Origin of the sequence: Corynebacterium riegelii (genome assembly GCF_016728505.1) — a bacterium.
Lineage (GTDB): Bacteria > Actinomycetota > Actinomycetes > Mycobacteriales > Mycobacteriaceae > Corynebacterium > Corynebacterium riegelii.
In genome coordinates, this window is record NZ_CP068159.1 from 1,088,917 (window position 1) to 1,204,259 (window position 115,343).

Below are 115,343 nucleotides of genomic sequence, written 5' to 3' on the forward strand. Positions count from 1 at the left end.
GCTGGCATGCCGTTCTTCTACTCGGATGGCCAGTGGCAGCTGGGTATTGCGCAGTAATGCCTGATCCCAAGTTTGTTCTGACTATTGACACCGCGACGGCTGAGCTGGTCGTTGGTGTTGCAAAGCGTGGCAAAGATGGGGCGCTAACCGTTCTGGCGGAGTCCGCTCAGGCCACTCGTGCCCACAACGAGCTGCTGGTTCCTACCGTCGAGGCCATGCTGCAGGAAGCAGGCGTTACCTACGCGGACCTTGAAGCTGTGGTGGTTGGTTGCGGGCCTGGCCCGTTTACCGGCCTGAGGGTGGGCATGGCTTCAGCCTCCGCATTTGCGCAGGCGTTGAAGATTCCCGTCTACGGTGTGGTCACACACGATGCGACAGGGCTGACGGTTGATGCCCCCTCGTGTCTGGTGGTGACGGATGCGCGCCGTCGCGAGGTGTACTGGGCACACTATGAGCGCGGCACGCGCGTGGCGGGCCCTGACGTGTGCGCGCCTTCTGCTGTTGCTGTGGAGTCGGTCGACGTGCTCAGCTGCCCGGAGCATCTCCGTGATCAGCTGCAGGTCACAGCCGGCGAGGTCACCTACCTCGGCCCGCGCACAGCTGGCTTGGTTGCGGCCGCGGACTTCACTGCACCGCCGGCTCCGCTGGTGCCACTGTATCTGCGCAGGCCCGATGCGGTGCCACCCAAATGATCTTCAGGGAGCTTGTGCTTGACGACGCAACGCGGGTCGCCCACATCGAAGCCGACCTCTTTGCTAACGACAACCCATGGTCACGCGAGGCCTTTGTCGCCGAGTTTGCCGCCCCCCATACGTTTTATGTTGGGGCGTTTCTGCCCGGGAAAGAAGCCGGGGAGGAGCTTTTGGTCGGCTACGCGGGCCTAGCCATGCTGGGGCCTCGCAATGACCCAGAGTTTGAAGTACACACCATCGGTGTGGATCGCGCGCACCAAGGCAAAGGCATTGGGCGGGCGTTGATGGACCAGCTTGTGCACACTGCGGACCTTCTGGGTGGACCGATCTTTTTGGAGGTCCGCACCGACAACGCGCCCGCGATCGCACTGTATGAAAGCTACGGTTTTTACACCCTTGCCACCCGCAAGGCCTACTATCAGCCCTCTGGGGCGGATGCGTTTACCATGACCCGGCCTGCCACCACCCAGCCCGCTGCCACGAAAGGTGATTCCCAATGATTGTGCTTGGTATTGAGTCCTCGTGTGATGAGACGGGTGTGGGCATTGTGCGTCTGGAAGCAGACGGCACGATGACCATCCTTGCGGATAAGGTTGCGTCTTCTATGGAGGAGCACGCCGTTTTCGGTGGGGTGGTACCCGAGATCGCCTCGCGCGCCCACTTGGAGGCGATGCCGCAGGTGATGGAGGCCGCACTTGCAGAAGCAGGCATTGAAAAACCTGATGCGGTGGCGGCGACGGTGGGCCCGGGTCTTGCCGGGGCACTGTTGGTGGGTGCGTCCGCTGCGAAGGCGTACGCCGCCGCTTGGGGCGTGCCGTTTTACGGCGTCAACCACCTAGGCGGGCACGTTGCGGTGGCCAACCTGGACGGGGAAGGGGAGCTGCCGCACTCCATTGCGCTTTTGGTGTCCGGAGGTCATACGCAGCTGCTTGAGGTGGATGCCGTTGGCAAGCCCATGCGCGAGCTCGGTTCCACGCTTGATGACGCAGCTGGGGAAGCGTACGACAAGGTCGCGCGTCTTTTGGGGTTGGGGTATCCGGGAGGGCCGGTCGTGGATAAGCAAAGTGCCCTTGGAACGCCGAACATTGCCCTGCCGCGAGCATTGACCAAGGCTGAGGACATGCGCGGGGAGCACCGCTACAACTTTTCATTCTCTGGGCTCAAGACGGCGGTGGCGCGCTACGTGGAATCTGCCGAGGAGTATTCCGTGCCGGACGTGTGCGCATCCTTCCAAGAGGCGGTGTGTGACGTGCTGACCAAGAAAGCCGTGCTGGCCTGCGAGGACACTGGTGCGCGCACGCTGCTGTTGGGTGGCGGAGTTGCGGCGAACTCGCGACTGCGCGAGCTGGCAGAACAACGGTGCGCCGAGCGCGGGATTGAACTTCGCGTGCCACGGTTTCGCCTGTGCACGGATAACGGTGTGATGATCGCGGCGCTTGCCGCCCAGCTGATTCATGAGGGCGCGCAGCCCTCCGGGTTGGATGCGGCGACCGACACTTCGCTTGAGGTTGAGGTGCCGCTGGTCTAGCGCCAGATCTAGCGCCAGATGGCTGCCTGGAAAAGTTAGCGAGCGGGATTGCCTTTGTGCAGTTAGCCTGTTGTGGATTCATGCTTTGCCTGACTGCGAAAGGACCCCGCCATGCATGGAGACGACCAGCGTTTTGGCCTGCTTGTTAACCCGGATCTGACGTATCGACGCATTGTGTTCGACCTCGCAGACGCCAACCATTTCCTTGGCCCTGTGGTGCTTGACACGGTGCGTGTGGCGTTTATGGAGCAGGAAGAGGAGTTTGAGGCGATCTACTCGCCGTCCGCACGCGAGGACCGCGCGAAGCCGAACCCGGTTGCCTCCCTGGCGAAGAACCATGCAGCCACCGGCAACCCCAGCTTCTTGCAGGACCCGATGACCGCGATTTCCGGCCCGGTGATCTTCACCGGCCGCAAGGGCACCAGCATTAACGACGACATCGTGGAGGAGATCAAACAGACCATCCGCGCCGCACGCCACTACCGGGACGACAACCCGGAGGAGTTTCAGCTGTGGGAAAACGCGGTGCTCAACATGGGTGCACCGCAGGATTAGGGCTTGTTTGGGCGGCGTTGTTGTCACTTAGCACTCGCGACGGTAGAGTGCTAAACGGGTTGTCTCGAGCACAGTTGTTCACCCGCGACGACGGCTGCGCGACATGGGAATAACCGCAACATTTTCCAAACGCTTTAGAGACGAAAGGTCAAGTACCTATCATGGCAAACGTCAACATCCGCCCTCTCGACGACAAGGTTCTGGTGCAGATCGCCGAGGCTGAGACCACCACCGCATCCGGCCTGGTTATCCCGGACTCCGCTGCTGAGAAGCCGCAGGAGGCTGTCGTGGTTGCAGTCGGCCCGGGCCGTCTGGACGATAACGGCAACCGTGTGGCTCTGGATGTCAAGGAAGGCGACACCGTCGTGTTTGCCAAGTACGGCGGCACCGAGCTGAAGTACGGCGGTGAGGAGTACTTGCTCCTTTCCGCACGTGACCTGCTCGCTGTTATTGAGAAGTAAGGGGCTGCGCCCGATATGGCAAAACTGATCGCATTTGACCAGGAGGCCCGCGAGGGCATCCAGCGCGGCGTGGACACGCTCGCAGACGCGGTCAAGGTCACCCTCGGCCCCCGCGGCCGCAACGTGGTGCTGTCCAAGAGCTGGGGCGGCCCGACCGTGACCAATGACGGCGTGACCATCGCGCGCGACATTGATCTTGAGGATCCGTTTGAGAACCTCGGCGCCCAGCTGGTGAAGTCCGTTGCTGTGAAGACCAACGACATTGCTGGTGACGGCACCACCACCGCAACCCTGCTCGCGCAGGCGCTGGTGGCAGAAGGCCTGCGCAACGTGGCAGCTGGCGCGAACCCGATCGAGCTGAACAAGGGCATCCGTGCCGCAGCCGAGAAGGTTGTCCAGGAGCTGGTAAACCGCGCAACCGACGTGTCCTCCACCACGGAGATCGCGAACGTGGCCACCGTGTCCTCCCGCGACCCGGAGGTCGGCGAGATGGTCTCTGGCGCCATGGACAAGGTGGGCAAGGACGGTGTGGTTACCGTCGAGGAGTCCACCTCCATCGATTCCTACGTGGACCTGACCGAGGGCATCTCCTTTGACAAGGGCTTTTTGTCCCCGTACTTCATGACTGATCCGGACGCTGGCCAGGCCGTGCTTGAAGACGCACGTGTGCTGCTCGTCCGCAACAAGATCTCCTCCCTGCCGGACTTCCTGCCGGTGCTGGAGCAGGTGGCGGAGGCTAACGTTCCGCTGTTGATCATCGCTGAAGACATTGAGGGCGAGCCGCTGCAGACCCTGGTGGTTAACACCCTGCGCAAGACGCTGAAGGTTGTTGCAGTGAAGTCGCCGTACTTCGGTGAGCGCCGCAAGGCGTTCATGGATGACCTGGCAGTGGTCACCGCCGCCACGGTTATTGATCCGGAGGTTGGCGTGAACCTGAAGGACGCCACCGTGGAGCACATGGGCTCTGCCCGCCGCGTGACCGTGAACAAGGATGAGACCATCATTGTTGACGGTGCGGGTACCGCAGAGGCTGTGGAGGAGCGTCGTAACCAGCTGCGTCGTGACGTGGAAACCACCGACTCTTCCTGGGACAAGGAAAAGATCGAGGAGCGCCTTGCCAAGCTTTCCGGCGGCGTTGCCGTGATCCGCGTCGGTGCAGCCACCGAGACGGAGATGAACGAGCGCAAGCTGCGTGTCGAGGATGCCATCAACGCCGCGCGCGCCGCGGTCCAGGAGGGCATCATCGCCGGCGGTGGTTCCGCTTTGGTCCAGATTTCGAAGGAACTCGAGCAGTTCGCTGAGGAATTTGAGGGCGAGCAGAAGACCGGCGTCCTGGCCGTGTCTCGTGCCCTGACCAAGCCGGCATTCTGGATTGCTGAGAACGCTGGCCTTGATGGTGCCGTTGTCGTGTCCAAGACCGCAGAGATGCCGAACGGCTCCGGCTTCAATGCCGCAACCTTGGAGTACGGCGACCTGATTGAGCAGGGCATCATCGACCCGGTGAAGGTCACCCACTCCGCAGTGGTCAACGCTGCTTCCGTGGCTCGTATGATCCTGACCACCGAGGCTTCCGTTGTGACCAAGCCTGAAGAAGAGACTGCACCAGCTGCTGCTGGCGGCCACCACGGCCACATGCACTAGTTTCTACGGCTAAACGCCCAAGCTAAACGCTTAAGCCCCGCTCTTACTTCGGTATGAGCGGGGCTTTCGCCTTTCCCGGGGTGCTGGCGCCTTATCCGATGTTTGGGGCTACTTCGCGGATGCAGCCGCAGCAGGAACACGGGCGCCGCCGCGAGACTTGCGCAGAATTGCCTGGCGCTCCGACTCGCTCATGCCGCCCCAGATGCCGTAAGGCTCTGCCACGCGCAGTGCGTGCTCGCGGCACTGCGAGAGCACCGGGCACTGGAAGCAGATGGCCTTGGCGCGGTTTTCACGCTGTGCGCGGGCGCGGCCACGCTCCCCGTCGGGGTGGTAGAAGATCTCAGATGCTTCGCCTCGGCAGGCGCTGCGTAGCTGCCAATCCCAGAAGTCTGCGTTTGGTCCGGGCAGTGCGCTTGGCAGGGACATAGTCTTAGAGCTCCTTCAATCTGCTTTCGTACAGCCGATGTAGCAGTGTGGTCTGCTTTGGTAAACGGTTGGTGAAGCCGCGGTAACGGGCATCTTGCGCCATCGGTGTGCCCCCGTAAAAAATGCTTATGAGCAGTGGTTTTGTTAAAGGTTAAGGGTGGGTGAATTCGGGGAGAATTCTTATTTCCCAGGCGTTTTAGGCTCTTATGGGGCTACTGGGCTGGCCAGTTTTTCCTCGGCGCGGTTGCTGGTGTGAAAATAGAGACATCGGTACTGTGGCCGAAGATGTATTGCCCGGGACCACGGGTGAGCGAGGAAGAAAGGAGCGCTGTGTCCCAGCCTGATGCAGAGGATGAACTCACGCGCCTTGTTCCGCTTGCCGCCGCTGGGAACAAACGGGCACTGCAAAACGTCATCCGAATCGTTCACCCCCAGGTGCTGCGGTATGCCCGCGCACGCATCAGTGGTGGCCGGATGCCAACGGCTGAGGATGTGGCGCAGGAAATCTGCTTGGCCGTGGCAACGTCCATAGACAAGTACCAAGACATGGGCAAGCCGTTCATGGCATTCGTGTACGGCATTGCGTTTAACAAGGTTGCGGACGCACACCGCAGCCTTTTTAGAGACAAACTCACACCCACGGAAGAGGTGCCGGATGCTGTTGATACCGGCGCTACCCCCGAAATGTTTGCGCTGGAAGCAGACGGTAGTAACCAAATTAGGGTTTTGCTCGATGAACTAGGTGACAAGGCTCGAGACATCATTATCTTGCGGGTGTTCGTGGGCCTGTCCGCAGAAGAGACAGCTGAGGCCGTGGGGTCTACCCCCGGGGCCGTGCGAGTTGCCCAACACCGGGCACTGGCAAAGCTGCGCGAGGCTTTGGAAGAACAGGACCGGGATCAATGACAGGCCGCGATAAGGGTCAGTTTGATAATGATGCGACGCAGGTTGAACACGTCAATGACACTGACGCGTTCCTCGACGCGCTTGGCCGCGGCGTTGACCCCTCCGATGGGGAAGACCCGCTTGCTGGGTTGTTTTTGGAACTGCGGGCGGAGGTTGAACAGTCGATGCCGGACGCGCCCAGCGTTGAGCACGTGTCCGCGCCGAAGCTCACGGCGATCAACGGGGGCCGCACCGAGGCCACCACTAAGAGGCGTACCTCCGGCGGGAGCGCTCCTCGCAAGCAGATGAACCCGTGGGCCGCTGGCCTCATTGGCGCTGCCGCAGCGTCGGCGATGGTCGTCGGTGGAGGTGTGGCGTTTTTGGATCTGGAGCAGGACTCGGCGTTGCGGGAGACGTCGACAAGCATGAGCCCCAACAACACCGCAGCCATCGAGCTTGCCTCCACCCTGGAGGAAATCCAGGTGGCTAGCCAGGGCGGTGATGCGGACTACCTTGAGCAGCTGCTGATCCAGGCGCGGGAACTGGCAGAGGCGATGGCGGCGGACGGCGCGAACACGCAGCCTGCGGAGGAGCACGTGAAGCGGGAGGAGAAGCCGGCGGAGCCTCCGCACACCGTCACTGAAACTGTGACCGTGGCTGTGACCGTGACGCAGACAGAGACGGTGAAGCAGCCTGTGTCTTCCTCGCACACGGTTAGCCCAAGCCCGTCGACGCCGACGTCGACCCAGCCTGGCCAGTCGGGCCAGCCGGGTGAGCCTGGTCAGTCGCAAGATCAGCAAAGCCCACAGCCCGAAGGCCAGCCGGGCCAGCCTGGCCAGCAGCAGCCGGGGCAGGGCGCGGCGCAGAACCCGCAGCCGGAGGGGCAACCTGGCCACCCAGGAAGCGTGACGGTGCCGCCAGTGGTGCCGGCAACCCCGGGGCAGTAGCCCGAATAAGCCCGGGCTCAAAAACCCAGGCTGAAGAGCCCCAGCTAGCGCCCGCGGGCGTCAAGCCCGTCGAGGAAGCCCATGGCGTAATCCCAAGGCACGTACGCCTCAACGTTGGGGCGCGCGCTGGGTTCATGCACCGGGGGTAGCTCACCACGCAGCGTTGAGAGCATGTTCTGCTCCATGATTTCCCAGTCGTAGTAGTGCATCTGCTCGCAGTCTTCGCACTGGAAGAAGATTCCCTGGATGCCGCGTGGGCGCAGGCGGAGTTTACATTCGCGCACGTGTCCTAGGTCTTGGAGGACTTCGGCGCGTTCTTGGTCACTAAGTGGCTCGAACGGCTCGTCATCTTCGATGAACGATGCCGGGTCGTTCGGGTCATCCGCGAACGGGTCGAGTGGCATCATGTCGTCGTAGTTCACGAAGACCAGACTAGCCGCTAAAGAAAAGAAGCCGACTATGCCCCTGACCCTTACTTCTAATATCATGGCGACATGGCAAATGAGCGTGTACTAACTGGTGGCGATGATCCGGAAAAAGTCCTCCTTCGAGGCTTGACGTTTGATGATGTGCTGCTGCTCCCCGCGGAGTCGCACATCGTCCCTTCTGAGGTGTCTACCTCGACGCAACTCACCCGCAACATTTCGTTGCGTATTCCGATTGCGTCGGCGGCGATGGACACGGTGACTGAGTCGCGAATGGCGATCGCCATGGCGCGCCAGGGTGGTATTGGTGTGCTGCACCGCAACTTGAGCGCGCAGGAGCAGGCGGAGCAGGTTGACATTGTGAAGCGCTCCGAGTCTGGCATGGTCACCAACCCGGTGACGGCCACCCCGGAGATGACGCTGGCTGATGTGGACGCGCTGTGTGCACGTTTCCGTATCTCTGGTCTGCCGGTGGTGGATGATGCGGGCAAGCTGGCTGGCATCATCACGAACCGTGACATGCGTTTTGAGCGGGACTTTAGCCGCAAGGTCGCTGAGGTAATGACCCCGATGCCGCTGGTGGTTGCACGCGAGGGCGTGAGCAAGGAAGAGGCGCTGAACCTGCTGTCCGCCAACAAGGTGGAGAAGCTGCCGATCGTGGCTGCAGATGGCACGCTTGCTGGCCTGATCACCGTGAAGGATTTTGTGAAGAGTGAGCAGTACCCGTTGGCGTCGAAGGACGCTGAGGGTCGCTTGCTGGTCGCCGCCGGTGTGGGCACCGGTGAGGATTCCTACGATCGCGCGGGCCTGTTGGTTGAGGCCGGCGTGAACGCGCTTGTGGTGGATTCCGCGCACGCACACAACAACCGCGTGCTGGAGATGGTCTCCCGCGTGAAGAAGGACTTCGGCGACCGTGTTGATGTGATTGGCGGCAACCTGGCTACCCGTTCTGCGGCGCAGGCGATGGTTGATGCTGGCGCGGACGCGATCAAGGTTGGCATCGGCCCAGGCTCCATCTGCACCACGCGCGTGGTTGCTGGTGTTGGCGCGCCGCAGATCACGGCGATTCTGGAGGCGTCGGTGCCGGCAAAGAAGGCGGGTGTGCCGATTATTGCTGATGGTGGCATGCAGCACTCTGGTGATGTGGCGAAGGCGCTGGCGGCGGGTGCGTCGTCAGTCATGCTGGGCTCCATGCTTGCTGGTACCGCGGAGGCTCCGGGCGAGATCGTTGTGGTTGGTGGCAAGCAGTACAAGCGCTACCGCGGCATGGGCTCCATGGGCGCGATGCAGGGCCGTGGCCTGACGGGTGAGAAGCGTTCCTTCTCCAAGGACCGCTACTTCCAGGCTGACGTTGCTAGCGAGGACAAGCTGGTGCCGGAGGGTATCGAGGGCCGCGTGCCGTACCGCGGCGAGCTGGATGCCATCACACACCAGATCGTTGGCGGCCTGCGCGCGGCGATGGGCTACACCGGTGCCGCAACGATTGAAGAGCTGCAGACGAAGCAGTTTGTACAGATCACTACGGCTGGCTTGCGTGAGTCGCACCCGCACGACATCACGCAGACCGTCGAGGCCCCGAACTACCGCGGCTAGGAGCATCATGCGCGAGATTGTAGAAATTGGTATTGGCCGGGACGCTCGTAGGGCTTTTTCGCTTGACGACGTCACGTTGGTCCCCACCCGCCGCACCCGCTCGTCCAAGGACGTTGACACCACGTGGCATGTGGATGCGTACACCTTTGACGCCCCGATCATTTCGTACCCGACGGATGCGTTGGCAAGCCCGGAGTTTGTCATTGAGATGGGCAAGCAGGGCGGCCTGGGTGTGATTGACGCTGAGGGTCTGTGGGGGCGCAGCGCCTCCATCCCAGACGCGATTGCGGAGGTCACCGGTAAGACGCAGTACCCGGAGACGATGAACTCCCGGAAGGACTACCTGGAGTACGAGGCGTCGAAGACGCAGGCTGTGGAGACGTTGCAGCGTCTGCACGCGCAGGCGTTGGATACTGATCTGCTGACGGAGCGTATCCGCCAGGTGCGTGACTCTGGGGTGACCGTTGCGGTGCGTGTGAGCCCGCAGAACGCCCGTGAGCTGGCGCCTGTGGTGATTGCGGCAGGCGCAGAGCTCCTGTTCATCCAGGGTTCGCTGGTGTCCGCGGAGCACGTGCAGCAGGGCGGGGAGCCGCTGAACTTGAAGGAGTTCGTCGGCTCGCTTGAGGTGCCGGTGATCGCAGGCGGCGTTTATGACTACTCCACGGCGATGCACCTGATGCGCGCTGGCGTGGCCGGTGTGATTGTGGGCAGCGGTAGCGCTGGCCTGGAGGGCATCGGCGTTCCGTTGGCCACCGCGATTGCAGATGTCGCGGCGGCACGGCGCGACTACCTGGATGAGACCGAGGGTCGTTACGTACACATCGTGGCTAACGGCGATGTAAACACGGCGGGCCAGATTGCTGTGGCGCTGGCGTGTGGCGCTGACGCCATGATGGTTGGCCGCCCGCTGGCGTGCGCCGAGGAGGCCGCAGCCCAAGGCTCTTATTGGGAGCCACAGGCAGCGCACCCGCGCAACCCGCGCGGTGGCATTCAGGTGGATTTTTCAGAAAATCACTACCCGCTTGAGGTGGTCCTGCATGGTCCTTCCAATGACGCCTGGGGCACCTTGAACCTCATTGGTGGCCTGCGCCGAATCATGGCCAAGTGTGGCTTTACCACGGTCAAGGCCTTCCAGAAGGCGCAGCTGGCGGTTCGGCCGACCATTTAGTGGCCAGGTAGTGGCCCTGTGCGGGGCCGCTACCTGCGGCGCCGGGTGCGCCGCCCACCCAAGGTCTGGTTGACAGACGCCAAGATCACCAGCACGATTGCGGCGACCTTGAGCAGGCTTGGGCTTTGCGCAAGCACAAGCCAGCCGATGACGGCAGCAAACGCTGGCTCCAGGGCGATGAAAATGGCGAACACGTTCGGCTGGAGCTGGCGCATGGCGATCAGCTCCAGCGAATAGGGGATCAAAGACGCCAAGATCGCCGTACCGATGGCTAACCAGAGCAGCGAAAAGTCCGTGAGAATGACAACGGAGCCGCGCCAACCCAACGGCATCAGGATTAACCCGCCCACGGCAAGCGACACCGCAAGGCCACCCTGGCCGGGCACCAACGCACCGGCGTGCTTGTTCGCCATGATGTAGCCCGCCCAAAACACGCCGGCGATGAGGATGTAGACAACGCCTTGGGGATCCAGCGGGTCGCCCGTCAAAGAGTCCACGGCCAGAAGGGCCATGCCGATCATGGCGAGGGCGACGGAGGTGGCGTCGCGAAGCGAGCGCGAAAGCACCGCCGCAAGCAGCAAGGGGCCCAAAAACTCGATGGTCACCGCGGTGCCTAGGGGGATGGTGGAAATGCCGGCGTAGAACGAGCCGTTCATCCCACCCATGGTTAGCCCCAGCAGGCACACGCCGCGCCACTGGGCGGCGCTCCACTCCCAGAAACGCGGACGCGAGAGAGCGAAGAGGATAACCGCGGCGATCAGCAGGCGCAGCGATGCCGTGGCCCACGTACCAGCCGCCGGAAACAGTTGCGTAGCAAGAGCTGCTCCGAACTGCAACGACAAGCATGAACCAAGAATGCAAGCAATGGCCATACCCTGCGGCGGGGTAGAAGGGCGGACAGTTTTCATGCATGGATTATGCATGGCCAGTACACGTCTGGGGGATCAGGGGTGGCATCAGTTAGTATTTGAAACCGTGAGACCTGTACTTGTAGTGGACTTTGGCGCGCAATACGCGCAGCTCATCGCGCGGCGCGTGCGTGAGGCGAACGTGTACTCGGAGGTGGTTCCCTCCACCATCACGGCAGAAGAGCTTAAAGCGAAGGATCCGGTGGCACTCGTGCTCTCCGGCGGCCCGTCTTCGGTGTACGCCGAGGGCGCCCCGCAGCTGGATCCGGAGATCTTTGAGCTGGGTCTGCCTATCTTTGGTATTTGCTACGGCTTCCAGGTGATGACGCAGGCGCTGGGTGGCGAGGTTGCCAAGACCGGCTCCCGCGAATACGGCCGCACGGCGATGGCTGTCAAGGGCGGCGTGCTGCACGCTGGTCTGGATGAGCACCCAGTGTGGATGTCGCACGGCGATTCCGTGACGCGCGCACCGGAAGGCTTCGAGGTCACCGCGTCTACCCCGGGCGCGCCGGTTGCTGCGTTTGAGAACGTAGAGCGCAAGTTCGCCGGCGTGCAGTACCACCCGGAAGTCATGCACTCCCCGCACGGCCAGGAGGTGCTGACCCGCTTCCTCACCGAGATCGCTGGCCTGGAGCAGAACTGGACGGCGTCCAACATTGCGGAGCAGCTCATTGAGCAGGTTCGCACCCAGGTTGGGGACGGCTACGCGATCTGTGGCCTTTCCGGTGGTGTGGATTCCGCAGTTGCTGCCGCGCTGGTGCAGCGCGCGATCGGTGACCGTTTGACCTGTGTGTTCGTGGACCATGGCTTGCTGCGCCAGGGCGAGCGCGAGCAGGTGGAGACCGACTTTGTTGCCGCAACCGGCGCGAAGCTGGTGACGGTGGATGAGCGCAAGGCATTCCTGGACAAGCTGGCCGGTGTGACCGAGCCGGAAGCGAAGCGCAAGGCGATCGGTGCGGAGTTCATCCGCTCCTTCGAGCGCGCTGTTTCCGGGATTCTTGCAGAATCCGGAAACGAGAAAAACGTGGACTACCTGGTGCAGGGCACCCTGTACCCGGACGTTGTGGAGTCCGGCGGCGGCACCGGTACCGCCAACATTAAGAGCCACCACAACGTGGGTGGCCTGCCGGATGACGTGGAGTTCGAGCTGGTTGAGCCGCTTCGCCTGCTGTTTAAGGACGAGGTCCGCGCCGTTGGCCGCGAGCTCGGCCTGCCCGAGGTGATTGTGAACCGCCAGCCGTTCCCGGGCCCGGGCCTGGGTATCCGCATTATTGGCGAGGTCACCGAGGAACGCCTGGAAACCCTTCGCGCCGCTGATGCGATTGCTCGCGAGGAGCTGACCAAGGCTGGCCTGGATGACCAGATCTGGCAGTGCCCGGTGGTCCTGCTGGCTGATGTGCGCTCGGTGGGCGTTCAGGGCGACGGCCGCACCTACGGCCACCCGATCGTGCTGCGCCCCGTTACCTCTGAGGACGCGATGACCGCGGACTGGGTGCGCATCCCGTACGAGACGCTTGAGGTGATCTCCACCCGTATCACCAACGAGGTGGCTGATGTCAACCGCGTGGTGTTGGACGTGACGTCCAAGCCGCCGGGGACCATCGAGTGGGAGTAATTCAGTTTTCCTCGCCCGCGTTCTCGCGGGCGTAGTACGCGGACACGGATCCGACGCGCTGCGTCACGTTAATCGTGAGCAGTGCGCCGTCCTTGTCCGCGTTTTGTCGTTCTTCGGGGCATGCGGCCTCGCCGATGTTCACCTTGCAGGTGATGTCAACCGGGACGTTTTGCGGCAGGATGATGTCGGTTCTGCCGATGTTGTTCGCAATGTTGACCGTTTTCGGCTCACTCAGCGGTTCGAGATCGGTGAAGTCGATGTAGGACTCGCCGATGAAGCCGCTGGTGCCCATTTGGTCTGGTAGCTCGTCGACGTCGTACACGGTGATGTACGCGCTGCCGAAGCGGCTGTAATTGCCAAGTCGCAATTCGCTGGTGACCCCCAGCGCAAACACCGTTGCCGTTGTCAGCACCAGCGTGACGGGGACCCACAGCCAGTAGCGCTTCTTTGCTTGCGCACGCTCCGGTGCCGGCTCGACTGGGTCCGGCAGGTGCCACAGGCCCGGTGCCGCACCGAGTGGGTCCCATGCCGGTGGTTTCTGCCCGGGGTGTTCGTAGCCCTCCGGCACGGTCAGGTGGGAGGTATCCACGGCAGGGCCTTCGCTTGCCGACGCCGCCTCGCCCCCCACCACCAACAACCCCGCCGGCGCCTCCGGCTGTCGCTGGTAGGCGAGGTACCAGCCGAGCGCGAAGAGCACGAAGGTAACCAAGACTCCTCGCATGTCGCTAGCTACAGCAACGGACGGGAAGAAGATGACAAGGCCAACGAGCAGCAGCCAGCCGGTATCGCGCTCTTTCTTCTCAATCTTGGTCAGCTGATCTTTCGGAGTGGAAATCGCGTTTGCCGGTGTGCGGGTTAGCCCGAAGCGGGGCATGTTGATCCAGCACAATAGGTAGAGGAACAGACCGCCGCCGAAGGCGAAAGACAAAACGACAAACAGGACGCGGATCAGCGTTGGGTCGATTTGGAAGCGGGCACCGATGCCTTCGCAGACACCAGCGATGACGGCTTTGCCGCCTTGGTCTTGAGGGATGCGGGGTGGGCGGGTCTCCCACATGCGTTTCAGTGTGTTGGTTTCCATGGCTTCTATTGTTGTGAGCCAACGCCTGGCACGGTATCGGGTATGACCCTGATTTTTCTTTTCAGGGTTTACCCCGATGTGCTCAGGGCATTGGGCGTGCAACGATGGGGGACATGTCTGCGTTGTATCCCCGGCTCACCCGAGTGAGATCCCGTCGCGTGATCGCCGGCGTGGCCGCTGGCCTGGCCTCGCATCTCGGGGTGGAGGCGAAGTGGGTACGCCTGTTTTTTGTGGCGGCGAGTTTCGCCGGCGGCTTCGGCGCGTTGTTATACGCCGGGTTGTGGATGTTCACCCCGCTTGCCGAGAACACGGCCCCGCGGCAGCGCCCCAGCGCGCTTGATATCTTCCTGGTGCTCGCCGGGTTTGCAGGAGCGCTGACGTCGTTACAGGTCTCCTCCGGTGCTGGCGGGGCGGTGTTGTTCATCCTTGGCGTGCTCATTGTTGGTGCGGTGATCGCGCTGCAGGCGTATGACCGCGGTACGGATTCGTGGCGCAACATTGCCGCACTGACCCTGGGTGCGCTGTTGATCATGGGCGGAGTACTGGCAATTGCGCTCATAGGGGAGAGCAGTGGAGTAGCCGGTGTGGTCGTCTCTGTACTGGTCACGGTGCTGGGTGTCGGCGTTTTAGTAGTGCCGCTGATGGTCAAGCTGGCTAACTCGCTGGTTGCGGAGCGTGAAGCAAAAGCGGTGGCGAACCAGCGCGCGGAGATCGCCTCGCGCCTGCACGATTCGGTGCTGCAGACGCTTGCGCTGATTCAAAAGCAGGCCGACGATCCGGAGGAGGTTGCCCGGCTCGCGCGCGGTCAAGAGCGGGAGCTTCGCGCCTGGCTTTTCAATGACACCGTGTCCAACCACACCACCGTCTTCGCCGCACTGCAGAAGGCTGCGGGCGAGGTTGAAGACACGTACGGGGTAGTGATCAAGCCGGTCACGGTCGGCGAAGACATCCCCTTTGACCAGCGCACCGAAGCGGTCGTGCTCGCCGCGCGTGAGGCCATGGTCAACGCCGCCAAGCATTCGGGTGTGGATACTATCGACGTCTACGCCGAACACCTCGCCGGCCGACTCGAAGTGTTCGTCCGCGACCGTGGCAAAGGCTTCGACCCAGACGCCATACCGGCAGACCGGCACGGTTTACGAGACTCCATTGTGGGCCGGGTTGAGCGGGTTGGGGGAGAGGTGGGCGTGGTGGCGTCGATAAGCAATGGCTCCGAGATCGAACTAGCGTTGGACCTATGACGCGCGTGTTTTTGGTGGATGACCACTCGGTGTTTCGGGCCGGAGTGAAAGCCGAGCTGTCCGCTGCGGTGGAAATCGTCGGAGAGGCCGGCACCGTTGCGGAGGCGGTGCGCGGGATCGAGGAGACCCAGCCGGACGTGGTGCTCTTAGACGTGCACATGCCCGACGGCGGGGGCCTAGCCGTCCTCAAACGCGCGCCGGGACCTGCGTATTTGGCGCTGAGCGTCTCGGATGCAGCAGAAGACGTCATCGCCCTGATCAGGGCGGGTGCGCGCGGGTACGTGACCAAGAACATCGCGAGCGCGGAGCTTGCGGAGGCAATTGAGCGGGTGCGTGGTGGGGACGCGTACTTCTCGCCACGGCTCGCCGGGTTCGTGCTCGACGCTTTTGCCTCCGGGCCGGTGGTGGAGGAGGACGACCCGGCAGTGGACTCGCTCACCCGGCGCGAGCTGGAGGTGTTGCGCCTCCTTGCGCGCGGCTACACGTACAAGGAGATCGCCGAGCGCCTGTTCATCTCGGTGAAGACGGTGGAGACGCACGCCTCCAACATCCTGCGCAAGACGCAGACCTCGAACCGGCATCAGCTCACGCGTTGGGCGGTGGCGCGCGACCTGGGGTAGCGGCGGGCCCTGCTTGACATAACGTTTATCGTCTAGCGCTCTCGGGCCGCTGCTAGACGACATTGCAAAAAGCCCCAAATCCAACAAAATGCGACCTGCGGAAATGCGGAGGAAAAATTTTATCGTCTAGCAACATCTTGCTCACTGCTAGACGATATGGAGACACCATGTGCGACCCCAGCGCCAACCTAAGCCGCAGGCCTAGAGCACACCCGCCTGCGTCAGAAGCGACAGCGCCGTCTTGTCCGTTTCCTGCAGCATCAGCGGGTTCGTGCCCGGCATCGGCGAAATTGTCGTGTCCGCCCACTGCTTGCCGGTCGGAATGCCCACGATGTGCAGGCGCGGATCGAGCGTGCCGTCGGGGTGGACGGTGCGTCGAGTATCGGCGTCGGTCTCCGGCGCGGCCGTTTCCACCCCGCCGGGTGCAAACGGGCGCACGCGGGAGCTGTTTCTTAACGACGCCACCAACGCGTCCCCCGACGTACGCACATCCGGGCCCGGCAAAAATGCGTCTGCCAGCGCCGTTGCGGTGACGGTGCGCGAGTGGCTCCTGGCGGTGTAGGTGCCCTCGGCGCCTGTAGCATCAGAATTGCCAGTGGAGACCTCGGTGGTGGGGTTGGGGCCGAGGAAGGTGGCCAGGGAGGCGTCGGCAAGCGCGAGAAGCTCGCGGGTGCGGAATAGTGGTGGGCCGGAGCCGACCATTTGGCCGAACGCCATGTACTGCGACAGGGCTGCTTCGCGGGGGCCGCGGCCGTTTTCGGTGGCGATAGCGCTGGGTTTGCGGCCTGCGGAGATCACCCACAGGCCAGCCTTGATGGGGGAGTCGGCGGCGGCGACGGCCTCGCGGATGTCATCTGCCATGCGTTTGCCGATGCAGTGGTTGAGCTCTTCCAGCGACAGCGTCTCGGTGCCGGCGAGCGGGTCGGCCCAGTGGGCAAGGTGGAAAGGTTCGGTGCTGAAGTCCGCGCAAGTCTCGCTCAGCGCTTCGGCGACGGGGAAGATGCTGGCAGCGCTTGCGTGTGCGTCCAGGTCAACGGCATCGATGGCGGCCAAAACCTCGTCAAGCGGGAGCTTCATTGCTTGTGGACGCACCCTTGCAAGCGTGGTGTAATACGCCGCGTAGGCGTCACGGGCCAGTGCCGGCCAGAGGTCGCGGCCGAAGGAAACCGGCGCCTCGCTGGCCGTGGCAGCATCGATGGCGGCGCGCAGGCGAGTCAGATCGGCCTTCGGCGGCAGCGAGTGGTACTCGGATTTCGGCAGGTAGGGGTAGCCGCGCCCGGAGGTCACGACAAGGTGTGGTTCGCGCCCGCTGGGCTCGTAGCGCAGGCCGGAGCGTGTCGACGCATCCTCTACAAAACGCCCACCGCGGCCAATGGTGACAAGTGCCATGAGGTCGAAAAAGCCCATGCCCATGCCGCGCACCAGCACCTGCTCGCCGGGGGCGAGGCGATCCACGTCCTGCTCAACCGGGTTGTTCGCGCCGATGTAGGTCACGCCGGAATCCGCAAACGCCCGCTGTCCAGGCGACATGCCCGGCAGCACCCAGCCGGTGGCAAGCACGGTGGCGTCGGCGTGGATCACGGTGCCATCCGCAAGCTGGATCGCGTCAGTAACGCCGTCTTCGTGGATGCTCACCGCGCGGGTGTTGTGTTCAACCACGGTCACGTTCTCCGGCAGCTGGGCCAACGCAACTTGCCATACCCAGCGCAGGTACTCGCCGTAGAGTGCGCGCGAAGGGTTGGACTCTGGTCGGGTTGCGCGGATCTCTTCGGTGAAGGAGGTGGGGAGGGGGTGCGGGTGGGCGCGCATAAGCGGATGCGAATGCTCGCCCCGAAGGGCCTGGATCCACTCGTACATGGTGGGGCCTTCGAGGATGGGGGCGCCGACGGTTGCGCCGGGTTCGGTGAAGAGTGTGACGGCGCCGGCGAGTGTGTTCATGCACAGCGTGTGGGTTTGGGTGGTGTCCCAGACGCGGCCGGCGCCAATTTGAGAGTCATCAATGACGTGGAGGGTGAGCGGGGTCTGGCTCGGGCGCTCGCGCAGGTATGCGGCGAGGCGTTCAGTGATGGAGATCCCGCGGGGGCCCGCTCCGATGATTGCGATGGATGCTGCCACGAATCTAAATCCTCCGGATAGTTGAGTTGGCATCTTCTAGACTGAATAGTCTATTGTTGCGAAACAAACTTGTCTAATAATGAACGGCATGAAGAAAGGCACCATGAACGTCTTGAGAGGGAAGGTGACACCTTCAATAGCAATTACAGTGGTAGCGGCACTGCTTGCGGGGTGTGCGCCACCGACGAGCGGGAAGTCAGACAACGTGCTGACCTACTTAGAATCCGCCTGGTTTAACAACCTGTACCCGCCGGCGGCCGGCTTTTACCCCAACGGCGGCGTGGTTAACCAGATAACAGACCGATTGCTCTACCAGGATCCCGAGACGCTTGAGCTGCACCCGTGGATTGCCACAGACCTGCCGGAGATCAATGAGGACGCAACCGTGTTCACCTTTGATATCCGCACGGACGTGACGTATTCCGACGGCACCCCCATGACGGCACAGAACATCGTGGACAACTTTGACCTCTACGGCCTAGGTGACAAGGAGCGGCTGTTCAACGTCTCGGAGCAGATCTCCAATTACGAGCGTGGCGAGGTTGTGGATGAGGACACGGTGCGCTTTTACTTCAGCAAACCTTCCCCGGGCTTTGCGCAGGCAGCCTCCTCCTACAATGCCGGCTTGCTTGCTAACGCCTCGCTGAAGCTCCGCAGCGAAGACTTCGGCCCGGGCAACGCCGTCAATGTGATCGGGTCTGGTCCGTTCGTGGTGGAGTCTGAAACGCTGGGGACCGACCTGGTGCTGCGCGCCCGCGAGGATTACGACTGGGCACCACCAGTGCTTGAGCAGCAGGGGCGTGCGCGTTTAGATGGCATCCACTACACCTTTGCCGCTGAGGAAGCAGTGCGCTCCGGCGCGCTGATCTCTGGCCAGGCCGACATGGTGCGTGAGATCTCCGCTCCGGTGGAGCCGCACCTGAAAAACCACGGCATCCAGGTGGTCTCTGCAAGCACCAACGGGATGAGCAACCAGCTGGCGTTTCGTTTTAACCACCCGTTGCTGCAGGACATCCGCGTGCGCAAGGCACTGATCCACGGCATTAACCGCGAGGAAATCCTGCGCGTGCTCTACAGCGATTCTTACCCGCTGGCCACCGGGCCGATGGCGTCCACCGCACTCGGCTACACCGAAAAAGCCGGTGAGTACACCTTCGACCCGGAGCTTTCGCGCGAGTTGTTGGATAGCGCCGGGTGGCTCCCGGGGCCGGACGGTATCCGCGTGAAGGACGGGCAGCGCTTGAGCCTGTGGATTAACTACGCGCAACCGCAGCCGCGTTCCAAGGAACTAGTGACCATGGCGCAGTCTGACCTGCGTGAGCTTGGCATTGAGCTGAACATGGTGGCGGGAGACCGCGCAACGCAAAACGCAGCGGTGAAAGACATTGATCGGGTGCAGATCATGCACACAGTGGTGGGGCGTGCGGATTATGACGTGATTGTGTCCCACCTGTCGCTCAAGCGCCGTGACGCACTGCTGAACAACGCCGGCGACGATACACCTGTGGACCCCACGTTGGAGGAGCTGCTGTCCACGATTTCCTCCACGGCGGATGCCCAGGGGCGTGAGGCGGCATCGCATGCGGTGCAGGACTACCTCACCGAGCAGGCCTACGTGCTGCCGCTGTTTGAAGAGCCGCAGGTCTACGCACTGGCACCGCATGTGAAGGGCTTTGACACCGAAGCGGTGGCACGCCCGAGTTTCTACAGCGTCTACTTCGAAAACGGCGAGGACGAAGAAGTCACCGCAAAGGAGGCCAAGAGCTAATGGGCCGCTACATTGCTAAGCGCTTAGGCCAGGCGCTGATTGTGTTGCTGTTGGCGTACACGCTGGCGTTTTTCCTGCTGTCGGCGTTGCCGTCGGATGGTGTGGCGGCACGCTACGCGGATCCGGCGCTGGGGTTGTCCAACACGGAGATCGCGCAGATTCGTGAGCAGATGGGTGTGGATAAGCCGCTGATTGAGCAGTACTTTGCCACGCTTGGCGGGTTGTTTACAGGCAACCTGGGTTACTCGGTGGCAACCGGCACCTCAGTGTCCAGCTTGATTGCGACAGCCACGCCGCACACGTTTGTGTTGGCGGTGTCCTCGGTTGGTTTGGCTATTGTGGTTGCGCTTGCTGTGGCGTGGGTGGCAACCCTGCCTGGTGGCGGGTTTATTCGCCGGGGTTTCCGCGCGTTGCCGTCGTTTATGGTTTCGCTTCCGGGCTTTTTCATTGCGATTGTGCTGCTGCAGGTGTTTTCTTTCCAGCTTGGCTGGGTCAACGTGGTTAATCCGACCGCGTTCGAGGGCTTGATTCTGCCCACCTTGACGTTGGTTGTGCCCATGGCGGCACCATTGATTCAGGTGCTGATCCGCTCGATTGATGAGGTCCAGGCGAAGCCTTTTGTACAGGTGCTGCGCGCGCGTGGTGCCAGTGAGTCACGGATTTTCTGGCGCGACGTGCTGCGCAACGCCTTGCTGCCGGCGATCACTATGGCTGGCCTGTTGTTCGGCGAGCTTGTCGGCGGCGCCGTGGTCACGGAGACGGTGTTTGGCCGCGCGGGCCTTGGCCAGCTCACGGTCAACGCTGTGTCCTCCCGTGACATGCCGGTGCTGCTTGGCGTGGTGCTGATTGCTGCCGCCGCCTACGTGATTATCAATTTGGTTGTTGATCTGCTGTACCCGGTTTTGGACGTCCGGCTGCGCGACACCACTTCGAAAGCTCCCACTAAGGAGGGTGCGAAATGAGCATTTCGCTTATCGACGCCCACGTAAACCCCAACAAACGCCCCAAGCGAGACCCTAGGCGTGGTCTCAAGCGCAGCACTCCCAAGCGCTGGAGCGCTCCGGGCACCATCATCGCGATTGTGGTGCTGGCCGTCGCGTTGTTGTGGGCCCTGGTCCCCGGTGTGTTTGCCACGCATGATCCGTACAAAGGCACGGATGTAGCGCTGCTTGCGCCGAGTTCGCAGCACTTCTTTGGCACTGACGCGGTGGGGCGCGACCTGTTCTCCCGCGTGGTGTTTGGTGCGCGCCAGTCGCTGCTCGGCGCCCTGATTGCCGTGGCTGTTGGTCTGGTGTTGGGTACCCTGATCGGCCTGATCGCCGGCACGCAGCGCGGCTGGGTGGAAACTGCGCTGATGCGCTTTGTGGATGTGCTGCTGGCCATTCCTGGCATCCTGCTTTCGCTTTCCATCATCATCGTGACCGGGTTCGGTTCCCTGCAGGCGGCGTTTGCCGTGGGTATGACGTCTGTGGCTACGTTTGCGCGTTTGGCGCGCTCCCAGGTCATCCAGATTGCAAACGCCGAGTTTGTTGAAGCCGCCTACGGCTCCGGTGCAACGCAGGCCCAGGTGCTGGTGCGCCACGTCCTGCCAAACTCGCTGACCCCAGTGTTGGCGTTGGCCGCGCTGCAGTTTGGTAGCGCGATCCTGCAGCTGTCCATCCTCGGGTTCTTGGGCTACGGCGCACCGCCGCCCGTGCCGGAGTGGGGCTTGTTGATTGCAGAGGGCCGCGACTTTATGGCCACCGCCTGGTGGCTGATTCTGCTGCCTGGCCTGGCAATTGTGGCCACGGTCATGTCCGCCAACCGCCTGTCTGAGGCGATCCGATCGGAAGGGGAGAAGTAATGAGCACCCCAGAAAATAATCCACTGCTGTCCGTCGAGGACTTGACCGTGTCCTACGGCGGCAAGGATCCGGTGGTTCAAGACGTGTCCTTTGCCGTGGAGGCCGGCAAGATTACCGCGATTGTGGGTGAGTCCGGTTCCGGTAAGACGACGTCTGCCATGGCGTCGATTGGGTTGTTGGATCCCAGCGCGCACATCCACAGCGGCACAATTCGCTTTAAGGGCGAGGACATCACCGGCGCCACCAATGCGCAGTGGCGCCAGCTTCGTGGCGTCCACATTGGCCTGGTGCCGCAGGACCCGAACAATTCGCTCAACCCATTGAAAACCATTGGCGCCTCCGTCGAGGACGGCATGGCAATCCATGGGATCGGGGATGCGGCCAGCCGCAAGGAGCGCACGCTTGCCCTGCTTGAGCGCGTGGGTATTGATGACCCGGAGCGTCGCTACGCCCAGTACCCGCACGAGCTTTCTGGCGGCATGAAGCAGCGTGTGCTGATTGCTGCGGCGGTTGCGTTGGAGCCGCAGGTGATTATTGCGGACGAGCCGACGTCTGCACTCGATGTGACCGTGCAGAAAACCATCCTGGATTTGTTGGATGAGATGCGTGCGGAGCTTGGCCTGGGCATCGTTCTGATTACCCATGACCTAGCGGTTGCGGGCGATCGCGCGGATGACGTGGTGATTATGCAGCGCGGCCGCGTCGTTGAGCGTGGGCCTGCGGGCGAGGTGTTGGCGAACCCAACGCAGGAGTACTCCAGGCGGCTGTTGGATAACGCGCCGTCGCTCGCGGTGGCGGATGCCTACCATCGCCCGGCCACAAGCACCGAGACGCTTTTGAGCGTTGAGGGCCTAAGCAAGCAGTTCGGCGACTTCACCGCAATCGAGGACATTTCCTTTGAGGTCAAGCGCGGATCCACCCACGCGCTGGTTGGCGGTTCCGGTTCCGGCAAGACCACCACAGGCCGTGCAATTGCCATGTTCAACCAGCCCACGGCCGGCACCATCACCTTGGACGGCACGGACCTGACGCAGCTGACCCCGCGTGAGAAGCGCGCGATGCGTGCGCGCGTGCAGATGGTGTACCAAAACCCGTATGCGTCGCTGGATCCGAAGATGCGGATTCGTGACATTGTGGCGGAGCCCGTGCGCAACCTGCACGGGGTGAGCAAATCCAAGAGCCTGAAGCTTGCAGAGGAGTACCTGGACCGCGTCGCACTTGACCCGTCGGTGTTTGCCCAGCGTATGCCGGCGCAGCTGTCGGGTGGCCAGCGCCAGCGTGTGGCGATTGCGCGTGCGCTGATCGTGCAGCCGGAGCTTGTGGTGCTGGATGAGGCGGTGTCTGCGCTTGATGTGACGGTGCAGGCGCAGATTTTGGAGTTGTTGGAGCAGCTGCAGCGTGAGCTGGGCTTGACGTATGTGTTTATCTCGCATGACCTGGCGGTGGTGCGTCAGATTTCGGATACGGTGAGTGTGTTCCATCGCGGCCGCCAGGTGGAGACCGGCCCGACCGATACGGTGTTTACGCACCCGCGGCATGAGGTAACGCGTGAGTTGATTGACGCTATTCCGGGTAGCGTGTTCCGCGCCCGACAGTTAGGAGAGTTCGTTGTCTAACATGACCAACATTATTGATGTTCTAGCTGGGGTTACGCTGCCTGAGCGCTCGGCTCGTCCGGACGCGGTGGCGAATGCTGAGCGCAGCTTTGAGGCACTGTTTGAGAGCAGTTTGCTTATCGACGTCCCCGTTAACCACCGCTACGCCACCGCCGCCTTCATCGCCGGTATTTCTGGCGACGCCTGCGCGTTTGACTTCTACGCCGACCTTTTGAGTGATGAGGACGAGGCGTTGGTAGACGTCGTCGCCTCCGCCGTGGAGGTGGGCCGTTCCACCGGCCCGTATTCAGGTGGGGACTTCGTTCTCTTTGGTGGTGCTGAGGGTGTTGATGGGCTGGATGCAAAGCTTGCCGCCGCGTTCGACTTCGCGCACCTGTTGACCTTCCACCCGAAGGACGCCTCACCTGCCGCGATCGGTCACCTGCAGGAGGCGGGCTACACGGAAACCGGCATCGTGTCGCTGTCCCAGCTGATCTCATTTGTGGCGTTTCAGCTGCGCGTGGCGCACGGCGTGCGTGTGCTCGCTGGTGTTTCTGGTGACGCTGGTGTTTCTGGTGACGCAGGTGTTTCTGGTGCTTCGGTAGAAGCACCCGCGCGTGCTGTGGGTGTTGCGGATCCGGGCTGGGCGCCGACGTCGGCAACCCTGCAGCCCGAGGTTGTCGCACCGACAGGCTTTGTCAACCACTCGCTGGGGTGGAAGCCGTGGGTTGCACCACTGCCGAAGGAGCAGTTCACCGAGGAGCACATTGATGCGCTGATCAAGCCTGAACGTATTGATATGGAGTACTTCCGTCTCCTGGCGCGTGACCCGGCGGCGCTGAAGGCGCGCACCTTGACGGATCTGGACATTTTCTACAACACGGAAGGTGGCCTTGCGCGTGCGGAGCGTGAGCTGGCGGCCACGGTGGCGTCGCGGCTCAATGGGTGCGAGTACTGCGCTTCCGTCCACCAGGCGCGTGCCAAAGAAGAGGGCGGCGACGCCGAGATTATTGATCGCCTGCTTGCCGAAGGCGTAGAAACCGATCTTGGCTCCCCGCTGTGGAACGCGATCCGTGATGCGGCTGTGGCGCTTACCCGAACCCCCTTCGCGTTTGGCAAGGCCGAGGTTGAGGCACTGCGCGCGGCTGGTCTTGATGACGTGGCGATTATTGACGTGATCAACGCCTCCGCCTTCTTCAACTGGGCAAACCGCCTGATGCTCACCTTGGGTGCGCCGGATGTGCCGAAGCGCTTCCGCTAGGCGGTTGTGGGAGCGTGATTCTGGGTGCGTTTCGAGCTACTCGAAACGTACTCGAAACGTACTCGAAACGAATTTTCCTAGCTTGACCTGCGGATAACATCCTACTTGAAACGGTTTCGAGTAGAATGTTGAGCTGTGAGTGTGCAGCGCAACTTTTCTGAGGATCCCCGCCAGCTTCTGCAGGTCCCGGAGGATCAGTGGTTTGAGCGCAAGTCCTTCCGCATTAAGCCGAAGGATTTGGCCAAGACCATTGTGGGCATGGCCAATGCTGAAGGCGGCATTATTGCCGTTGGTATTACGGACCGTGAGTTTGATGGGCGCCCAAGCGCCACGCAGGACAATGCTCTGCGACAGACGGCGTTGGACCATACCGATCCAACAGTCCGAGTGCAGATTGAGGTTTGCGGGGCAGGGGAGGGTGCGCAGGTGTATCTCTTCCATGTGCTGCCAAGTGAGCGTGTGCATTACTTAAAATCCGGCGAGTGCTATCTGCGGGTTGGCGATGAGTCTCGTCAGCTGAAGGCGGACGATATTCTTGAGCTTCGCTACACCAAGGGTGAGCAGCAGTACGACGCGACGGTCCCGCCGAGGGTTAGCGTCAGTGACCTGGATCTGGAGCTGGTCGGGGATTATGCCGAGGCGATTGGGTCATCCTCCGCGGAAGATGCCTTGAAGGCCCGGAATCTGATTGACCGCGAAGGCAAGCCGCGTACGGCAGCCATCTTGCTGTTTGGTAAAAACCCGCAAGAGTTTTTCCCTAACGCCCATATTCGGGTGCTTCGCTTTGGTGAGGATCAGCGTTTTGATGGACCAATACCGAAACAAATCCAGGCTGCCCAAGAACTGATCGGCGGAATGCTGCCTAGCGTGCGTAGGTTGACGGGCTCGGGCCTGTTTGAGGACGAGAACCTGATTCCCCATGACGTCTGGCTTGAGGGGTTGGTCAACGCGGTGGTCCACCGCTCGTACAGCATGGCCGGGGATCATATTCGCTTTGAGATCTACCCTGGGCGTATTGAGATCTCCAGTCCTGGGCGGTTTCTTGGGTGGGTTAACCCGCGGACGCCGGAATCGTTAGCTTGCTTTGTTCGTAACCCAATGATCGCCCGTGTAGCCAGGGAACTTCGTCTCGGTCAGGGGCTGGGGGAGGGCATCCGGCGTATGTTCGCCAGCATGCGCAGGGTGGGGTTTGCGGATCCGGTTTATACGCAAACAAGTGGCAGTGTTGTGCTTACGTTGAATGCGATTCAGCGTTTGGATCCCCAGGTCTTGCAAAGTTTGCCGCGCTACGCCGAGGAAGTGCTGACGGTGCTTGAAACAAGCGGGCGGCCGATGTCTACGGGTGAAATTGCTGAAGTGTTGGAGCTTTCCGCCCCGCCCGTGCGTCGGGCACTGCAGGCAATGCGCGACGTGCGGTTGGTGCAGTGGCGCGGAAACGGACCTCGTGATCCGCGCGCTGTTTGGTACGTCGAGGGGCCATTGCGCTAGGCAGTTTCGAGTATCCGCCCCTTAGGCGTAGGCCAGTCGGCGCGACCCATCCACGTGTGGGTACAGCACCCATGCGGCGCTAAACAGCACGACAAACGCCACTGCCACGCCCCACACGGGCCACGCTGCCAGCGGTGCAAGCATGAGGAGCAGCCACCAGGCCATAAGCGGGAGCATCATGCTTATCTGTGGCCCCGTGTACACGTTTTTCTGTTCCCCGTACGCCCGCATTTGTTTGCGGTAGGGGTGTGCGAGCGTGACCGCGATTGCTGCGATGACGCATGCTAACGCGAGCATCACCTTGGTGCCAATGGCCAGCTGCGAAACAAGAACCGCCACCGATCCGGCAACTCCAAGTGAACCAATCACATGCACGATGATCGGCGTGGGGATTGGCGTTTTTCGGTTAAGGGCCTCGGCAGCGCTAATGGGAATCACGCCAGAGACGTTACCGCCTATCCGGCAGGTTTAGAACTTTCAGTTCCCTGCTCGTAGTGGCGGACCAGTTGGTCCACCACAGGGATCCGTGCATCGAGGAAGTACGAGGCGTCAAGGACGCTGATCCTGTCTTCCTGTAAAGCACGGGCCACGGTTCCAACATATGTGGGGCCTAGATCGCGGTAGCGGATTCGCCAGTGCGCGGGGCCAGAATCGCGGTTGCGGAGCTTATCGGGCTCAGTCTTCCAAGCTGCATCGCTTCTAGCCTGCTCGCTTTGAATGGCAGCTTCATCGGTGACGCCGAGGTCTTTCAATCGGATAGCTGCGGCGATACGGCTTACCTTGAATGTCGTTGCAATATGTCCAATCGCATCTTCATTAGCGGTGGAAAGTTGTGTTCTCACTGCGGCTTCGGGCATGAGGAAGTGTGCTGCGAAGGAGTTCGCCAGTGCTTCCTCATTGTTTGCTTCCTCAAGCATGCACAGCCCGCTATCCCGATTAATAAGGTGCCCGACCTCATGGAAGAGAGTGAAGCTTTTTCCAGAGGGGAAGTCGTTGCCGTTCAGCAAGATCAAGGGCAGCACGTCGTGATGTACGGAAAGGCCACGGAATACTCCACGATCAACTCCGGATGTTTGGAAAACGAGGATTCCGTGAGACTCCAGCAACTGTCGCCAGAACTTGAACCCTGCCTCCTTGCTTGGCCCTGGCGGAGTGAAGTCACTATCGATGCCGAAAATGCTACGTATTTCTTCTGCCGCTTCTTTCATCCCAGCACGCTGAAATGGCTTGATCAAAGTGGTGGGTGTAGGAGCTTCGTCCGCGTATTCCAGTATGATTTCGCGGTAGCGCTCAGCGCGTCGTAGTGCTTTCGTGGTAGAAGCGTCAAGGCCATCGAGCTCCGGAGACTGACGGAAGTCGATCGTGGATGGAATATCGGGGGAGGTCGGAGCAGGCGTGAAAAAGAACGCAGGTGTGCGGTCGAGCTTCTTTGCCATCTTGACCAGCTGCTTGAATGTTGGGGAACTACTGTTGTCTTCGAACTGCAGGATTCGTTCCGGCTTCACATTTGCTGCAGAAGCCAATTCCTCAACGCTTAGCCCGGATACCTGGCGGGCCCAAGCCAGCGTGTTTCCAATGATGGGTGCGCGCCCCATTTTCAACCTCCCTTCCGGACCAAAAGATTTCCTACTAAAGCACCTATTGGTTGTGGAGGATACTCAACGCCTTCCACTTTGGATGCAATGTTCGAACAGGGCATACCATGGCGCATTAGACTGTGCCGCCGCACTCTAGACTGTTTCGCATGGCAAGACTAGGGCTAAAGGCGATTGGAGAGCGGGTTGCTCCGCTCGCCGGAAAAGTTGAATATGACCGAGAAATCATCTTCGATCTGCTGCTCGCATATGGGCGATCAAAAGGCAATGTCACCCGTCTACGCAACGGCAGTCTCAACATCGCCGACGACCCTGCGCATGAGGTAGGCCAGAAAAACGTGGTCTACTTTCGGGAGACCACCGGGGATCTACTAGAAGAGCTAGAAACACTCCGAGTGTCACCGACCGTGGTGAAGTACAGCCCGCGTTTTGTCATTGTGACGGACTACCAGGACATGCTGGCGTTTGACACCAAAACAACGGAGAACCGTAAGTTTCCCCTTCGGGAAATCGATCAACACTTCACCTTCTTCTTGCCGTGGGCGGGGATGGAGAAGACGCAGTACACCTCGGAATCTCATGCCGACGTTAAAGCTGCGGAGCGTATGGGCAAGCTCTTTGATGAGCTCGCTGCTGCCAACCCGGACATGATGGCTGTTGATGCATCGCGACACGGTCTGAATGTCTTTTTCACCCGACTGTTGTTCTGTTTCTTTGCGGAAGACACGGGAATTTTTGGAGACAACCAATTCACTAATGCTGTTGCCTCGCAAACCTTAGGTGATGGATCAGATACAGACACGTTCCTGCGTGAGCTTTTCGCATCGTTGGATACAGTAGAACCGGCAGACAAACCTGCGTATCTTGCTGGGTTTCCGTACGTTAACGGTCGCCTTTTCCGTGAAAATGCTTTGCTCACAGTCCCGCGTTTCACCGCAAAGGCTCGTGAAACTCTCATCGACTTGGGGACGTTGAAGTGGCAGGACATTAACCCGGATATTTTCGGTTCGATGTTCCAAGCCATCGTTACCCCGGGACAACGTTCGAACCTTGGACAGCACTACACCTCAGTGCCGAACATTCTGAAGACGATTGAACCGTTGTTCTTGGATGAGCTGAAGGAAGAATTTGACGCGGCATATGACAGTCGGGTGAAACTCGACCGACTCCTTGACCGCATTGCAAACATCAAGGTTTTTGAAACTTTCATGCCACGACGGATACAAACGCGCGCGAACTACGATTTAGCCGCCTGACTAGTTCACCGACGTAACCTCGCGCTTCATTGGACGTCGAAAGTCTTCGACTGTTTTTCATTATCTTCGACCCAGTGAACGGTTAGCTTTGTGCCTGCGGTGCCCATCGAATACGAGACTGGCACTTTCCAGATGACCCCAGGTTCCAGCGTGATTGGCTGATCATCCACAAGGAGTCTCATAAGGCCCGATGCGGCTTGGCCTTCGAAGGTCACCGCTTCAGCAGCGAGATCACCAGTATTGGTAACCTCAAACCAGTGTTTCGTTTCGTATTTGATCTTGCCGCGCTTGTCAATTTCCTTTTCGTGTCGCTCGCTCTTTGACTCGACGCGGAAGCGGACGCCGAGCGGCTCATGGCGCACCCCGACCACGGAGAGATCGATTTTGACTAGGTCATGCTCGACGGCAGCCCAGACTTGGTTCTCCAGTTGGCGGATGTCATCGAATTCTCGGAGCAGTCCCCGCTCCTTGATTTCATTCTTGAAATTTCGGAGACCCTCGAGTTGCGCAGTATCGACGTCATGAGGCAGTGGGGCTCTTGAGAAAAACAGGTGTACCGGTTTCCCGCTGTTTACTGCTCGCTCAATCTCTTCAACTGTTCCCGACACTGCATCTGGTGTTGGTGAGCCGAGTCGGCTGCCGAAGAGCGCGACCACGATGTCGGCTCCGTCGACTCCCTGGGTGTTGATGATCTCCTGAGGGTGACCTCCGAGCAGCGGTACAGAATTGGTCTCCCACCGCCACGGCAGTCAGACTACATTCCGAGTCGTCGCGTGGAGTCGATTCCATGAGTGCAGAGCGCCCTCGACTGCATCTCGGGCATCGGGTACGTCGGATGGGGAGGCGACGAGAACGCGCAGAACGGTTGCCGGAAAGCTCATGACTTTATTCAACGTGTCTAACTGCCCGGGTGACGAGAGGAGAGTCCTAGGGCCACTAGGAACTGGTCGCGATTGTCTGTTCGCTGCCGTCGCGGCGCAGGCCCTGTCGCGCGCGGCCAAGGCGGGCGATACCTCTCCCGGGGCCGTGACGGCGGCGATCAAGACGACGGCCGAGTGGCTACACAATACGCCGGCGATCGCGCGCGATTCCTATATCAATCCGCGGGTGATCGAGCTGTTTGAAAAGGGCACGGTCATCTCGGGTAAGGCGACCGACGCGAAGGTGCGGGCCCTGCTGACCTAGGCTTCGTCGCTCTCCGGCCACGTGATGGGCGTGGGCGACACATCGCGGGCGGTGAAGCGCTCCGAGCCGATTCCGGCGACGACGAGCACGATGCCAAGGACCTGGATTGGCAGCGGTACTTGGGCGAGGACGATCGCGCCGATAAGCACGCTGATCGCGGGCTCCAGCACATGAGGGTGCCGAAGGCGGCCGGGGCCATGGAACGCAGCGCGACGATTTCGAAGGCGAGAGGGATGACCGGCATCAGGAGTGCGAGCCCGAGCGCCGTGGCGATGACCGGCAGGGACAGGTGCGGCAGCGCCTCGGGTAGCCCGATGGGCGCGTAGGCGATGGCGACGATCGGGATGGTGTAGGCGAGGGCGCTGATGCCGGAAAACCGATCGCCGACGCGTTGGGTTAAGACGATATACAGCGCCCACCCGAGCCCGGAGCCGAGGGCGAACAGGATGCCGACGACGTCGACGTTACCGATCCAGGGCCGGGTCAGTAAGACGACGCCGATCATGGCGAGGGCGGTGACGAGACCGGCGTCACGCCAGGTCATACCGCGCAGGCGCAGGCGCGCGATTGCCAGGATGAGGACGGCGCCGGCGGCCACGCGCAGCCAGGCAGCCCCGCGCGGCCCGACGTCGTTGATCAAGCCAACGGCGAAGGCTCCCGAGAGTTGGACCGAAAGCATGGCAAGGACGGCGAGTAGCCAGGGCGGCACCTCGGCCGCCCGGGCTTGCTGCTTGTCGCGCCATAGGCTCACCCTTCCAGGCTAAACCCTGCCTTGGCCATTGCCCACGCCTGCGGTTCAATGGGGCTATGACCCGACCCACGATCATGTTTGTGTGCGTTCACAATGCAGGCCGCTCCCAGATGGCGGCGGCTTTTGCCAAGACGCTGTCCGGCGGACGCATTGAGGTCCGCTCCGCGGGCTCCGCCCCCGCTGATTCGATCAACCCCGTGGTACGAGAGGCGATGGCGGAGGTCGGGATCGATCTGGCCGCGGCGCGCCCGAGGGTGCTGGTGGCTGAGGACGTGCAATCCTCCGACGTCGTCATCACGATGGGCTGCGGCGATGCGTGTCCGTTTTTCCCGGCACGCGCTATGAGGATTGGCAGCTGGCCGATCCGGCTGGGCAGGACCTTGCCACCGTGCGCGTGATCCGCGACGAGATTCAGGCTCGGGTGCGCGAGCTGGTGGCGAGCCTGCAGCCCTAGGCGCCGCGCCGACGCATTTGACCCCGCCCTCGACTTAGGTTAGGGTCACCTTAATTTGTGGCGCGGCGCAGGAGGGAATGCACATGGCGAAACGGGGTTTTGAGGGCGTGCTGACGCGCGGATTTGGAGCGCGCGACCACAGCGCAACAGTCACGGCCGTGACCTACCTCGCCCCGCATTTCGTGCGAATCCACCTGGTGAGTGCAAGTCTGCTTGCCGAGGTCGTTCTCGCGCCCACGGCCTGGCTGCGGTTCTGGTTCCCCGATCCGGACGGCAGCGACCAGGAACATCAGCGCGGCTACACCATCGTCGAGGCCGACCCGGATACCGGTGAGTTCGCGATCGACGTGGTGCTGCACGAACCTGCCGGGCCGGCCTCCAGCTGGGCAAGCCAGGCACAGCCGGGCGATACCATCGCGGTCACTACGCTCGGCTCGACGGGTTTCGTCCTGCCCGAGGAACTACCCGACGGATACCTCGTCATTGGTGATGCCGCGTCGCTGCCCGCCATCAATTCAATCCTCGAGGTGCTTCCATCCGAGCTGCCGGTCGAACTGTACCTGGAAGAGCACACGCTCGATGACCACATGCTGGAAATCCGCACGCATCCGCGCGCGCGAGTGCATTGGGTGCCGCGCGTCGATGAGGCGAGCCTGGCGGCGGGACTGGCTGCGCGGGACTGGTCGAACTGGAGCGCGTGGGTGGCGTGTGAGTCCGACAGCTTGAAATATGTGCGTCGCCGCCTGATGAACGATTTTGGCTTCCCGAAGTCCGAAATCCAAGCCCGCGCCTACTGGTGTTATGGGCGGGCATTCGGCAAAAAACGCCCCAAGGATCTGCCCGAGGCTGCCGCCGCGCAGGTACCTGCGGCCGACGAGGCTGCGCCTATCAGCGGGACGTGGCGGGCTGAGGCCGGTCGGCGCCTGCTCGCCCCGCTGCGCACAACCTTCATCCTGGCGGCGATCGTGCAAGCGCTGGCCACACTCGCGCAGCTGGCCCCCTACGTCCTGCTCGTCGAACTCGCCCGGCTGCTGCTCGTCGGCGCCGGCACCGACGCGCTCATCCGCCTGGGCTGGTGGGCCGGCCTGGTCCTTATCGCGGGCGCGCTACTCACGACCGGGCTGATGACCTGGCTGCACATCGTCGATGCGCGCGTCAGTCAGGACCTGCGCACCCGACTGCTGATGAAGCTCGGACGCGTGCCCCTCGGGTTTTTCGATACCCGCAGCGCGGCGCACATCAAGCAGCTGGTGCACGATGATCCGCTGGCGATGCACTACCTCATCACGCATGCGGTGCCCGATGCGGTCGGCGCCATCGTCGCGCCTGTGGCCGTCTTGGGCTACCTGTTCGTGATCGACTGGCGGGTGGCGCTCACCCTGCTGCTGCCGGTGCTCGCCTACCTGATCGGCATGTACATCATGATGACGCAGTCGGGCCCGCGCGTAGTGCAGGCGCCGCAGTGGCGCCAGCAGATGGCCAGCGCTGCTGACGCCTACCTGCAGGGGCAGGCCGTCGTGCGCGTCTTCGGGGGTGCAGCCGCCGCGCCCTTCACCCGGAGCCTGCGAGACTACCTCGATTTCCTGCGATCCTGGCAGCAGCCGCTCAACGGCCGCAAAACCTTCATCGATCTGGTCACGCGCCCCGCGACGTTCCTGTTCCTCAGCTGCGTGGTGGGCACCGCGCTCATCACCGCGGGCATGATGGATCCGATCTCGCTGCTGCCCTTCCTGTTTCTTGGCACGACGTTCGGTGCGCGGCTACTGGGCGTCGGCTACGGTCTGCAGGCGCTGCGCGACGGTATGCTCGCGGCACGCCGGATCCAGGTCATGCTCGACCAGGAGCAGCTGTCCACGCTGCCTGAGGTCGAGCACGCGGCGAGCGCGCCGAGGCCCGCTGGTCTCGTCGAGTTCGATGATGTGAGCTTTGGCTACGACGCGTCTACCCCCGTGCTGTCGGGCGTCTCGCTGCGCCTGGCGCCCGGTACCATCACTGCGCTCGTGGGCCCGTCCGGTGCGGGTAAATCCACCCTGGCGAGCCTGCTTGCCCGGTTCTACGACGTGACCGACGGCGCAATCCGCATCGGCGGCCACGATCTTCGTACGCTCGAGGCATCACAGCTGTATTCGCGGGTTGGCTTCGTCTTCCAGAATCCGCAACTGGTGCGCGCCAGCGTCCACGAGAACATCGCGCTCGCCCGCCCGGATGCCAGTCGGCACGAGGTGGAGCAGGCTGCCCGCGCCGCTCACATTCACGAGCGCATCCTCGCCCTACCGGACGGCTATGACACGATCCTGGGCGCTGACATCGCCCTATCCGGCGGTGAACGCCAGCGCATCACCATCGCCCGTGCGCTGCTGGCCGACTGCCCAATCCTCGTGCTGGACGAGGCGACGGCATTTTCCGACCCCGAATCCGAATACCTCGTCCAGCAGGCGGTCAGCCGCCTGACCGCCGGACGCACCGTGCTGCTCATCGCTCACCGCCTGCACACCATCACTGGCGTCGATACCATCGTTGTGCTCGATGGCGGCCAGATCATCGAGCAGGGTCGGCACGAGGAACTGCTCGCACGCGGCGGTCGCTACGCCGAACTCTGGGCAGCCGCCGAGACGAAGGCCACCTCATGATCCGCACGCTCATTAACCTGCTGCCACCGGCCCAGCGCCGCCATATCACCCCCTACCTGGCGCTCACGGCGCTAAGTATCGCGCTACGCGCCGCAGCGGCGCTCGCCCTCATTCCGCTCATCTCGGCCCTGTTCAGCTCGCAGCCGGGTGATGCCTGGCGCCCTCTGGCCATGATCGCGATCGCTACGGCGCTTGGCTGGGGGTGCGATAGCGCCGCGGCCCGCCACGCCTACGCTGTTGGCTTCGTGCTGCTGGATCACGCTCAGCACACCGTCGCCGAGCGCATCACCACCATCCGATTGCAGTGGCTGACCGGCGATAACCTGGCCACCACGCGTCAGGCGGTCGCTGCCACCGGTCCCGAACTCGTCGGGTTGATCGCCTACCTGGTGACGCCGCTGCTGAACGCCCTTATTCTTCCGGCCGCGATCGGCATCGGCCTGCTGTGGTTTTCTCCGACGCTCGGCGCTGCAGCGCTGGCGTTCCTGCCGCTGCTGCTTGGCGCCCTCGCCCTCTCGATGCGCCTGGCGCGCAGCGCCGACGCCGCCGCGGATCGCGCCCACGCCCAGCTGTCCGAGCGCCTCCTGGAGTTCGCCCGCACCCAGCAGGCGTTGCGCTCCGCCCGCCGCGTCGATACCGAGAGCAGCCATGTCGGCCAGGCACTTGCCGCGCGCACTCATGCGATGAGCCGACTGCTCGCCTACCGCGCGCCCGAGCAGCTGGTTTTCACTCTGCTGACCCAGCTCGCCCTCATTGCGCTCAGCGCCCTCGCGGTCAGCCGCGCCGTCACCGGCGAGGTTTCCCCCGCCGCCGCGATCGCGCTCATCGTCGTCATCGTCCGCTTCTTGGAGCCCCTGGCGCTCGTGGCCGATATCACCGCCGGCTTGCAACTGACCACGAACGCACTGCGCACCATCCACACCGTGCTTGCCGCACCGCGCGAGCACCCCGGAACCGCGACACCAACCCTCTCAACCGCTCCCCAGATCGAGGTCGCCGACGTCACCTTCGGTTATGACGCCACGCGCGAGCGCCCCGTGCTTGACGGCCTGAACCTCACCTTCCAGCCGGGCACCACAACCGCGATCGTCGGGCCTTCTGGCTCGGGCAAATCCACCCTGCTGTTCCTGCTGGCCGGGCTCCACCAGCCCACCTCCGGAAGCATCCGTATCCAGGGCACGGACCTCGCCGAGCTCACTCCCGCCGCCCGCCGCGCCCTCATCGCCGTCATCTTCCAAGACCCGTACCTGTTTGACGGCACACTGCTGGACAACATCTCCATCGGTAATCCCCACGCCACCGGCGAGCAGATCGAGCGCGCCACCGCACTCGCGCGCGTGGATGCCGTTGCCGCGCAACTCACCGACGGCATGGACACAATGGTCGGCGACGGTGGCACGCTGCTATCGGGCGGGCAGCGCCAGCGCGTCTCGATCGCCCGCGCCCTGCTCAGCTGCGCCCCCGTGCTGCTAGTCGATGAGGCCACCAGCGCGCTCGATACCGAAAACGAACGCGCCGTCGCCGCTGCCCTGAGCTCGGAGACCACGCCCCGCACCCGCATCATCGTCGCGCACCGCCTGTCCTCCATCCGCCAGGCCGACCGCGTCATCTTCTTCGATGCCGGCCGCGTCATCGAGGACGGCAGCATCGAGGACCTGCTCGCCCTTGATGGCCGCTTCGCCGCATACTGGCGCCAGCAGCAGGCCGCCAGCGCTTGGCGCGTGCGCTAGTGCTCCCGCCAAGCCCTACGGTAGATTCAACGCCATAGCCTACGTGACCCAGCTCACCGCCGGGTTGAAAGGATGGCATCAAGAAACGCTGTGCAGCAATGGCTCTGGTTTTGCAGCTACGCTCGCCGGTTGTGGCGACGAGACCGCACCTGAGAGTTAGGCCTCGCCTGCCACGAGATCACCCCCCCGACCACCTCAGCTCCTTCCATCAGCGCAAAGCTCAGCGTTGACAGCACGGATAAGCCCCTGACATCTGCCGCGTGCGCCACGATCGACGGGGAATCAACGGTGTCATTCGAAACACCGGATCAGCCGCAGTCGTTGCTCACCGTCAAGGTTGCCGATGGCGCCGTCAAGGATGTGATATGTCAAGCCGGCAACACCCTGCACTCCTGGGGAGGCGACTACTTTGGACGTGACCCGCTCGTGAGTGTTGACGCAGACCGCTGGCGGATCGAGGCCTCCGTGCGTGAAATCAGCGGCGACGGTGCGGCCGAACTCAAGGTTATGGAAATCCAAGCGGAGATCGACTGCACGTCTGACGAGAGCCATCATCGCGATGACCCGTATCAGTCGGTAGCCAACGGCCAGTACGCACCGAGCCCTGAGCGCAAAGCTCAGCTCGAGCCACTCGATGCTCTATTCGCCAAGACTCAAAGCGAGGTGATAATCGACGGGCAGGCAGCGACCGTCACGAAAACGTCATGTGACCCCAGCTTCGTCGCTGAAACCAATGTGAGGGCCGATCTTGAGATCGGCGGAGAATCAGCATCCCTATCGTGGGACTTCACCGATCTCGCCGTGCCAAAAGCCGTGGAGTTGCGTCTAACGGGCAACCAGCTTGGCTGGCAGCACGAAAAAACGTCCTACCCGCACACCGGGGTCGAGGGCAAAGCCCACGCACTGCGCGGCACGGTCTATTCCGATGACCTGTCCAAAACCAGCACCATCGAGCCCGTCATTTTCTGCGAAGCAAAAGTATGGACACATCGTCTTGGGAACCTACTGCTGCTCAATCGCCGGAAAAACTCCAGTGCTTGCAATTATGACTTCGATGTTAAGAAGGAGAAGTACTTCAAGTCCGGGAAAGGCGTGGCCGTGTTCGCACTCACCACGCAGGTACTTGGAGAGCCAGTGTGGACTCCCAGTGGTATCGAGCGACGTCAGAAAGAGCTTTTGGAGATCTTGATTAAGGAGTGGCAACTCTAATCACACCCTGGCGCCTGCCCAATGTCCGCCTTGATGGCTACTACTTGGGTGCTACCGTCGCGGAAGTGGAAAGTCACCGTACCGTCGATGTTAACGGCGCCTTTGTCGAGCAAAGCTACGCAGAGGTATGGGCTGAAGGCCAACTGTTCAAGATCAAGGTAGGCGGTCTCCTGCCTGTAGTAGTGGTAGGCGGCCAGCCGGTTGTGCTTGTTGTGGATTTCGTCAACCACGGCAGCGTGCTCAGCTAACAGCGCCTGGTGCTGTTCGTGGCTAGCGTTGAACGCCTTCTCGTAAACCTGTTGGTCTTGCGCGACGCGTGCGTTGTGGGTGATTAGTGATTCGAGCTTTTTCGCTACCTGGTCGATCTGGGCGATCAGTCCGGCTGCTTCGACTTCGAGGTCGCTGGTGTCGAGCGCGTCGAGTACGGCGTGGTTGACGGTGTCATCAGCAGGTGAGCCGAAGCGGAGGCGGATAGCCTCGAGGAACATGTACTTGAGTCGTTCATCGTTGATGTGCCCAGTAGTGCACATGGTGTCGCCTTTGTATTTGTGGCCGCAGCGCCAGATGACCTTTTCGTATTTGCTGCCTGCGTGCCAGGTTTTCGATCCGAAGAAGTGCCCGCACTGGCTGCACTCGAAGGTCGATGAGAAGGGCCGGGTGCGATGCTTAGTTCGCTGATTCCTAGCGCCTTTAGCTATCTCGGCTTGGACGAAGTCCCACACTGCGGGGCTGATGATCGCCTCATGACTGGCGGTGACGTAGTACTGGGGTACTTCGCCTTGGTTGATGACTTGACGTTTCGTCAGGTAGTCAGCGATGTACGACTTCTGCAGGAGTGCGTCGCCCTTGTATTTCTCGTTGGTGAGAATCGCTCGTATGGATTGGTAATACCAGGTCTTGTTTCCTGCGGCGGTGAAGGTCTCTGGTTCGTCGGTGAGGGTGCGGGCGATCGTGCCGATGGACATGCCGCCTAAGTACATGTTGTAGATCCGGCGCACGGTTTTGGCTTGCTCGGGGTTGATGACTAGGTTCCCGTCTTCGCCTTTGTCGTATCCGAGGAACCGAGAATATGGGACGGTGACCTTGCCGTCGGCGAAGCGTTTGCGGTGTCCCCAGGTGACGTTTTCTGAGATGGAGCGGGCTTCTTCTTGCGCCAGCGAGCTCATGATGGTGATGAGGAGCTCGCCTTTGGCGTCGAAGGTCCAGATGCCTTCTTTCTCGAAGAAGACCTCCACGCCTTTGTCTTTGAGGGCTCGAACGGTGGTGAGCGAGTCGACGGTGTTGCGGGCGAACCGGGACACGCTCTTGGTGATGATCAGGTCGATCTTGCCGTCGAGCGCGTCGGTGACCATCTGCTGGAATCCAGCGCGGTGTTTGGTTGAGGTGCCTGTGATGCCTTCATCGGTATAGACCTTCACGAACTGCCAGCCCGCGTGATCGCTAATGTAGCGGGTGTAGTAGTCGACCTGGGCTTCGTAGGACGTCACCTGATCGTCGTGGTCGGTGGACACGCGGGCATACCCGGCGACCCTGCGCAGGGTTGTCTGTCCAAGTGGAGCACCAGTGTGGAGCGCTCGGGTGGCGGGGATTGCTGTGACGGTGCGGGCCATTTAGCGTTCGCCTCGCTCGGCGCGCAGGCGCTCAGCCTCTGCCTTGGCCACGGCCCGGTACTTCGCCAATGCTTCTGGTGGTGTTGGTGCTTGTCGTGGGTTGTCCAACCCGAGCCTTTTGGCTTCGGCCCAGCGGGCACCCACGAGTTCACCCCAGGCGGCTTTTCTTGCTGGGGTCCACGAGCTCTTCTTCAGGTTTGGTCGCCACGTGTGCGAGCTGCTGGTGCCATCGGTGTACTGAAACGTGTATTGGTCTTTTCCCTGCACATCGATGTGGTCGATACGCTCGGTGAACACATCCTCGTCGAAGGCCCCGATACCCAGGACTCGGGCGATGAAGCCTTTGAGTGCCGTGTCAGAGATCTCGCAGGTGCCGCATCCGGTTTTGCGGCCTTTCTTGCGTTCGGTGCAGATCCAGTGCTCGGTGGAGATCGAGTTTTGGGTTTTCGGATTGCGTACGTTGCGCACAAACGAGCAATCGCAGGACACGCATTTGATCTTCGACGTCAACGCCACAGTTTCTATGGACCAATTCGCCCGGGCACCGAGCTCGCGACGTCGAGCGATCTCGGTTTGTACAGCGGTGAAGGTGTCGCGGTCGATGATCGCGGGGATCGCGTTTTCCACCAGGTATTGCGGCAACTGGCCGGTGTTGCGCACTGCTCGTCCAGGCCTGCCTTCCGGAGTGGACCATCGCCCTAACAGGAGGTCGCCGGTGTAGTGCGGGTTCTTCAGGATGTGACGGACCCATTCGCCGGGCAACTTGTTGTCAGCCAGGTGCGGAACCCTGCCGTCGGCGATGAGCTGTGCGGCCATCTTTTCGCACGAGGTCTTCTTCATGTACTGGGCGAAGATCCAACGCACCACGGCTGCTTCTTCTTCGATGATCTGCACGTCGGTGCCGTCAGCGGAGTCGGTGTAACCGTACAAGTGGAAGCCGTTCGCTTTGCCTTCTTCGAAGCCTTTCCAAATGCGCCACTTCACGTTTTGGCTGATTTGCTCTGATTCTGCCTGCGCGAAAGACGCCAGCAGGGTGAGCATGAGTTCTCCGTCAGCGCTGGTTGAGGAGATGTTCTCCTTTTCGAATCGCACCTCCACCCCGAGGTCTTTGAGTTCGCGAATGGTTTCGAGCAGGTCGACGGTGTTGCGAGCGAAGCGCGAGATCGACTTGGTGAGGATCAGGTCGATTGCCCCTTCCCGGGCAAGGGCCAGCATTTCTTGGAACTGGGGTCGATGTGTGGTGGTTCCAGAGATTCCAGAATCGGCGAACACTCCGGCGAACGTCCAGCCAGGAGTGTCGTGAATGAGTTGCTGGTAGTAGGAAACTTGGGTGGACAAACTCAGCGGTGTGCGTTCGGTTTCCATGCTGATGCGGGCATACGCTGCCACTTTCACAAGCGGAGAAGTGCTGATCGGTGGCGGGGTGATTTGCTCCATTCTCTTCAAGGTATTTCTCCTAGTCAGACAGGGTTTCAGGTTGTATCCATACATCACTCAAACCCTCGAGATAGTCAACGAAACTGGCTCTTTGTAGGGCGGCTAGCGGCGCATCTGGGGCGTCGAGGCGCTGGCAGACGGTGATGGCTTCGCGTGGGGTGAGGATGCCGCGTTCGAGAAGCTTCTTGACCTGCGTGAGCTGGTGATGAGCCGTCAGCTCGGCTGCCATGTTCATCGTTTACCGCCACGTGTGTTGAAACGGTGCTGGATGTAGCACGGGTGGCAGCAGTACTTGCGTTTCGCCCGGCTTGTGCGAGCAACAGTGACCTGTCGGTGGCAGTTCGCGCAGACCAGTTCTTCGGTGACCACCCTGCGATGGGCGGCCCACCAGGCTCGTCGACAGGCAGTGGAACAGAACTTCGATCCTTGCCGGAGCTCGATTGGCTTGCAGCAGTGCAAACACCACACTCCAACTGGATCCGTGACCTGCTCAACGGCAGGATCGACGGTGATGCCGTGTCGCAGACAATAGGTCTTGACACTGTTGGCGTTGAGGTCCAGGTGCGCGGCAATACGAGAGTAGGCAACCCCCGCAGCGCGCATCATCTGGATGTGATGGCGATCAGTCTGGTTCAGAGCCATGAGCAGGCCCTCCTGGCAACGAGGCGAAAGGTGGTCGCCCATACGCCGGTTGCACCAGACGAAACCGGACAACAGAAACAAAGCTCCCTGCCGCGTTCGCACCCATGTCTGGGATCTGCGCCTCTATTCAGATAAGGCAGCAATTCTTTGCTCAATTCACAATCTGGAGCCATCGACGTGTGAACCGTGACAGAGCAAGGGCGGGTGAAGATGACTGACGACGACCGTGAACTCCCGGTGTTTCTCGACGACCAGTCGTACCGAACCTGTTCAGAATGCGGCTCAGATTGTGTCCCTGACCCGTTTGCTGCAGGCGAAGGTGAAGGAATCCGTATCGCGTTCATCTGCCCGAGCTGTGGAGTGCAGTCCGTCATCGACCCGTTCGACGACCTGCGGTAAACACCAGCTCCGCAAACGCACAAAAGGCCCCGCCACCACCTCGATGAAGGTGATGACGGGGCCAGAGAGTGTTCTCGCGTGGGTTAGCCGATGCCGAGCTTCTCGTTGACGCGCTTCTGCACGGCCGCGTAGTTGGCCCCGAGGCGGCGCTTGCGTTCCCCGCCGTTGCCACAGTCCCCACGGATCACCGCATCAGCCAGTGCATCGATGTTGACGGAGGGCTTGGTGGGGTTTCCTCCGGTGAGCTTCTCGTTGACGAGCTTCTGCACGGCAGTGTAGTTGGCTCCGAGTCGGCGTTTGCGCTCGTCGCCGTTGCCGTACTCGCCTCGGATGACCGCGTCGGCGAGGGCGTCGATGTTGGCGGAGGGCTTGGGCGTGGGCGGTGTGGGCTTTGCCGGTGGTGTCGGGGCGGGCTTGGTGCCGCTCATGCGGTCGTACCAGTACTGGGCGCGTGCCATGTAGGCCGCATGCTGGGAGCCTGCCAGCGAGGCCGGGCATTCGGTGGAAGCGATACAATGAGTGGAACCATGACGACGGCGTACATTGCCCAACGGCGATTCTGGTTGAAAGGAATCGTCGCGTCGTTACGGAACACTACGGTGTAAAGTACGGTGGCCGTCGCCAACCCGAGCAGGATCCAGAAAAATGTTCCAGGAACCCAGGGTCGGAGTACCCCACGCCCTTGACGTTTTTGACGTAGGCCTTCCCTGCACCCATCACCGCGGTGTATAGCACGGCAAGCCAAATTGCCTTCTTCATTAGCTCTCCTTGAGTGGGCCAGGCCCGTTAGATTAGATGTTTCCTCGGGGCATTGGCCCCGGGATATCTGGTGGCTGAACGATAGCGGAGGATACCAGTGTGGCGTCCACCGTGGCCACGATGTGACGATGAGGGACGCCGGCTCGTGCTTCCTGTAATAGACGTGCCAAGGTTGCGATGAGCTCAACGGTTGAGGTCTGCTGCGAAGTGGTCCCGATCAAAGAGAGCGAGAGCCGCGCGAGCGACCACCTCCGGCTCCGTAATCGGGATGGCGTGACCAGAATCACGTGCCACGATGAGCTGGGAACTTGCTGTCCGAGCGGCAGATAAGTGGTGGGCCTTGCGGATTGCCGCACGCATCTTTTCGCTCTCGCCGACCATCGCTTGGGCGCCACTGATCACGGTCACGGGAGAGCCGTAGTGCTGATCGTCGGTTGCTAGCTGCGCGAGACCAGTACGCAACGATCGCAATTCGGCAGCGGCCTCACGTGCTGCTGAAACGGTCGTAGAGTCCTGAAGCACTCGTGTCATCACGTCCGGCGGCAGCCCTCGGAGAATGGGGGTGTACATCGCAGAAAGCAACCGCAGCCGAGCAAGCGACACTAGACTCAGGCGCTGCAGGGCCAAGGACAGCGGGCGGAACTTATCCAAGAGGTTTTCATCGCTTGGATCGACGAGCACAAGTCCTGCGACGCGCTCGATGCGGCCCGCCGACATGCCCTGTGCAGTACGTACGATGGGACCGCCCCAGCTATGTCCGACGAGGACGACAGACTCGTAAGATTGAGCTTTAACGACACACGCCAGGTCGTTAGCGAGTCGTTGCAGTTTCCGCGTAGCTGGATCCGGATCGCTGTCGCCGATGCCCGCCCGGTTATAGGCGACCACGCGGCAGTGGGGCGCAAGGTGGCGCATGACCGGAATCCAGTAGTGTGCGCTCATCCCCAGGCCAGCCTCACACACGACCAAACGCGGCCCCTCGCCGAGGCTGATCGATGCTAAGCGTCTACCGTCAGGAGTCACGACCACATCACGGGTGGGCATCGGCTGCATAGGCGTGCCTTTCTCGCGGTGACCGGTGTGGGCTCGAACGGCGTGATCATACCAACGCCGCTCACACAGACAAAGATAGGCTACCCTAATTCATCCTGACCGAGGAAGCTGTGAAAGCAGGATTGACCGTAGAAGGATCTGACCCCCGTGGGGTAGACACCTGATATCCAACCCTGTCGGGTTGGGAAGAAAGGTAATCTACCGCCATGCCTAGGTACTCCGAAGAGTTCAAACGTAATGCCGTGGCTCTCTACGAAGTGAAGCGTCCTGGGTTTGGTTCCGATCGTTTCTAGAGAAAGATTGGGATCATGCCAAGGAAGTACAGTGATGAGTTCAAGGCCAATGCGGTGCGTCTGGCTGAGGAATTTGTTGAGCTTGAAGGGTGCTCGAAGTGGGGTGCGGCGGTTGAGATCGGTGACAAGGTCGGTGTCTCCGCGCACACGCTTAATAATTGGTTGAAGCCTTCAGGGCCGTCACACGGCGTCGAGGGCAGCTCCGGCGAGTTAGCAGACGATGAGCTGAAGCGTCTGCGGCGAGAGAATAAAGAGCTGCGCAGGGCGAACGAGATGGCGGATTCAACCGGTCAACGCAATGGGTGCTGTGAGATGAAGCAGACGTTGATCTCAGGAGGCATCGGTTGCAGGGCAAGCATGGTCATCTCAGTCGTGAGCAGAAGCAGCTCGCGCTCCGTCTCCACTCGAAGGGATGGAGACTCATCGACATCGCTCGCGAGATCGGGTGCACGGCGCCGATGGTCGGCCGCATGGCGAGGGAAGGGCGTCACCTCGACGGGAAACCGTTCGGCTGGGAGCCGCGCGAGGGTCATCTGACGGTCTTCGACCGCGAGGAGATACTCGTGGGTCTCGCCCGCGGTGACACGCTCACTGCGATCGCGCGCAGCCTCGGGCGGGCGGTGTCGACGATCAGCCGCGAGGTCAAGCGGGGCGGCGGACGCGAGGAGTACTCGGCGTGGCGGGCGCATGAGGACGCCCGGGAGCAGGCCCGCAGGCCGAAGCCGTTCAAGCTTGACGGTGGCCGGTTGCTCGAGACCGTGACAGCGCAGTTGAAGCAGCTGTGGTCGCCGCAGGAGATCGCTGCCCGCCTACGGTTGGAGCATCCCGACGACCCGGAGATGCACGTGAGCCACGAGACGATCTATCAGTCCCTGTTCGTACAGGGACGCGGGCAACTGCGCCGAGAACTCGCCCGCTGCCTGAGATCGGGACGCACGGCCAGGAAGGCGCGAACGGCAACGGATCGGCGCGGCCGTCTGCCAGGGATGGTCATGATCAGCGAGCGCCCCGCTGAGGTCGAGGACCGTGCCGTTCCCGGGCATTGGGAAGGCGATCTCATTCTTGGTGAGAACAGCCGTAGCGCCGTCGGAACCCTCGTCGAACGCAGCACCCGCCTCACGCTCCTGCTGCATTTGCCTGATGGGAAGAGTGCAGACAAGGTGGAGGCCGCGATGCGCGAAGCGATCACCGCGCTCCCGTCGTCGCTGGCGCGGACGATCACCTGGGATTAGGGCGCGGAGATGGCCAAGCACCTCGAGTTCACAGCCACAACCGGGATCCCGATCTACTTCTGCGACCCGCACTCCCCGTGGCAGCGGGGCAGCAATGAGAACACCAACGGGTTGCTACGTCAATACCTTCCGAAGAGCACCGATCTGAGCATCGTTAGCCGCGCGGACCTGACCGCGATTCAGGACTCGCTCAACGGCCGACCGCGCAAGACGCTCGGATATCTGACACCATCGGAGAAGTTCACGGAACTCGTTGCGACCACCGGTTGAATCCGCCATCTCGTTCGCCCGCCGCAGCTCACGATTCTCCCGCCGTAGCCGTTTCAGCTCTTCGAGCTCATCTGTAGTCGCGCCCGGCTCAGTACCGGCATCACGTCGGGCCTGTTTCAGCCATCCCCGCATCGTATGCGGTGAGACTCCAAGCTTCGTACCAACCGACTGGGCAGCCGACCACTGCGAGCATTGCGTGTCCTGAAGATGATCCTCCATCAAACGCAACGCCCGCTGCTTGAACTCCTGGGTATACACAATTGGCATGATCGGGTCTGTCCGATGAACGGTGTGTGGGGTCCGGCGGTTTTCATTAGTGGGTGGTTCTCTCGAACCGTCCGGCGAAGGTGATCGCGAACGCGTTTAGTGCAGGCTTCCACCTCATCACCCAGCGTGCCCGGCGTCTGCGAAAAGGTGGTCGGCCTCGGCGATGAGCTCCAGGGCGCATTCGCTGCGGCCGCGTGCGTTCGGGCCGAAGCCATCGATCGGGGCTTCGGTGAGGCGGTAGACCTGGGCGCTGTTGCCGTAGCCGTCTTTCTTGGTCCAGGTCGCGAAGGTGGCCAGCGTGTAGTCGCCGTGTGCGAGGATCGCCCCGTAGGAGTCGACGTGCATCTGCAGGGCTTCGGTGGTGAGCTTCTCGGTGGTGTTCATGGCTGTTGTCCTTTCCTGAGGGGCTGTTCTTTTGTCATGTACATACAGCCATAGGTGCGGGCGCTTATCCAGTCGTATTTGCCCAGATCAGGCACTATTTTTTGGGATCTACAGCACTCGGAGACCGTGGAGAATCAAGGCTTGTGACGAGGGGAAACCCCGCTCGTGGCAGGGTTTCCGGGTGCCAGCAGGTCAGGCGTTGCGATTGATGCGTCAGTTCTCCTTCCTGCTTACCGGGGTGCGCCAGGCGGCGTCGCCTTCCAGGCCTGCCAGCAAGATGCGGCGTGCCTGCTTGTGTTCGGGGCCGATGAAGCCCAGGGAGAGCAGGAAGCAGCGCATCGTGTACTTGTCATTGCCCGGTGCAGGCGGCGTGGATCGGATCCGGGTTGCCTCCTGGGCGCGCTGGCAGAGCTTTGCCACAAGCGGGATCACCGCCTCGCGTGCCGTCTCCGGCGTAATCGACTCACACCACGGGAACGAGACGGTCTCGTCATCGTTGAACTGCACGGGTGTGGCCGGGATGCCCAGGGCCTTGGCGATCAGTGGCCCTTTGGCCGCTAGGAGCGCTTCGAGGTTGGCGCGAGTGCGCTCACTCCACCCGGTGGTGGGCATCGTGACCGTCAACGCCACCTCGCCCGGGTCGGCGGTTTCAAAGCCCGCCTTGTGTGCGGACTCGAGCACGGCCTGCGCCTCGATGCCATCTGGCAGGTAGAGGGTCCAGTCCCGATCCAACGTGGCGTCTGCGATCTGGTAGGCAAACGAGGGCGTGCCCAGATAGGTGACCTCGGTGCCAAGGTGATCGGCGAGAAGCTGGGCGAGCTTTTTCCTGCCCGTTTTGTGCGGGGTGAAGGCGAGGATGCTCATGCCACGACCTCCTTCTCGAACCAGGCGGCCACCATGCTGAGGAAACGCGTCGGGTCGTATTCGATCACGCGCACCACCAGCTGGTAGCCGCGAGCTCTGGCAACCCGCAGGGTTTCCTCGGGGTCGTAGACGTTGACTCCGGCTGCGATGAGCTCGCTGATTTCGATGTGTAATTCACTCATGACCAGTCCTTTTCGCTCGGTTCCCCCAGGTGTGGGGGTGCTTTTGGTCATGTACATACAGCCATACGTTTTTCCGCTTATCCAGTCGTTTTTGCCCTCATCAACGGCTCATTTTCACGCCCCTGTTTTGCCTGCATATTGCGGGGTTTTATTCGCGGTCGCGGTCGACCTGTTTGACCAGATCCAGGTACGTGTACTGGGTGTTGCCTCGCTGGCAGGTAATCCCGGCCGCATCCCCGGTCGCCTCGGCGTAGCGGCGCAGGATCACCGAGGCGTACTTCTCGTCCAACTCCATGAGGTAGGCGATGCGGTCGGTCTGCTCGGCGGCCATCAGGGTCGAACCGCTGCCAGCGAACGTGTCGAGGATGATCGCGTTGGCCTGAGTGGAGTTGCGGATCGGATAGGCCAGCAGGTCCAGCGGCTTGGAGGTCGGGTGGTCGGAGTTCTTACGCGGCTTGGCGAAGTTCCAGATCGTAGTCTGTTTCCGGTCAGCGAACCACTTGTGCTTGGCTCCCTGCTTCCACCCGTAGAGCACTGGTTCGTGCTGCCACTGGTACGGCGAGCGTCCCAGCACGAGGGAGTCTTTGACCCAGATGCAGCAGCCGGAGAGTTTGAACCCGGCGTCGATGAACGCTTTGCGGAAGTTCAGCCCTTCGGTGTCGGCGTGGAACACATACGCCGACCCGCCCTTGTCGAGAACGCCCGCCATGTTGGTAAACGCGGTGAGCAGGAACTCGTAGAAGGAGTCTGCCTTCATCGCATCATTCTTGATCGTGAGCCCGTCGGAGGACTCGAAGGCGACGTTGTAGGGCGGGTCGGTGAGCACCAGGTTCGCGCTCTTGCCATCCATGAGCACCGCGACATCGTCTGCGTTGGTGGCATCCCCGCAGACCAGCCGGTGCCTGCCGATGGTCCAGATGTCCCCGCGCCTGACGAACGATGCGGCCTCGAGAGCGGCGGTGAGATCGAAGCCGTCATCGGTGACCTCGTCATCGTCGAGGGAACCAATCATCGCCTGGATTTCGTCATCGTCGAAGCCGGTGAGCTCGGCATCAAAGTCAGCCGCGTCCAGGTCGGCGATGAGCAGGGCCAGCTTGGATTCATCCCAGTCGCCGCTGATCTTGTTCAGCGCGACGTTCAGGGCCTTTTCGCGGGTCTCGTCCAGCTCGACGACCACGCAGTCAACATCAGTGTGGCCAAGATCAGCGAGTACTTTCAGGCGCTGGTGGCCGCCGACGACGTGGCCGGTGGTGTGGTTGTAGATCACCGGCTCGACGTAACCGAACTCGGTCAGCGACCGCTTGAGTTTCTCGTAGTCCGCGTCCCCGGGCTTCAGGTCCTTACGCGGGTTGTAGTCGGCGCGCTTGAGCTCACTGATGGGTAGCTGCTTGATGAGCACGGCGGGTCACCTCCGTCTTGAGCTTGTCGGCATATGGCAGTGTCCATTCCCACTCGCTCAGGCCATGGCCCATGTGCCCGCAGGTGGCAAGCTTCGCGTAGATGGGGGCTCTAAGGCCGAGGCGTTCGATCATCGCGGCCGGTCGCAGCGGGAAGATCGCCTGGGCGGCGTCGGTGAGCAGCCAGTCCGAGTGCTGACCTGTGCCGAAGGTGTCGATGTGGAACGCGACCGGGTCGGCCTTACCGATCGCATAGGAGATAGCGACGTGGCATTCTTCGGCCAGGCGCGCATCCACCACGGTTTTCGCGATCAGGCGCGCCATGTACGCACCCGTCCGGTCGACCTTGGAGGGGTCCTTACCCGAGAACGCGCCACCGCCGTGCGGGCCGAGCCCACCGTAGGTGTCGACCATGAGCTTGCGCCCGGTCAGCCCGGTATCAGCGGTGGGGCCACCTGTGACGAACCGTCCCGACGGGTTGACCAACACGCGCTCAGCCGTGGCACCGGGCAGGTGCGCCTCGATAGCGGGAGCGACGACCAGCGTGCGCACCTCCCGTTCAAGAACACCTGTGTCTTTGTTCGCATCGTGCTGGATGGAGACGATCACGGTGTCGATGCCGACCGGGGTGCCCAGCTCGTCGTAGACCACACTGACCTGGGATTTGCCGTCGGGGCCGATCCCACGGATGGTGCCGTCGGTGCGGGCTGTATCGAGGCGGCGGCAGATCTCGTGGGCGAGTACGAGCGGCAGCGGCAGGCGCTGGGGCGTCTCGTTCGTGGCGTACCCGTAGACGGTGCCCTGATCGCCCGCCCCCAGGCTCGCATACGCCGACTCGTCACCCGCACGCGCCTCGATGGAGGTGGTGACGCCTGCGCCGATGTCGGCGGATTGTCGGCGCACCCACACGTAGATGAGGAACCGGTTCGGGTTGTACCCGGCGCGTCGCAGCGCCTCCCGCGTGCAGGCGCGCAGCTGCGGCCGGATGGTGGTGGTGATCTCGCCGGTGACGATGATGCGCCTGCCGGTTGCCATGACCTCAACGGCCACGCGTGCCGTCGGGTCGAGGGTGAGGATGTCATCGAGGATGTGGTCTGCGATCAGATCGCACAGCTTGTCGGGGTGGCCGATACACACAGATTCAGCACTTCGCACTACAGACACGCGGAGGGCTCCTTTCACAAAAGCGAACAACAACAAGAAAGCCCGCCCGGGTGCCGGGCAGGCCAGAAACGAAACAAGGGGTCGTGGGGCGTTAGGAGGAGGCTTTGAGCAGCTGCTCCATGACCTCATCGCCTGGTGTGGTGCCGGAGTAGTCGGTGGTGCAGGTGGCGCGCACGATGTCGAAGATCTCGTACCAGTACACGTTGGCCTGCTTGCCGAACGACTGCGACATGGCCACGAACGGGCTGGCGATCGCAGCTCCCGTGGTGGGGTGTTTGCCGAGTAGACCGAACTTGGAAATCGCCTGCTCACACTGGATGTAGCGGGCGAACGCCTGCGCGTACTGCTCAATGAGCCGTTTGGAGACGAACTCGGTGCAACCACGTTCATCCAGCCAGCTCCACGTCTCCCGGTAGACCAAATCCGCGCCGAGCGGTTGGCCGTCACGCTGCTCAGCCGACAGATATTCGCCGGGTTCTGGCATCGGCTCGCCTGCGAGCAGCGCACCATCGCCGATGTCGGTGCCGTCCAGGTCGAACACATCGAGCTCGGCAGGTGTCGTGAGCCGGGTGGCGGGGCGACCTGAGGCGAGCTTGTCGGAAAGCGCCTCGGGCTTCGCCCCAGCGCGCACCCTGCGTCCGCCCCTGTTGGTGCCGTCTTTGGCCATGGTCTCGCCTCCTTCCTGGGGCATCGTGCCCTGGTGTGGAGGGCGTGAAGGGGTCAATACCCCGTTTGATTCGGCGGTTTTGCGCACGGTTGGCCCCGCCCGCTGAGGAGCAGCCCAGCTGTGGAGATCCGCTCGCCCCCACCCCCTCGGCAAGCGCGCCACGTCGCCTCGTGCCGGGCCAGCGGCCTCGAAGTTGGCACAGGTGAAGGTCAGCAGGGAGGCCGCGACAGGCGGGCACACAGCGCTTTTTAGTAGCTGTAGACCCGAGGGGCTTGCCGCCACCGGTCGCCATCGAGCGCGGACTGGCGCGAGTGGCACGGCTTGCACAGACTCCGCAGGTTCGACTCGTCGTGGGTGCCGCCGTGGTCGAGCGGGATCACGTGGTGGACCTCAGCCACGGGCGTGTACCGGCCACGGGTCAGGCAGTCCTCGCACAACGGGTGGGCTTCGACGTAGGCCGCGCGGATCTTTCGCCACCGGTGGTCGTAGCGTCGGTTGATCTTCGGGTCGCGCTGGTAGGTCCGGTAGCGGGTGTCCTCGGCGCGGGCGTGCTCGGGGCAGAACCGCGTCTCGGTCAGCTCGGGGCAGCCGGGCTGGGAGCACGGGCGCTTGGGTTTGAAAGGCATCCGTCTCACCGCCCCTTGTCGTTCATGGCAACGACCCCCAGACGGACCGTGATGATTCGTCTGGGGGTCGGGACCTACTTTTCAACCACTTACAGCATGCGACAGGCACACCCTGAAAGTCATCCCCTCTTTGCGACACTCATGCGCGCCAATGCTTCAGTCTCTGCCGAACAAGAGACGCGCGAAGCGGGCAAGGGCGCGCTGCTTCTTGGCGAAGCAGGGGTCTGCTGAAGGTTCGATTGAGTCCAAGACCGCATGACTTTGGAAGGGTCGTACTGAAAGGATGGCGATCGTGCCAAGAATGTATTCGGACGAGTTCAAGCGTGACGCAGTGGCGCTGGTGAACAGCGGCTTGTCGCAGAAGCAAGTGTGTAGAGACCTTGGAGTCTCGAAGTCCGCGTTGCAGACGTGGGTCAAGGACGACCGGTTCCGGGCTCTCGGGTTCACGCCGACCACAGACGTCGAGGAACGCCGCGAGATGACGGCCGCGATGCAGCGGATCCGCGAGTTGGAGATGGAAAACGAGGTGCTGCGTCGCGCGGCGGCGTATCTCTCGCAGGCGAATCTGCGGACCCCAAAATGATGTACCCGCTCGTCCGCGAGATGGCCGCCTAGAACGCCCCGCTACGGGTGCCGGTGGCGGTGGCGTGCCGGGTACTGGGCTTCTCTGAGCAGGGGTACTACCAGTGGCGCCAACAGCCGATTTCTGCTCGCCAGCAGGAAGAGGGGCACCTCATCGAGGTGTTGCACGAACTCCACGAGGTGTTGCACGAACTCCACGAGGACGATCCCGAGGGCGGCTACCGTGTGCTGGCTGACGACCTCCACGATCTGGGCTACCAGATCTCGGAGCGGCGCGTGTGGCGGCTGTGCCACGTTGCGGGGATCTCCTCGAGGATCACCAGCCGCAAACGCAAGTACCGCAAGGCCGGCGCGCCGGTCCATGATGACCTCGTGCAGCGGTTGTTCGTCGCTGATGGCCCTGACCAGGTGTGGGTCACCGACATCACCGAACACTGGACTGACGAGGGGAAATTGTACTGCTGTGCGATCAAGGATCTGTGGCACAACAAGATCGTCGGCTACTCTATCCAGCCCAGGATGAAGGCCCGGATCGCTGTCGATGCGTTGACGATGGCCGTCTATCACCGTGGCTTCCCGAAAGGCGTGATCGTGCACTCGGATCGCGGCTCGCAATTCCGGTCGAAGAAGTACCGCAAAGCCCTCAAGAAGTTCGGGCTGCGCGGCTCCATGGGACGTGTTGGCCCGTGTGGTGACAACGCTCCTATGGAGTCATTCTTCGCGCTCCTGCAGAAGAACGTCCTCGACCGGCAACGCTGGACCACCCGCCAAGAGCTACGACTGGCGATCGTCGCATGGATCGAAGGGATCTACCACCGCAAACGACGACAACGACGCCTAGGCAAACTGACCCCCGTCGAGTACGAGGCAATCATGGCCCCCACCACTACACTGGCGGCATAAACCCTGGGCTCAACCAAACCTTCAGCAGACCCATTTAGACCCTTGTCCATTACTTAAAAACCACCTAGAGTAAGAGTGGAATCGGGAAGATTATGGGGGGTTATAATGAGAATTCGACGTCAAGCTCTACCTGTTAGTGCTCTGCTCGCTACCTTAGCATTGTTTGTAGGCTTCGTGATGCCACCTGCCCACGCATCTCCAATTGCAGATGACGACACAGGTGACCAGCCAGTATCAGCCAATGCGCCCTCTGTTGATCTGTCAAGATCATCTGCTCGGGAATTAGATCCGACAGGCTATTGGACGGAAGAAAAGATGCGATCTGCAATTCCTGCAGACAAATTAGCTCCCGAATTTATCAAACCGATACGAACCCATCCGATGAGCGATCTAAAAGGTTGAGCTTAGGAGAAGATTTGTCAGATCCTGTGTACCCCGAATTGTCGCCAGGACAACAAACTCGGAATGCCGTAGTACCTTCAACAGCTGGAAAAGTATTTTTCAGCTATAAGGGTAAAAACTATGTGTGCTCAGGTTCGGCAATTAACGGTCCGACGAAAAACGTGGTGTCTACCGCTGGCCAATGCGTACATGGGGGAAAAGGGGAAGGATGGCATTCAAACATTGCATTCGCCCCTGCCTACTACAATGGCGCGTCAGGATACGGTCTGTGGAATTGGAAGACGGCATACACGTTTACAGGATGGACTAACTCATCAGATTTTTCGCGCGACCAAGCATTCTTCACGGTGCATCCTCGAAACGGAAGGACCCTAGTGGCTACAGTTGGTGGCAATGGACTTGCTTATAACTATGGACACAATCAAACTGGAGTGAGAATATGGGGTTGGCCTGCAGAAAAACCCTACGATGGCACAACTCCTTACTACTGTGATGGGAATACCAAGAAGTGGCGTTTCTGGTCCAGCGACATGATAATGCCCTGCGACATGACCGGTGGAGCAAGTGGAGGCCCCTGGCTACGAACAAGAATCGATGCGAATCTGGGACATGTTTTCGGTGTAACATCTCGCCGTACAACTTCAGGAAGTAAGTTACTGATTTCTACACCTTTCGATGACGCGGTAAAAAATCTTTTCCAAGGTATTAAATGAGCCTGATAAAGAGGAGTTGGTTGCCTATATCGGTCGCAATATTTATTATCTGCCTTGTGATCGGGATAGTTTTTCTTGCCTTTTATTCACGGCAAGCTACTCCAGTGCAGGACTCTCCAACATCAACGCAAGCGCCTGTTGAACAGAGTGATTATTGGAATAAAGAGCGAATGGAGTCAGCTACTCCCGCTCCCATGCCATCGCCGTAAAAACAGTGATACTTTCCCAGTTCAAACTTACTCATATTATTTCTTATACACATGCCGTCGGTATCTCCACCTGTCGTTACCACGCGCAGTCTTGGACGAATGACACGGCTTACACAAGGCTTGCAGGTTCGCCTCATCATGCGTGCCACCATCTTCGAGCGGGACGATGTGGTCAACCTCTTGGGCTGGCGTCACACGCCCCTGAGTCTGGAACTGTTCGCACAACGGGTGGGCTTGGATGTAGGCGTTGCGGATTTTGCGCCGGCGGTGGTCGTAGCGCTTGTTGATCGCAGGGTCACGCTGATACGTCCGGTACCGCTCGTCTTCTGCACGAGCGTGAGCCGGGCAGAAGCGGTGGTCGGTGAGTTCTGGGCAGCCGGGTTCGGAGCAGGGGCGTTTCGGTTTCCTCGGTACCACACCCACCTCCCACGAATACGGCAAGACCCCCAGACGGGCTACCGAGCGTCTGGGGGTCTTGGCCTAGTTGTCAACCGCTTACTACGTTACGGGCTGGTTTGGGGCAAGTCATCCGCGTTTGCCGGCACCTTTTGGCGGGTGGGTTCACAGTCCACTCGGCCCATACAATGCCGTCGCCAACCGCCCCAGCGCCCGTGACTTCTTCTGGTGCGCGGTGGAGCGTTCGACGTAGAAGTGGTCGCACACCAGGTTGACGTCGTCTTCTTGTGGACCGTCGCCGAGGAAGAAAGCCTCGAGCACAAACCTGTCATCCTCCGACAGCAAACCCCAGGCGGGGAGGAACCAGTCGAGGTATTCGCGGGCTTGGCGTTGGCGTTCGGCGAGCAGGTCGATCTTGTCTAAGGTCGCAGCAATCCTGTTTTCGTTACCGTGCGGATTCACATAGCGCGGCAGGCCATCCAACCTAGGCGAGGCTGGGTGGACGAGATCCTCCCGAAGCTGATCTGCCACGTGGCTGGTGTCTCCTGCGGCGTGTTCCATGAGTGGGTAATCTTGCAGAACTTCTATGGCATCGAGATTGATGATTTTGCTGTGGAGATTGCGATCCTCTCTATGTGGATTGCAAAGCACCAAATGAACCGTGAATTTGAGCGTCAGTTCAAGGTGGCGATTCCGCTTATCCCTCTGAAAGAAACCGGCCAAGTTCATGCAGGGAATGCGACCCGCATGGACTGGAATGCGGTGTGTCCAAACGAAGGTGAGGAAGAAGTGTACCTCATTGGAAACCCGCCGTACGCTGGTTCGAAGAAACAAACCGCTGAGCAAAAAGAAGATTACAAGTTTGTTTTCGGGGATCGCCCGTTTAACAAAAATCTCGACTACATTGCTCTCTAGTTTATCAAGGGCGCTGATTACATTGCAGGGACATCGGCAGAACTCGCATTGGTGTCAACCAACTCGGTAGTTCAAGGGGAGCATGTTGGACTCTTGTTTCCAATGACCTTTGAGATGGGCGTCGAAAGCGGGTTTGCTTACACCTCATTCAAGTGGGAAAACAACGCTGCTCATAATGCGGGGGTAACCGTTGTTGTGATTGGCCTGCGATCGAACTCGAGTCAGCCGAAGTACATATTCATCGATGACTTAAAAACAGAGGCGGGCAATATCAACGGCTATTTGGCTGATGCGCGGAATATTTCGATTGCACGGCGTACTAAGCCTCTGAGTTCTATATTTCCGAAAATGACATTCGGCAACATGGCAATGGACGGTGGGAACCTCCTTCTCAACTCGGCCGAAGAGAAGTGGATTGTTGAGAATCACCCAAATGCGAGTCGATTTGTTCGACGAATTTTAGGCAGTCAAGAATTTATCAACGGCGAGGAACGGTACTGTCTCTAGATTTTGGACGAAGAGAGGAAAGATGCCTTGGACATCAACCCGATTCGTGAACGGGTTGAGAGAGTGAAAGCTAAGCGGCTTTCCAGCAGTGATGCTGGCACACGTAAAAAGGCATCCGAACCTTGGAAATTCCGTGAGCAAAAAGGCGGAAAGACAGACTCCATCATTGTGCCGAGGGTTTCTTCTGAGCGAAGAGACTATATCCCCATGGGGTATCTCGGACCGGACACCGTCATTTCGAATGCTGCGTTCGCGGTCTACGACGCTGAACCGTGGCTGTTTGTGCTGCTCACTTCAAAGATGCATATGGCTTGGGTTCGAGCCGTCGGCGGGAAGATGAAGACCGACTACCGCTATTCAAACACCATCGTCTACAACAACTTCCCGGTTCCTAAGAGAATCGAAAAGTACAAAGACCAACTCACGGAAACTGCGCTGCGGATCCTGGATGTGCGTGAGTACCACTGCGAAAAGACGCTGGCAGAGCTCTACGACCCAGAGGCGATGCCGCGGAACCTGCGCGAAGCACACGAGGCGAACGATGCTTTAGTGGATTCGCTGTATTCCAAGAAACCTTACGAGTCAGATGAGGCACGTCTTTCGGATCTCTTCGAGTTGTACGAGGAAATGATTGCAGCCGAAGAAGCTGCGAAAGCCGCAAAACGTAGCCGTAGAACGGTGAAAAAATCTGACCAGGCAGGAGCGAAATAATGGCTGCAGTAACAGGAAATCCAAACGCGCGTGAAAGCATTATTCAGGTTGAGTATGCGCAGGCAGGAACCTCGGTAAGTACTGATGAACTCGGTATGCGTGAAATGCAACGCCGCGTCTACGAACAACGTGGTGCGCAGTACCTCCTGATTAAGGCTCCTCCGGCATCGGGTAAATCACGTGCGCTGATGTTCGTCGCACTGGACAAGCTCTTCCACCAGGGCCGTAAGAAAGTCATTGTGGCAGTGCCAGAGCGCTCCATCGGTGGTTCGTTTGCACCGACTGATCTGCGCTCCCACGGGTTCTATGCAGACTGGGACATCAAACCAGAAAACAATCTCTGCACTCCGGGTAGTAGCAAGAGCAAGGTCGCAGAATTTATCCGCTTCCTGGAAGGTCCTGACGCGGTGCTCGTATGCACGCACGCCACCTTGCGCTTCGCATTTGAAAAGCTCACACCAGACGCATTCAATGGCACAGTGCTTGCAATCGATGAGTTCCACCATGTCTCAGCAGCCGACCTAGACAACAGCCGCCTCGGCTACTTGCTGCGTGAAGTGATGAACGGCTCTGATGCGCACATCGTTGCCATGACAGGTTCGTACTTCCGCGGGGATACCGTGCCGGTGCTCTTGCCGGAGGATGAAGCGAAGTTTACTTCCGTCACCTTCAACTATTACGACCAGCTCAATGGCTACCAGTACCTGAAATCATTAGGTATCGGCCACCACTTTTACCAAGGTCGCTACACCGATGCGATTGACCAAGTGCTGGATCTAGACAAGAAAACGATCCTGCACATTCCCAACGTGAACTCGGGTGAATCCACCAAGGACAAGATCGAAGAAGTCGGCCAGATCATTGACACCATCGGTGAAGTGATCGGCCAAGAGGAAGAAACCGGCATCATCCTCGTCCGCCGTCGAGACAACGGTGTGAATCGGCCTGACTTTTTGAGAGTGGCGTGTTACGCGGCGTGAAGGCCTGCGTGGTTTTCTCGTTGGTAGTTGGTGTAGTGCTCGATCGGCGGGATATGCCCGAGCGAGGAATGCAACCGCTCGTGATTATACCAGTGGACCCATCCGGCTGTGGCGCGTTCCACCTCACTCCAGTTCGTCCACGTCCCCGCTTCGAAATCAATGAGTTCAGACTTGTACAGCCCGATCGTTGACTCCATCAGACCGTTGTCGTAAGCGTCGCCGACGGTGCCGATGGACCCATCCATCTGGTGGACGGCCAGCAGCCGGCGGAGATCTGTGGAGGTGTACTGTGAGCCCGCATCCGAGTGATGGATCACCCCGGCCGAATCAAAGTACGGGTCCTGGCGCTGGCGTATCGCCAGTGCCTGTCGCAGCGCACGGATGACCAAAGATTTCGTGGCTCGGGTGTCCACGACATACGCCAGGATCTCACGGGTGAACACGTCGGTGACAAAAGCCACGTAGCTGAAACCGCAACTGGTGTGCACATACGTGAAATCCGCGACCCACCACTGATCGGGACGCTGAGCCTGCGACCAGGCCCGTTGAATACGATCCGGGAAACGCTCGGCGGAGGGATCAGCAACGGTGGTGCGTGTGGTCTTGCGTCGGAGTACACCCGCGATTCCAAGGATATTCATGAGGCGTTGCACCTGGTCACGGCCGATGTTCCAGCCTGCCCGGTGGGCGGCTTTCCATAGTTTTCGTCGCCCGTAGACCCGCCGATTGGCCCGCCACAGCTCAAAGAGCCGGTGCGCGGTGTAAGCCTCATCCAGCTCGGCAGGGGTGGGCCCGAAACCACGGGCCTGGAAGCGGTAGAACGTTGCTGGTGAAATAGCGTATTCATGCTCATTGAGCACGCGGCACATCCGCTCGATGGAATACAGGTGCCGGTGAGTGCGGAGGAAGTCCACAATCACTTTAGTTTGCGGTCGAGCTCCGCCTGGGCGAAAAAAGCTGAGGCCAGTTTCAGGATCTCGTTGGCTTCTTTGAGCCGGGCATTTTCCTTGCGCAGGGTGATAAGTTCCGCGTCTTTCTCGGCATCGGATTGCTCGACGGCGGCGTCTACCTTCTTCTCTTCTGCGCGTACCCAGTTGCGGATAGTCGATGTTTTGATGCCGATGACAGCTTCGACAGCGCGTAGTGCGGCTGCCTTGGATGAAGCGCCGTCAGCGAGCTCCTCGAAATACAGGCGCACCGCCCGCTGGCGGGTCTCCTGGTCGTAAGGGCTGATAGCCATGATGTTCCTCCTGTGTTACATCATGCCCTCTCACCAACCCAGGCCGGTTTAGTGAGACACTTCGCGTTGCGGATCTTGTAGATGACACGGACCAGAAAGCACGTGCGCATACCTTGACGTATTTGACCGACGTTGCTTCCAAGAACCGCGATGCCGTGGACATCATCATTGCCCTTGGCATGGCGAAGGAAGGCTTCGACTGGCCATTCGCAGAGCATGCGCTCACCGTTGGATATCGCTCTTCACTGACTGAAATCATCCAGATCATCGGGCGTGTGACACGTGACAGCGAAGGCAAGAGGCATGCACAATTCACCAACCTTCTGGCTGAACCCGACGCAGCACAGAGCGAAGTGACCATCTCTGTCAACAACATGCTCAAGGCAATCACTGCCTCACTGTTGATGGAACAGGTGCTAGCCCAGAACTTTGACTTCAAGCCAAAGCTCAACCCTGATGAGCGCTCTGAAGGCAACACGGTCAAGATTGAAGGGCTCAAAGAGCTCACCACGGATCGTGTGCGACAGATTGTTTCCAATGACCTCAATGATCTCAAGGCCACGATCCTCCAGGACGATACGTTTGCACGCGCAGCTGTAGGCAAACTTGATCCCCAGACCACCAACAAAGTGCTCATCCCGAAGATTATTCGTGAGCAGTACCCGGACCTCTCGGACGATGAGGTTGAGCAGGTCCGTCAGCGCGTGGTCATTGATTCGGTGATTAAGACCGGTGAGGTCAAAGAGGTTGGGGACAAGCGGTTCATCGAGATGGCGAACCAGTTTGTCAACATTGATGAGCTCAACATCAACCTGATTGACAGCATTAATCCGTTCCAGCGTGCCTTCGAAATCTTGTCGAAATCCGTCACGCCAAGCGTGCTTTCGTTGATCTCCGATGCGATTGCAACAACCCGCATTGATATGAGCCTTGAGGAAGCAATGGCGTTATACCCACAGGTTCAGGCGTGGGTGAGAGCGGAGGGGCGTCATCCCGACCGACGCTCTGATGACGCAGAGGAAAAGCAGCTAGCAGAAGCACTCTTGGTAGTGCGTAAAGCTGCAAATGAGCGCAGAAGTGAGCAGCAGGCAGAAGCCGCACAGCTTGGGGAAGGTGAGCAGTAATGACAGATGATGCAATTCTTGCGCAACTTGATGCCCTGATCGCAAGCGACGATGAAGGGCTGTTGGATACACCAGAAAAACCCTTGCCGGTAACGGAAACTGACAGGCTTCAGCGTGCGTTCCAAGAGGTTGTGGAGTTCTACGAAAAAGAAGGCCGCGAACCTGACCCGGAGACGATGAACATCTCAGAGCGCAAGCTTGGTGCGCGCCTAACCGGGATCCGGGCGAGCAACTTCAAAATTGAGGCTCTTGAAGATATGGATACCTACGGACTGCTCGCAACAGAACAAGTACCAACCTCTGTTGATGATCTGCTGAACTCGGACCCCCTTGATCTGATTGGCAACGCAGGTGGAATCTTTGACACGTCCTCACTGCCACAAAAGCGGGATACGCCGATTGAATCGGACCGCCAGCTGCGTAAGCGGTGCAAAGATTTTGAAAAGTTTGAGCCTTTGTTCAAACAGAAGCACGCAGAGCTTGAACAGGGCACCTACTCTCTGACCAAGTTTGAGGGTGCCCAGACAATCATTCCCGGTGCCTTCTTCATCCTGCGCGGTGTCATGGCCTTCATCGCGGAGGTTGGTGAATCTGAGATGAAGAGCCTGAAGCATAAAGATCAGCGCAAGGAGCGCCTCCGCGTGGTGTTTGAGAACGGCACTGAATCCGCCATGTACCGACAGTCCTTCGCGGCGCGAATGGGGGAGCAGGGCGGATTTGCTGTTACCCGTACGGGGTTTGACGTCAGTGAGATCGGTGATGCCGATGTAGAGACCGGACACATTTACGTGCTGCGTTCACTCAGTGACCACCCAGACATTCGTGGATTGAAGGATCTGTACAAGATCGGGTTCTCCACCACTCCGGTGGCTAAGCGTATCCGCGGCGCGGAAAAGAGCCCGACGTACCTCATGGCACCAGTCGAGGTAGTCGCGGATTATCGCGCTTATAACCTGCGGCCTTCAGCACTGGAGCACCTGCTTCACCGAGTGTTCGCCTCCGCACGGTTGGACGCGTCCATTGTGGATTCCGCGGGCGGCGCAGTGAGTGCGAACGAGTGGTTCTTGGTTCCCTTCCCGGTGATTGATCATGCAGTGGACCTGATTCTGTCGGGTGGCATTGTGAACTATGTTTATGATCCAGCGCAGCAGGACCTGATCGAAATAGTGTAGAAAACCTGTTCGACCTTGTCGCTTGCCTGTGTTTTGGGTGGAGTGCATACTAAACGCTGTGAGTGGAACGTCTATTCGATCGCTCGCGGCGCTCCCGGAGGAGGTCGCGGGGGCAGAACACCCAAGTCGGGCTGAACAAATCGCACAGTTGCGTGCCCAGATGGCGGCGTTGGGTGGGGAGGTGGTGCGCCCGGTCGTCGAAAAGCATGGCACCCTCACTGTCAAAGGATCATTATCCCAGGTCCTGCCTAACAACGGGTTGCCCAAGCAGGCGGTCACGCACTGTAGTGACACTCCGGCGCTGATCGTGGAGATCATCGACCAAGTTACCGCTGCTGGCGGGCACGTTGGTGTGGTTGGGTGGCCGGAGTTGTCATACGCGGCAATCCCTGCAGAAGGGTTAGAACGCATCATCGCAGTGCCGGACCCAGGGATTGAAGACATCGCCGTAGCGGGCGTACTTGCAGAAGGCCTGGACCTGGTTGTCCTGCGCACGAGAACTCAGCTCGAACTCACGCCGGTGCGTGCGCGTCCTTTGCTGGCGCGTCTGCGTAAAGGTAACGCGGCGCTGCTGACCGTCAACACCACGGTGCCCTCGCCAGCACTCACCATCACCGGCCACATCGAAGGCTTTCGCGGCATCGGCGAGGGCCTGGGCCGCATCAACGGCATTGACCTGCGCGTGCGCGCTGAGAGTAAAGGTGCTCGCCCGGCCAGCACCACGGTCACGCTCGGCCAAAAGCAACAAAAACACCCAAAGAAACAGCCAAAGAAACAACCAACCCACCTCCGGGCGGTGCCCTAAACCATGCGGGTCGCGGCACTGTGGTTTCCGGATTGGCCGGTGCAGGCGGCAAAGCTGGAACATGACGATGAGCTGGAAGAACCCATCGCGATTGCCAGCCAGCATCGGATTAAGGTGTGCTCGCAGGCGGCGCGTCGCGTAGGTATTCGCCGCGGCATGCGTGTGCGAAACGCCCAGGCGGCCGCACCGGAGCTCACGGTTATTGACGATAATCCGGACCGTGACGGCCGCATGTTCGCCTCCCTTGCCGCAAGCCTGGATGACGTCGCCGCAAGCGTAGAAGTACTGCGTCCGGGCTTGGTGGTTGTGGATCTAGAGGCCGCCGCCAAGTTTCACGGCAGTGAAGATGTGGCGCTGGAGATGCTTATAGACGCAGTGTCGAGACGCGGCATCGACACCCAAGCCGGTGCCGCCGATGAGATCGCCACCGCCATGATCGCCGCACGTACCTCCCAGATCGTGCCGCCACAAAAATCTCGTGAGTTTTTGGCCAACCATCCGATTACTACCCTGACCGCAGAGACCGCCCTTGCCGCCGACCCAGAGACTGTGCGCACGCTGGGCCAACTCGGCATTGCCACGCTCGGCCAGCTTGCTGAGATCCCACCTGCCGCAATGACCACACGCTTCGGTGCGCACGGCATGCATATTCATCGGGTGGCGGTGGCTGCGCCGGATCGTCGAGTAGCACCAGAGATACCCACAGAGGACCTCGCTGTGGCGATCATCCCTGAAGATCCCATCGAACGTGTAGACGCCGCTGCCTTCGCCGCCCGCGCGCTCGCCGCGAGTTTGCATGAGCGTCTCAAAGAAACTGGCCGCAACTGCCTGCGCCTGAAAGTTATCGCGGAACTCGCAGACGGCACCCGTGTGGAACGCATCTGGCGCACCCGCGAAGCACTCACCGAGCACGCCACGGCGGATCGCGTGCGCTGGCAGCTTGACGGCTGGCTGACCTCCGGCGGCGCTGGCGCGATCACCTCACTGATCCTGGAGCCACTCGAACTCGCCCAGCCAGACATCGCGGGCGAGCTGTGGTCCCAAGGCGCATCATCCGACGGCGCGCGCCGCGTCATTGAGCGGGTGCAGTCCCAGCTTGGTATCGACGCAGTTGTCCAACCACGCCTGGTTGGCGGCCGTGGCGTCGCCGAACGCATCCGCCTTGTCCCCTTCGGCGAAGCCCCACCCGAAACCACCGACCACACCTGGCCCGGCGCCATCCCCGCACCGCTGCCCGCGCGCCTCGGCGGCGGCATCGATCACCCCGCTTCGAGCATTCTGCTTATCGACGCCACCGCCAACCCCATCACCGTCACCGCTGAAGCCCTCCTGTCATCCAAGCCCTACGCACTCAAGTGGGGCGAGAAGAAATACCTGGTTACCGCATGGGCGGGTCCGTGGCCGGTAGATGAGGGGTGGTGGGGCCATGAGGCGCAGCACAACAAGGCGGCACGCATGCAGGTTGTCGGTCAGCTCGGCGGTGAGTCAGCAGGCGAGCGCGCCGGTGAGGTCACAGGCTGGCTGCTGGTGTGGACGCGGCGCGCCTGGCGCGTGGAAGCCGTGTACTAGCGGTGCCGCGCAGTATTAGCGCTGGATATCAATAACCAGGCGCTTCGGATTTTCCAGCATCTGTACCGAATACGGCGCCTTGTTGTGCAAACCCACCACGATCTGGCTGCGGCCTTCGGAAGTGCCGCCGTTGACTACGGCAACCACGTTTTCAGACGGGTTGGCCATCTGTACAAGCTCTGTGGTGTCCACGCCGATCTCGCCGGGGTGGATGGTGCCGTCGACGTTGATGTTGAGAAACTCCTGGCCGTCTATAGTCAGGGGCTTGCCTACGGAAACCTTCATTGGGGTTGAGGTGTAATCCACAAACCAGCCGGGCTCACCGTCGCCTTCTAGTTGCACCTCAATGCGATCAACAACACCGCTGTCACCATCGTGGGTGTCCACCCGCACTTGAGAGACCGCAAGTTGGGCAGGTTCAGATGGACGTTGGGATTCAGGGGAGAGGTTTGGGTTGTGATCTGCCTTGTTGCGGTTGATGCCCGCTAAGACGGCAGTGGGGGTTGCAGTGGGGGTTGGGGTGGCTGGAGCAGTTGTCACGCCTTGTGCCTGATGTCCATGACCGGCGACTGGAGGACCGGCGACTGGGGGAGTGTCAGTAGCGCAGGCACCCAAAAAGAGCGAGGTCCCCACTAACACCGCAATCGTACGCCCAGCAACAAACATGCTTTCACGCTATCCAACGCCGCGTACTGGGCAAAACTACAAGTATGAAAATTAGGAATGGTTATCAAAACGTTAGACAGTATGGTGTGAGGTATGACTTCCCTTACTCCGCCCTGCTCAGATGTTGCGGTTGAGGCCTTGCCCGGAACCGCGAAGCCCGGCTCGACCTACGTACTCTTCGAATGGCCGGGAGCGTGGAGCCGCGACGTTCTTGACGGCGGCACGTTCGGTGAGGAACTCACCGCCAAGCTCAAAGCGCACATGGAGCGCTACAACGCCACGCTGCTATTGATCCGCCACTCCACACGAGAAGCCCGTCAGATTACGGATCACCACGTCTACCTTGTCTTCGCCGACCAGGGTGTGACCGAGGTGTTGCACGTGGACGGTCCGGAGGACGTGCTGGGGTTGGATTTGTCGGGGGTGGGGAAAAACGGGGCGCAACTACGCCAAAAGCCCCTGCTTTTGATCTGTACACACGGCAAGCGCGACACCTGCTGTGCGGTCAAGGGCCGGCCGCTGGTCAATGAACTGCGGCGTGGTGATGAGGTGTGGGAGACTTCCCACATCAAGGGCCACAGGTTTGCCCCGACGATGATGCTGATGCCGTGGGCGTTCAGCTTCGGACATATGAGCCGTGAGGCGACCTCCGCGATGTTGGAGCACGCCGATGATGGCCTGTTCTTCGTGCCCGGCAACCGCGGCCGCGGCACGCTGACTCCGCCAGAGCAGACCGCGGAGATCGCCGTTGCGGCTGCACTGTCCCACCAGGGCATCCAGGTGGGGATTGATCAGTTACAGGTGCGTGACAACACCGTTGAGGGCGCAACCGCGACTGTGACCGTGATCGACCGAGACACTGGCCACCAGTGCGAGGTGAAACTACGCCAAAAGGACATCGAAGGCGTGGTGGATTCCTGCGGCAAGGCCCCGAAGACCGGCAAGGGCTGGGTCGTGGACACCATTACGCCAGGCCGTTGAGCACGTCGGCCACAGCCTCGATGACGTGGTCGGTGGCCTCTTTCACGTCTGCAGGAGAGTGCGTAAAGCTGAAAGACTGATCCGCAATGGCGTGCATATCAAGGTCATTCCAGGAATCCCCGAACGTGTAGATCCCCACGTCCTCGCGGTTGATGCCCAGGTGTTCAAGCAACTCAAGCACGCCTGTGCCCTTGTTGCGGCCGTTGGCCATGATGTCCACGTAATCCAGGTTCTGTGCCACGGTGACTTGGGGGAATTGTTCGGCCCAGGAGACAACGCGGCGTCTCAACGCAGGATCCGTCACACGGATCGGCACGACTGCAAACGTGTGATCCGGAATCTCTGAGAGCGTCATGTGCGCAAAGTGGTCCGTGAACAAGTCTCCAGTCTTAGTGTTGACGCTAAACGCGCCATCCACCGGACCTACTGTGGTGCCAAAAATAGCAACGCCCTCGGTGTCACCGAACTTTTCGACTGCGGCTCGCAGAATATCCGTGTCAATGGGGTAGGCGTAGATCAGATCATCGCCGTTGCCAGTGGTTGCAGACGCCCCGTTGGACAACACGCGGTAATCAAACACCAGCGCGTCTTCCGGGGGCATTGCAAACGTAAGCGCCGAGCGCGACCGGCCCGTGGCAGCTACTGCCAGGTTTCCGTTGTCGCGCCAGGCGCTGATTGCTTCTAAATCCTGTGGGTTGAAGCTGTAGGTGCCGTCTGGGCGGCGGTGGTACAAGGTGCCGTCAAAGTCGAATACCGCAATCTTCACGCACCTCATGGTAGCGGCCGGCTAAGGCCTGAAGCTAAGGCCTGAAGCTGGGTGGCTAGCGGCGCATAACCTTCTTGGACAGCCAGTTACCCACAAACTGTGCCAGCTGCACCACGGCCACGATGACAATCACCGCTGCCCAGGTTACGGCCGGCTCGAACTGGCGGTAGCCATACACAATGGCGAAGTCACCCAAGCCGCCGCCGCCGATGTAGCCCGCCATTGCGGACATGTCGATCACGGCGATGAAGATGAACGTGTAGCCCAGGATCAGCGGGCCAAGCGCCTCCGGCAGGATCACGGACTGAATGATCTTCCACGGGCCAGCGCCCATGGAGCGTGCAGCCTCGATCACACCCGGATCAATGGCCACCAAGTTCTGCTCCACGATGCGGGCCACGGTGAACGTAGCGGAGAAACACATCACGAACGTTGCGGCGGCGCGGCCGATCGTGGTGTCCACCACCGCAAGGGTGATGGGGTAGAGCATGGCGATCATGATGATGAACGGGATCGGCCTAAAGAAGTTCACGGCCACGTTGATCAGCGTGTACACCAAGCGGTTCTGCAGAATGCCGCCTGAGCGGGTGGTGTAGAGGAACACACCTAAAACCAGGCCGAAGAAGCCGCCCACAACCATGGTGATGGCAACCATCCACAGCGTGTCTCCGATCGCTTCGATGAACACCGGGCCGAGGCGTTCCCAGTTGGCTTCCGCAAGGAGGAACTCGTTCACGTTTGCGCTCATCGGGTGATCTCCTGAATATCGGTGGTGGTTTGCAGGGTGTGCAGGAACTCATTGATTGCGGCGTCATCACCGTTGAGGCGCACCGTCATCTTGCCAAAGCTGTGCTCCTGCAAGGTGGTAATACCGGCGTGGACCGGCTGCACCGATACGCCGCGTGCGCGAGCCTTCTCAGCAGCGCCGAAAAAGCCGGAGTTGTCGGTCAGGTCCACCGTGAACAGGCGTCCAGGTGCGGCGTTGAGCAGCTGCTTTTCCTCAACCTCATTTGGCGTGTTGCGCAGGCTGGTAGAGACAAAGCGCTCGGCAACACGGGTCTGCGGGTTGGAAAACACCTCATAGACGCTGCCGTACTCAACCACGCGGCCTTGTTCCATCACCGCAACCTTGTCGGCGATGGCGCGGATCACGTCCATCTCGTGGGTGATCACCACGATGGTGATGCCGAACTCCTCGTTGACGCGACGCAAAAGACCCAGCACCTCTTCGGTGGTTTCGGGGTCAAGGGCGGACGTCGCTTCGTCTGCAAGCAACAGCGATGGGTTGGTGGCCAGGGCGCGGGCAATGCCAACGCGCTGCTTCTGGCCGCCAGAGAGCTGCTCCGGATAGTTCTGGCCACGATCAGACAGGCCGACGAACTCGAGCAGCTCAGCCACACGCGCCTTGCGCGCGGCCTTGTCCATGCCCGCAAGCTGCAGCGGGTACTCCACGTTGGCCGCCGCGGTGCGGGAAGACAGCAGGTTGAACTGCTGGAAGATCATGCCAATGTTGCGGCGGATCTTGCGTAAGTCTTTTTCGGACTTGCCAACCACATCGGTGCCGTCTAAAAGCAGCTGCCCCGAAGTCGCCTGATCAAGCCCGTTAATCAAACGCACAAGCGTTGATTTACCGGCACCCGAGTAGCCAATGACGCCGAGGATTTCGCCGGGCTCAACGGTAAGGGTGACCCCATCTACCGCCCTGACCTCGCGGCCGCCCGTTTTAAATACCTTTTCTACGTCCCGGAATTCGACCCGGGTGCCGGTGTTAGCCATGGATTACAGCTCTTACTTCTCGTTTGCAACCAGACGGTCGAGGATCTCGTTGAGCTCTTCCTTCGGACGCTCAACCTCAACAGCGGTGTTGCGGGAGTCCTTCTGCACAGCCTCAGCAACAGCCGGGTCGTGCCACAGCTCAGCCAGCTTCAGGTAGGTCGGGTTGTCAATGTCTTCTGCGCGGGACGCGAAGACGTTGATGTACGGCTCGCCCTGCTCAGAAGCCGGGTCATCCTGGAAGATAGCCTCGGTCGGCTCAATGCCAGCGCGGTCCAGCCAGGAGTTGTTGATAATCGCCGGGCGGCCCTCCTTGTAGGCAGTCGGGGTCTGGGAAGCGTCAACCGGAACCACGGAAACCTTGGACGCAGCAGCGTCAATGTCAGCCGGGGTCGGAGCCAGCTCGTCTGCGCCGTCCTTCAGGGTGAGCAGGCCAGCCTGGACCAGCACGTTGATGGCGCGGCCCTGGTTGGAGTCATCGTTCGGGATGGCGATCTCGGAGCCCTCGATGCCGTCCAGGGAATCGTGGTCCTTCCAGAACAGTGCCAGCGGGTAGATCTCGGTGGAGCCGAGCACTCGCAGGTCCTTGCCGGAGGAAGCGTTGTACTTAGCCAGGTAGAGGATGTGCTGGAACTTGTTCAGGTCTAGCTCGCCCTGTGCCAAGGCCTCGTTGACCGGCGGGTAGTCAGAGAACTGCACGATGTCCAGGGTGATGCCCTCTTCGGCGGCCAGGTCAGCGAAGACAGACCAAGCCTGCTGGTCAGCGTCGGTGGTGCCAATCTTGACCACTACGTTGTCGCCGTCCTGGCTAGCTGCGTCGGTAGCGGAGTCGGACTCGTTGGAGCAAGCAACCAGGCTGGTTGCTGCGATGGTCAGTGCCGCCAGGGAGGCGGTGATACGAGATGCGCGCATGAGGGTTCTCCTTTATAGGCATCGGGAATGTACGAGGAGTGAACTTAGCACCCCATGTACCGCTTAGTCTATTTCTGGCCCGATTAAGGGGTGTAACGGTTGACCAAGCTGTCTGTAGATCAAGATTTACCGTTAGAACGTACGGGCGGATAGTGCTAGTGTTTCCCTCATGAGATTCAACGGGGGAGCGCCACTTTCCTGGTCGCGGCTGGAGCGGATCCTCTCCGGCCGGCCGGGACCTGCGCCTGTGCCGGTGGGGCACGTTGATGAGCCTGTGGGGGCAAGGGCGACTGGGCGGCCCGATCGGCCGGAAGTGCTCATGCCGTTTGCGGAGCTGCACGCCGTGAGCTCCTACAGTTTTCTCGGCGGCGCGAGCGAGCCGGAAGAGCTCGTAGCGCGTGCTGCGGAACTGGGATTGCAGGCAGTTGGCCTGCTGGATCGTGATGGGTTCTATGGTGCCGTGAAGTTTGCGGAGGCCGCCGCCGAAGCTGGCGTGGACACGGTATTTGGCGCCGAACTGACCTTGGACGTGGGCCTGGAGGAGCGGATCCTGCCCGTTATCGCCCGCGGTCCAGAGGGGTACAAGCGCCTGTCCCACCTGATGGCGGGGGCGCATATGGCAACGCGTGAAAAGGGGAAGGTGGGCTATCCGCCGCTTGAGGTGATCGGGGAGGAACTTGCGGGCACCTGTGTTGCGCTTGCAGGATGGCGCTGGGCGGATGATATCGCTCACCTGGTCGACACCTTTGGAAGTAGCAACGTGGTGTTGGAATATGAGGTCTCCATGACCCCGGAAGACGCCGATAATCACGCTTTGCTTGACGCTATAGCCGCACAAACACGGCTGCCGGCCATCATTACTGCCGCGCCTGCCGCCGCCACCCGGGACGCGGCACGCCTGGCCGCCGCCAAACGCGCACTTGCGCGCAGGCAGTCGCTCGCCCAGGCGCATGGGGACCTGCACCCGATGGGGGCGAACTGGCTGCGCAGCGCCACCCAGATCGCGCGCATGTGCCCAGGCAGTGAGGAAAAAATCGCCTACGCCGCCGAACTTGCCGCGCAGTGCGCCTTCACGCTGAACCTGGTTGCGCCGGAACTGCCCACGTTTCCCACCCCCGAGGGCCACAACGAGATGAGCTTTTTGCGCTCAATCACCCACGCGGGGGCGCAGGTGCGTTACGTGGGGAGGGATGCGGTGTGGCGTCGGCAAGCAAAAGCCCAAATTGACTATGAGCTCGGCGTAATCGAGGAGCTGAACTTCCCCGGCTACTTCCTCATCGTGCATGACCTGGTGGATTTCTGCCGGCGCGAAAACATCCTGTGCCAGGGGCGCGGCAGTGCGGCGAACTCCGCGGTCTGTTTCGCGCTTGGCATAACGAATGTGGAGCCGGTCTCAGCGGGTTTGCTGTTTGAGCGCTTCCTGTCGCCGGATCGGGACGGCCCGCCGGACATTGACATTGACATTGAATCCGGCAGGCGCGAGGAGGTCATCCAGTACGTGTACGCGCGCTACGGGCGCGAGAACGCCGCGCAGGTGGCCAATGTGATCACCTACCGCCGCAAAGGTGCCGTGCGCGATGCCGCGCGCGCTTTGGGCTACGCGCAGGGCGCGGCCGACAGCTGGTCCAAGGGGATTGAGGAGCCGCCGGTGAACGTGGTTGCCCTGGCGGACAAGTTCCGCGGCCAGCCCCGCCACCTGGGCATTCACTCCGGCGGCATGGTGATTTGTGATCGCCCGATTGCAGACGTTGTGCCGGTCGAATGGGCGCGCATGGAAGGCCGCTCGGTGGTGCAGTGGGACAAAGACGACTGCGCGTCCGCCGGCCTGGTCAAGTTCGACCTGCTCGGCCTGGGCATGCTCGAAGCGCTGCACCACATGATGGACCTGGTCCTAGACACCACCGGGCGTGAGGTTCGCTTGTGGGAGCTTCCGCTTGACGACGCCGCTGTGTACTCCATGCTCGCCCGCGCCGATTCCGTGGGCGTATTCCAGGTGGAGTCGCGCGCCCAGATGAGCACGCTGCCCAGGCTGAAGCCGCGCTGCTTCTTTGACTTGGTGGTGGAGGTCGCGCTGATTCGTCCGGGGCCGATCCAGGGCGGATCCGTACACCCGTACCTGCGGCGCCGCGACGGGCTAGAGCCTGTGGAATATGACCACCCGGTGCTGGAGAAGTCCCTGGGCAAAACGTTGGGGATTCCGCTGTTTCAGGAGCAGCTGATGCAGATCTGCGTGGACGCCGCCGGCTTTTCCGGCCGCGAAGCCGATGCGGTGCGACGCGCCATGGGCTCGAAGCGTTCCCCGGAGAAAATGGCGGCCATGCGGCAGCGTTTCTTCACCGGCTGCTGGGAGGTCAACCAGATCCCTGAGGAGGTTGCGGAACGGTTGTGGCAGAAGATCGTGGCCTTTGCCGCCTACGGGTTCCCCGAATCCCACTCCCAATCATTCGCGTCCCTGGTGTATTTCTCCGCGTGGTTCAAGCACTACTACCCGGCGCAGTTCTGCGTGGGGTTGCTTCGTGCGCAGCCGATGGGGTTTTACTCGCCGCAGTCCTTGATTCAAGACGCCCGCCGCCACGGCGTGACCGTGCTGCCGGTATGCGTGAACGCCTCCGGACGCGAGGCGTTGTGCGTGGACTCCACAACAATCCGGATGGGCCTTGGGCTGGTGCGCGGCCTCGGCGCGGATGCTGCTTCACGAGTAGAAGCCGCAGCCCCATTTGCAGACATCCCGGATTTGGCGCGCCGGGCGGGCTTAAGCGTGGAGCACGTCGAGGCGCTGGCGCGCGCAGGCGCTTTGGACTGTTTCGGCGTGACACGCAGGCAGGCGCTGTGGCAGGCAGGCGTTGCCGCCACCGAACGCGAGGGCATGCTGCCCGGCGCGAGCGCGATTTCCGCGCCTGCGCTGCCAGGCATGAACGCGTTTGAGCTCATGGCTGCCGACGTTGCCGCCACCGGTGTCACCCCTGGTCTGATGCCGGTGGAGATGCTGCGCAGCGCACTTAGTGCGGCCGGCGTTGTGCCCGCGGATCAGTTGCGCGCGGTTGAGGACGGCACCCGCGTCCGCATCGCCGGCGTAGTCACCCACCGCCAACACCCATCCACCGCCGGTGGGGTGACGTTTCTTGGCATGGAGGATGAGACCGGGCTGATGAACGTGGTCATCTCCGTCGGGTTGTGGAACCGCCAGCGTGTGGTGGCGCGCACCGCAAAGGCGCTGATCGTGCGCGGCATTGTGCAAAACGCTTCCGGGGCGGTGTCAATTGTGGCCGATCGCTTAGAGCCGCTGGAGATGGGGCAGTGGCTGACGCGCGGTTCGCGAGATTTCCGGTGATCTGAACTCGACGCTGCGGCTGGTAGCGTAATCGCCAGCGTCCATCCTTTAGCTGCGCGTTGCTAGTTGCAGGTCATATTTTGGCGTACTCAACTGACAAGGGCGGAGATGCCCTTTATTTAAAGGCTCTCCTAACGACATAGAATCAGCGTAGCCATCGATATCTGTCAGATATTTGATATAATGAGTCAATCCGCTGTCGATGGTTCGGCAGCGAAGAAGGAGACGGACCGCTAGGTTGACAGTTCCCTTTGAAGCGGGCACTTCGGTGTCCGCTTTTATTTTGATAATGTCTCTTAAGCCCATCACCCGCTCTCCGCGGCTCCTGAACTCGACGCTGCGGCTGGTAGCGTAATCGCCATGTCAGACGTGCCAACTGGGACCACAAACCCTCAACCAGCCACCGAACCCACCGAACTCACAGACCCCGCCGAACCCACGCAAAGCGCCGTGCGGACGTTGCCCACGTCCGTGGAGTCGATGAACCGGGTGTCGCCGAAGCTGGCGTGGCCGAAGATGGTGGGCAACTTCATGTCCATGGTGTTGCTGTGCGGCATTTTGTACTTGTGCTGGCTGCGTTGGGACGGCCTGGTGTTCCTCATCCCACTGTGCGTCTTTGGCGTCTTTTTCATCTGGCAGTTCTTCCTGATCCCGTTCCAGGTGCGCAACATGGGCTGGCTGGAAACGGAAGATGAGCTGATCTTGAGCACCGGTAAGTGGTTTCACACCATCACGGTGATTCCGTACGGACGTATCCAGTTTGTGGACGTGGAATCTGGCCCGGTTGGCCGCGCGCTGGGGCTGAAAGAGCTGAAGGTGCACACGGCGTCGAACTCGTCGAATTCGGAGTTGCCGGGGCTGCTCGCCGCTGACGCGGATGCGCTGCGTGACCGCCTTGCGGTGAAGGCTCGTGAACGGATGAGCGGCCTGTGAGCAGCTCCGAAGGAACCACAAAGCCCAAGAAATCCCTGGCAGCCGGTATGGAGGGCTACCGGCCGGTGCATCGTTTAACGCCGCTTCTTCGCGTATGGACGTTCGGCGTTGCCCTTGTCACCATCGCCCTGTTCAACTTCACCAAGCCGGTATTTCGCTGGTTGAAGGAAGAAAACGTTGGCGTTATCGAAGTGGCGTGGGCGCTCGGCGGGCTGGTGGCGGCCCTGCTGGTGATCTTTGGGATTTCGCAGATCTGGTGGCGTCGCAGTGGCTTCAAGCTTGATAACGAAGCGGTGGAAACCCGCCGCGGCGTGCTCACCAACGAGGTCCGCACTGTGCGATACGACCGCATGCAAGCAGTAGACGTGGTGGAGTCGTTTGCGCCGAGGTTGGCCGGGTTGGCGTCGGTACGCATCGAAGCTGCAGGTAGCGCCTCGGCTGGCTTGGACATTATGTACCTGCCGCTTGAAGAGGCCGAGGAGGTGCGCAGGGAGATCCTGCGCCACATCAGGGCGACGCAGCCGGATAGCAAGATTGGCAGAAAGGTCAGCGGGGAAGACGGGGACGATGGGGACGGCAGCCGCGAGCTGGTGCCGCCGATTCCCATCCAGCGCTCCCTGGTTGGTACGGCATTTCAGATGTCCGCACTGATCACCCTGGCGTGGGCGGTGGTGCCGATCATGACAGACCTGACCATGGCCGCAATTTTGCCTGTGGCCATTGGTTTCTTGCCGCGGATTTGGCGCACGATTGACCAGTCGTGGCGCTTTACCTCTTCCACCGACGGCAACATGTTCTACCTCACCTACGGCCTGGCCAATAGGCGAAGCCAGTCGGTGCCGCGCGACCGCGTACACGCAGTCCAGGTGCGCCAGCCCATGTTCTGGCGTCTCTTCGGCTGGTGGACGGTCTCCGTCGTGGTGGCGGGCTATGGCTCGGAGGGAAACAAATCCACTGGCACCTCGAAGCTTTTGCCGATTGGCACCTGGCAGCAGGCGCGCGATGTTGTGGACGCGTTGGGGCCTTTGACTTTCGACGAGTTGATCGACCTCAGCAACGTCGATTACCGCTCACCGCGTAACGCACGTTGGGTTTCGCCCATTGACTGGAAACGCCAAACGGTCAAGGTGCGTCCAGGTGTTGTGGCCGTGACCGCAGGCACGATCGGGCGTTGGTACCAGATGGTTGAGACCCCGCACATTCAGGAACTCAGCTTTGAACGTGGCGTGATCCAGCGCCGCCTCGGACTGGCCGGCGTGGACTTGGATCTGGTGCCGGGTGCGTTCTCCATGTCTTGCCGGGACATGCGTGTTGAAGATGCCATTGAACTGGTAAACACGCTGCGGGCACGCGAGCTGCCACCGATGCAGCCTGTAGCCTTGCCGCATGACAGTGAATTATCCGGTGAAGACCCCGGTAGAGACCCCGGCAGTGCTCTCGACGAACATAGCGAAGCCGCAACCAGACCCAGGTGGCCAGAACAGGCGCAGCGGGATTGAGAAGGTTGTCGCGGATGAAATCGTGGTGACTATCCCCGGCCCGGATTACGGTGACGGCTCCGGCGTAGTCGGCGACCATGTTGGGGACATGAAACACCACGGCGGCCAGCAAAAGGCCATCTACGCGTACTCGCGTGAATGCCTAGACAGCTGGGAGCGTGAACTCGGCCGCAGCCTGCCCAATGGCATGTTCGGCGAAAACCTCACCACCAGCGGCATCGTGTGGGCCAACGTGCTGTTGAACCAGCGTTTCCGTATCGGTGAGGTGGAGCTGGAAGTCAGCGTGCCGCGCAGCCCGTGCCGCACGTTCGCCGCATGGATGGGGGAGCCGGGCTGGGTTCGACGCTTCGCCGAATCCGGTGACTGTGGCTGCTACTTCCGCGTCAACCAAGAAGGCGTTATCCGCCCCGGCGACGCAATCGAGGCACTAGACACCCCGGAGCACGGGTTCACCATGGGCGAAGCCTTCGCGGCCTGGATGGGGGACGCAGACTTGGCTCGGCGCATGTGGGAACTGAACATCCTGCCGCCGCTGTATCAGGAGCGCTACGGCAAACGCTTTGGGTAGCGTGATGCCATGAAGGTGAGAATTGATTCCGAGGGGCGAGTACGTATTCCCAAAGCCATAAGGGAGGCTGTCGGACTCGTACCAGGTTCTACTGTCGAGATCACGGAATATGGCGGGGGCATAACCATCCTGCCAGGTGGACCGACAGCCGCAATCGAAGAAGGTCCGAATGGCTTCTCGGTAGCACGTGGTTCCACAGCCTTGACTGAGGAGGAAATCACAGTCCTTATTTGTTATGACCACGGGTTTAGTAACGCCGTGGTGAGTAACCGGTAACGCCCGGGTGAGTTTCGAGTAACACTCGGGCGTGGACCAGGGTCAGCTACTGGGTGTTGGTCTCTAGGCGCATGTTCGGTCCTTCCAACGTGATGATCTCAGCGCCAACGACAAGTCGGTTGAGGATCGACTCAGCGATGACAGCATCGGGGATGGATTTTTACCACTCATCGAGTGTGAACTGAGAAGTCACAATTGTTGATCCCCGGTGTTCGCGCTCAGCAAGAATGTTGAGCAGCTGGTGTGCTGTTGCAGCTTCGATCGGCGTTGTTGGAAAGTCATCAAGCACCAGGACGCTTCAGTACAACTTCGACGAACCTGTGGTTGGGCATCGCTGTCAATGTCACGAATTACCTGCCAAAGCGAGGCTATCCGATCATCGTTCACTGAAACAGGACTCGCTGCCTGCAATGAGGGGCGTTCGCTTGCCAAAATCCGCGACGGATTAAACAAAAGTCCCATAGCAGTAGTAATAGCAAGCAAAAACGCGACGGTTTTCTTCCTCACTGCCACAGTTTTTAGCTCTCCCTTATGGCTGCTCAATCCATCGGATGGAACTTTCCAAATTAGAAAGCACAGTGTTGTAACCTTTATCAAACCTTAGCACTGTGCTTCGTCATCATCAACAGCTCAAGTAAAAGCTAGAGATAGCACAAATCATTTGCTTAATCACTGTTTTGAATAGACCTCTTCTCATGAAGAAAAAGAAGAACAAAAAGAAGAACTGCACTAGCTATACCTAGCAACGCAGCGTAAAAGAGGTCTTCTGGACTAAAATACGCTAACCAGATTAATAGAAAAGGAACGGCAATCATGAGGATTGAAGCCCTTTCTGCCTTGGACGATGCTTTGAAAGGAATCCTGGACACGATCATAAACGAGACCAGCAGAAGAACAGGGATGAGTGCAAACCATAATTCTCCCAAAGTTACGAAGTAGAGAAATACTCCAAAAAGCAGTGAGACCGTTGCTGTTCGCCAAACTTTCATAATGGCTTCCTTACCTCTATGGCATCTGCAATGCTTAAATCACCACCAAGGACTCTTAACGCCTTGCACCCCCGCAAACCCGCTCTTTGGCACCATTACAACCAAACATAGCGATAAGCCCGAGGATACCAGCGCAAGCAAGACCTCCAATACCGGTAGTTCCTAGAAGCGCACAGGCGATCGCCCCCCGGTGCCACCACCGACAGCACACAAGGATTCGACAGAGCGAATGCAGGCATCATAAGCAGTGCCATATTGAAGACTAGGCTGCTCGTACTGGGTACGGGTAATATTTCCAGACTGATCAACTGCACCTTGAGGTTACCCTCGTTTAGTGGACACCCAACTTGTACGGATGTTGTGTCCACTTAGATCCATGCTTAAGCAGCTTACGACGGACTGATTGCCATTACTGCTGTCGAGAATGGGGGCACGTTAGCAAGCTTGGATCTGCGGGCAGTGGATACTTACTTTGGTTTGGGGCTGTGGTTGAGCTAATTCCAAGCTGACCAAATCGCTTTCTGCCTGCTTACACGCCGCCGGCGAAACCGTGCTGACGCCAGGCCTCAAACAGGGCGATGGATGCACTGTTGGTCAGGTTCATGGAGCGGCGGCTAGGTAGCATGGGGATGCGCACGCGGTCGGTGACCAGCGGATGGTGGGAGTGCTCGTAGGGCAAGCCGGTGGGTTCGGTGCCGAAGAGCAGCGCGTCGCCTTCGACGTATTCCACCTCGTGAAAGTAGCGGGTGGCTTGGGTGGTGAAGGCGTAGGTGTGGGGAGCGTTGAGCGTCGATAAGCAAGAGCCCAAATCGGGATGAATCTGCACATCCGCAAGATCATGGTAGTCCAGCCCGGCGCGCTTGAGATGCTTGTCATCAAAGTTGAAACCGAGCGGCTCCACAAGGTGCAGGGTGGCGCCCGTGTTTGCGGCCAGGCGGATCGCGTTGCCGGTGTTGCCGGGGATCACGGGGTTGTCAAAAATAATGTGAAACACCTGGCTCAGCCTAGCCACTTGCCTGCACTGGTTAGGATAGGACCGTGACTGCGATCAAACTGGACGGCAAACTCTACCGCGAGGAGATTTTCGCGGACCTGAAAACCCGCGTGGAGCGCCTGAAGAGCGACCACGGCATTACCCCGGGCTTGGCCACCGTGCTTGTGGGCGATGACCCGGCCAGCCAGAACTACGTGCGGATGAAGCACAAGGACTGCGAAGAGCTGGGCATTGCTTCCATCATGAAGGAGCTGCCGGGTGACTGCACGCAGGAAGAGCTTGAGAAGCTTATTAGCGAGCTGAATAACGACCCAGCCGTTACCGGCTACATCGTCCAGCTTCCGCTGCCGAAGCACCTGGATGAAAACCGTGTCCTGGAGCTGATCGACCCGGATAAGGACGCGGACGGCCTGCACCCGGTGAACCTGGGCAAGCTGGTGCTGGGTGAGCCAGCACCACTGCCGTGCACCCCGAACGGCACCATCAAGCTACTGGAGCGCTTCGGCGTGGACCTCAACGGCGCGATTGTGTGCGTGGTGGGCCGCGGCGTGACCGTGGGGCGCCCGATCTCGCTGATGCTGACCACCCGCGGCGTCAACGCCACCGCAGTGCTCTGCCACACCGGCACCAAGGACCTGGCTGCGGAGACGCGCCGGGCAGACGTGGTGATTGCGGCTGCCGGTAAGCCGCACATGATCACCGCGGACATGATCAAGGAAGGTGCCGCGCTTGTGGATGTCGGCGTGTCCCGCGTCGACGGCAAGACTGTTGGTGACCTGCACCCGGACGTATGGGAGAAGGCCGGTTGGGTCTCTCCGAACCCGGGTGGAGTGGGCCCGATGACGCGTACCTTCTTGGTGCGCAACATTGTGGAGCGCGCGGAGCGCCAAGCCGGGGTGTAGTGGCGTTTTGGCCAGTCAGCTGGATAACCCCCACGACATTGGTAACGCGCCGTCGGCACTCCCGCGGCGTGTGCAGTGGGCAATGACGGCGCTGTTTCTCGCAGGCTTTGTGGCCTCCGGGTTGTTCGCAGCGACCGAGCACTGGCGCCGCGCCACCTTCACGCTGGGTGCGGCAATGCTGTGGCTGACAGTGGTGCGCCTAACGTGCGATTCTCAGGTTATCGGCTTGCTGGCTGTGCGCTCCCGGCGTTTCGACGCCTTGTTTACCACCGCCCTCGGGGCCGCCATGATGTGGCTGGCGTGGTCGGTGGACGCGCTGGGGTCCTAAGCGCTCGGGCCTAGCTAGATATCGTAGGCGCCGTGGGCGACGGCCATGTCGCGTGCAGAAGGCGTTTCTTCCGTCAGCGCGATGAAGTGTCGCAGGATGCGGTCCATTTGGCGTGCTTCTACAAGGAAGGCGTCGTGGCCGACGGGGGAAGACAGCTTTGACATTGCCAGGAGGTTGCCCAGGTTGCGGGAGATGTGTTCCTGCTGGTGGTAGGGGTACAAAATGTCCGTGTCCACGCCGACGATCATGGTTGGCACCGTCGACGAGGCCAGTGCCTTGTTCAGCCCGCCTCGCCCGCGGCCGACGTCGTGGCGGTTTAAGGCTTCGGTAAGTGTGACGTAGCAGGCGGCGTCGAAACGCTGAGTGAGCTTTCTGCCTTGGTGCTCCAGGTAGGACTGGACGGCAAAGCGGTGGTCGTCGGTACGAAAAGCCCCAAGGGGGTTTTCTCCGGGCTGGGCGCTGGTACCAAAGCGTTCGTCGATCTCCATCTCGCCGCGGTAGGTCAGGTGCGCCACGCGTCGTGCGGCAGCAAGCCCCGCGTCGGGGGAGCGGCCGGTGCCGTGGTAGTTGCCGCCCTGCCAGTTAGGGTCGTGCGTAATCGAGGTGATCTGCGCAGTCTGAATGCCAATCTGCCACGCACTTGCGCGCGCGGATACCGCGAGCACCAGCGCGTAATCCACCTGCTCCGGGAACATCAGCGTCCACTCTAGGACGCGGGCGCCGCCCATGGAGCCGCCAACGATGGCGTGCACGCGGGAGATGCCAAGCGCTTCAAAAAACGCTTGCTCCGCATGCACCATGTCGCGGATAGAGATCGCCGGAAAGCGAGATCCCCACACCCCGCCGTCGGGGTGCTGGCTTGCAGGGCCGGTCGAGCCGTAGCAAGAACCCAAAGCATTCGTGCAGATCACGCACCACTTGTCTGTGTCCAGTGCCTTGCCTGGGCCGACGGCTTCGCACCACCAGTCGGTGGCATCCGAATCGCCGGTGAGAGCGTGCTCCACAACGATGATGTTGTTTTTGCCGTGAGGGTCTCCGCGGAACTCACCCCACCGCTGGTACGCAATCTGCACGTCAGCGATTGTGGCGCCGGCTTCGGTGGTGACATCTCCGATGCCGACGGTTGTAATCTCGCCTTCCGGGCCGAGCATTTAGACCGCCGCGAAGCCGCGCTCGAGGTCTGCGATGATGTCTGCAACATCCTCGATGCCCACTGACAAACGCACCGTTGCCTGCGTAATGCCAGCGCGCGCAAGGCCTGCGGCATCCGACTGGGAGTGCGTGGTGGAGGCCGGGTGGACAACTAGTGAGCGCACGTCACCAATATTGGCCACGTTGGAGTGCAGCTTCAGCGCGTCAATGAAGCGCCATGCCGCCGCGCGGTCGTCTGGGTCGCCCGCAACATCAAAACTGAGCACCGAGCCGGTGTAGGCCAGCCCCAGCTTCTCCTTCGTTGCCTTGTACGGGGAGTCATCCAGGCCGGCATAGTTGACCTTGGCTACCTTGTCATGGCCTGCGAGGAACTCTGCCACCTTCTTGGCGTTCGCATTATGCTTCTCGACGCGCAACGCCAACGTATCAATACCCTGCAGCGCAACCCACGCGTTGAATGGGGAGATCGCAGCACCCGTGTCACGCAGGATACCGGCGCGGGCGCGCAGTGCGAATGCCGGAGCGCCGAGGTCGGCGTACTTCAGGCCGTGGTACGCGGGATCCGGGGTGGTGAACAGCGGGAAGACGTCCTTGCCGTCGCGCTGGACGGTCCAGTCGAACTTGCCGCCGTCTACGATCGCGCCACCGATGGCGGCGCCGTTGCCGGTGTAGAACTTCGTGGTGGACAGCACCACAATGTCTGCTCCCAGCTCAAGCGGGCGCACGACCGCAGCGGTAGCCATGGTGTTATCCACAATTAGCGGCACCTGGTTGTTGTGCGCGACATCCGCAATAGCTGGGATGTCCAGCACGTCTGCGATCGGGTTGCCGAAGGTTTCGCCGTAAAACGCCTTCGTGTTCGGCTGCACGGCGGCCTGCCAGCTTTCCGGGTCATCCGGGTTGTCTACAAACGTGAATGCAATGCCCAGCTTCGGCAGCGTGTGCTGGAACAAGGTTTCCGTGCCGCCGTAGAGGCGCGGAGAAGTGACAATGTGGTCGCCCGCCTGGGCAAGGGTAAGAATCGCCGCGGTTTCGGCAGCCATGCCGGAGCCGAATGCGGTTGCCGCAACGCCGCCCTCAAGAGAGGCCAGGCGGTCTTCCAGCGCCTGCTGGGTCGGGTTGGTAATGCGGGTGTAGATCGGGCCCGCGTCCGAGAGGTTAAAACGGTTCTCCGCATGCTGTGCGTCGTCGAAGACATAGCTGGTGGTCATGTAAATCGGCTGGTTGCGTGCCGCGAAGTCTTGGTCCAGCTGCTGGCCGGCGTGGATGGCGCGGGTGCCAAAAGACCACTCGTTTGCGTTGGAATTGTCGTAGCTTTGCTTCGTTGTCATGCAGGACAATGTAGCCCGCTTTGTCTGGCAATGTGTACCAAGCTGTCTATCTTGCGAGTTGAGGGCGTGAATAAAAATCATGCAAATAGCCCAGCTCGCGATAGTGCACCCTCCGTTCCCGAGACAGTCGATGTGGGCTGGGATACGTTAACTAGAACGCATTGTCCGCCCGCCTTTATCGCGCCTGAGTTGAAAGAAGCCTCCGTGTCTGACCAGCCCGCCGATCATGTCCGCGAAGATATCCGACTTTTAGGCCGAGTGCTCGGCCGCGTGCTTGCTCAGCAGGAAGGCCAAGAGATCTTCGACTTGGTCGAATCCACCCGCCGTCTCGCCTTCGACATCGCCCACGGTGACGCCGCCCCGGAGGACCTGCTCGCAGTCTTTCGTGACATGGACATCACCAAGATGAACCTTGTCGCGCGCGCCTTTAGCCACTTCGCGCTGCTGACCAACCTGGTTGAGGATCTGGACGACGAGAAGGCGGCCGCACCGGTTTCGCTGCGCACCAGCTTCGCGCACCTGAAGGAAAACGGCGTGGACGCCGACAAGGTCGCCGAGCTCATCGCCGGCGCGCAAGTCTCCCCAGTGCTCACCGCACACCCAACAGAGACACGCCGTCGCACGGTCTTTGACACTCAGACCCACATCAAGCGCCTGCTGAGTGAACTCCACGCCGGTGCGGACCCAGCCGCCATCGAGCGCGAGATGGAGCTGCGCATGACCCTGATGTGGCAGACCGCGTTAATCCGCATCGCGCGCCCGCGTCTTGAGGACGAAATCGACGTGGGCCTGCGCTACTACAAACTCTCCCTGCTTGAGCAGATCCCGGCGATTAACCGCGCAATCCGCTACGAGCTTCGCGACACCTTTGACCGCGACCTTGCCCTCACCCCCGTGATGCGCCCCGGTTCCTGGATCGGCGGCGATCATGACGGCAACCCGTACGTCAACGCCGAAACGCTCACGTACGCCACCCGCCAGGCTGCCGATACTGTACTTGCCCACTACATCGATGAGCTGGGGGAGTTGGAGCGCGAGCTGTCCCTTTCAGACCGCTACTCCACCTGCTCGGAGGAGCTTTCCAAGCTTGCGGACGCCGCAAACAACACCGCCGAGTCCCGCGTCGATGAGCCCTACCGCCGCGCCATTTACGGCATCCGCCACCGCGTCGCCGCTACGCGTGATGTGCTCGCCGGCTCGGCGGGTTCGGGCTCGCCTTACGCGGATCCCGGCGAGCTGCTCGCCGACTTGGATGTGATCGACGCCTCCCTGCGCGCCCACGGCGGCGCGATTATTGCCAACGACCGGCTGAACCGCCTGCGCTCCGCCGTGACCACCTTCGGTTTCCACCTGTACACCCTTGACCTGCGCCAAAACTCCGAATCCTTCGAAAAGGTCGTGGCCGAGGTGCTTGGCGTGGCCGGCGTGTGCGAGGACTACACCGCACTTTCGGAGGATCAGCGCGTAGAGGTGCTGGTCAAGGAACTGCGCACCCCGCGCCCGCTGCTGCGTGCAGAGGCCCAGCTTAGCGACGTCACACGCAAAGAAATGGGCATCCTCACCGCCGCCGCTCGCGCCGTTCAGGACTTGGGCCAGGGTGCGATCACGCAGTGCATCATCGCCATGACCGGGACCGTCTCCGACATTTTGGAGCCGATGGTCCTGCTTAAAGAGGTCGGCCTGAGTGGCGTTAACGTCGTCCCGCTGTTTGAAACCATCGAGGACCTCGCGCACGGCGCCGACATCCTCGAAGACCTTTGGTCGCTGCCGTTCTACCGCGAACACCTTCGTGCCCGCGGCGATGTCCAGGAGGTCATGCTCGGCTACTCCGACTCCAACAAGGATGGCGGCTACCTGCAGGCGAACTGGGCTCTTTACGACGCCGAACTCGCCCTCGTCGACCTCTGCAACCGACACGGCATCCGCCTCCGGCTCGCACACGGCCGCGGCGGGGCAGTCGGCCGCGGCGGCGGGCCCACGTATGACGCCATCCTCGCTCAGCCCAAGGGTGCCGTCGCCGGCTCCATTCGAATCACCGAGCAGGGCGAGATCATCTCCGCCAAGTACGGCTCGCCAGAGACCGCGCGCCGCCACCTTGAGGCCTTCGTGGCCGGCGCCCTTGAGGCGTCCCTGTTGGATACTGAACCGATCGCGGACCCGACCCGCGCCTACGACATCATGCGTACGCTTGCCGCCTACTCCGGCGAAAAGTACAAGGAGCTGATCGGCGACCCAGGCTTTATCGACTACTTCACCCAGTCCACCCCGCTGCACGAGATCGGAGAGCTCAACCTCGGCTCCCGGCCAGCCTCTCGCAAGCAGACCACCGCGATTTCTGATCTGCGCGCCATCCCCTGGGTCCTGTCCTGGGCGCAGTCGCGTACCAACGTGCCGGGCTGGTTCGGCGTCGGCACCGCGGTCGAGCGCTGGGCAGGCGAGAGCGAAGAGCGCTGGGAGGACCTTCGCGAGCTATACCGCGACTGGCCCTTCTTCCGCTCCGTGATGTCCAACATGGCCCAGGTCATGGCCAAGGCGGAGATGTCGCTGGCCCGTCTCTATGCCGACCTGGTGGAGGACCGCGAGGTAGCCGAGCGCACCTACACGCTTATCGTCGACGAGTTCGAGCGCACCAAGCAGGTCTACTTCCGCATCACCGGCCATACGGACCTGGTTGCCGAAAACCAGCGTCAGGCCCGCTCCCTGAAGCGCCGCTACCCCTACCTGCTGCCGCTCAACGCAGTCCAGCTGGAGCTGCTGCGCCGCTACCGCGCCGGCGACGAGGCATTCCTCGTCCCGAAGACTATCCAGGTCACCATGAACGGGCTGGCCACCGCGCTGCGCAACGCGGGGTAGGTTTCTGCGGCTGGGGCGCTGGGTAGATGCCTTGCAACCCGCTTCAGAAGCAAGAAAGAGGCAAGAAAACGTTTCTCCAGGTAGGAGCGTTTTTGGGGCGGTTTTCGGGCTGTTTAGGCACCTTTTCCCGGTTACGAAGCAAGAAACCTACTCGGCCCAGAAAGGGACATAGCGGCGGTTGCGAGTTCCCGCGTTCGGGTCGTGGAGCCGGATGAGGCCTTCATCCACCGTGGCGTTAATGAGACGGGTTGCCTGGGCGGTCTGCGTATCCCTGAGACCGAAGCGACTTCGCACCGATGCATTCGTGACGGCGCGATTATCCAGAAAGCCAAGACACGCATGCTGGTAAACAGCTTCGATCTTTTCATCTGTAGTCATCAGCTTGAACGGACGGTAGGCGCTCAGCGTGACGGTGGTTGTGCCATTTGATCGAATGAGCGCCGGCGGAAAGTGCTCTGCCTCCAGCGATGCAACAATCTTGTCCCAACCGCTTCCACGTTGCTCGACGAAGTGTGCCAGGCGAAGCGCTTCGCCGAGGCATGGATTGCGAGTTGTAGAAGCTGAGTCAATAAAACGCTGGGGATCGACCAACGGGGTTCCAGGGTTGGTCACTTCGACACGATCACTGAAAACTTCAACGGTTAAGTATTGACCGCGCTGCTCCAGGTCCTGGTGCATGAGCGCATTCGCAAACACTTCGCGAAATGCCACCGTAGGTAGCAGCGGGGTTTCAACTCGGCGTCCGCTTGAATCGATGGTCTCCCCACCAGGCCTCACTGTGTTCACCAAGGTGACAATCTTGCTAAACGACGTGGCGTATCCCTCGTCAAAGTCCCACTCCCGTTGCAGCTGTTTCCTCGACGTGTCGTCGAAATGCATCACGCGTGGGGCCAAGCCGGCGAGCTGTGGGAAGTCTTTGAGGGAGCGCGCGTACATCAGTGCGGACCAAGCGGGAATGCACCAGCCCGATTCGTGGGAATATGTAATCGCTTCCGCCGCTCGCATTGTGTCGATGAGCGCACTGCCAACATTGTGTGGCAGTTCCGGCCGGTTGTTAAAGAAGGCGTCGGAAGAGAGAAGGTCGGTGATTTCTTCTGGTTCGAGGCCTTCCGCGGCATTGCTGGTTTCAAACTCGAACTGGTTGAGCTTTCTCCACAACTCGCGTTCGCGATCTGGGAAGTCCATCAGGTTCTTGGTGTAAGTGCCCTGTCGGAAGTAACGAGTTCCGTCGTAGGCGTAAGGGGCCGAGAGCGCAGCCGGAATCCGGAGGAATACCACAGTTTTGCCTTCGATTGTGACCGCCTCGAAGGAGAGTGTTGGCGTGGGGGAGACTACACGCTGCAGCCACGGGAAAAGGTCTTCGTTGCCCTTGCCTTTCGCGGTCTCCCATTGGAACGAAGTGCCCACGATTTCATGAGCGTCACTTACGCCCCAGATCAGGTAGCCTGCTGGTTCATCATGAAGGCGTGCCGAATTGCCCAGCGCACTCACGTATTTGGCGATTTCCGGGCCGGTCGTGGCGCTGTTTTCCTTAAACTCCAGCCAGGGGAGTTCCGCAGGCAAAGCGAGGAACCGTTTAATCCTGGCAATGAGTTGAGGCTCCGGCGTGGAATTAAGTGGCGACATGCCTCAAGTATCCCCCAGAAGCAAGAAAGAGGCAAGAAAACGTTTCCGCAGGCAGTGAAGGTTTTGTGGGTGTTCTGGGGTGGTTTTGGAACCATTTTCCGGTTACGAAGCAAGAAAACGGCCCCGGCCGCCGCGATCACAACCATGGGCGAGCTGCCGTCGCTACGCCGCGCCAGGAAAGCCCCAGGCTGGCCCGGCAAGGTGATGTATTATGAGGTAAATCACAAAATAGGGTTATCTGCTAGCGGTAAAGTAAATCTGACCCCGATAATTGCGATATGGCGGAAGCCCCCGCCGCTGAACATCTACTGATGGGAGGGGCCATGGAAGTCTCAGTCAGAAAGAGGCTGCGTAAGCAGGAACGTGTGGTCACGCGCCACTGCTCCGCGCAAGGGGCTGGGCAATGAGTCCTTCTACCGCCATCGCTAGAGCATGTCTCGTCTGAAATCAGGCCTATTGGCCGTGGGGATATTCGCCACGGCCATTCTGGCGACTACCGTGGCTTTCCTCGGCGCGACGCTCTACTCAACGATCGATGGTCACCTGGGTGAGTACGGGGTAGAGGTGGAATCAGATCGCACCGCTTCGGAGCGTACGAGTTTCTATTCTGAGCTGGCTGACTTTGCGCGAAGCAATGACTTCGATATCGCGATTAACTACTCGTCGCTCGCTGTCTCAGGTGGTGAGCAGCGAGTCTACTCATCTTCGCTTCCGCCTGACGGCGGTCGGGTGGAACGGCCGCGCTTTGAACGCGGGGAAGTTGACATACTTTATCCGCTGGAAGACTTTCCATACTCTGATCCGAGGCAACTTCTCCATATCAAAGGGTCTGCGACGGACGAGCAGCACTTGCTGCGGTGGTTAGATGAGCAGGGGCTTGAAGCGGTGCCTCTTACCAGGTATTTCACGGAGATCTTTGCATCTTCGACTATCCCTATTCTGCTGATCTTGTCTGTGCTCCTGTGCCTGGTTCTCAGCGCAGGCCATGTTCTTGCCCGCTCACGTGAGGTCGGTGTGCATCGACTGCTTGGACTCAGCGTCGCGGAAACGACCCGTATTGAAATTCAGCGGCAAAGATTTGCGCTTACGATCGTCTACCTCGGAGGTCCACTGCTTGTTGCTGGCCTTCTCTATGCCTACAACGGGTGGGCGGAGAGCTGGGTATTTTGGAGAATGTATTTCACGATCAGCGTGATTCTGTCTGCGTGTTTGCTCGTTGGTTACCTGGGCGGGCAGTTTCTGGTTCGCAGGACATCGATACCTCAATCCATCAAGGGCAAGATTCACGCGCGGCCAATTCTCTATTCCCTGACCGTCGTCCGCGGCGTGACCCTGGTTGCTGCGCTTAGTGTGGTTGCAACCTTGGTTGGGTTTTCTGCGGAACTCGAGGCGCGTCACCGCTTGCAGGGGGCGTGGGATGCGCACCGTGGGCCGCAAGAGTTGGCGTTGAACGTCAACACGGCCTTCGAAGACTGGTCAGATACAGAGACCGCAGCGCCATTCCGGGTTGCCGATAAAGCGGGAGACGTACTCCTCGTTGACCCTTATTGGATTACATGGCCCGTGCAATTGGAAGCACCAGTTCTATTAGTGAACCAGGAATTCGCGCGACAGGCGGGAGTGTCGATGTTGGATGGTGCTGTAGTGACGGTCTGCTCGCCGGGAGAGTTGTCTGTGCACTCGAGAAACGTGATCGAGGATTCGCTCGAGTTCGAGGCTGGCTATGCCAATGAACCAGCGCCCGACATAGAGTGGCGGGACGGTTGCAGCTTAGGCTCGGTATTCACCTATGACGTTAACTACCGTCCGCAAGTTGATAACCCGATTCTCGTCATCCTTCCGCGTGGCCTCGCCCCGTTGGGGGACCACAACTTGATGTCAAAGGTATCCCAGCAAGTCCTTCTCACTGCCTCCCCTGATGTGCCTTCGCAAATGTTGAAGGGTGCAACTGGGAATACGCTTGCTTTCTTCAGGCCGCGCGAGGACTCATGGCACGCGAGCATTCGCGCCGCCGAGCAGAATGTGGCTCTGTGGGGGCTGAATGGCCTTGCATCAGTCCTGCTTGTGACGGTCTTGGTCGGAGCCACGATCTTGACTTTTCGTGTTACTTACCGGCGCAAAATCCACGTTGCCTATGTTTGTGGGCAAAGCCCTTGGTGGGTTGCAAAAGAAGCAGTAGCTATCGAAGTTGCATTCTTCCTAGCCACGATTGGTTGGCTGCTTTATAAGGTTCGCGATCATTGGATTCAATCCGAGAGCCGCGTACCGTCAACCTGGAGTATCGGGTTTGAAAATCAATGGACACCATCCACCATTTTCGCAGTAGTAGGTTTCGGCGCAGTATGGTTCGTGGTTTCTGTGGGGTTGATGCTCAAAGCTGCGTCACAGTGGGATGCTAGAGGAGGTACGGAACCGCAATGACAATTCAGGTAAACGAAGTATCCTGCGCATTTGGCGAGCGGACGGTTTTGCAAGATTTCACAGCTACGTTTAGGGCAGGTCGAATCACGGCGCTCACAGGGCCCTCCGGCAGCGGCAAGACAACCTTGCTCAATATGTTAGGTGGGTTGACTACGCCGGATTCGGGGACGATCGATTTCGAGGGTCTCGACATCGCATCTATGAATTCGCGCGCACGTCGCAAATTTCGGCGAGCAAACGTCGGATATCTGTTTCAGGACTATGGTTTGGTCTCTGATCTTTCTGTAATCGAGAACATCAAGATCGCTGTTCCCCGCATCTCTCGCGAAACAATGGAAGCGGCCTTGAATGAAGTCGGACTTGGTGGATCCGAAAAGCGAACGGTGAGTGAGCTTTCTGGTGGTGAACAACAACGCATCGCTTTGGTAAGGCTCATTCTCGCGCAGCCGAAAATAGTGTTAGCAGATGAGCCAACCGGGGCCCTCGATAAAGCAAATGCACAACTTGTCCTTAAGCATCTACGCCATTTTGCTCAGGAAGGCGCAGTAGTCGTCGTAGCCACCCACTCTGCGTTTATCGCCAATAATTCAGATGAGGTAGTGGAGCTCTGATGTAGCGGAAAAATATAGCTGAGATCGAGCGTCACCCCTGTACTTGTCGGATGTGCAGTCGTTTGGTGTCGCGTAGGCAGCACCTAGCGACTACTGACTACGGGAGGGGTGGCGTTTGGGGAGGGAAGGCGAGACTGGGCTACGAAGTCCATATTCATAACCCCTGGACCGGGGATTACTCCTTCCACCCCGAGGTGGGATAGCTGCTCACTCAAATTACAGCGCAACAAAAACAGCCGGTGCCGCTGCTTCTCGACGCCACACCCGCCCGGCCCATTCTTCACCGAGCATGGTAACCGGAGGATGGTAACCAGCCGAGTAGGAACGAGCACCGCGGTCCAGGTGTTGCGACCGGCTATTTGGTAGCAGTGTCGTGACTATCTGGTAGCACTTCAGTGAGTATCTGGTAGCAGCTCAGGGGGCTCGGGGTGATACTTCCGGTAGCCGCACCACTCGGGTGCGGCGTGTGACTGGAAGGAGTCCGCTTATGACGGATTACCGTGCGGTGATGACGCTGCTGATTAGGAAGCGTTCTTACCGCCAGATTGAAGACCAGCTTGGGTGCTCGCACCGCGCAATTTCCCGAGCGAACCAAGCGCTGCGAAGCCTTGGCCTGACCACTGCCCAGCAGGTCGCGGCGTTGACCGATGACGAGTTGGCCGAGATATTCGTTGACAAACGCACCAGTGGGCAAGGCGAGTTCGTCCCGATTGACTTTGACGCGGTCGTCAAAGCACGCACAGGGCGTACGAAGCAAACACTGCAAGTATTGTGGGCTCGCTACACCACCACCCCAGCCCAGCCGGGTCAGCGTCACTACAGCTACGACCGGTTCCGCCAGCTAGTTGCCTCCCATGTCGATGCTGCCGGGCTTAGCGCGCGGATCACCCATGCACCAGGGCATACGATGCAGGTGGATTGGGCAGGTACCAAGATGCGCCTGTACGACCCTGCGGGCACGCCGGGTGCGAAAGTCAATATTTTCGTCGCTTCGCTGCCGTATTCAGGGATGTTGTTTGCGTGTGCGTGTGTTGACCAGCGTCAACAGTCCTGGCTTGATGCCCATCGTCAAGCGTTTGACTACTTCGGTGGAGTCTGTCAGGTTGTTGTCCCCGATAACGCGTCAACAGCATCAAACGCGATTAGTACTGCCGATAGGAATCGGAAGGTCAACGACACCTACCAGCAGTTCTTGGAGCACTACAACACAGCAGCACTTCCCACACGCGCGCGCCGACCGAAGGATAAAGCAAATGTGGAAGCTGCGGTAAAGATCGTCACCCACAAAGTCATCCACACCCTTGAAGGCCACCAGTGCGTTGACGTAGACGAGCTCAACGAAAAGATTGTGGACTTAGTCGACGCGATCAACACCTCCGTGCCATTTCGCAGTCAACAGTCAAGCCGCAGGGATCTCTTTGAAGCACACGAACAGCATCTGCTTGCCGATCTGCCGGAAACCCCGTGGCAGCACACCGAGTGGAAGCGTGCGAAAGTAGCCCCAGATTTCCATATCACGGTTGCAACGGTGCGCTACTCCGTCCCGCACCAGCTTGTTGGCCGCACTGTCGATGTGCGCATCACCGGGCAAGTCTTGACCGTCTTTGACCAGGGGACAACCGTAGCGACCCACCGGGTTTCGCATAAGCGTGGGGCCTATGTCACTGACTATGAGCACATTCCATCTGGAATGGACTCCACCCGTGGACTGTGGACAAGCGACTACTTCTATCGCGAAGCCCAAAAAATCGGCCCGGCAACACGCAAGGTCATCGAAGAACTCATCGCGGCAAAAGCCATCCCGGCTCAGGCGTACCAGTCCTGTAGAAACGTGCTGTCGATGGGCAAACACGGCAACAAACCAATCCTGGAAGAGGCATGCCAGCGCCTGATGGCCAACGACGGCAGCCGACGGGCGGTGTCATATACCGCAGTCAAAAACATGATGGCCGCCGTACGCAAAGAACACGCCACCCGGCCCCGCGGGTTAGACCAGGCCCCGCGCAGCACCACAACCAACCAGCCCACCGCCCCTGCAGTCTCCGACCGGGATACCACCGGCGCGTTTCTCGGCGGTGCAGACCAGTTCAGCATGGACAACCTCGCTCAGAAAGGACACTAAGCCCATGTCATCACCAACCCCACCAACAGATCGCTTCCTTGACGAGTCCGTCCTGCCCGACTTCACCGCGCTGCGGATGACTGCCTTTGGACAAAGCGTCATCGAGATTGCCAACGATCCCGCCTTTGACTCGTGGACGTTTTCCCAAAAGGTGCTCTACGCACTCGATAAAGAAGTCGCGGCCAGGCGCGAACGACGCATCAACAAACTGCTGAAAGCATCCCGATCGCCAAACCTTGATGCTTGCCTTGAAAACGTGGTCTGCACGCCTGACCGCAACATCAACCCCGAGCAAGTCAGCAGACTCGCTCACGGACAATGGTGCCACCTGGGCCAAAACATTGTTATCCTGGGTAAATCCTCAGTCGGCAAAACCTACCTCGCCCAAGCCCTGATCACAGCTGCATGCCGCAAGGACTACTCCGCACGGTTCTACCGCACCGACATGCTTGCCGCCGAACTGGCAGTCCTCCAACTCGATGACCCCGCACGGTTAAAGTTCATCCAGTACCTCCACGACGTCGACGTCCTGGTCTTAGATGACTTCCTGACCACACCTGTAGATGCCGCAACCGCGCACCAACTTCTCAACATCCTCGCCGCGCGTGAAAGCAAAGTCTCAACGATTGTGACCTCACAATTCACCCCGCAAGAGTGGTACAAATCCATCCCCGATGCGGTGATCTCCGAGTCAATCCTCAACCGACTCGTCTCCGGTGCGGAGATCATCACACTCGAAGGACCAAACATGCGCCTCACCACCAACGCATAACCACCAACAACGCCTGAGTGAGACACCGCTACCGGATACTCACTCAGGCGCTACCAGATACTCACCACACCGCTACCATTTCAATCTTCTGAACAGTCCAGGTACTCGGCTGATTACCATCCTTGGGTTACCACCCTGAGCACCGAGGCATATCCGCAAACGGCAAAAACCCCGGCCGCCGCGAAACACGCAGCGACCGGGGCCTGGATAGTGAAGACCTAACGCTTACTTCTTCAGCGCGTCGATGATCTTGTTAAACGTTGCGGACGGGCGCATGACCGCGGAGGTCTTGGCGTCGTCCGGCCAGTAGTAGCCGCCGAGGTCGGCAGCGTTGCCCTGGGCGTTCAGGAGCTCCTTGTCAATGGTCTCGGCGTTTTCACGCAGCTCCTTTGCAACCGGGGTGAACGCGGAGGCCAGCTCGGCATCGTCGGTCTGGGCTGCCAGCGCCTCTGCCCAGTACAGGGAGAGCCAGAAGTGGGAACCGCGGTCGTCAATCTCATTGACCTTGCGGGACGGGGACTTGCCTTCGTCGAGAAGCTTTTCGGTGGCCTTGTCCAGCGCGGCAGCCAGGACGCCGGCGCGCTCGTTGCCGTTGGTGTTCTTCTCGTGACGGAAGGACTCGGCCAGCGCGAGGTACTCGCCGAGGGAGTCCCAACGCAGGTGGTTCTCCTCCTGGACCTGCTGCACGTGCTTCGGGGCGGAGCCGCCGGCACCGGTCTCGAACAGGCCGCCGCCTGCCATCAGCGGGACCACGGAGAGCATCTTCGCGGAGGTGCCCAGCTCGAGGATCGGGAACAGGTCCGTGTTGTAGTCACGCAGCACGTTGCCGGTGACAGAGATGGTGTCCTCGCCGCGGCGGATGCGCTCGACGGAAGTCTTGGTGGCCTCGATCGGGGACTGGATGGAAATGTCCAGGCCCTCGGTGTCGTGGTCAGCCAGGTACTTGTTCACCAGGTCGATGAGGTTGCGGTCATGCGCGCGCTCCTCGTCCAGCCAGAAGATGGCCTTCATGCCGGAGAGACGGGCGCGGTTGACGGCCAGCTTGACCCAGTCCTGGATCGGGGCGTCCTTGGTCTGGGTGGCGCGCCAGATGTCGCCGGCCTCGACGTCGTGCTCGATCAGCACGTCGCCTGCGGAGTTGACCACCTGGACGGTGCCGTCGGCCGGGATCTTGAAGGTCTTGTCGTGGGAGCCGTACTCCTCGGCCTTCTGCGCCATGAGACCGACGTTCGGGACGGTGCCCATGGTGGTCGGGTCGTAGGCGCCGTTCTCGCGGCAGTCGTCGATAACCGTCTGGTACACACCGGCGTAGGAGGAATCCGGGATGACGGCCAGGGTGTCCTGCTCCTGGTCGTCGGCGTTCCACATGTGGCCGGAGGTGCGGATCATGGCCGGCATGGAAGCGTCGATGATCACGTCAGACGGCACGTGCAGGTTGGTGATGCCCTTGTGGGAGTTGACCATGGCGAGCGCCGGGCCGTCGACAAGCTGCTGCTCGAAGGCCTTGCGGATCTCCTCGCCGTTCTCCAGCTCGGACAGGCCGTCGAGGATGGCGCCGAGGCCGTTCTCGCCGTTGAGGCCAGCCGCCAAAAGCTCCTCGCCGTACTTGTCAAAGACAGGCTTGAAGTAGGCGCGCACAACGTGGCCGAAGATGATCGGGTCGGAGACCTTCATCATGGTGGCCTTCAGGTGAGCGGAGAACAGCACGCCCTCTGCCTTGGCGCGCTTGACGGCCTCTTCCAGGAATGCGTCGAGCGCCTTCGCGGACATGTAGGTCGCGTCGATAACCTCGCCGGCCTGGACCTTCAGGCCGTCCTTCAAGACCTTCTCGCCATCAGCGGTGACGAGCTTGATGGTGAGGGTGTCCTCGGCCGGGATAATGACGGACTTCTCGTTGTGGCGGAAGTCGCCGGCATCCATGGTGGCGACGTTGGTCTTGGAGTCCTTCGACCACTCACCCATGGAGTGCGGGTGCTTCTTGGTGTAGTTCTTCACGGCCTCCGGGGCGCGACGGTCGGAGTTGCCCTCGCGCAGTACCGGGTTGACGGCGGAGCCCTTGACTGCGTCGTACTTCTCCTGCGCGTCCTCGTAATCCGGGATGTCAAAGCCAGCAGCCTGCAGCTCAGCGATAGCCTTCTTCAGCTGCACCAGGGAGGCGGAGATGTTCGGCAGCTTAATGATGTTGGCCTCAGGCGTCTTGGCCAATTCGCCCAGCTCAGCCAGCGCATCCGGGATGCGCTGCTCATCGCTCAAACGATCCGGGAACTGCGCGAGAATACGCCCTGCCAAAGAAATGTCGGAGGTTTCCACATCGATGCCAGCCTGTGCGGCAAACGCCTCCACAATCGGCTTGAACGAGTAGGTTGCCAGCAGCGGCGCTTCGTCGGTGCGGGTCCAAATGATCGTAGACATAGTGCTCCTTGTATCTAATGTCAGACTTCAGATAACAAGCGTACCGTTTTGCGTTGCCCTGTAGGGTCGAAACCCATGAGTCTGACCATCGCTACCGTCAATGTCAACGGCATCCGCGCCGCAACGAAAGTCCGCAACGAGAACAATCCGGGCATGTTGGCCTGGTTGAGCGAGACTCCGGCGGACGTTGTTCTGATGCAAGAAGTTCGCGCCACTGAAGATCAGGCGCGCGCAGCCCTCGCCCCGGCCCTAGAGCAAGGCTGGCACTTGGAGGTCGCACCCGCCGCTGCGAAGGGCCGCGCCGGCGTGGGGATCCTGTCTCGCCAGCCGCTCACTCAGGTTGAGGTGGGTATCCCTGGGTTTGAGGATTCAGGTCGCTTCATCAGGGCCATGCTTGACGACGCCACCTACGTCGCCTCCCTCTACCTCCCCTCCGGATCTGCCGGCACGGACAAGCAGGACGAGAAGTATCGCTTCCTCGACGCCTTCGAGCCGCTGCTTGAACAGTGGGCCAACGAGTGCCCGGACATGGTCATTGGCGGCGACTGGAATATCTGCCACCGCCGCGAAGACCTGAAGAACTGGAAGGGAAACCACAAAAAGTCCGGCTTTTTGCCTCACGAGCGCGCGTTTATGGATTCCGTCTTCGGCGCTTTTCCTGATAGTGAAGCCCAGGACCTCGACCTGAAATCAGCCCTCGGCTGGGCGGGGGCAGTGGAGTACACCTCTGCGGCTCCGGCGCGTGTGGCCTGCGAGAACCCGAAGTGGTTTGATGTGGCGCGTCGCTTGAATCCAGAGGATGCGGGGTACTCGTGGTGGACCTTCCGTGGCCAGGCCTTCAACAACAACGCTGGCTGGCGTATCGACGTCCAAGCCGCCACCGCCAACATGCTCGAACGCGCCCAGCGCGCCTGGGTGGACAAGGTAGCGACGGTGGAGGAGCGCTGGTCTGACCACTCGCCGGTAGTGGTGGAGTATCGCTAGCTTCGGCTTTGGCTTCGGCTTGGCGGTCCAGCCGGACCTCGGTGCCCTGGCTGGCCGGACCTCGCTGCCCTGGTTGGCCGGACCTCGGGGGGACCTTTTTTGGATTGCGGCAGCATGTTGCCAAACCGGGGATATCTGCCGCATTTGCCAGCTGGCCCACAGGAATCGGAGTGCCGCGCCACACTGGGCATCGCCGTATCTCGTTGCAACTCGCCGTACCTCGCTGCTCCGATCGCTGTCTCACGCGGGGTCTACTGGCAGGGGTCTACTGGCAGGGGTCTACTGGCAGGGGTCTACTAGGGGTCTACTGGCAGGGGTCTACTAGCAGACAATGTAAAAATCGCGATGAGTCAAGACAACTGACCTGGGGAAATGTAGGGCTGAAATCGTTATCTGCTAGGAGTGTCCTGTCCATAGACTTTTTTGGGTTAGAGTCCAATGACTTCTTTGGGTAGGAGTCCAAGGACTTTTTTGGGTTGATGTCCAGTGACTTTTTGGGTCGCTGCTGAGCGGTTTGGCTCAATAGTCTGATGGCTATTCCATCTCATATACGCAGAAAGATTGCGGATTTTGATCCGATCCGTGAAGGTAAAACCATCAAGCAGTTCTGCAAGGAACACGATATTTCGGATCAAACATTCCGCAATATCAAAAAACGCATCGAACAACGCGGCCGGGCAGCAATCGTGCCTGACAGCACCCGACCGAAGAACCCGGCGAGCAAGTACACCGAAGTACACCGCCAAGCAGTAATCGACGCCCGGTTTCACCTCCAGGAGCAAGGCCTTGATAATGGCCCGTTGTCTATCTACTACTTCTTGTTTGACACGTTCGGACCTGAACACACCCCGTCGCGGACAACCATTGCCAACTGGTTAAGCGAAGCCGGATTGGCAGAAGAAAACGCACGTAAACGTCCGCGCAGCTCCTACAAACGCTTCGCCCGGGAGTATGTGTGTGAACTGTGGCAAATCGATGCGTTGGTCTTTCGACTCTTCGACAAAGCCCATACGCAAATCACTATCTACCAAGTCATCGACGACGCCAGCAGGTTCGATGTCGGCACCATGGCTTTTGCCGCCCCCGAAAACGGCATCGATGCTCGCACTACCTTGGAGCGCGCCTTTCATCGCTACCGCAAACCCCAAGAAATCCTGTCAGATAACGGGCATGCGTTTGCCACCTACCACCGTGGAATGTTGTCAGCGACAGAGCAATGGCTTGCCGAACAAGGCGTGCTTGCCATCGCTGGTTTTGCTCCTACAACCCAAGGCAAAGACGAACGTTCCCACCAAACCCTGCGGCGATTTTTGGATGCACGACAACCACAAACCCTCGACGAGGTCCATGAACACCTGCGCCACTACCGCCACGTGTACAACAACATACGCCGACACCAAAGCCTGCGTATCGACAAGCGTTTAATCACCCCACGTCAAGCATGGGAAACATTCCCACAAGCACCGTCGCCAACCCAGCCGCTTGATCCAGAAGTTATCTGGCAACGAGTCGTCAAATACAACATTGCGCACAATCCGTACGCAGCAACTGCAGAAACACAAAAGCAGCAAGGCCTTGGGGAAGCTGCCACTTCACCCAAGGCCAGAGCCGATCAAGCAACGACCTCACCAGGTACATCACCGACGGACACCACCACCATAGACCCATATGAAGTGCTCAAAAAGCAAAGATTCGACGTACCCGAAGAGTTAACGGTAAACCGCTTTGGTGTGGCTCGGTTTTGTGGCTACGGACTCTACATCGGCTTAAGGTTTAAGGAACGTAAACTCTTCAGCCACGTCACAGTCGATAACGTTGCAGAGTTCTACACCGCTCATGACGGTGAGTTCCTCTTTAGTGTGCCGCTGCCGATCACACTGAGCCACCGCCCTGCGGGAGGACAGATCAACATCAACTACGTCGAAGGTATGAAGCATCGCCAAGCCCCGACGCTGCGCCCCGAACTGTCCAAGCCTCGACCGAAGCGAGCCAAACCCACCCGGAAGACCCACGACTAGCACCGCCCCAAAAAAGGTACTGGTCTCCTACCCAACAAAGTCCCTGGACTCCAGGCACAACAAGTGTCTGGACTCCAACCCAAAGAACTCAGTGGACATAACAGTTATCTGCTAGGAGTGTGCCCTTGCGGCAGCCTGAACCTGGCAATCATCTGGCAATTGCGGCAACTATCCCCGGTTTGGCAACATGCTGCCGCAATTAAAAAAAGCTTCCCAAGCTCCCCAGCGCCCCAGCGCCCCAGCGCCCCGCGACCAGGCCGCCCAAAAGACAACTGCAAAGCCATCCATGAATTTCGCCATTCCCTGAACACCGTTCAAGCAACGCGCTACACTCCGTGTGCATGACTGCGACAACTACGACAGCCACCACTGAAATGGAAACGAAAGACATCCTCGACATCGCTCGCGAGAAGTGCCTTGAGCGCGGTCAGGGCCTGAATCAGGATGAAATCTTGCAGGTTCTGCAGATTGAAGATGAGCGTCTGCAAGAACTCCTCGACCTCGCCCACCAGGTGCGTATCAAGCACTGCGGCGTGGACGTCTCTCTGGAAGGCATTATCTCCTTGAAGACGGGCGGCTGCCCCGAAGACTGCAGCTTCTGCTCCCAGTCCGGCCTTTTTGAGTCCCCGGTTCGTGCTGTCACGCTGAACATTGCTGAGTTGGTGGAGGCTGCGAAGCAGTCGGAGAAGATGGGCGCGAGCGAGTTCTGCATCGTTGCCGCTGTGAAGGGCCCTACGGATGCGCTGCTGGAGCAGGTGGCCGAAGCAGTCACCGCGATCCAGGAGGAAGTGGACATTTCGATTTCTGCGTCGCTGGGCATTCTGACTCGTGAGCAGGCGCAGCGCTTGGCGCAGATGGGCGTGACCCGCTACAACCACAACTTTGAAACGGCGAGGTCCTTCTTCCCGAATGTGGTGACCACGCATACCTGGGAGGAGCGCAAGAACACGCTGGAGTACGTGCTGGCTGAGGGAATGGAGACCTGCTGCGGCGGCATCATCGGCCTGGGCGAGACGCTGGAGCAGCGAGCCGAGTTTGCCGCGCAGCTGGCGGAGATCCGCCCGCATGAGGTGCCGATGAACTTCTTAGACCCGCGCCCGGGTACTCCGTTTGCGGATCGTCCGCTGGTGCCGCAGGGTGAAGCACTGCGTGCGGTGGCGGCGTTCCGCCTGGCCATGCCGTCGACGCAGTTGCGCTTTGCTGGTGGCACGGAGCTCGCGCTGGGTGACGACGGCACCGAGCAGGGCCTGCTCGGCGGCGCCAACGCCATCATTGGCGGCAACTACTTGACCACGTTCGGGCGTCCGATGGAGAAGGATCGCGACGCTGTAGACCGTGTCATGGAAGGCGGAGCGAAACCAGGCTTGAGCCTGAACATCACGCCGGTTGGGCAGAAGCAGAACTCTGGCCACGGCGCGCTGTACGACACGTTGAAGTCCCTGTAAGGGAATCCGGTAATGAAAATCCCGGATTCAACGGAACTCGCCGACGCTGTACTGTCGGGCGAAATCGCTTGGCCACTGGACCCCGCGCGGCCTTATGATGCGCCGCGCATCTGCCCGTTGTGTGAGCGTCGCATGGTGGTAAAAATCAGTCCGATGGCGTGGGAGGCCGCGTGCTCCCGCCATGGCCTGCTGCGCTCCGAGTGGTTGGAGCGTTAGGGTACGAAGCGGCGGGTTCTAGCGAACACAATTGCGCTGGCTGCCAAAACTACTAGCCCCGCCGTCGCTACGAAGAAGACGGAGATGTTGGGGTCGAAGGGATTCATCTCCGATCTGCGGATACCCACTACGAACCCGGTGAAACCACCCACGAACATGCTGCCGAGCATGAACCAATGCATGCGTGTGCCTCGCGCAAGACCGATTGCTACACCGGTCAGCGCCATCGTAAGGAAGATGACGAAGTGGAGTAGCACAGTTGACGCGACGGATGTCAGGTCCTGCGCAGCATCTTCAACGAAATACGGTTCGCCGCTGAAGTTGGTCCAGGGCATCGGTTCTCCGTTGGTAACAATGAACGGGTCATACCACTTGTAGTACGGGCTATGTGCTTGGTGGTACACCGCCGACGCTGCGGTAAGTGGCGTGAGTATGACCGCCGCCACGAGAGCCGTTAGCGCTGCCGAATTCATCCATCGGTTGAAGCTTGCTCCCAGCTGGTTCATTGCTGGCCAGTTCGATCCTCCGATTGCGAAGAGTATCCACAGTGTGGCAGCGCCCGCCATGGTCCACAGGCCGCCGTCACCAAACTCCAATCGTCCAAAGGGGACGGCAATGCAGAGGACGAGAAAGATGCCCAAATACATCGCTGGTTTGAAGGGGCTGAGGAAGAGTTTCATCGCGGCATCCTTTCGGTTGCAAGCAGATCAATAAGTTCGGTGTCGTCGGGGTAGGTGCAGGTCAGGTCGGTCTCCACGGGCTCTGCAAACACCGCTTTCGCCATCGGGCCCAGTGTGGACTGCTCGAGCGTTCGGTGGTGTGCCGCCAAATCAGCGATTGCGTTGGTGGGGCCGGTGATGGTGGGGAAGTGGTGACGTGTGGCGTCGATAAGCAAGGGCTCCGATACCTCCTGATCAAAGACCTGGATGACGTGGGTGGCGAGACCCGCGAAGTCCTCGGGTCGATGCGATGCCATCACTACGCTTCGCTGCGGGTTTTCCGCGATGTAGTTGATCAGCCGCTGGCGGACCTGTTTGCGGGTGGTGGTGTCGATGCCGTCAAAAGGCTCGTCGAGGAGGAGCAGGTCCTTGCCTATAGCCAGGGCCACCTCAATAGTGAGGAGGCGGCGCTGCCCAACGGAGAGATCCCTGATGCGGGCGTTGGGGAAGTCGAGCTCCACGTGCGGGTAAATCGCTGCGACTGCGCGCAGGTGGTCGTCCACGGTCGTGCCCGCAAACTTCGCGTCCGCGCCGGCCGGGACAAATGCGGCGTGCGGCCCCATGAGCGTGTGCAGGTAATGGGTTTTGCCGGCGGCGTTCGGGCCGACCAGCGCATAGAAACCGGGATTCATTGGGTGCGCTCCTTTTCAATCATTGCGGTCAGCTCCTCGGTGGTGATGCCGAGCTGGTTGGCCTCATGGACAAACGGTTGGACAAAGTCGCGGGCAAATGCTTCACGACGCGTACGTAACACCTGCTCACGCGCACTTGCCAGCACAAACATGCCGAGTCCGCGGCGTTTTTCCAGCAGGCCCTCGTTGAACAGTTCGGTGAGCGCCTTGGCAGACGTTGTTGGGTTGACGGAGTGATAGGCGGATAACTCGTTGGTGGACGGCACCCGGTCGCCGGGGGCGAGGGAGCCAGCGCCGATGAGGTCGCGTAACTCATCGGCAATCTGTTGGTATATGGGTTTACCACTCATGTGGGTAACCATAGAACGGGAAAGCCCGGCGCGTCAACCCCCAATTTTTATGACGCGCCGGGTGGGATCGGGGAGCGAGTGAAAACTACTCGTCAGCGACGATTTCTAGCAGCGCTGCGCCCTTATCCACGTGGCTGCCGGCCTCCACGGCGAGGTTCTTCACAATGCCGTCTTTGTGGGCCTTGACCGGGTTTTCCATCTTCATGGCTTCCAGGATCACCACAACGTCGCCGGCCTCAACGCGGTCGCCTTCGGCAACCTCCACCTTGACCACGGTGCCCTGCATCGGCGCTGCCAGCGTATCCGCGTTCGCTCCTCCCTTGGCGCCACCGGAGCCACCACGCCCGCGACGCTTGCGGTCGCGGCGGCGTTGCGCCACAGCACCCAATAGCAGCGATTCCGGCAACGTGATCTCGATCGAGCGCCCATTCACCCCGACCGAGACCGTACGGCGGCGGTGCTCGTCGCCGTCACCAGAGTCAGCATCGTCCGCGTCGTACGGGGCGACGTCCGGGTCCCACTCCTCTTCAATCCAGCGGGTGTAGACGGTGAATTGGTCGTTGGGTGCGGTAAACGCGGCGTCGTCAAGCATGCGCTCATGGAACGGAATGACCGTGGGCACGCCTTCGATCTTGAACTCCGTCAAGGCACGCTTGGCGCGCGCAATTGCCTGCTCACGGGTGGTGCCGCGGACAATCAGCTTGGCCAGCATGGAGTCGAACTGGCCGCCGATGACGGTGCCTTCCCGGATGCCGGAATCCACACGGACGCCCGGGCCCGAGGGCTCCACGTAGCGGGTGACCGTGCCGGGTGCTGGCATAAAGTTGGAGCCTGCGTCCTCGGCGTTGATGCGAAATTCGATGGCGTGGCCGGTTGGCTCCAGGTCCTGCTCGAAGCGCAGCGGCTCGCCGGCGGCGATGCGGAACTGCTCAATAACCATGTCCACGCCCGTGGTTTCCTCGGTTACGGGGTGCTCCACCTGCAGGCGGGTGTTGACCTCCAGGAAGGAAATCAACCCGTCTTCGCCCACGAGGTACTCCACCGTACCCACGCCCACGTAGCCGGCCTTCTTGGCAATCGCCTTGGCGGACTCATGGATTCGTTGACGCTGCTCATCGGTCAAAAACGGTGCCGGGGCCTCCTCGATGAGCTTCTGGAAACGGCGCTGCAGCGAGCAATCGCGGGTGCCGCCAACAATGACGTTGCCGTGCTGATCAGCCAACACCTGGGCTTCAACGTGGCGGGCGCGGTCGAGGTAACGCTCCACGAAGCACTCGCCACGCCCAAACGCAGCCTGGGCCTCGCGGGTAGCGGACTCGTAGAGCTCACGGATCTCACCACGGGTGCGCGCCACCTTCATGCCGCGGCCACCGCCACCAAACGCAGCCTTGATAGCCACCGGCAGGCCGTGCTCATCCGCAAAGGCAACCACGTCATCTGCACTGGCCACCGGATCCTTGGTGCCCGGGGCAAGCGGCGCATCCACGGCTTCTGCCAGCGTGCGCGCCGTGACCTTGTCACCCAAGTTCTCAATCGCGCGCGGCGGCGGGCCGATCCAGGTCAAACCCTCTGCAATCACGCGCCGGGCAAACTCGGCGTTCTCACTCAAAAACCCATAGCCCGGGTGGACCGCATCCGCACCGGTATCCCGGCACGCCTGCAGCACCTTCTCAATATCCAGGTAGCTCTGCGCGGACGTCTCGCCGCCGATAGCCACGGCCTCATCGGCCATCTCCGTAAACGGGGCGCCCTTATCCGGGTCCGCGTAGATAGCCACGGAGGAAAGCCCGACGTCACGCGCCGCGCGGATGATGCGCACCGCGATCTCGCCGCGGTTAGCAATCAGCACTTTGTTGAATGGGAAATCATGCTTCATACGTGCGCTCCTTTCTTTAGTAGTGCGTGACGTTTCCGAAACCCGAGCCGAAACCAGAGCCATAGCCCTCATCGGCGCTGCCACTAGCTTCGGCGAGGTAGCGGGTCTGCGCGTCTGCAATGACAGCGCTCAGCGCCGCCAGCTCGTCATTGGAAAGTGAAGCGTCATTGGTGTGAAACAACGGTGTCATGGTGTCTCTCCTTAAACAGGGCCTTAAACAGTCGGGGTCGCGGTCGGGTAGGTGCCGTCAGCGTTGAGACGGGCGTCGGGGTTGAGCAACAGGGCAATCTCATCGTCGTGGTCGTTCGCGCCAGCAAAGCGACGGTTCTCCACCGGGGCGAAGAGCTCAGCGCGGCCGAGCATGCCGGCCTCCAGGCGGCCAGCGCCGTCCGCACGGCGCTTGGTGGCTTGGGCGCGCCAGGCATCTGCGTCGATACCCTCACGCACCAGCGCGGCCTCGAACACACCCGGGTGGCCGAGTACAACCAGCGCTCCGACGTGGCCGAAACCAAGCGAGGTCAGCGCCGCCGCCTTCACCTGGCCTGCACCCAGCGCAAGCGGGGAGCGCAGCCACACCAGGTTCTTCGCCTTCGGCGCGATCAGCGGATCCACGCAGTCCAGCGCCGCGTTCGGCGGCAGCGCACCGCTTGCCAGCACGTCAATCAGCCCACCGATCTGGAACAGGGCAGCGCCCGCCTTGGCGTGGCCCGTCAGCGTCTTCTGGGAGATCACGTACATCGGCGCGTGCTCGTTGCGCCCGATGGCTGGCCACAAAAGCGAGTGCAGCTCGGACTCATTCGGGTCGTTGGCATTGGTGGAGGTGTCGTGCTTGGACAACACGTTGACGTCGTCAGGCGAAAGGCCCAGCGAAGCCAAATTGCGAGCCAAGCGGGAGGACTCACCGCCACACGCGGCTGCCAGCACGCCCAGGCCGGGGGCCGGGATGGAGGTGTGCGCGCCGTCGCCAAAGCTGGAGGAGTACGCCACTACCGCATGCACCGGCAGACCCAGCTTCGCGGCAAGGGAGCCGCGGGCAAGCAGCAAGGTGCCGCCACCTTCGGCCTCAAGGAAGCCTCCGCGACGACGGTCATTCGCACGCGAGATGAAGCGATCATCAATGCCCTGGGCAGTCATCTTGGCGGTCTCGGCGGTGGCGTTCATGTCGCCGAAGCCCTGGAGGGATTCCACCTGCACGTCATCAATACCACCGGCAATGACAAAGTCCGCCTTGCCCAGCGCGATCTTGTCCACAGCCTCCTCAACACTCACCGCGGCAGTGGCACACGCGCCGACCGGGTGAATCATGGAACCGTAGCCGCCAACCAGAGCCTGCATGGTGTGCGCGGCCACCACGTTCGGCAGCGCCTCCTGCAGGATGTCGCTCTGACGTTCCTCACCAATGAAGCGGGAGACGAACACCTTGTGCAGCGACTCCATTCCACCGATACCGGTGCCCTGGGTGGTTGCCACAAACGATGGGTGCACTGCCTGCATCAGCTCGCCCGGGGTGAAGCCTGCGGTGATGAACGCGTCCACGGCGGTAACCAGGTTCCAGGCGGCCATGCGGTCCATGCCGTCGGCCATCTGCGCCGGAATACCCCACTTGGTCGGGTCAAAATCATCCGGGATCTGGCCCGCAACGGTGCGAGACAACGTCGCCTTCTTCGGCACGTACGCGTTTGCACCAGCCAGGCGGGTCACGGTCCATTCGCCGCCAACCTGCTTGACCACAGTCTTGTCCGGATCGGCAGCCTCGTGGTCGCGGGCCTCGGCTTCCGTTGCCACGCTAAACGTGATGTCGCGGTCCAGGTAGACCTGCTCCAGGTCCACGGAGCCCTGGTCCGTCAGGAAGTACTTGTCCGTCAGGGTGCGAACGCCACAGCGGGCCACTACTTCGGCGCGGAAGCGCTCGTAGATGTCTTCCTCCGCAACCTCGGCACCGTCGGCGTCATACCAGCCCGGGTTCGGGTCCTCGGACCAGGTGATCAGGCCCATCATCCAGGCCAGCTCCAGCACGCCCGCGGCGGTCAGTTCCACGCCCCCGGTGCGCTCGATGCCGTACTCAGCTTCACGACGGGTGCGGCCCGAGCCCCAGCTGGAGATCTCGCCCACGCCCACAATGACCACCATGTCATCCAGCGAGCAGGTCACATCCCCAACATTGGCAGGTGCCGGTTGCAGCGGGTTCGACACATTCGGCAGGGCTCGGACAGTTGCGGGGCTTTCGCTTGCCGACGCCTCCGTGACCTCCCCACCACGCACCGACCGCGCCAGTTCCGCAATCGAGACCCCAGAGTCCGCCAGACCACCGGTTAGGTCCAGATCAAGCGGAGCCTGCTTCGCCTGCTCGCGAGACTCCGGTGATGCCAAGCTCATCAGCTGCGAAGAGATCTCCTCCGGGCTCCACACGTGGATGCCCGCAGCTTCCGCGGCCGGGACGAGAGCGTCGTTGCCGCCCATCAAGTGGGTACCGGCAACCCAGCCGATACGTGCCTGCGCCAGGGTGACGCCGTCTGGCCAACCGGTTTCGGCAGACCACTTGTTCACAATCGCATCGAGTGCGGCCTTGACCTCGCCGTAGGCGCCGTCGCCACCAAAGGTGCCGCGGTTCGGCGAGCCCGGAAGCACCACGTGCGTACGCGTCGCCGGGTAGTGGTCACCGCGCTGCGCCAGCTCGGACAAACCAGCGATGGTGCGCTCCACCGACCACAGCAGCAGACGCGCCTGCGTCTCCGCGTTGCCGCCGACCTCTGCCAGCGAGCCGGACACGGACGGTGCTGCGAACGGGAACGCGAGCGTAGGTGTCAGCGCAGGCTTGATCACCTTGACGTCCTTGCCCACCGTCTCTTTCTGCTCCGCGCCAATCCACGCGATCAGTGCGTCAATGTCGCGGTAGGACGACAGGTTCGCCGGCACCAGCCACAAGCTCGCGCCCACCGAGCCGTGCTCGGCGTAGAGCTTGCGCGCAAACTCCTTACGCGCTTGCCCAACGTTGGAGGCGGTCATGATCACGGTTGCGCCACCTGCCAGCAGTCGCTCCACCAAAGCAGTTGCGATCGAGCCAGGTGCGGCACCGGTCACCAGCGCAACGTCGTTCGCATACGGCTCATCGGCCTTGCCCTGGGCGGCTTCAGCGATTGCGCGCAGCACATCCGCGCGGTCCGCTCCGGTGTTTTGCGCGTACCATTCGGCCTGCTGGGCGATGGTTTCACCTGTGCCGGCAAAGCGCGCCGGGTCCAGCTCGCACTGGCCAAGGGCCACGCGTACGAGGTCTTCGCGGGCTTGGGCCCAGCGATCGTCGAAAAGCACAGCCTTGCGCTCATCAAACACCGGGGTGACCTGCTTGACCCAGCTTGAGCCAAGCTCTGCCTCGATGGTCTCCACAATCGTGTTGTCCGGCGCGATGATCTCTGCAGCCTCGTCCTCAACACCCAGCTTGGCAAGCAGCGTGCGAGCCGTTGCCACCAGCGTGTCGGTGACCTCATCCTTGTAGGCATCCAGAGCTGCGGAATCCACCACGCCGCCGCCGGAGCTGCCGCCTGCTTGCGCCTGGCTCACCGCCACCCCATGCCTTGCCGCAACATTTTGCACAGCCTGATCAATCAGGGCGCTGATCTCCGCCTTGGAACCGGCCGATACTGGCAGAGTAGCCAGAGAGCCGCCGCGGACCGAATCTTCGGTGCGGGTGCCAAGCAGGATCTCCGCCTCAACGTGCGGCGTCCACGATGCCGGCAGACCCCACGCGGAAGCCAGGTGATCTGCAACGAACGCGGGCTTTAAGCCTGCGCCGCCAAGCAGCTGGCGCAGGCGCGTACCCACGGCCTCAGACAGGACGGTGCCAAACGGGGTGTAGCCCGGGGCAGCGGTGTTGACGCGCTGGTACAGCGTTGCCACATCCGCTTCCGCCGCGCCGTCGATGGCGGGTACGCCGAGTTCTGCGGACATGTCCATGAGCAGCTGGTTACGACGGGAAGAAACGCCACCAGTGAGCTCCTCAATCGTGTCAGAATCGTTGATCTGCTCTGGGCGGATCTTGTTCTGTACAGCGAAGAGCACGGTAATCGCGTCCGCAGCGGCAAAGGCTAGGTCCTCGGCCGGGCCGGAAGCGGCGGCCGCCGGTGCCGGGGCAGCGGCTGGGGCTTCAGCTGCCGGGGCGGAAGGAGCAGGTGCGGTCTGGCTCTCAGCAGCCTCGGCTGCGGTATCTGCCGGTGCTGCCTCTTCGGCCTCAACTTCCGGCTCAGGTGCCGCAACCACGTCATTGAGCATGACCGTGTCCTGGCTGGACTCCACGTTGAACACCGGCACGTGGATACCCACCACGTCCATCTCACGCTTGGCCAGGTTGGTCAGCGTCGGGGAGGACGCCAGGCCAACCTCAATGATCTGCTCCACGCGCGGCAGTAGGAAGTCCTGCGTCTCAATCCAGCGCACCGGGGAGGCAAACTGCCACGCCAAAAGCTCAATCAGCAGCGTGCGTGCAAGCGTGTTGCGGTCCGTGTTCTCCGGGGTCAGCCCCTGGAGGCGCTCAGACGGCACCTCCGCCAAGACGGCGTCGATGAAGTCCTGCGTCAGCTCGAAGGGGCGAGCAACCAGGTTCGGAATGTAGCGGTCAACCAGCGTGTCCACATCAATTTCAGCAGGCAGCAGCTCGTCGAGCTTCTCGGCGAAGTCCGCCACACCGCTGCGCAGCACACGCGAGTGGAACGGCACGTCCACACCCGGCACCGTCACGTACGCACGCGGGGTAATCGCGTTTGCCTTCTCCTTCAGCGCAGCCAGGCCACGCTTGGTGCCGGCGATGGAGTACTGCTGGCCCTTGATGTTGTAGTTCACAATCTCAAGGAACTCACCCGTGTCCTCCGAAAGCTGGGCAACGTAGGCCTCAACCTCCTCGGGGCCTACGCCAATCATGTTCGGGCGCAGCGCACCCATGCCGTAGTTGGAGTTGCCCTCAGCGTCCCTCGGCACCAGCGAGCCCATGGCAGAGCCACGCGAGTACACAATGTCAATTACCGCTTCAAGCTCAAAGATGTTGCCTAGGGAGGCAAGCGCCGTGTACTCACCAAGCGAGTGGCCTGCGTAGTACGCGCCAGAGCCCAACGCATCCGCCTCACGCAGACGCTCCGTCTGGGCGTACGCCACCACAGCGAGTGCAACCTGCGTGAACTGGGTCAGGTGCAGGACGCCGTCTGGGTGCTTGAACTCTTCGCCGCGGACGATAAGGTGCGCCGGGTTTTCATCCACAATGCGCTGGATGGAGAAACCGTGGTTGGTGCGCGTGTGGCGGTCCGCACGGCGCCACACCTCACGTGCTGCTGCAGACGCCTCGCGGTCGCCCTTGCCCATGCCCTCGGTCTGGATGCCCTGACCCGGGTAGACGTAGGCGGTCTTCGGCTGCGCCAGAAGCGCCTGGCCGCGGGAGACCACATCGCCGTTGATGCGGCAGGTCACCTCAAGTGCCTGGTGGATGCCCTTGCGGCCTACGCGCTCTGCGGTGATCTCCACCTCATCATCCAGCTGCACCATGCCGTACATGGAGTAGGACCAGCCGACCACCTTCCCGTGGCGGCCAGCCAGGTGCTGGGCGGTAGCAGACAGCCACATGCCGTGCACCAGCGGCGCCTTAAGGTTCACCAACGCAGAGGCGTTGTAGGAGGTGTGGATCGGGTTGTAGTCGCCCGAGACCAGCGCAAACGGCGTCATGTCGGACGGTGCGTGGACCACTGCGCGGTCCACGAAGGAACGCGGGGTTGCTTCAATACGGTTGCTGGACTTGCCGCCGCCGTATGCCGGGGCCGGTACCGGCGCGGCGGTGCCGGCGGCGCGGCCGCGGATGGCGAAGCGCTGCATCTGGGTTGCCACAACCTCGCCACCAGAGCTCAGCTCAAGCTCCACGGTGACAATGCGGCCAGAGACGGACTCTGCGATGGAGGTGCACTTGGACACCACGTCAATGGTGCGGCCATCTGCAAGCTCGGCCAACGGCACGCGCAGATCAATCACGTGGTCCAGGTGCACAGCGTTGAGCAGGCCCTCAATCACCGGGTAGCCATCCGCCAGTTGGCCGGAGCCAAGTGCGGTGTAGATCGCCGGCCAGCAAGGACCGACCAACACGTCGGGCGTACCGGCAACGTTTTGGCCGCTTCCGCTTTGCCCGGCGCTTCCGCTTGTCGGCAACACCGCACCCGTGACCGCCGAGTGCGCCGTCAACAGCGACGGCGGCAGGGTAAACGAGGAGCGTGCCACGCCAAACGGGGCGTCCTCAGTCGGCGCCTCAAGCTCCGGCATAGCAATGATTGCGTCGCCAGCCTCGGAGACCGAACCAACACCGGCCAGGCCCTCAAGCAGGTCGAACACGCTCTGCGGCAGGCGCTCGCGCGAAACCACAGGCGAAGCACCCGTGGCCGCACCCGCCGGAATGTCCACCGGGATGGTCACTTCGCGCACGTAGAACGGGCGCTGATCCTCCGGCAGGTGATCCCACGCGGAATCGGCGTTGATGCGAATCGTCCACTCGCGCTCGCCGTAGGGGTTGACCTCGCTGGTCAGTGCAAATGCGTCCTCATCCAGGGCGTATGCCGGGTTTGCCATCAGGTGGCCGTGCCAGACAAGCGTCGGGCAGGAGCGCAGGTACGCTGCCTCATCCTCGGCGTCGCGCAGGCGAGAGAAACGGGATTCGGCGGACACGCCTTCGTCGATAAGCATCTGCGTCGTGGCGTCCTCAAACCTGCCCAACAGCTCCGCCACCGGCTCGTTCTTCTTGGTAATGCCGGCAACCGCCACCGGGCCCGGGATGATGCGGACCTGGTCAGCCGTGTAGCGCTCATCCTGCGCCTGCCACAGCGTGTCCTTGCCAAACCACATCTTCAGGTCCCTATCCAGCGCCGGCACCCACGGCATCGGCTTCGGGTAGGCGTAGTGCAGGCCAATCCACCAGGCAGCGTCGCGCGGGGAGACCTTCACCGTGCGCGCCTGCGGGTATTGGGCCAGCAGCTTATCCACGCCACCCTGCGGCTCCACCTCTTCACCCTCCGGGAAGAGCGTGACAATGTCGCCGTGATCGGCCTCGTGCAAACGCGCCTCGATGCGCTGCAGCAACGCGACGAAACGTTTATCCCAGCTGCTGTCCACAAACGGCGCAGCCAGCTCAACGAAGCGCTCCACCCACTGCGCGTACGTCATGTCCTCAACGTCGCCGAAGTAGGGCTTCGAGGTCTTCGACAGCGCCTCGATGATCTCCTCGCGGTGCGCCTCATACTCTTCAATATCCAGCGAGGCGATCAGGCGAGAAGCCTTGGCAAAGGAGTTATCCAGATCGTGCAGGTCCGCCAGCAGGTGCGACTGGGAAGACGCCACACCGCTGACCCCCTGGCCACGGCCGACCCAGCCGCCGTTGTGCTCCGGCGGAAGACCTGGGGTATCCACCAGCAGCTGCTTGACGGAATCGGTGGCCTTCGCCTCCTTCGTAGCCATGGCGACCGTACCCACGAACACGCCGTCTACCGGCATCTTTGCCAGGCCGAACTTCTCCGACCAGGAACCGGTGATCAACTCAGCTGCGCGCTCAGGCGAGTACACGCCACCGCCGACGGTGAGCACCGCGTTGTCGTGCGCACGGATCTCCGCGTAGGTCTCCAGCAGCATCTCTTCCAGGTCAACCCAGGAGTGATGGCCGCCCGCGTGGCCGTCCTCCACCATCAAAATCACGGAATCATCCGGGTTGGCCTTGGCAATCTTCAGGGCGTCGCGAACCTGCTGCGTGGTGCCGGGCTTGAAAGCGATGTACGGGAAGCCGTCTGCATGCAGCTGTGCGAGCAGCTCCGTTGCCTCCTCAACCTCCGGGATGCCTGCGGAGATGCACACGCCGTTAAACGGTGCGCCCGCCGCACGCGCCTTGGGCACCATGCGGGTCTGGCCGAACTGCAGGTTCCACAGGAAGCGGTCAAAGAACATGGTGTTGAACTGTGCGGTACGGCCCGGCTGCAGGAAGCTGACAAGGTTGTCCTTGTGCTTGGAGAACTCTTCCTCCGAGTACATGCCGCCACCGGCAAGCTCCGCCCAGTAACCAGCGTTGGCGGCCGCGGCGACAATCTCGCCATCCGCCGAGGTCGGCGTCATACCACCCAGGATGATCGGGGACAGGCCCGTCAGCGCAGAAAAACGCGTCTGCGTGTAGGTCTTGCCGTCCGGCAGGGTGATCACGCGTGGGGCGTATTGGGAGTAGTCCACTGCGGCAGGCAGCGTCTCACCAGGGCGCGCGAGGGCATCGCGCTTGCTTGACTGTGTCGCGTCCACTACCGGCACGCCGACACCGTTGACCAGCGCCTTCATGATGTTGGCGGTGGCCTTATCCAGCGCGATCAGGTGGCTTGCGCCATCGGCGACCAGGCCGCGAACGGTAGCGGTGAAGTCAAACGTGTCTGCCAAAATTGCCTGCGCAAGCTCGCGTGGGGTGGTGGTTGCAAACTCAATGCCGCACTCCTCGGACCACGTCGCCGCCTGCTCAACAGCCTGCGCGTTGCTTGCCACGTGGAAGGGGTAGGCCACGTCCAGGTAATCAAACGTCGGCTGGATTTCAGCGCCGCCGAACTCCACCTCAAGGCGTGCGTTGTAATCGCTCGCGCGCGCCTCAATCGCGGCCTGCGCCTTCGCCAAGGCCTCCGGCGAACCCGAAAGTGCTACGTGCCTGCGGCCGTTGATCACACTGAGCACCGCACCGGTTTCTGCCGGTACGAACTCCTCAATCTGCTCAACCGTCAGCCCACGCACCGACAGCATCCGGCTGCGCGCATCCGTCGCACCGTAATCATTCGTGGCAGCCGCGCCCAAGATAAACGCAAAGGCCAGCGCCTTCTCCGCAGCCTTGTCACCCTCCTTAGGGTCCATAGCCACCGCGCCGATGATGCCTTGGGAGTGCCCACCGAAGCGCACCTTTTCCAGATCCAGACCAAGCTGGGCCAAGTGCTCCACCGCCGCGATCTGCGCCAACACAATCGCTGGCGCGCTTACTGCAGGAAACGCATCAATCGCCGCGGCGTGTGGCTCATTGTCCAACGCCTCACGGATACGCTGCGCCACACCCGGCACCACGGAAGCAAGGGGGCGGGAGACGGGGCCGGTGATCAACGCGGCGTCTCCAAGCAACTGCTCAATGCGCTTGCGTGCTAACGGTGCCGATGCCCCCACATCAAACAACGCCTGCTGCCAAGGGCTGCCCTGGCCAGGGAACACAATCGCAGGGGAGGTGAGGGACTGAATCGGGGTAAGAGTCATGGTGAAAAATCTTTCTGTTTTGAGGCGGGGGTTACAGCGGGATGTTTCCGTGCTTGCGAGCGGGACGGGCAACAACTTTGTCCTTGTACAGGCGCAAATTCGCGGCAATCGCAGCGCGGGTTTCACTCGGCAAAATCACCGCATCCACCAGCCCGCGCTCGGCCGCCTTATACGGGTTGAGCATCTCGTCTTCGTACTCGCGCTCAAAGCCCTTGATCAGCTGGGCAAGCTCCTCATCGCCCATGCCGGATTCCTTGGCCGCTGCGATGTCCTTGCGGTTGATGAAGCCCACGGCACCAGCCGCGCCCATCACCGCAATCTGCGCGGTAGGCCACGCCAAGTTCACATCGGCGCCCAGGCCCTTCGACCCCATCACGCAGTACGCGCCGCCGTAGGCCTTACGCATGGTCACCGTGATCTTGGGCACGCTGGCCTCGCCGTAGGCGTAGAGCAGTTTTGCTCCACGACGCAAAATGCCATCGTGCTCCTGCGCCGAACCCGGCAAAAAGCCCGGGACATCTACCAGCATGACAATCGGGATGTTGAAGCTGTCGCAGGTGCGGACAAAACGCGCAGCCTTTTCCGCAGAGTCAATGTCCAGGCAGCCGGCCAGCACCATCGGCTGGTTGGCCACAAACCCAACCGCCTGGCCCTCGATGTGACCAAAAGCGGTGACCACGTTCTCGGCGCGCTGCTCCATGATCTCTAAGAACTCGCCGTCATCCGTCAGCGCCGCGATGACCTCGCGCACCTCATAGGGCGAGTTCGCGGAATCCGGGATCAGGGAGTTCAGTTCCTTGTGGTCCTCGGTCTCTTCTGCCGGGAGTGCGAACGGCTGCGCACTCGTTGCGCGCTGGCGGCTATTAGACGGCAGGTATTCCAACAGCTCCGCCACCCAGTCCAGGGCGTCCTGATCATTTTCCGCGACGTAGTGGCAGTTGCCCGCCTGCTGCATGTGAATCCATGCGCCGCCGAGCTCATCCTGCGTGATCTCCTCGCCCGTGACCGTCTTGATCACGTCCGGGCCGGTGACAAACATCTTGGAGGTCTCGTTGACCATGACCACAAAATCCGTCAACGCGGGGGAGTAGGCGTTGCCGCCAGCGCAGGCGCCCATGATCACGGAAATCTGCGGCACCACACCAGAGGCCTCGACGTTGTAGCGGAAGGTCTTTGCAATCCAGTCCAGGGAGACGGCGCCATCCTGGATGCGTGCGCCGGCACCTTCGTACAGACCGATCAGCGGGCGGCCGGTGGTGACGGCAAGCTGCTGGATCTTGGTCATCTTCTCGCCGTAGACCTCACCGAGCGCGCCGCCGAAGACGGTGCCGTCCTGGGAGAAGATGCAGACTTCGCGGCCGTCGATGGTGCCGAATCCGGTGACGATGCCGTCCGTAACTGGACGTTTGGCCTGCATGCCGAACTCGTGCGTGCGGTGGCGGGCCAGCTGGTCGGTTTCTACAAATGAGCCTTCATCCAGCAGGTAGTCAAGGCGCTCACGTGCCGTCAGGCGGCCAGCTGCGCGTACTTTATCCAGCGGTTTTGTACCTACCGGCTCTTGAGCTTCGGCACGGCGCTGTAACAATTCCTCGTTTCTTTGCGACGTGGTTGGCAAAGGGGGCGGTTCCGGCAAAGTAGTTTTGCCTACAAAAGTATCTGGCATACGGGCATACTAAACCTACGGAACCGTAAGTTCCGAATCCGTAGCCAAATTCACAGAAAAAGAGCAGCTTAATTTGAGCTTTGGAACCGAGTATTCAGGAATGTTTTCAGTGCATATAGGGACCGACCTTGTCCATATCCCAACCTTTGCCACCCAGCTTGAGCAGCCAGGATCCACGTTTTCGCGTGTGTTTACGGACCGCGAACTGCGAACCTGTGCGGCAAAGGCAGACCGTTTTGCGTCACTTGCCGCACGGTGGGCCGCGAAGGAGGCGTACATCAAGGCGTGGTCGCAGAGTTTGTATGGCCAGCCGCCGGTTATTGCCGTTGATGAGGTGGACTTTGCGGAGATCGAAGTGGTGGCGGATGCCTTTTCGCGCCCTGCAATTGAGCTGCACGGTGAGGTTGCTCGGTTGGGGCCCGTGGTTGCCAGCGTTTCTTTGAGTCATGACGGCGATTACGCGACGGCCACCGTGTTAGTCGGCGGTGCCGGCGGGGGTGCTGGATGACTTCACTGAAAATGAATGCGAAATCTTTCAGCGTCCTGCGGTTTTGAAGTCCCATCCGTAACAAATCGATTTGTTTGCAATGGGGCTGGTGGGGCTCGTGGGGTTAGCGCTGGTTACAAGCGCCCGCACAGTCACCTCGCAACACCTTCAGCCTTGCCGCACCCCCACAAGTGCTGAGGGATAGACTGGCTTGCATGTCTCAACAGCGCGTTCTCTCTGGAATCCAACCCACCGCAGACTCCTACCACCTGGGCAATTACCTGGGTGCGTTGAAGCAGTGGATTGACCTGCAGGAAAACTATGACGCGTTTTACTTCATCCCGGACCTGCACGCGATCACGGTGGAGCAGGATCCGGAGGAACTTCGCCAGCGCACCATTGCTGGTTGCGCGCAGTTGATTGCGCTGGGCATTGACCCGGAGAAGTCCACCTTGTTTGTGCAGTCGCACGTGCCGGCGCACGCGGAGTTGACGTGGGTGTTGCAGTGCCTGACCGGTTTCGGTGAGGCCAGCCGCATGACCCAATTCAAGGACAAGAGCGTCAAGCAGGGCCAGGACCGTACCTCGGTGGGATTGTTTACGTACCCGATGCTGATGGCTGCAGACATTCTGCTGTACTCGCCGCAGCTGGTGCCGGTGGGTGAGGATCAGCGTCAGCACTTGGAGCTGACCCGCACTTTGGCGGAGCGTTTCAACGCCAAGTACGGCGAGACGTTTGTGGTGCCGGATGGGTTTATTCCGGAGGGTGCGGCGAAGATTTATGACTTGCAGGATCCAACGTCCAAGATGAGCAAGTCCGGTGCAAACCCGAAGGGTTTGATCAATCTGTTGGATGAGCCGAAGACGTCGGCAAAGCGCATTCGCTCCGCCGTTACGGACACTGACGGGGTCATTGCCTATGACAAGGAAAACAAGCCTGGCGTGTCCAACCTGTTGGTGATTCAGTCGGCGCTGACCGGCAAGTCCATCGAGGGCCTTGTCGCAGGATATGAGGGCCAGGGCTATGGTGCGCTCAAGGTGGATACGGCGGATGCGCTTGAGGCGTTTACTACGCCGCTTCGTGCCCGCTATGAGGAGCTGATGAGCGACCGCGCTGAGCTGGAGGCAATCCTGGCTCGCGGCGCGGATCGTGCACGTGAGATTGCGGAGCCATTGTTGGCTAGCGTCTACGAGAAGGTCGGTTTCCTCGCACCCCGCGGCTAGCCCGCGGCTAGCGCCGAAGCCAGCGCACGGCTCACACGCTGGCCGTCTGACCCGATCTACTTCGGCGTTTTCCTCTACGATCGTCCTTTGGCAAGAAACACGCCAGAAGAAACACGTCAAAGGATGGAAGGGACGCCGATGGCAACATCGACATCGACGCGTAAGGAATACACCGACGAGTTCGGCATTGAGCGCGCCAAAAAGCAGGAGCACAACTCCAAGGTTGAAGAGATTGAGGAGAAGGCTCCGGCTGTTGGCCATGTGATGCGCATGCAGGAGCGTTTCGGCGCTGCTGGCGGTAACCAGTTCGCCGCGGGCATTACGTATTTCTCTGTGCTTGCGCTGTTTCCGCTGTTGATGCTGCTGTTTGCCGGTATGGGCTTTTTCTTAAACGCTCGTCCTGATTTGATGCAGGAAGTGCAGCGCCAGGTCACCGAGTCGATGGACGGTGACCTCGGGGAGATGGTCAATAGCCTGATCAGCACTGCTATTGATCAGCGTGGGGCCGTTGCTGGTGTTGGTTTGCTCACCACGTTGTGGTCTGGTTTGGGGTGGATGAACAACCTGCGCGTTGGTATTTCCGCAATGTGGAATTTGGACGCGGACGAGGGCGGCAACTTTGTTGTGAAGAAGTTGTGGGATCTGGTTGGTCTTGTTGTGCTGATCGCCCTGTTCATCGTGGCGTTCGGTGTTACCGCCATTGGTACGTCTGGGTGGACGACGGATCTGATGGCCCACTTCGGCCTTGGTAATTTCCCGGGGTCGCGTTCTGTGGTGTGGCTGGTAGGCATCACGGTTGGCATTTTGGCCAACTTCATTGTGATGACGTGGATGATGATGTTCATGCCGCGCACCAAGGTTCCGGTGAAGTCTGGTTTGAAGGGCGCGCTGCTTGGCGCGGTCCTGTTTGAGCTGATTAAGCAGTTTGCAACGGTGATTATTTCCTCGGCCACCGGTAACCCGGCTGGTGCGATCTTCGGCCCAATCATCGCGCTGATGGTTGTGCTGTACCTGATCTGGCGTGTGGTGCTCTACACCGCTGCGTGGACGGCTACCACGGAGGAGTCGCTGAAGGCCGCCCCAGCCCAGGTGCCGCCGCCGGCTGTGATCAATGTTCGTGCGGCTGCGGCAGATGCGCAGCGCAACAAGGCAAAGCCGAACCCTGTGGGTGCGGCACTCGGTGCTGTTGGTCAGCGCATTGTCGCGCCGTTCAACCGCAAGTAACCGTAAGTAACCCCAAAGAACTACCGGCGCTTGCGCTTGGCACCCAGGCGCAAGCTCAGCCACAGTGCGATCAGCGCAAGTAACAGCACCCCGCCCACGATCAGGATGGGCAGGCCGTACCCGCGATTCTCAGCAGAAACGCTCGGCGCCTCCAAGGCAGGTGTCGGGCTCGGGCTAGGGGTAGGCACAGCCGTGGTGGTGGCCTGTGAAAGGGGCTCAAGCTTATCGACGCCACCGCGCACCCCATACGCCGCATGCAACAACATCTGCGCCTGCTCCCACGCGCGGTGGTCCCAAGCCGTAGTATCCAAAACAACCGCGACTAGCCTGCGGCCCTCGTGGTTCACGGCGCCGACGAAGGTGTGGTTCGCATCATCCGTGTAGCCGGTTTTGCCGCCGATGCCGTCCGGGTCGTTGAGGTAGAGCTTGTTGTCATTCCACAGCTGGAAGCCGGGCAGGTCGTCGAAGCCGGGGAAGTCGTAGGACTCCGTATCAGCAATCTTGGTGAAGACAGGGTTGGAAAACGCCTCACGGTAGGCCAGGCCCATGTCCCACGCAGAGGTGGACATGCCGGCTGCGTCCAGGCCGGAGTAGGAGGCGGCGCGCGTGTCCGTCATCCCAAGCTTCGCCGCCAAGTCGTTGACCTTGCGCAGAGCTGCCGTATCCCCGCCAAGCGCCTGGGCGAGCGCGTGTGCGCAGTCGTTGCCGGAGTTGAGGATCAGGCCGTAGAGCAGGTCGCGCACGGTGTAGTCACCGCCAGCGCCAATGCCAGCGGCGGAACCTTCCTGGCCCGCGGACTCTGCGGATACCTCCACCTTGGCGTCTAGGTCCAACTCTTCAATCGCCACCAACGCAAGCAGCACCTTGATAATGCT

At 60.9% G+C, this 115,343-nt stretch carries 95 protein-coding genes and 8 pseudogenes (2 of these 103 only partly in view); 58 read left to right on the plus strand and 45 right to left on the minus strand.

The window, feature by feature from the left end; all coding sequences use genetic code 11:
- From I6I71_RS05075 to groL, 7 genes are all read left to right on the plus strand, one after another.
- A protein-coding gene (locus I6I71_RS05075; RefSeq protein ID WP_201822720.1) for a hypothetical protein crosses the window boundary here: on the plus strand, positions 1-57 show its 3' end. It extends 447 nt beyond the left edge of the window; 57 of the gene's 504 nt are visible here — the last part of the coding sequence; its start codon lies beyond the left edge, outside the window; the stop codon is at positions 55-57.
- Positions 57-692, plus strand: a complete 636-nt coding sequence (tsaB, locus tag I6I71_RS05080; protein ID WP_201822728.1) for a tRNA (adenosine(37)-N6)-threonylcarbamoyltransferase complex dimerization subunit type 1 TsaB — start codon at positions 57-59, stop codon at positions 690-692. The genes I6I71_RS05075 and tsaB overlap by 1 nt, the downstream gene beginning before the upstream one ends.
- A complete protein-coding gene (rimI, locus tag I6I71_RS05085) occupies positions 689-1,192 on the plus strand; it encodes a ribosomal protein S18-alanine N-acetyltransferase (protein WP_201822735.1) in 504 nt (167 codons plus the stop codon). The genes tsaB and rimI overlap by 4 nt, the downstream gene beginning before the upstream one ends.
- Positions 1,189-2,220 carry a tRNA (adenosine(37)-N6)-threonylcarbamoyltransferase complex transferase subunit TsaD gene (tsaD, locus tag I6I71_RS05090; protein WP_201822739.1) on the plus strand — a complete coding sequence of 344 codons (1,032 nt, stop codon included), beginning with the start codon at positions 1,189-1,191 and terminating at the stop codon, positions 2,218-2,220. Before rimI ends, tsaD begins: the two co-directional genes overlap by 4 nt.
- 111 nt (positions 2,221-2,331) lie before the next feature.
- Complete coding sequence (locus I6I71_RS05095; RefSeq protein ID WP_101733863.1) at positions 2,332-2,775, plus strand: hypothetical protein; 444 nt, start codon at positions 2,332-2,334, stop codon at positions 2,773-2,775.
- Between the two features lie 161 nt (positions 2,776-2,936).
- Entirely contained in the window at positions 2,937-3,236 is a 300-nt protein-coding gene (gene groES, locus I6I71_RS05100; RefSeq protein ID WP_052205327.1) for a co-chaperone GroES, read from the plus strand.
- A 15-nt stretch (positions 3,237-3,251) separates the two neighbouring features.
- Positions 3,252-4,877: a chaperonin GroEL gene (groL, locus tag I6I71_RS05105; protein ID WP_201822741.1), complete on the plus strand. Its 1,626-nt coding sequence runs from the start codon at positions 3,252-3,254 to the stop codon at positions 4,875-4,877.
- Between the two features lie 108 nt (positions 4,878-4,985).
- Here groL and I6I71_RS05110 read toward each other — a convergent pair whose 3' ends face one another.
- Positions 4,986-5,303, minus strand: coding sequence for a WhiB family transcriptional regulator (locus I6I71_RS05110; protein ID WP_052205325.1), 318 nt, complete (start codon positions 5,301-5,303; stop codon positions 4,986-4,988).
- Positions 5,304-5,588: 285 nt separating this feature from the next.
- Here I6I71_RS05110 and I6I71_RS05115 point away from each other — a divergent pair, with 285 nt between their 5' ends.
- Both I6I71_RS05115 and I6I71_RS05120 read left to right on the plus strand, forming a co-directional pair.
- Positions 5,589-6,209, plus strand: coding sequence for a sigma-70 family RNA polymerase sigma factor (locus I6I71_RS05115; protein ID WP_070493720.1), 621 nt, complete (start codon positions 5,589-5,591; stop codon positions 6,207-6,209).
- Positions 6,206-7,135 carry a hypothetical protein gene (locus I6I71_RS05120; protein ID WP_201822743.1) on the plus strand — a complete coding sequence of 310 codons (930 nt, stop codon included), beginning with the start codon at positions 6,206-6,208 and terminating at the stop codon, positions 7,133-7,135. Before I6I71_RS05115 ends, I6I71_RS05120 begins: the two co-directional genes overlap by 4 nt.
- A 44-nt stretch (positions 7,136-7,179) precedes the next feature.
- On the opposite strand, the gene I6I71_RS05125 is transcribed toward I6I71_RS05120, so the two are convergent.
- Positions 7,180-7,542, minus strand: coding sequence for a DUF5319 domain-containing protein (locus I6I71_RS05125; protein ID WP_373270998.1), 363 nt, complete (start codon positions 7,540-7,542; stop codon positions 7,180-7,182).
- An 87-nt stretch (positions 7,543-7,629) separates the two neighbouring features.
- Between I6I71_RS05125 and guaB the strand changes: the two genes are divergently transcribed.
- Positions 7,630-9,153 (plus strand): IMP dehydrogenase, encoded by a 1,524-nt coding sequence (gene guaB / locus I6I71_RS05130; RefSeq protein ID WP_101733867.1) that lies wholly within the window; start codon positions 7,630-7,632, stop codon positions 9,151-9,153.
- 7 nt (positions 9,154-9,160) lie between these two features.
- Positions 9,161-10,321, plus strand: a complete 1,161-nt coding sequence (locus tag I6I71_RS05135; RefSeq protein ID WP_052205321.1) for a GuaB3 family IMP dehydrogenase-related protein — start codon at positions 9,161-9,163, stop codon at positions 10,319-10,321.
- A gap of 29 nt (positions 10,322-10,350) precedes the next feature.
- Here the strand turns inward: I6I71_RS05135 and I6I71_RS05140 are convergent, their stop codons facing one another.
- Positions 10,351-11,229, minus strand: coding sequence for an EamA family transporter (locus tag I6I71_RS05140; protein ID WP_236587399.1), 879 nt, complete (start codon positions 11,227-11,229; stop codon positions 10,351-10,353).
- A gap of 13 nt (positions 11,230-11,242) precedes the next feature.
- Between I6I71_RS05140 and guaA the strand changes: the two genes are divergently transcribed.
- Entirely contained in the window at positions 11,243-12,844 is a 1,602-nt protein-coding gene (guaA, locus tag I6I71_RS05145; RefSeq protein ID WP_083278854.1) for a glutamine-hydrolyzing GMP synthase, read from the plus strand.
- 1 nt (position 12,845) lies between these two features.
- On the opposite strand, the gene I6I71_RS05150 is transcribed toward guaA, so the two are convergent.
- A complete protein-coding gene (locus tag I6I71_RS05150; RefSeq protein ID WP_201822746.1) occupies positions 12,846-13,925 on the minus strand; it encodes a PspC domain-containing protein in 1,080 nt (359 codons plus the stop codon).
- A 113-nt stretch (positions 13,926-14,038) separates the two neighbouring features.
- Between I6I71_RS05150 and I6I71_RS05155 the strand changes: the two genes are divergently transcribed.
- On the plus strand, positions 14,039-15,166 hold the full coding sequence (locus tag I6I71_RS05155) for an ATP-binding protein (RefSeq protein ID WP_236587400.1): 1,128 nt from the start codon (positions 14,039-14,041) through the stop codon (positions 15,164-15,166).
- Positions 15,163-15,786, plus strand: coding sequence for a LuxR C-terminal-related transcriptional regulator (locus tag I6I71_RS05160; RefSeq protein WP_201822752.1), 624 nt, complete (start codon positions 15,163-15,165; stop codon positions 15,784-15,786). The genes I6I71_RS05155 and I6I71_RS05160 overlap by 4 nt, the downstream gene beginning before the upstream one ends.
- Positions 15,787-15,987: 201 nt before the next feature.
- Here I6I71_RS05160 and I6I71_RS05165 read toward each other — a convergent pair whose 3' ends face one another.
- Entirely contained in the window at positions 15,988-17,934 is a 1,947-nt protein-coding gene (locus tag I6I71_RS05165; RefSeq protein ID WP_201822755.1) for an FAD/NAD(P)-binding protein, read from the minus strand.
- A gap of 70 nt (positions 17,935-18,004) precedes the next feature.
- Between I6I71_RS05165 and I6I71_RS05170 the strand changes: the two genes are divergently transcribed.
- From I6I71_RS05170 to I6I71_RS05195, 6 genes are all read left to right on the plus strand, one after another.
- Positions 18,005-19,669: a TIGR04028 family ABC transporter substrate-binding protein gene (locus tag I6I71_RS05170; RefSeq protein ID WP_236587436.1), complete on the plus strand. Its 1,665-nt coding sequence runs from the start codon at positions 18,005-18,007 to the stop codon at positions 19,667-19,669.
- Positions 19,669-20,631 carry an ABC transporter permease gene (locus tag I6I71_RS05175; protein WP_201822762.1) on the plus strand — a complete coding sequence of 321 codons (963 nt, stop codon included), beginning with the start codon at positions 19,669-19,671 and terminating at the stop codon, positions 20,629-20,631. The genes I6I71_RS05170 and I6I71_RS05175 overlap by 1 nt, the downstream gene beginning before the upstream one ends.
- Positions 20,628-21,512, plus strand: coding sequence for an ABC transporter permease (locus I6I71_RS05180; protein ID WP_201822765.1), 885 nt, complete (start codon positions 20,628-20,630; stop codon positions 21,510-21,512). The genes I6I71_RS05175 and I6I71_RS05180 overlap by 4 nt, the downstream gene beginning before the upstream one ends.
- Positions 21,512-23,128: a dipeptide ABC transporter ATP-binding protein gene (locus tag I6I71_RS05185; protein WP_201822767.1), complete on the plus strand. Its 1,617-nt coding sequence runs from the start codon at positions 21,512-21,514 to the stop codon at positions 23,126-23,128. The genes I6I71_RS05180 and I6I71_RS05185 overlap by 1 nt, the downstream gene beginning before the upstream one ends.
- A gap of 1 nt (position 23,129) precedes the next feature.
- A complete protein-coding gene (locus I6I71_RS05190; RefSeq protein ID WP_201823402.1) occupies positions 23,130-24,368 on the plus strand; it encodes an alkylhydroperoxidase domain protein in 1,239 nt (412 codons plus the stop codon).
- 135 nt (positions 24,369-24,503) lie between these two features.
- Positions 24,504-25,856, plus strand: a complete 1,353-nt coding sequence (locus tag I6I71_RS05195; protein WP_201822769.1) for an RNA-binding domain-containing protein — start codon at positions 24,504-24,506, stop codon at positions 25,854-25,856.
- Positions 25,857-25,877: 21 nt separating this feature from the next.
- Here the strand turns inward: I6I71_RS05195 and I6I71_RS05200 are convergent, their stop codons facing one another.
- Positions 25,878-26,294 (minus strand): hypothetical protein, encoded by a 417-nt coding sequence (locus tag I6I71_RS05200; protein WP_236587402.1) that lies wholly within the window; start codon positions 26,292-26,294, stop codon positions 25,878-25,880.
- Positions 26,295-26,311: 17 nt separating this feature from the next.
- Complete coding sequence (locus I6I71_RS05205; RefSeq protein WP_201822772.1) at positions 26,312-27,451, minus strand: helix-turn-helix domain-containing protein; 1,140 nt, start codon at positions 27,449-27,451, stop codon at positions 26,312-26,314.
- 149 nt (positions 27,452-27,600) lie between these two features.
- Here I6I71_RS05205 and I6I71_RS05210 point away from each other — a divergent pair.
- Positions 27,601-28,653: pseudogene (locus I6I71_RS05210) on the plus strand (type IIL restriction-modification enzyme MmeI); the annotation flags it as partial.
- An 80-nt stretch (positions 28,654-28,733) separates the two neighbouring features.
- On the opposite strand, the gene I6I71_RS05215 reads toward I6I71_RS05210, so the two are convergent.
- Complete coding sequence (locus I6I71_RS05215) at positions 28,734-29,363, minus strand: DUF4062 domain-containing protein (protein ID WP_236587404.1); 630 nt, start codon at positions 29,361-29,363, stop codon at positions 28,734-28,736.
- A gap of 223 nt (positions 29,364-29,586) precedes the next feature.
- On the opposite strand from I6I71_RS05215, the gene I6I71_RS05220 reads away from it, so the two are divergent.
- Positions 29,587-29,892 (plus strand): hypothetical protein, encoded by a 306-nt coding sequence (locus tag I6I71_RS05220; RefSeq protein WP_049157405.1) that lies wholly within the window; start codon positions 29,587-29,589, stop codon positions 29,890-29,892.
- Here the strand turns inward: I6I71_RS05220 and I6I71_RS05225 are convergent.
- Positions 29,843-30,643, minus strand: coding sequence for an EamA family transporter (locus tag I6I71_RS05225; protein ID WP_236587405.1), 801 nt, complete (start codon positions 30,641-30,643; stop codon positions 29,843-29,845). The two genes, I6I71_RS05220 and I6I71_RS05225, sit on opposite strands and share 50 nt — an antisense overlap.
- Positions 30,644-30,699: 56 nt before the next feature.
- Between I6I71_RS05225 and I6I71_RS05230 the strand changes: the two are divergent.
- The 4 genes and pseudogenes from I6I71_RS05230 (at position 30,700) to I6I71_RS12040 (ending at position 36,666) form a co-directional block, all read left to right on the plus strand.
- A pseudogene (locus I6I71_RS05230) lies at positions 30,700-31,097 on the plus strand (arsenate reductase ArsC).
- A gap of 83 nt (positions 31,098-31,180) precedes the next feature.
- Complete coding sequence (locus tag I6I71_RS05235; protein ID WP_201822791.1) at positions 31,181-33,727, plus strand: ABC transporter ATP-binding protein/permease; 2,547 nt, start codon at positions 31,181-31,183, stop codon at positions 33,725-33,727.
- Positions 33,724-35,457, plus strand: a complete 1,734-nt coding sequence (locus tag I6I71_RS05240) for an ABC transporter ATP-binding protein (protein ID WP_201822793.1) — start codon at positions 33,724-33,726, stop codon at positions 35,455-35,457. Before I6I71_RS05235 ends, I6I71_RS05240 begins: the two co-directional genes overlap by 4 nt.
- Positions 35,458-35,745: 288 nt before the next feature.
- Positions 35,746-36,666 (plus strand): GmrSD restriction endonuclease domain-containing protein, encoded by a 921-nt coding sequence (locus tag I6I71_RS12040; protein WP_236587406.1) that lies wholly within the window; start codon positions 35,746-35,748, stop codon positions 36,664-36,666.
- Here the strand turns inward: I6I71_RS12040 and I6I71_RS05250 are convergent.
- The 3 genes from I6I71_RS05250 to I6I71_RS05260 are packed head-to-tail and all read right to left on the minus strand — an operon-like array spanning position 36,663 to position 39,942.
- The gene (locus tag I6I71_RS05250) at positions 36,663-38,276 is read right to left on the minus strand and encodes a recombinase family protein (RefSeq protein WP_201822795.1); all 1,614 of its coding nucleotides are present in this window, start codon (positions 38,274-38,276) and stop codon (positions 36,663-36,665) included. The two genes, I6I71_RS12040 and I6I71_RS05250, sit on opposite strands and share 4 nt — an antisense overlap.
- A complete protein-coding gene (locus I6I71_RS05255) occupies positions 38,277-39,713 on the minus strand; it encodes a recombinase family protein (RefSeq protein WP_201822797.1) in 1,437 nt (478 codons plus the stop codon).
- Between the two features lie 19 nt (positions 39,714-39,732).
- Complete coding sequence (locus tag I6I71_RS05260; protein WP_236587407.1) at positions 39,733-39,942, minus strand: dihydroorotase; 210 nt, start codon at positions 39,940-39,942, stop codon at positions 39,733-39,735.
- A gap of 623 nt (positions 39,943-40,565) precedes the next feature.
- Here I6I71_RS05260 and I6I71_RS05265 point away from each other — a divergent pair.
- Positions 40,566-40,754: a hypothetical protein gene (locus I6I71_RS05265; RefSeq protein WP_201822799.1), complete on the plus strand. Its 189-nt coding sequence runs from the start codon at positions 40,566-40,568 to the stop codon at positions 40,752-40,754.
- A gap of 83 nt (positions 40,755-40,837) precedes the next feature.
- Here the strand turns inward: I6I71_RS05265 and I6I71_RS05270 are convergent, their stop codons facing one another.
- On the minus strand, positions 40,838-41,212 hold the full coding sequence (locus I6I71_RS05270; RefSeq protein ID WP_204881464.1) for a hypothetical protein: 375 nt from the start codon (positions 41,210-41,212) through the stop codon (positions 40,838-40,840).
- A gap of 484 nt (positions 41,213-41,696) precedes the next feature.
- A complete protein-coding gene (locus tag I6I71_RS05275; RefSeq protein ID WP_204880052.1) occupies positions 41,697-42,566 on the minus strand; it encodes an alpha/beta fold hydrolase in 870 nt (289 codons plus the stop codon).
- A gap of 308 nt (positions 42,567-42,874) precedes the next feature.
- Here I6I71_RS05275 and I6I71_RS12250 point away from each other — a divergent pair, with 308 nt between their 5' ends.
- On the plus strand, positions 42,875-43,396 hold the full coding sequence (locus I6I71_RS12250; protein ID WP_414017447.1) for a transposase: 522 nt from the start codon (positions 42,875-42,877) through the stop codon (positions 43,394-43,396).
- Positions 43,318-44,361, plus strand: a pseudogene (locus I6I71_RS05280) (IS30 family transposase). Before I6I71_RS12250 ends, I6I71_RS05280 begins: the two are co-directional and overlap by 79 nt.
- 24 nt (positions 44,362-44,385) lie before the next feature.
- Here I6I71_RS05280 and I6I71_RS12255 read toward each other — a convergent pair.
- From I6I71_RS12255 to I6I71_RS05315, 8 genes and pseudogenes are all read right to left on the minus strand, one after another.
- A pseudogene (locus I6I71_RS12255) lies at positions 44,386-44,628 on the minus strand (transposase); the annotation flags it as partial.
- Between the two features lie 117 nt (positions 44,629-44,745).
- Complete coding sequence (locus I6I71_RS05285; protein WP_201822803.1) at positions 44,746-45,012, minus strand: Nmad4 family putative nucleotide modification protein; 267 nt, start codon at positions 45,010-45,012, stop codon at positions 44,746-44,748.
- Positions 45,013-45,225: 213 nt separating this feature from the next.
- Positions 45,226-45,876: a hypothetical protein gene (locus tag I6I71_RS05290; RefSeq protein ID WP_201822806.1), complete on the minus strand. Its 651-nt coding sequence runs from the start codon at positions 45,874-45,876 to the stop codon at positions 45,226-45,228.
- Positions 45,873-46,058, minus strand: a complete 186-nt coding sequence (locus tag I6I71_RS05295; protein WP_034375438.1) for a hypothetical protein — start codon at positions 46,056-46,058, stop codon at positions 45,873-45,875. Before I6I71_RS05295 ends, I6I71_RS05290 begins: the two co-directional genes overlap by 4 nt.
- Positions 46,059-46,206: 148 nt before the next feature.
- Positions 46,207-47,457, minus strand: a complete 1,251-nt coding sequence (locus I6I71_RS05300; RefSeq protein WP_201822810.1) for a site-specific DNA-methyltransferase — start codon at positions 47,455-47,457, stop codon at positions 46,207-46,209.
- Positions 47,429-48,619: a methionine adenosyltransferase gene (gene metK / locus I6I71_RS05305; protein WP_102217308.1), complete on the minus strand. Its 1,191-nt coding sequence runs from the start codon at positions 48,617-48,619 to the stop codon at positions 47,429-47,431. Before metK ends, I6I71_RS05300 begins: the two co-directional genes overlap by 29 nt.
- A 91-nt stretch (positions 48,620-48,710) precedes the next feature.
- Positions 48,711-49,310 carry a P27 family phage terminase small subunit gene (locus tag I6I71_RS05310; RefSeq protein ID WP_236587408.1) on the minus strand — a complete coding sequence of 200 codons (600 nt, stop codon included), beginning with the start codon at positions 49,308-49,310 and terminating at the stop codon, positions 48,711-48,713.
- A gap of 224 nt (positions 49,311-49,534) precedes the next feature.
- Positions 49,535-49,912 (minus strand): HNH endonuclease, encoded by a 378-nt coding sequence (locus tag I6I71_RS05315; protein ID WP_070447350.1) that lies wholly within the window; start codon positions 49,910-49,912, stop codon positions 49,535-49,537.
- A gap of 292 nt (positions 49,913-50,204) precedes the next feature.
- Here I6I71_RS05315 and I6I71_RS05320 point away from each other — a divergent pair.
- From I6I71_RS05320 to I6I71_RS05330, 3 genes and pseudogenes are all read left to right on the plus strand, one after another.
- Positions 50,205-51,397: pseudogene (locus tag I6I71_RS05320) on the plus strand (IS3 family transposase).
- A 105-nt stretch (positions 51,398-51,502) separates the two neighbouring features.
- Positions 51,503-51,799, plus strand: a complete 297-nt coding sequence (locus tag I6I71_RS05325; RefSeq protein ID WP_201822813.1) for a hypothetical protein — start codon at positions 51,503-51,505, stop codon at positions 51,797-51,799.
- Positions 51,800-51,813: 14 nt separating this feature from the next.
- Entirely contained in the window at positions 51,814-52,512 is a 699-nt protein-coding gene (locus tag I6I71_RS05330; RefSeq protein ID WP_201822820.1) for a trypsin-like serine peptidase, read from the plus strand.
- A gap of 245 nt (positions 52,513-52,757) precedes the next feature.
- Here I6I71_RS05330 and I6I71_RS05335 read toward each other — a convergent pair whose 3' ends face one another.
- Together I6I71_RS05335 and I6I71_RS05340 are read right to left on the minus strand one after the other, a co-directional pair.
- Positions 52,758-53,138 (minus strand): HNH endonuclease, encoded by a 381-nt coding sequence (locus tag I6I71_RS05335; RefSeq protein ID WP_083278868.1) that lies wholly within the window; start codon positions 53,136-53,138, stop codon positions 52,758-52,760.
- A gap of 144 nt (positions 53,139-53,282) precedes the next feature.
- Positions 53,283-53,600, minus strand: coding sequence for a hypothetical protein (locus I6I71_RS05340; protein WP_236587409.1), 318 nt, complete (start codon positions 53,598-53,600; stop codon positions 53,283-53,285).
- A gap of 90 nt (positions 53,601-53,690) precedes the next feature.
- On the opposite strand from I6I71_RS05340, the pseudogene I6I71_RS12200 reads away from it, so the two are divergent.
- Positions 53,691-55,250, plus strand: a pseudogene (locus tag I6I71_RS12200) (class I SAM-dependent DNA methyltransferase); the annotation flags it as partial.
- A pseudogene (locus I6I71_RS05355) lies at positions 55,250-56,215 on the plus strand (DEAD/DEAH box helicase); the annotation flags it as partial. The pseudogenes I6I71_RS12200 and I6I71_RS05355, both read left to right, overlap by 1 nt.
- Before the next feature lie 2 nt (positions 56,216-56,217).
- Here the strand turns inward: I6I71_RS05355 and I6I71_RS05360 are convergent.
- Positions 56,218-57,473, minus strand: a protein-coding gene (locus tag I6I71_RS05360; protein WP_414017452.1) for an IS3 family transposase whose coding sequence is annotated in 2 segments (ribosomal slippage) — positions 56,218-57,188 and positions 57,188-57,473 — 1,257 coding nt in all. Because the reading frame shifts where the segments join, the coding sequence is not laid out codon by codon here.
- A 50-nt stretch (positions 57,474-57,523) separates the two neighbouring features.
- On the opposite strand from I6I71_RS05360, the pseudogene I6I71_RS05365 reads away from it, so the two are divergent.
- The 4 genes and pseudogenes from I6I71_RS05365 to I6I71_RS05380 all read left to right on the plus strand — a co-directional run.
- Positions 57,524-58,594 (plus strand): annotated as a pseudogene (locus I6I71_RS05365) (DEAD/DEAH box helicase); the annotation flags it as partial.
- Positions 58,594-59,766 carry a GIY-YIG nuclease family protein gene (locus I6I71_RS05370; protein WP_201822823.1) on the plus strand — a complete coding sequence of 391 codons (1,173 nt, stop codon included), beginning with the start codon at positions 58,594-58,596 and terminating at the stop codon, positions 59,764-59,766. The pseudogene I6I71_RS05365 and the gene I6I71_RS05370, both read left to right, overlap by 1 nt.
- A 58-nt stretch (positions 59,767-59,824) precedes the next feature.
- On the plus strand, positions 59,825-60,571 hold the full coding sequence (locus I6I71_RS05375) for a hypothetical protein (protein ID WP_236587413.1): 747 nt from the start codon (positions 59,825-59,827) through the stop codon (positions 60,569-60,571).
- A gap of 3 nt (positions 60,572-60,574) precedes the next feature.
- Positions 60,575-62,140: a Y-family DNA polymerase gene (locus I6I71_RS05380; RefSeq protein ID WP_201822826.1), complete on the plus strand. Its 1,566-nt coding sequence runs from the start codon at positions 60,575-60,577 to the stop codon at positions 62,138-62,140.
- A gap of 15 nt (positions 62,141-62,155) precedes the next feature.
- Here the strand turns inward: I6I71_RS05380 and I6I71_RS05385 are convergent, their stop codons facing one another.
- Positions 62,156-62,680 (minus strand): AMIN-like domain-containing (lipo)protein, encoded by a 525-nt coding sequence (locus I6I71_RS05385; protein WP_201822829.1) that lies wholly within the window; start codon positions 62,678-62,680, stop codon positions 62,156-62,158.
- Positions 62,681-62,899: 219 nt separating this feature from the next.
- On the opposite strand from I6I71_RS05385, the gene I6I71_RS05390 reads away from it, so the two are divergent.
- Positions 62,900-63,787, plus strand: a complete 888-nt coding sequence (locus I6I71_RS05390; RefSeq protein ID WP_201822832.1) for a sucrase ferredoxin — start codon at positions 62,900-62,902, stop codon at positions 63,785-63,787.
- Here I6I71_RS05390 and I6I71_RS05395 read toward each other — a convergent pair.
- The 4 genes from I6I71_RS05395 to I6I71_RS05410 are packed head-to-tail and all read right to left on the minus strand — an operon-like array spanning position 63,771 to position 67,238.
- Complete coding sequence (locus I6I71_RS05395) at positions 63,771-64,553, minus strand: HAD family hydrolase (protein WP_236587414.1); 783 nt, start codon at positions 64,551-64,553, stop codon at positions 63,771-63,773. The two genes, I6I71_RS05390 and I6I71_RS05395, sit on opposite strands and share 17 nt — an antisense overlap.
- A 55-nt stretch (positions 64,554-64,608) precedes the next feature.
- A complete protein-coding gene (locus tag I6I71_RS05400) occupies positions 64,609-65,301 on the minus strand; it encodes a methionine ABC transporter permease (RefSeq protein ID WP_414017448.1) in 693 nt (230 codons plus the stop codon).
- Positions 65,298-66,329, minus strand: a complete 1,032-nt coding sequence (locus I6I71_RS05405) for a methionine ABC transporter ATP-binding protein (protein WP_052205299.1) — start codon at positions 66,327-66,329, stop codon at positions 65,298-65,300. Before I6I71_RS05405 ends, I6I71_RS05400 begins: the two co-directional genes overlap by 4 nt.
- A gap of 12 nt (positions 66,330-66,341) precedes the next feature.
- Positions 66,342-67,238, minus strand: a complete 897-nt coding sequence (locus tag I6I71_RS05410) for a MetQ/NlpA family ABC transporter substrate-binding protein (protein WP_201822848.1) — start codon at positions 67,236-67,238, stop codon at positions 66,342-66,344.
- A gap of 169 nt (positions 67,239-67,407) precedes the next feature.
- Between I6I71_RS05410 and I6I71_RS05415 the strand changes: the two genes are divergently transcribed.
- From I6I71_RS05415 to I6I71_RS05435, 5 genes are all read left to right on the plus strand, one after another.
- Positions 67,408-70,569, plus strand: coding sequence for an error-prone DNA polymerase (locus I6I71_RS05415; protein ID WP_201822850.1), 3,162 nt, complete (start codon positions 67,408-67,410; stop codon positions 70,567-70,569).
- A 360-nt stretch (positions 70,570-70,929) separates the two neighbouring features.
- The gene (locus I6I71_RS05420; protein ID WP_236587415.1) at positions 70,930-71,502 is read left to right on the plus strand and encodes a PH domain-containing protein; all 573 of its coding nucleotides are present in this window, start codon (positions 70,930-70,932) and stop codon (positions 71,500-71,502) included.
- Positions 71,499-73,001 (plus strand): PH domain-containing protein, encoded by a 1,503-nt coding sequence (locus I6I71_RS05425; RefSeq protein ID WP_201822859.1) that lies wholly within the window; start codon positions 71,499-71,501, stop codon positions 72,999-73,001. The genes I6I71_RS05420 and I6I71_RS05425 overlap by 4 nt, the downstream gene beginning before the upstream one ends.
- The gene (locus tag I6I71_RS05430) at positions 72,889-73,569 is read left to right on the plus strand and encodes an MOSC domain-containing protein (RefSeq protein ID WP_201822862.1); all 681 of its coding nucleotides are present in this window, start codon (positions 72,889-72,891) and stop codon (positions 73,567-73,569) included. The genes I6I71_RS05425 and I6I71_RS05430 overlap by 113 nt, the downstream gene beginning before the upstream one ends.
- A gap of 9 nt (positions 73,570-73,578) precedes the next feature.
- Positions 73,579-73,845: an AbrB/MazE/SpoVT family DNA-binding domain-containing protein gene (locus tag I6I71_RS05435; protein ID WP_083439787.1), complete on the plus strand. Its 267-nt coding sequence runs from the start codon at positions 73,579-73,581 to the stop codon at positions 73,843-73,845.
- A 160-nt stretch (positions 73,846-74,005) separates the two neighbouring features.
- Here the strand turns inward: I6I71_RS05435 and I6I71_RS12060 are convergent, their stop codons facing one another.
- The 3 genes from I6I71_RS12060 to I6I71_RS05450 all read right to left on the minus strand — a co-directional run bounded on the left by I6I71_RS12060 (position 74,006) and on the right by I6I71_RS05450 (position 75,837).
- Positions 74,006-74,134 carry an ATP-binding protein gene (locus I6I71_RS12060; protein WP_236587416.1) on the minus strand — a complete coding sequence of 43 codons (129 nt, stop codon included), beginning with the start codon at positions 74,132-74,134 and terminating at the stop codon, positions 74,006-74,008.
- Between the two features lie 376 nt (positions 74,135-74,510).
- Positions 74,511-74,834: a hypothetical protein gene (locus I6I71_RS05445; protein ID WP_052205293.1), complete on the minus strand. Its 324-nt coding sequence runs from the start codon at positions 74,832-74,834 to the stop codon at positions 74,511-74,513.
- Positions 74,835-75,363: 529 nt separating this feature from the next.
- Entirely contained in the window at positions 75,364-75,837 is a 474-nt protein-coding gene (locus I6I71_RS05450; protein WP_052206448.1) for a tRNA (cytidine(34)-2'-O)-methyltransferase, read from the minus strand.
- 35 nt (positions 75,838-75,872) lie between these two features.
- Here I6I71_RS05450 and I6I71_RS05455 point away from each other — a divergent pair, with 35 nt between their 5' ends.
- On the plus strand, positions 75,873-76,730 hold the full coding sequence (locus I6I71_RS05455; RefSeq protein WP_101733892.1) for a bifunctional methylenetetrahydrofolate dehydrogenase/methenyltetrahydrofolate cyclohydrolase: 858 nt from the start codon (positions 75,873-75,875) through the stop codon (positions 76,728-76,730).
- 7 nt (positions 76,731-76,737) lie between these two features.
- Positions 76,738-77,058, plus strand: coding sequence for a DUF3017 domain-containing protein (locus I6I71_RS05460; RefSeq protein WP_232305692.1), 321 nt, complete (start codon positions 76,738-76,740; stop codon positions 77,056-77,058).
- 14 nt (positions 77,059-77,072) lie between these two features.
- On the opposite strand, the gene metX is transcribed toward I6I71_RS05460, so the two are convergent.
- Complete coding sequence (metX, locus tag I6I71_RS05465) at positions 77,073-78,209, minus strand: homoserine O-acetyltransferase MetX (protein WP_201822876.1); 1,137 nt, start codon at positions 78,207-78,209, stop codon at positions 77,073-77,075.
- Positions 78,210-79,541 (minus strand): O-acetylhomoserine/O-acetylserine sulfhydrylase, encoded by a 1,332-nt coding sequence (locus I6I71_RS05470; protein WP_201822879.1) that lies wholly within the window; start codon positions 79,539-79,541, stop codon positions 78,210-78,212.
- A gap of 204 nt (positions 79,542-79,745) precedes the next feature.
- Here I6I71_RS05470 and ppc point away from each other — a divergent pair, with 204 nt between their 5' ends.
- The gene (gene ppc / locus I6I71_RS05475; RefSeq protein ID WP_236587417.1) at positions 79,746-82,394 is read left to right on the plus strand and encodes a phosphoenolpyruvate carboxylase; all 2,649 of its coding nucleotides are present in this window, start codon (positions 79,746-79,748) and stop codon (positions 82,392-82,394) included.
- Positions 82,395-82,541: 147 nt separating this feature from the next.
- Here the strand turns inward: ppc and I6I71_RS05480 are convergent, their stop codons facing one another.
- Positions 82,542-84,020 carry an ATP-binding protein gene (locus I6I71_RS05480; RefSeq protein WP_201822885.1) on the minus strand — a complete coding sequence of 493 codons (1,479 nt, stop codon included), beginning with the start codon at positions 84,018-84,020 and terminating at the stop codon, positions 82,542-82,544.
- Between the two features lie 432 nt (positions 84,021-84,452).
- Here I6I71_RS05480 and I6I71_RS05485 point away from each other — a divergent pair, with 432 nt between their 5' ends.
- The 4 genes from I6I71_RS05485 (at position 84,453) to I6I71_RS05500 (ending at position 89,946) form a co-directional block, all read left to right on the plus strand.
- Positions 84,453-86,441 carry a hypothetical protein gene (locus tag I6I71_RS05485; RefSeq protein ID WP_201822888.1) on the plus strand — a complete coding sequence of 663 codons (1,989 nt, stop codon included), beginning with the start codon at positions 84,453-84,455 and terminating at the stop codon, positions 86,439-86,441.
- Positions 86,438-87,052 (plus strand): heme ABC exporter ATP-binding protein CcmA, encoded by a 615-nt coding sequence (gene ccmA / locus I6I71_RS05490; protein ID WP_201822890.1) that lies wholly within the window; start codon positions 86,438-86,440, stop codon positions 87,050-87,052. The genes I6I71_RS05485 and ccmA overlap by 4 nt, the downstream gene beginning before the upstream one ends.
- Positions 87,053-87,539: 487 nt before the next feature.
- Positions 87,540-89,174, plus strand: coding sequence for an IS21 family transposase (istA, locus tag I6I71_RS05495; protein ID WP_201822895.1), 1,635 nt, complete (start codon positions 87,540-87,542; stop codon positions 89,172-89,174).
- 4 nt (positions 89,175-89,178) lie between these two features.
- Positions 89,179-89,946, plus strand: a complete 768-nt coding sequence (locus I6I71_RS05500) for an ATP-binding protein (RefSeq protein ID WP_201822898.1) — start codon at positions 89,179-89,181, stop codon at positions 89,944-89,946.
- Between the two features lie 225 nt (positions 89,947-90,171).
- Here the strand turns inward: I6I71_RS05500 and I6I71_RS05505 are convergent, their stop codons facing one another.
- On the minus strand, positions 90,172-92,358 hold the full coding sequence (locus I6I71_RS05505; RefSeq protein ID WP_201822899.1) for an NADP-dependent isocitrate dehydrogenase: 2,187 nt from the start codon (positions 92,356-92,358) through the stop codon (positions 90,172-90,174).
- Positions 92,359-92,439: 81 nt separating this feature from the next.
- On the opposite strand from I6I71_RS05505, the gene I6I71_RS05510 reads away from it, so the two are divergent.
- From I6I71_RS05510 to bsaP, 4 genes are all read left to right on the plus strand, one after another.
- A complete protein-coding gene (locus I6I71_RS05510; protein WP_201823419.1) occupies positions 92,440-93,342 on the plus strand; it encodes an exodeoxyribonuclease III in 903 nt (300 codons plus the stop codon).
- Positions 93,343-93,872: 530 nt separating this feature from the next.
- A complete protein-coding gene (locus tag I6I71_RS05515; RefSeq protein WP_201822901.1) occupies positions 93,873-95,360 on the plus strand; it encodes an integrase core domain-containing protein in 1,488 nt (495 codons plus the stop codon).
- Between the two features lie 341 nt (positions 95,361-95,701).
- Positions 95,702-96,805, plus strand: coding sequence for a biotin synthase BioB (gene bioB / locus I6I71_RS05520; protein ID WP_236587418.1), 1,104 nt, complete (start codon positions 95,702-95,704; stop codon positions 96,803-96,805).
- Positions 96,806-96,817: 12 nt separating this feature from the next.
- Positions 96,818-97,021: a biotin synthase auxiliary protein BsaP gene (bsaP, locus tag I6I71_RS05525; RefSeq protein ID WP_052205284.1), complete on the plus strand. Its 204-nt coding sequence runs from the start codon at positions 96,818-96,820 to the stop codon at positions 97,019-97,021.
- On the opposite strand, the gene I6I71_RS05530 is transcribed toward bsaP, so the two are convergent.
- From I6I71_RS05530 to I6I71_RS05560, 7 genes are all read right to left on the minus strand, one after another.
- The gene (locus I6I71_RS05530) at positions 97,018-97,701 is read right to left on the minus strand and encodes a hypothetical protein (protein WP_201822903.1); all 684 of its coding nucleotides are present in this window, start codon (positions 97,699-97,701) and stop codon (positions 97,018-97,020) included. The two genes, bsaP and I6I71_RS05530, sit on opposite strands and share 4 nt — an antisense overlap.
- Positions 97,698-98,372, minus strand: coding sequence for an ATP-binding cassette domain-containing protein (locus tag I6I71_RS05535; RefSeq protein ID WP_070493389.1), 675 nt, complete (start codon positions 98,370-98,372; stop codon positions 97,698-97,700). Before I6I71_RS05535 ends, I6I71_RS05530 begins: the two co-directional genes overlap by 4 nt.
- The gene (locus tag I6I71_RS05540) at positions 98,369-98,722 is read right to left on the minus strand and encodes a GntR family transcriptional regulator (protein ID WP_052205281.1); all 354 of its coding nucleotides are present in this window, start codon (positions 98,720-98,722) and stop codon (positions 98,369-98,371) included. Before I6I71_RS05540 ends, I6I71_RS05535 begins: the two co-directional genes overlap by 4 nt.
- Before the next feature lie 85 nt (positions 98,723-98,807).
- Positions 98,808-100,598: an acetyl/propionyl/methylcrotonyl-CoA carboxylase subunit alpha gene (locus I6I71_RS05545; protein ID WP_201822906.1), complete on the minus strand. Its 1,791-nt coding sequence runs from the start codon at positions 100,596-100,598 to the stop codon at positions 98,808-98,810.
- A gap of 16 nt (positions 100,599-100,614) precedes the next feature.
- Positions 100,615-100,788 (minus strand): hypothetical protein, encoded by a 174-nt coding sequence (locus I6I71_RS05550; RefSeq protein ID WP_201822909.1) that lies wholly within the window; start codon positions 100,786-100,788, stop codon positions 100,615-100,617.
- A gap of 23 nt (positions 100,789-100,811) precedes the next feature.
- A complete protein-coding gene (locus I6I71_RS05555) occupies positions 100,812-109,871 on the minus strand; it encodes a type I polyketide synthase (RefSeq protein ID WP_201822927.1) in 9,060 nt (3,019 codons plus the stop codon).
- A 31-nt stretch (positions 109,872-109,902) separates the two neighbouring features.
- On the minus strand, positions 109,903-111,456 hold the full coding sequence (locus tag I6I71_RS05560; protein WP_414017449.1) for an acyl-CoA carboxylase subunit beta: 1,554 nt from the start codon (positions 111,454-111,456) through the stop codon (positions 109,903-109,905).
- Between the two features lie 187 nt (positions 111,457-111,643).
- Between I6I71_RS05560 and acpS the strand changes: the two genes are divergently transcribed.
- The 3 genes from acpS (at position 111,644) to I6I71_RS05575 (ending at position 114,468) form a co-directional block, all read left to right on the plus strand.
- Positions 111,644-112,042 carry a holo-ACP synthase AcpS gene (gene acpS, locus I6I71_RS05565; protein WP_201822933.1) on the plus strand — a complete coding sequence of 133 codons (399 nt, stop codon included), beginning with the start codon at positions 111,644-111,646 and terminating at the stop codon, positions 112,040-112,042.
- A gap of 194 nt (positions 112,043-112,236) precedes the next feature.
- Positions 112,237-113,244, plus strand: coding sequence for a tryptophan--tRNA ligase (trpS, locus tag I6I71_RS05570; protein ID WP_070463808.1), 1,008 nt, complete (start codon positions 112,237-112,239; stop codon positions 113,242-113,244).
- A 138-nt stretch (positions 113,245-113,382) separates the two neighbouring features.
- Entirely contained in the window at positions 113,383-114,468 is a 1,086-nt protein-coding gene (locus I6I71_RS05575) for a YhjD/YihY/BrkB family envelope integrity protein (RefSeq protein WP_052205276.1), read from the plus strand.
- A gap of 20 nt (positions 114,469-114,488) precedes the next feature.
- Here the strand turns inward: I6I71_RS05575 and I6I71_RS05580 are convergent, their stop codons facing one another.
- Positions 114,489-115,343 carry the 3' portion of a D-alanyl-D-alanine carboxypeptidase family protein gene (locus I6I71_RS05580; protein ID WP_201822936.1) on the minus strand. Its footprint extends 393 nt past the window's final position, so the window shows 855 of its 1,248 coding nt (coding positions 394-1,248); its start codon lies off the right edge, out of view; its stop codon occupies positions 114,489-114,491.

Bases quoted from the DNA above. Each gene is read 5' to 3' on its own strand.
- tsaB (WP_201822728.1), top strand. From the start codon at position 57: ATGCCTGATCCCAAGTTTGTTCTGACTATTGACACCGCGACGGCTGAG.
- rimI (WP_201822735.1), top strand. From the start codon at position 689: ATGATCTTCAGGGAGCTTGTGCTTGACGACGCAACGCGGGTCGCCCAC.
- tsaD (WP_201822739.1), top strand. From the start codon at position 1,189: ATGATTGTGCTTGGTATTGAGTCCTCGTGTGATGAGACGGGTGTGGGC.
- I6I71_RS05095 (WP_101733863.1), top strand. From the start codon at position 2,332: ATGCATGGAGACGACCAGCGTTTTGGCCTGCTTGTTAACCCGGATCTG.
- groES (WP_052205327.1), top strand. From the start codon at position 2,937: ATGGCAAACGTCAACATCCGCCCTCTCGACGACAAGGTTCTGGTGCAG.
- groL (WP_201822741.1), top strand. From the start codon at position 3,252: ATGGCAAAACTGATCGCATTTGACCAGGAGGCCCGCGAGGGCATCCAG.
- I6I71_RS05110 (WP_052205325.1), bottom strand. From the start codon at position 5,303: ATGTCCCTGCCAAGCGCACTGCCCGGACCAAACGCAGACTTCTGGGAT.
- I6I71_RS05115 (WP_070493720.1), top strand. From the start codon at position 5,589: ATGTATTGCCCGGGACCACGGGTGAGCGAGGAAGAAAGGAGCGCTGTG.
- I6I71_RS05120 (WP_201822743.1), top strand. From the start codon at position 6,206: ATGACAGGCCGCGATAAGGGTCAGTTTGATAATGATGCGACGCAGGTT.
- I6I71_RS05125 (WP_373270998.1), bottom strand. From the start codon at position 7,542: ATGATGCCACTCGACCCGTTCGCGGATGACCCGAACGACCCGGCATCG.
- guaB (WP_101733867.1), top strand. From the start codon at position 7,630: ATGGCAAATGAGCGTGTACTAACTGGTGGCGATGATCCGGAAAAAGTC.
- I6I71_RS05135 (WP_052205321.1), top strand. From the start codon at position 9,161: ATGCGCGAGATTGTAGAAATTGGTATTGGCCGGGACGCTCGTAGGGCT.
- I6I71_RS05140 (WP_236587399.1), bottom strand. From the start codon at position 11,229: ATGAAAACTGTCCGCCCTTCTACCCCGCCGCAGGGTATGGCCATTGCT.
- guaA (WP_083278854.1), top strand. From the start codon at position 11,243: ATGGCCAGTACACGTCTGGGGGATCAGGGGTGGCATCAGTTAGTATTT.
- I6I71_RS05150 (WP_201822746.1), bottom strand. From the start codon at position 13,925: ATGGAAACCAACACACTGAAACGCATGTGGGAGACCCGCCCACCCCGC.
- I6I71_RS05155 (WP_236587400.1), top strand. From the start codon at position 14,039: ATGTCTGCGTTGTATCCCCGGCTCACCCGAGTGAGATCCCGTCGCGTG.
- I6I71_RS05160 (WP_201822752.1), top strand. From the start codon at position 15,163: ATGACGCGCGTGTTTTTGGTGGATGACCACTCGGTGTTTCGGGCCGGA.
- I6I71_RS05165 (WP_201822755.1), bottom strand. From the start codon at position 17,934: ATGCCAACTCAACTATCCGGAGGATTTAGATTCGTGGCAGCATCCATC.
- I6I71_RS05170 (WP_236587436.1), top strand. From the start codon at position 18,005: ATGAACGTCTTGAGAGGGAAGGTGACACCTTCAATAGCAATTACAGTG.
- I6I71_RS05175 (WP_201822762.1), top strand. From the start codon at position 19,669: ATGGGCCGCTACATTGCTAAGCGCTTAGGCCAGGCGCTGATTGTGTTG.
- I6I71_RS05180 (WP_201822765.1), top strand. From the start codon at position 20,628: ATGAGCATTTCGCTTATCGACGCCCACGTAAACCCCAACAAACGCCCC.
- I6I71_RS05185 (WP_201822767.1), top strand. From the start codon at position 21,512: ATGAGCACCCCAGAAAATAATCCACTGCTGTCCGTCGAGGACTTGACC.
- I6I71_RS05190 (WP_201823402.1), top strand. From the start codon at position 23,130: ATGACCAACATTATTGATGTTCTAGCTGGGGTTACGCTGCCTGAGCGC.
- I6I71_RS05205 (WP_201822772.1), bottom strand. From the start codon at position 27,451: ATGGGGCGCGCACCCATCATTGGAAACACGCTGGCTTGGGCCCGCCAG.
- I6I71_RS05220 (WP_049157405.1), top strand. From the start codon at position 29,587: ATGACTTTATTCAACGTGTCTAACTGCCCGGGTGACGAGAGGAGAGTC.
- I6I71_RS05235 (WP_201822791.1), top strand. From the start codon at position 31,181: ATGGCGAAACGGGGTTTTGAGGGCGTGCTGACGCGCGGATTTGGAGCG.
- I6I71_RS05240 (WP_201822793.1), top strand. From the start codon at position 33,724: ATGATCCGCACGCTCATTAACCTGCTGCCACCGGCCCAGCGCCGCCAT.
- I6I71_RS05250 (WP_201822795.1), bottom strand. From the start codon at position 38,276: ATGGCCCGCACCGTCACAGCAATCCCCGCCACCCGAGCGCTCCACACT.
- I6I71_RS05255 (WP_201822797.1), bottom strand. From the start codon at position 39,713: ATGGAGCAAATCACCCCGCCACCGATCAGCACTTCTCCGCTTGTGAAA.
- I6I71_RS05260 (WP_236587407.1), bottom strand. From the start codon at position 39,942: ATGGCAGCCGAGCTGACGGCTCATCACCAGCTCACGCAGGTCAAGAAG.
- I6I71_RS05265 (WP_201822799.1), top strand. From the start codon at position 40,566: ATGACTGACGACGACCGTGAACTCCCGGTGTTTCTCGACGACCAGTCG.
- I6I71_RS05270 (WP_204881464.1), bottom strand. From the start codon at position 41,212: ATGGCACGCGCCCAGTACTGGTACGACCGCATGAGCGGCACCAAGCCC.
- I6I71_RS05275 (WP_204880052.1), bottom strand. From the start codon at position 42,566: ATGCAGCCGATGCCCACCCGTGATGTGGTCGTGACTCCTGACGGTAGA.
- I6I71_RS12250 (WP_414017447.1), top strand. From the start codon at position 42,875: ATGCCAAGGAAGTACAGTGATGAGTTCAAGGCCAATGCGGTGCGTCTG.
- I6I71_RS05285 (WP_201822803.1), bottom strand. From the start codon at position 45,012: ATGAACACCACCGAGAAGCTCACCACCGAAGCCCTGCAGATGCACGTC.
- I6I71_RS05290 (WP_201822806.1), bottom strand. From the start codon at position 45,876: ATGAGCATCCTCGCCTTCACCCCGCACAAAACGGGCAGGAAAAAGCTC.
- I6I71_RS05295 (WP_034375438.1), bottom strand. From the start codon at position 46,058: ATGAGTGAATTACACATCGAAATCAGCGAGCTCATCGCAGCCGGAGTC.
- I6I71_RS05310 (WP_236587408.1), bottom strand. From the start codon at position 49,310: ATGCCCCAGGAAGGAGGCGAGACCATGGCCAAAGACGGCACCAACAGG.
- I6I71_RS05315 (WP_070447350.1), bottom strand. From the start codon at position 49,912: ATGCCTTTCAAACCCAAGCGCCCGTGCTCCCAGCCCGGCTGCCCCGAG.
- I6I71_RS05325 (WP_201822813.1), top strand. From the start codon at position 51,503: ATGAGAATTCGACGTCAAGCTCTACCTGTTAGTGCTCTGCTCGCTACC.
- I6I71_RS05370 (WP_201822823.1), top strand. From the start codon at position 58,594: ATGACAGATGATGCAATTCTTGCGCAACTTGATGCCCTGATCGCAAGC.
- I6I71_RS05380 (WP_201822826.1), top strand. From the start codon at position 60,575: ATGCGGGTCGCGGCACTGTGGTTTCCGGATTGGCCGGTGCAGGCGGCA.
- I6I71_RS05390 (WP_201822832.1), top strand. From the start codon at position 62,900: ATGACTTCCCTTACTCCGCCCTGCTCAGATGTTGCGGTTGAGGCCTTG.
- I6I71_RS05400 (WP_414017448.1), bottom strand. From the start codon at position 65,301: ATGAGCGCAAACGTGAACGAGTTCCTCCTTGCGGAAGCCAACTGGGAA.
- I6I71_RS05405 (WP_052205299.1), bottom strand. From the start codon at position 66,329: ATGGCTAACACCGGCACCCGGGTCGAATTCCGGGACGTAGAAAAGGTA.
- I6I71_RS05410 (WP_201822848.1), bottom strand. From the start codon at position 67,238: ATGCGCGCATCTCGTATCACCGCCTCCCTGGCGGCACTGACCATCGCA.
- I6I71_RS05415 (WP_201822850.1), top strand. From the start codon at position 67,408: ATGAGATTCAACGGGGGAGCGCCACTTTCCTGGTCGCGGCTGGAGCGG.
- I6I71_RS05420 (WP_236587415.1), top strand. From the start codon at position 70,930: ATGTCAGACGTGCCAACTGGGACCACAAACCCTCAACCAGCCACCGAA.
- I6I71_RS05430 (WP_201822862.1), top strand. From the start codon at position 72,889: ATGACAGTGAATTATCCGGTGAAGACCCCGGTAGAGACCCCGGCAGTG.
- I6I71_RS05435 (WP_083439787.1), top strand. From the start codon at position 73,579: ATGAAGGTGAGAATTGATTCCGAGGGGCGAGTACGTATTCCCAAAGCC.
- I6I71_RS05445 (WP_052205293.1), bottom strand. From the start codon at position 74,834: ATGAAAGTTTGGCGAACAGCAACGGTCTCACTGCTTTTTGGAGTATTT.
- metX (WP_201822876.1), bottom strand. From the start codon at position 78,209: ATGCTCGGCCCGGAAGGCGAGATTACAACCGTCGGCATCGGAGATGTC.
- I6I71_RS05470 (WP_201822879.1), bottom strand. From the start codon at position 79,541: ATGACAACGAAGCAAAGCTACGACAATTCCAACGCAAACGAGTGGTCT.
- I6I71_RS05480 (WP_201822885.1), bottom strand. From the start codon at position 84,020: ATGTCGCCACTTAATTCCACGCCGGAGCCTCAACTCATTGCCAGGATT.
- I6I71_RS05485 (WP_201822888.1), top strand. From the start codon at position 84,453: ATGTCTCGTCTGAAATCAGGCCTATTGGCCGTGGGGATATTCGCCACG.
- ccmA (WP_201822890.1), top strand. From the start codon at position 86,438: ATGACAATTCAGGTAAACGAAGTATCCTGCGCATTTGGCGAGCGGACG.
- istA (WP_201822895.1), top strand. From the start codon at position 87,540: ATGACGGATTACCGTGCGGTGATGACGCTGCTGATTAGGAAGCGTTCT.
- I6I71_RS05500 (WP_201822898.1), top strand. From the start codon at position 89,179: ATGTCATCACCAACCCCACCAACAGATCGCTTCCTTGACGAGTCCGTC.
- I6I71_RS05505 (WP_201822899.1), bottom strand. From the start codon at position 92,358: ATGTCTACGATCATTTGGACCCGCACCGACGAAGCGCCGCTGCTGGCA.
- I6I71_RS05515 (WP_201822901.1), top strand. From the start codon at position 93,873: ATGGCTATTCCATCTCATATACGCAGAAAGATTGCGGATTTTGATCCG.
- bioB (WP_236587418.1), top strand. From the start codon at position 95,702: ATGACTGCGACAACTACGACAGCCACCACTGAAATGGAAACGAAAGAC.
- bsaP (WP_052205284.1), top strand. From the start codon at position 96,818: ATGAAAATCCCGGATTCAACGGAACTCGCCGACGCTGTACTGTCGGGC.
- I6I71_RS05530 (WP_201822903.1), bottom strand. From the start codon at position 97,701: ATGAAACTCTTCCTCAGCCCCTTCAAACCAGCGATGTATTTGGGCATC.
- I6I71_RS05535 (WP_070493389.1), bottom strand. From the start codon at position 98,372: ATGAATCCCGGTTTCTATGCGCTGGTCGGCCCGAACGCCGCCGGCAAA.
- I6I71_RS05540 (WP_052205281.1), bottom strand. From the start codon at position 98,722: ATGAGTGGTAAACCCATATACCAACAGATTGCCGATGAGTTACGCGAC.
- I6I71_RS05545 (WP_201822906.1), bottom strand. From the start codon at position 100,598: ATGAAGCATGATTTCCCATTCAACAAAGTGCTGATTGCTAACCGCGGC.
- I6I71_RS05550 (WP_201822909.1), bottom strand. From the start codon at position 100,788: ATGACACCGTTGTTTCACACCAATGACGCTTCACTTTCCAATGACGAG.
- I6I71_RS05555 (WP_201822927.1), bottom strand. From the start codon at position 109,871: ATGACTCTTACCCCGATTCAGTCCCTCACCTCCCCTGCGATTGTGTTC.
- trpS (WP_070463808.1), top strand. From the start codon at position 112,237: ATGTCTCAACAGCGCGTTCTCTCTGGAATCCAACCCACCGCAGACTCC.
- I6I71_RS05575 (WP_052205276.1), top strand. From the start codon at position 113,383: ATGGCAACATCGACATCGACGCGTAAGGAATACACCGACGAGTTCGGC.